Genomic DNA, 115343 nt, shown 5'->3' with positions numbered 1-115343 from the left:
CAAGATTTGCAGCAGATGATATTATGAAACGACTGAATATTCCATCAGCAGAGCTTGTACGACTGTATCAGATAGATAAAGTACAAAGTCAATACAAAATTTTCACCAGTGCTCTTGGTACAAGCTTTGATGATCAAAAATATTATGATGAAGCAAAAAAGGCCATAGATGAATTAAAAGCTGCTTATCCTGATATAACCTTTGCAGTAGGTGAAGCAATGAATGCTAATTCTTTTGAACTCTCCTTGGCACTTTTAAGATATGGATTTAAAGTAGCTGAAATATATGCTAGTCTTACGGCTGAAGACTTTGTTTATATCAGAAAAGTTGCAAAATTGAGTCCTAAGACTAAGATTTATTCCAATCTTGAACCTACCATGATTTATTATGACTGCAGTGAAGAAAAGATTGATATAACCATTGGCAAGGATGCAGAGTACTACCACCCTGATTGTGTAAATGTACCTTGGAATGAGGACATTCAGCCCTTTGGGTATGCTGGCGTAAAAAAATTATTTGAGGAATTGAAACATTCGTTGGATTGTTTTGGTAAGGAGGCATAGATGAAAGGATTAAGAAAATACATACCACCTTTTGCACCAGATCAGTCTGGTGCAGCATCTGTTCTTTATAAGCTTGGGGGAATTATAGTTATCTGTGATGCAGGGGGATGTGCTGGTAACGTATGTGGATTCGATGAGCCTAGATGGAATGCAGAAAAAAGCGCCATTTTCAGTGCTGGTCTTCGTGATATGGATGCTATACTGGGGCGTGATGACAGGCTTGTGGCAAAACTTGCAGATGCTGCTAAAAAAGTGGAAGCAAAATTTGCAGCAATTATCGGAACTCCGGTACCTTCAGTTATTGCTACTGATTACAAAGCAATAAAGAAAATGTCAGAAAAAAAACTTGATGTACCGGTCATTACCATAGAAACTACTGGTATGGAATTATATGATATAGGGGCTGAAAAGGCTTATCTTAAAATGTTTGAGACCTTTGCAAAAGATGGCCTCACAGTAGATAAAGAAAGCATTGGTGTAATTGGTACAATCCCACTTGATGTAAGTGATTTAAAGGCAGCAGATAAAATAGAAATGACACTAAAATCTGAGGGTTTCAAAAATGTTTACTGCTATGGTATGGAATCGGATTTGTCAAAGGTAGAGGCTGCAGGGAGTGTATTTAAAAATATAGTAGTATCACCTGCTGGATTAAAGGCTGCACAGTATTTAAAAGAGAGATTTGGAACACCTTATGAAATTTATTATCCGCTGGTAGGAGATATGTTACAGGATGAGATGAAAGGACAGTTTAAAAGTTTTGAGGGTAAAAAAGTTTTAGTAATACATCAGCAGGTTATAGCAAATTCTATCAGAGATAAAATAAATGAAAATGTGAATTCAGACATAACAGTTGCTTCATGGTTTATGTTAAAGGACGAGCTTAAAGAAGCAAAAGATATTTCTCTTACAGAAGAGGACCAGTTTGTAGAACTTATAGAACAAGGAAATTACGATGTAATTGTAGGTGATAATATATTGAAACGTGCAATACCTAACTTCAAGGGAAGGTATGTGGGCACACCACATTTTGCAGTTTCAGGAAAGATGTGTATGATATGAAAGATTATAAAACTTTATCTATTAGAGTCTATGGTATTGTGCAGGGAGTTGGATTTAGACCTACAGTAAGCCGGCATGCAGATAAAAATCATATACGGGGAAGTGTATGCAATAAAGGACCTTATGTGGAAATATGGGCTCAAGGTAGTGAAAGTGAATTAGAGGGTTTTTTGTACGATTTAGAACACAATCCTCCAAAGCGTTCATCAATATTAAAAATTGATGTGCATAAAGAGGAAGAGTCAGAAAAATTTCAGGACTTTGAAATTATTGAAAGTGAACATGTGCAAGGTGAGATTTTTGTATCTCCTGATATTGCCATCTGTCCAGAGTGTAAAAGAGAACTTTTTGATAAGAATAACAGACGATATCTTCATCCCTTTATAAACTGTACGTGCTGCGGACCAAGACTTACTATTTTAGATTCCATGCCTTATGATCGTGTACGTACCAGCATGGGTGAATTTCCAATGTGTCCGGAGTGTGAATATGAATATACTCATGCAGAAACTCGAAGATATGATGCGCAGCCGGTATGCTGCAATGAATGCGGCCCGGAGGTTTACTTAATTGGAAGAGGCGAGCGGGGCAGGACTGCAATTACTTATACAAGACAAGTAATCCATGATGGAGGGATTGCAGCTATAAAGGGAATTGGAGGTTTCCATCTTTGCTGTGATGCCACAAATCAGGAAGCTGTAGAGAGGCTTAGAAAATTAAAGACAAGACCTGCAAAGCCCTTTGCAGTTATGATGCGGGACATGGAAACTGTAGAACGTGAATGTGAAGTTACAAAAGTTCAAAAAGAAGTACTGGATGGTCATCAGAAACCAATTATACTTCTGAAAAGAAAGCAAAGCAAAATGGTGTGTGATGCTGTGACACCTGATAATCCAAAGATTGGAGTTATGCTTCCCTATGCTCCTGTTCAACTTTTGATATTTACATATGATGATGATATAGTTATGCCGGATTGCCTGGTTATGACAAGTGGTAATACATCAGGTGCACCAATATGTAGAGATGACAATGATGCAATAACAGAATTATCAAAAATGTGTGATGTTATTTTATCACATAACAGAATGATTCGTATTCGTGCAGATGACTCGGTTATGGATTTCTTTGAAGAAAAACCTTATATGATAAGGCGTTCCAGAGGATATGCGCCGCTTCCGTTTATGGTTTCAAACGGATTTAAAGGGGAAGTACTGGCAGTTGGTGGTGAACTCAAGAATACTTTTTGTATAGGCAAAAATGATTTGTTTTATCAGTCCCCCTATGTTGGTGACATGGAAGATTTGAGAACAGTAAAAGCATTGAAAGAGTCTATTACAAGATTGGAAACTCTGCTTGAGACGACGCCAACAATTGTGGCATGTGACATGCATCCAAAGTATAATACTACGTGCATTGCACAGGAAATTGGAATTCCCGTATTTCAGGTTCAACATCATTATGCACATATTTTATCTTGTATGGCTGAAAATGATTATTCTGATCCAGTTATAGGCGTTTCATTTGATGGAACAGGATATGGAACAGATGCAACCATCTGGGGTGGAGAGCTATTAGAAGTTACTTATGATGGATTTGAAAGGCTTGGCAGCATAAAACCTTTTATTCAGATCGGTGGTGACATGTCAGCTAAAGAGGGCTGGAGAATTGCGGTATCCATGATTTACAGTATATACAAAGATAAAGAAAAAGCAGCTGAAGTTGTAAGACAGCTTAAATTATGTGATGAGAAGAACTGCGATGTTCAGTTTATGATGGCTGACAACAAAATAAACAGCATAACATCTACGAGTGCAGGGCGTTTGTTTGATGCTGTAAGTGCTATCTTGAATATCAGAAAACAATCATCTTTTGAAGGGGAAGCTTCTACTACCCTTGAATTTGCAGCAGAGGCTTATGAAGAAAAACATGCGGACCATAATAGTGGCAGCAAAATTACTGATGAGGATAGTATTGAACTTTCAAATCTTGTTTATGAGAATTCAAATGGACAGCTAATTTTCGCAACAGATGTTTTAGTAAAGAAAATCATAGAGGAAACTTTAACTGGGAAAGATGCAGCGATGCTTGCTTACTTCTTCCATGAAAAATTGTCAGATATGATTGCAGCTGGATGTATACAAGCTTCTAGAAACACTGGAATCAAAACCATAGCATTAAGCGGAGGAGTATATCAAAACCAGTTATTATTAAAAATGAGCCTAGACCGTTTGAGAAAACTTGGATTTAAAGTTTTAATTCATAGTTTGTTGCCGCCAAATGATGGTGGAATAGCACTAGGTCAGGCAGTAGCAGCAATGGAACATATAAATAAATTAAAAAAAGGGGAGGAGAATAACTATGTGTGTAGGTTTACCAGCAAGAGTTGTAAAGGTTAAAGAAGGAATGGCTCTAATTGATGCTTCAGGAGCAAAAAGAAAGGTATCTGCAGAATTAATCGATGAATTGGAACCAGGCGATTACGTTATGGTTCATGCAGGAATCGCCATTTCAAAAATTACAAACGATGATCAGAGTGAAACAGATAAAATCATGGAGGAATTATAATGGCTGAGAACATAAAAAAAACTGCAAAGGAGATTATTGAATCCTATGATGGACCAAAGATCCGTATTATGGAGGTTTGCGGAACGCATACCCATGAGATATTCAGACTTGGAATCAGAAATATAATACCAGAAAATATTGAACTCATATCAGGACCAGGATGTCCGGTTTGTGTTACACCAGTTGGCTTTATTGATGAAGCTATTATGCTGGCCCTTGACCATAATGCTACCATATGTACCTTTGGAGATTTAGTAAGAGTGCCTGGTTCAGAAATGAACCTTGCTGGAGCCAGATCAAAAGGCGCCAAAGTTCAAATAGTATATTCACCTATTGATGCTTATGAGTATGCTAGAGACCACCTTGATGAGCAGGTAGTATTCTTATCAGTAGGATTTGAGACAACCACACCTGCCAGCTGTCTGGCTGTAAAAAAGGCAAAAGGTGCAGAACTTAAAAATTTTGCATTACTTACGGCAAACAAAACCATGCCGGGAGTATACAAAACACTAAAAAATAGTGCAGATGCATTTTTATATCCTGGCCATGTACATGCTATTACAGGTACGGAGTTATGTGAGTCTTTAGTTAACGAAGGCGTTAGTGGAGTAATAACAGGTTTTACTGCAAATGAAATTATGACAGCACTTGCTGTAGTAATCACAAAATTACAAGAAGGAGAAAGCTTTTTTAAAAACTGTTATCCGAGAGTTGTAACATATGAAGGCAGTAAAGCGGCTCAGACTATTGTATCTGAAGTCATGGAGGACTGCGATTCTGAGTGGAGAGGTCTTGGTGTTATCAAAAATTCAGGACTTAAATTGAAGGAAGCTTATAAAGAGTTTGATGCCAGAGACAAATTTCATTTAGGAAAAGTAGAGGGAAGAAGTAATCCGGCTTGCCGATGTGGTGATGTTTTGCAGGGAAAATGCAAGCCATCGGATTGCAAAGTATTTGGCAAAGGGTGTACGCCACTACATCCTGTTGGAGCATGTATGGTATCTAATGAAGGAGCATGTTCAGCATATTATCAGTATGGAGGAAAAATAAATGGATAAAACAGTTACACTAGCTCATGGAGCTGGAGGAAGACAAACATCAGAATTAATAGATCAGGTTTTTAGAGCTCATTTTTCGAATCCTGACCTGACAGCAGATGATGCTGCAGTATTGAACATTAAAGGAGGAAAACTAGCTTTTACAACAGATGGATTTATTGTTTCTCCATCGGAATTTCCAGGTGGAAATATTGGCAAATTAAGCATTTGTGGTACAGTAAATGACTTATCCTGTATGGGAGCGAAACCTCTGTATTTATCCTGTGCTTTTGTTATTGAAGAGGGCTTCCCAATGGATAAATTAGAGAAAATTGCAGCAGCCATGGAAAAGACTGCAAAGGAAGCAGGGGTTAAAATAGCCGCAGGAGATACAAAGGTTGCTGGAAAAGGGCAAGTTGATGGAGTATTTATAACAACAACAGGTATAGGACAGATTATGGATGATGCTAATACCTCTGGTTTTAATGCAAAACCAGGCGATGCGATTATTGTAACCGGTGATATAGGGCGACATGGATGTACTGTTTTACTGGCACGAGATGAGTTTGGAATTGAAGCAGATGTAACCAGTGATTGTGCACCATTATGGGGTACAGTAAAAGCTATGTTTGATACGTCAAAAGATATTCATGTAATCAGAGATGCTACACGTGGAGGTGTCGGTACGGTATTATATGAAATTGCCGAGCAGAGCAAAGTTGGAATTAGATTAGATTCAAAGAGTATACCGGTAGCAGATGGTGTAAAAGGTGTATGCGGCATGCTGGGGTTGGAACCACTATATCTTGCATGTGAAGGAAGACTTGTAGTTTTTGCTCCAAAAGAAATTGCTCCAAAACTTGTGGATACATTACATAAAGGTAAATATTCAAAAGATGCAGCCATTATTGGTGAGGTCACTTGTGATATGCCTGGACGTGTTATTGTAAAAACAGAAATCGGTGCTGAAACATTGCTGCCACCTCCAGGAGGAGAATTGCTTCCAAGAATATGTTAATTAAACACTAGTAAATTAGAGTATGGAGGAAACACATTATGATAAAAATTGCAGTGTATGGAAAAGGCGGCATTGGAAAATCTACAACAGTTTCTAACATATCAGCTGCACTTTCTGATAAAGGAATAAAAGTTATGCAGATAGGATGCGACCCTAAAGCTGATTCTACAGTTTCACTTCATGACAAAACAAATATGAATACGGTGCTTGAACTTGTAAGGGAAAAGAAGAATAATTTTGATTTAGAAGATATGGTTACTGTTGGGTACAATGGCGTCATATGTGTAGAAGCAGGTGGACCTAATCCGGGCCTTGGATGTGCAGGCAGGGGAATTATAGCAGCACTTGAAAAATTGAAGGAAAAAGGTGCGTATGAGGTATATAAACCAGATGTGGTAATATATGATGTATTGGGTGATGTAGTATGTGGAGGATTTTCTATGCCAATGCGTAAGGGCTACGCAGACAAAGTATTTATTATAACCTCAGGTGAAAACATGGCGATTCATGCAGCTGCCAATATTGCAATGGCCATAGAAAACTTTAAAAATAGAGGTTATGCTGGCCTTGGAGGTCTTATTCTTAACAGAAAAGATGTGAAGAATGAATACGAAAAAGTAAGCGAATTGGCAGAGGATATTCATTCAGAAATAGTTGGTACCCTGGACAGAAGTGAGGTCGTTCAGGAAGCAGAAACTTTGAACAAGACGGTAATAGAAGCATTTCCTGAAAGTGATATGGCAAAACAGTATAGAAAGCTGGCAGAGATCATTATGAGGATATGTGGAAAGGAGATATCATGCTTATAAATGTATCTGGACACGTTGATGAGGCAGGTACCTGTACTTTAATAAAAGATGCTGCATTTCCTGAGCCATTTGTATCTGGCCTGCAATATAACGCTCCTGCTAGGGGAGTATGGAATATAGTTCATGTTGGAATGCTTATTCCAAAGTCGCATCAGATATATGTATGTGCAGCAAACTGTTTAAGAGGAGTTGTTCTTACAGCAGCAGAAATGGGCACATTGGACAGATTCTCAACTATAGCTGTGCAGGAAAATAATGTGCTTGAAGGTGATATGGAGGAACTTATCATTGAGGGTGTATCAGATATACTCAGTAAACTTCCACAAAAACCTCCAGCAGTTCTAATATTTACTGCCTGCATACATTATTTTATGGGATGTGATTTGGAGCTAGTTTACACAGAATTACGAAAAAGATATCCGGATGTGGCTTTCACGGATTGTTATATGGATCCAATTATGAGAAAAAGCGGCCTGACTCCGGATGAGAAAATGAAACGTCAATTATACAGCATCCTTCAACCAATGGAAATTAACAAAAAAAGCATTAATATCATTGGTAACAATATTCCTACGGATGAAAGCAGTGAACTTATACGGACCATTCGTGAAAATGGATATGAACTGAAAGATATTACTTTTTGCAAAACCTATGATGAATATCTTAATATGGCTGAAAGCTGTGCAAACATATCCTATCTGCCTGTTGCAATACCAGGTGGAGATTATTTGCAAGACAAATTAGGACAGAAGCACCTGCATTTGCCTTTATGTTATGGATTTGATGAAATAACAAAAAATTTGAATACATTGAGCGAGTATTTAGGATTACCAAAAAAAGAATATGCAGATGAAAAGTCAGCAGCTTTAAATGCTTTGAAAGAAGCAAAAGAAGTCATTGGTGGCGCAAAGGTTTCCATAGATTATACAGCTGTTCCGAGACCAGCAGGACTTGCTCGATTACTTGTGGAAAATGGATTTAATGTGGACAGGCTGTATGTAGATTCATTTACAAAATGGGACAAGACAGATTTTGACTGGCTTGTAAAAAACAAACCTGAGATTAAAGTGTATGCTACAGTACATGCAAAGATGGGTGTTCTGGATAGAAAATGTAGTGAAAAGAGCCTTGCAATAGGACAAAAGGCTGCTTATTTTACAGGAAGTGAATATTTTGTAAATGTAGTAGAAGGCGGCGGCATGTACGGTTTTGATGGAATTGTGAGACTTGCTGGACTTATGAAAGAAGCTTTTACATGTCCTAAAGATGTACGAAAGCTTATACAAATCAAAGGATGGAGGTGTGGTTGCTTACTATGAAACAGGCATCAGCATTTATTTCAACATATACGGCAGATGTGTCAGGTGTTTGTTCCGCACTATATGAATTAGGCGGGATGACTGTAATGCATGATGCATCAGGGTGCAATTCAACATATACTACTCATGACGAACCACGTTGGTATGATATGGACAGCATGATCTATATTACAGGACTTTCTGAAATGGAAGCTATCATGGGTGATGATGAAAAATTAATACATGATATTGTGGCAGCTGCAAATGAGCTACATCCTAAATTTATAGCTATTGCAGGTACACCTATTCCAATGATGATAGGCACAGATTTTCCAGCTATTGCAGAAGTGATTGAAAATGAAACTAAAATTCCTACGTTTGCTATTCAAACAAATGGAATGCACTCTTACATATGTGGAGCAGAACAGGCTCTTGCTGAAATAGTAAAACGATTTACTCTAACTAGTATACCTAAAAGAACAAAAAGTGTAAATGTACTTGGAGCTACTCCTCTGGATTATTCAGTAAACAGCAGTATAGACAGCATTAAAAGACGATTAACTGAAGCTGATTTTCAGGTTTTATCTGTATGGGCAATGGGAAGTACATTGGAGCAAATGAAACAAGCTGGAGCTGCAGAAGTAAACTTAGTTGTTTCTTCTACTGGACTTTTAGCAGCAAAAGAATTACAGAAGAAGTTTGGAACACCATATGTTGTAGGCGTTCCAATGGGAGATCAGTTTGCAGATGTAGTAATGAAATCACTGGATAGGGCAATTAGTACAGGAAAATCCCAAATTGCATATGATAAACGAGCTATGTGTGGTGGTGACACAGTTATTATAGGAGAAAGCATTTATTCGGAATCATTAGCTGCAGCACTTGCACTTGAAAGGAATATGAAAGTTAAAGTCTTATGCCCTTTGGAAACGGAAGCTGATTTGTTATTATCAGAAGATATTTTGGCAGAAGATGAAGATAGTATTATGACATATTTGAAGGGTGCAAAAGCTGTTATTGCAGATCCTATTTATCGCAGGATTATTCAGCCTGGCACTAAATTTATATCACTTCCACATGAAGCTTTTTCAGGAAGAATTTATAGAAAAGATATTCCAGATTTAGTTGATAATATAGATATAATACGGTAAATTGATATAAGATTATATACAAATTTTCACTGTTTAAAAATATTGCGAAGAAATTTTTTAAAAGAACAAAGAACAAAGTTCAAATATCAGATAAGGATAATTTTCTTCCTAAGGTCAGAAAATATTAAGATTATAGATTTCCTGAGGTACGAGGGAAATCATCTTTATCTGTTCTTTGTTATTTGAACTTTGTTATTTTTAAAAGCTTTGCTTCGCAATTTTTTTATATTAAGTCAAAATTTTATATGTTTAACTCTCTTCTAGGTATCCTAAATTTTATACCTCTTTCTATTTCTTCTAAAGTCCTTTTATCTTTTGGATCTACAAATAGACAAGTACAGCCTTTTTCACCGGCCCTTCCTGTTCTACCAATACGATGTATATATGACTCTACATTTTCTGGAATATCATAATTATATATATGAGTAACTCCACTTATATCTAGTCCTCTAGCGGCCACATCTGTAGCTATCAAATACTGAATATCTGCATTTCTAAAAGATTTCATTATTCTTTCACGTTTTGATTGAGGTATATCACTATGAAGCTTTTTACAATTGTATCCACGCTGATATAGTGCAATTTCAAGATCATCTACTCTTCTTTTAGTTCTGCAAAATATAATAGCCATAAATGGATTATCTTGATCCATAATATTACACAAGGCATCTTGCTTTTTTTTATCAGTAGTTTCTATTACATATTGTTTAATATTATTAAGTGTAACTTCTTCCTTTTTAATGGAAACCACTAAAGGATCAGTCATGTATCTATAAGCTAATTTTTTAACTTCAGAATTCATAGTTGCAGAGAAACACAATGTTTGACGTTTTTTAGAGATTTCCTTTATAATGTCTTCTACATCATTTTTAAATCCCATAAGCAGCATTTGATCTGCTTCATCTAATACTAATGTTTTTAATTTGCTAAGATCTATAGTCTTTCTATGAAGATGATCTAAAAGCCTACCTGGAGTTGCAATAATTAGATGAATGTTTCTCTTTAGTTTTTTTAACTGAGAACCTATATCTTTCCCACCATATGCAGCTAAAATATTTATATCTTTAGCTTTTTTTAGTTTTAGAACTTCTTCAGTTATTTGAATAGCAAGTTCTCTTGTAGGAGTTACAATCAGTGCTTGAGTTGAATTTACATTAGGTGATATATTTTCAAAAATAGGAATCAAAAAAGCAAGAGTTTTTCCAGTACCCGTTTGTGATTCAGCTATAACATCTTTTCCTTCTCTAATAAATTTAATACTCTCTTGTTGAATTGGTGTTGGTTTAGTAATACCCATGTGTTTTAATTCAGTTATTATATTTTCACTAATTTCTAGTTCCTTAAAATTCATTTTTTCATACCTTTCATTATTAAGGCATTTTCAAAGAAATATCCATCGCATCTTTGACTTGTTATTTTCTTTCAAATGCCTAATGTGTATTTTTATTTAGTTAAGTCAATTAATAATAGCATATTACTGCAATTAATACTAATGTTGCCCTTAAGTTTTTACATTATGATAGTACAATGGTATATTTTTATATGGGAACTTATTATTCATGATTATTATTGTATAAATTTATTACAAATAAAGTTAAAGACATAAACTTTGGAGGTATTAACTAAATTGAAGTCACTTATTATAGCTGAAAAACCAAGTCTGGCAATGAGTATTGTCAAGAGTATTGGTAATATGGAAAGAAATAATGGATATTTTGAAAATAAAAATTATATAGTTACTTTTGCCTATGGTCACTTGCTTCAACTTTACGATGTAGATGATTATTTTGGAAGAGAAAAAACAAAGTGGACTTTGAAAGAATTACCCTTTGTACCAAAAGAATTTAAATTTAGATTACGAAAAGACGAAGGAGTAAAAAAGCAATATGAAATAATAAAATCACTAATAGAAAGAAATGATGTACAGGAGATAGTGAATTGTGGTGATGCAGATAGAGAAGGGGAAGTAATTGTAAATAATATAATATTTAGAGCTTTTAAAGAAGAACATGTTACTAAACCTGTTAAAAGATTATGGCTGCCAGAACAAACAAGACAAACAATTATACAAAGTTTAAAAGATTTAAGAGATGATATAGAATACAAAAATCTATATGACGAAGGATTGGCAAGAACATATTTAGACTGGAGTTATGGAATAAATTTAACCAGGTATTTAAGTATAAAATCAGGTTCATTTTTACCTGTAGGACGTGTTTTAATTCCTATTGTGAAATATGTATATGATAGAGATGAAAAAATTGAAAATTTTAAGCCAGAAACTTATTTTGAGATAGGGGCTGTCATAAATAAAGATAACTTACATATAAAAGCTAAATTAAAGGATAGAAAGTTTGCAGCAAATGAAAGAGATAAAGCTGAAAAACTATTGGATAATTTGAAAGATAAAAAGGCTATAGTTGATAAAGTTGAAAAGAAAAAAGTTAAAAAGCAGCCGCCTAAGCTTTTTTCATTGGATACTTTACAAAATAAAATGTTTAAGGAAGAAAAAATGTCTTTGGATGATACTTTAAAAAATTTGCAGAAACTATATGAAGATGGATATACTACATATCCAAGGACTAATACAGAGTACCTGGCGGAAAATGAAAAAGATAGAATAAAAAGTGTAATTGCAGCAGTAAAGGAAAATTTTAATGCAGATATATCTTTTAAAGATAACAAGAAAATTTTTAATAGTAAAAAAGTAGAAAGTCATAGTGCAATCACTCCAACCATAAAAATTCCATCAAAGGAAAAATTATCGGAAGGTGAGAAAAAGGTTTATACTGCAATAAAGAATAGATTTATAAGTAATTTTTTAAATGAAGAAACAATAATAGAAGAAACAAGTGTATTAATAAAAATAGATGATGAAATTATTCAATTAAAGGGAAATATTATAAAAAGTCCTGGCTTTTTAAAATACGAAAAATCTAAAAGGGAAAATGAATTGCCTCAATTTGTAGAAGGGGAGGAATTAGACACTAAATTATCAGTAGATCAGAAAGAAACCCAAAAGCCTGGTAGAGTAACAGAATCAGAACTAAACAATTTCCTTAAAAATCCTTTTAAAAAGCAAGAAGTAGAAGATTTACAAGGTGAAAATGATGATGAAGAATATAAATTGATACTTGAAGGCTGTGAGATAGGTACTGTTGCAACAAGGGCAGGAATAATTAAAAATGCAAAAAAATATGAGTATATAAAAGAGCTGAAAGGTCACTTAGAGTGTGAGAATAAAGGTAAAAAACTTATAGAAGCACTTGAAAAATTAAAGATTGATTTAAATAAAGAAAAAACAGTTGAATTTGGCAGGCAGCTTAAAAAAGTTTATAAAGAGGAAATAGGAATAAATGAAATAATAGATAAAGTAAAAGATGAATTAAATAGCATTGTCCAAAATGGTAATAAAATTAAAATAGAAAAGCTGTATCTATATAACAATAAATCAGATAGTAAAATTAAGATAGAAAGCATTGGAAAGTGCCCTGTATGTCATGAAGGAGAGGTTGTTGAAAATAAATCAGGGTATGGCTGTAATAGATGGAAAGAAGGTTGCAAGTTTTTTGTAGGCAATGAAATAGCAGGAAAAGAGATTTTAAAAACCCATGTAAAAAAGCTTATTAAAGATTGTAAAACTAATGTCATAAAAGGATTTAAGAGTAAAAGCGGAAAGAAATTTAATGCCTCCTTGGTAATTGATAAAGAAGGAAAAATTGTATTTAATTTTGAAAATGAAGTCTTAGGAAAATGTCCATGCTGCGGACACGATATTGTAGAAGGTAAAAATGCTTTTGGATGTAGCAACTGGAAAGAGGGATGTAAGTTTACTATATGGAAGAATGATAAGTATTTGGCTTGTATGGGCAAAAAACCTACTAAAACTATGGTTAGAGAGCTTCTCAAAAATGGTAAAGTTAAAATTAAAGGTTTAAAAGGCAAAGATGGAAATATTTTTGATGCCTATTTTATGTTAATAAAAAATGGAAATGAAAATAAGGATAAATATCCATATAAGTGGAAAATGCAAATAACAAAATAGTAATTTTATATAACAAAAAGGAGGAAAACATGGTTATTTATAGAATAGTAAAAGTAAAATGATTGACTATGTTCCTATATTATTTGAAGATATAGGAATATAGTGAGAAGCAAAAAGGGTATATGAGGGAGGAAAGATTATGGATAGGGGAAATTTCCATCTAAAGGGCGACATTAAAAGTTATGTAGAAAAAATGGAATACGACCAAGAAGAAATAGCTATGTTTTTATTAGGGTATCTTATGGGAGAAATGAGAAATGCACAATGGAAAGATATCCATAAAAATTCTCAAAAAAGTTCAATTAACTCAGAAGATAAGGAATCTATATTTAATAAACTCAATTACACTGGCATAAACGAAATCAAAATTATAGGGCTTACTAAAGAAATTTTTGAAAAGATGGAACAAGGAAAAGTGAGAGGATATACTAGGGCAATTTCTAATGAGCTAAAGAGGATTGTGGATTTAAATATTAAAAAGTGGAATATGAATAAGCAGGAAAATTTGTTTTATGTATTGTCCGGTTATGTATACAATACTGCAAGCATCATGTTAAGTGATAAAAAGGGGAAGAGGGCAGTTTGACATTTAAGTTTTTAGATCTACAGCTCTACAGGCAATGAAATTACAATTTGCCCACCGCCCGTATATGTATCATTTTGTATATGAAGAGTGCCATTATGAGCCCTAATTACTTTATCTGCAAAAGTTAATCCAATACCATAATGACCTGTTTGACTTCGGCTTTTATTATCAGTATAAAATAGTTCTGCAGCTTTTTTGAGTGCTTCAGGTGAAAAGCCATTTCCAGAGTCAGTAAATACAAAAGAAGCTAAATTGTTTTTCAAATGGACCTGTAAGCTTAATGATGTTTCATCTGGAGTATGCTCAAGTGCATTTATAATGATGTTCATAAATGCTCGTTTCATTGAGGAAAAGTCAATGTTCCACATTAGTTCTTTTGGAATACTGATGTCAAGTACAAAATGAATATGATGGTTTCCAATAGAGGATAGTGTATCCTTCTCAATTACATGTAGAAATTTATTTACATTGCTTTTTTCTTTGTGCAGGGCAATGGACTGATCATTTTTAGAAGTTTCAATTAAAAGCTCAGTATAATGTTCTATTTCACCTGCTGCTTCCATGATTTCATTTGTATAATCTAATGCATTTTCGTCTTTTTGTGTAAGACTTAATAATTCTGCATTTCCTTTAATGACAGTAATGGGTATTTTGATGTCATGAGCCAATGCGCTAATTTGTTCACCTTTGTTTTTTTCTTGCTCAAATTGGCAGGTTAAGGATTTTTTAAGGCTGCGGCGCAAACTATCTAAGGAATCCATAACTTTTTGATGTTCTACAAAGTAAGAATTTTGCACCTCAAAATCTAAATCTTTATCTTCAATTTTTTGAGTAATGAAGCTAAATTTGTTTAATTCTCTTTTTATCTTATTTGAAAACTGCAGGGAAAGAAAATACAGTGTAATTAACAAAATAATGGTAAAAAGCAAAGCAATAGCTAATCCAGGATAAGGCATCAGATTTCGAAGGGTTGGGTTTGCAAATTGCATGATCAATTTGTAATGAATTACGCAGTATTCTTTTGGGCGCTCGATTATAGCATAAGCATTTCCGAAAAAATCAGCTCCTGTAAATTGGTGGTTTTTAATACGTAATTTTGCTTTTTTAATTTGGGACTTATTCATGGTACTTTTTTTTACATCTAAAGTTTGTTTGTCTAAAATTGTATATTTTAAATTTTTAGGTATTAATTCAGAAGTCACTTCTTTAGCACTTTTTATACTTGGCGTTACTTTTTCCACTAATTGTTCTGAATATTTAGATGGCAGCAGCATTTTGTTATTATAGATATAACTAAAAACAAAAAGTAAAGCAAGTAAAAGTATAATAAAAGAAAACCCCACTTTTAAGATAAATTTAATAATGTACATTTGAAAGGATGTTTTTTTTACTTCCACATGTATCCAACTCCCCACACTGTTTCTATAGGAAAACAGTTATATCCTTTAAATTTATTACGGATTAATCTTATATATTCAGTGATTACTGAAAATTGAGTGTCACTGTCCAAATCGTAAATTGCCTCAAAGATTGCCTGTTTTGTAAATACTTTACCTCGATTAAGTGCTAAAAATTCGCAAATATTATATTCATTTTTAGTAAAAGCAATGACATTATTATTGACCAGTATTTCCTTCTTATCAAAATCAATTGTAATATCACCATATACTAATTTTTTTGTTGACTTGCCGCGATTTTCACGTCTAAGGTATGCTTCAACACGAGCATTTAATTCCATTACTCCAAAAGGTTTTGCTATATAATCATCTCCGCCAAAGGCTAACCCTTTTACGATTGCTGATTCGTCTGTTTTTGCTGTTAAAAAAATAATTGGAGAATCTACTGCACTGCGTATTTTCTGACAAAGTTCAAAGCCATCTATCCCTGGCATCATTACATCCAGCAAAATCAGATCATATCCACAAAAATCTTCTATAGGAATATTTTCTGGATTTTGCAGTGTAATTACTTCATGATGGTTTAATTTCAAAGCATTTTTTATCAATTTTAAAATTCGCCTGTCATCATCTACAGCTAAAATTTTTGCCATGTTCTACCCCCCATTATTTACATGATACTTTTATTGATTATTTTTGTCTACCCTCCCAAAAGTGAAAGGAAAGTATATAGAATATAATACAGCAAATTGTCATTATTATCATAGATGTTAGTCCTGTATTTAGCCCATTTTGGGTATATGAGAAAAAAATTTCTTTTGGGGGAATTTTACCTTGAAGCTTGTATTGAGACATAACTATAAAGTTTATAAACCGTATGGGCCACACCCAGGGCAAGAACATCCAAACACTGTCTCCCTGTGCTGTAGAGGCTACAGCACAAATTATGACCCCGGCAAATCCAGTTATATTACAAACAGCTGTATTAAAATGATAAGCTAAAATTAAGTATAAACTATAGAGGAAAATAACACATAAAAATATGAAAGCCCCTGTTTTAAAATACAAAAGATAGTTTATGCTGTTTATATGCAATATGAGTTTCATGGATATGAAAAATAGTAATATAGCAAAAAATATAGCTCCTAAGCACATTGTAAGTAACATGCACAGTTGACTTACAAAAGAAGTTGTTTTATGGGAAAGTTTGCTAGGCATTATTTGACAATGCCCAGCTTGCTTTTCTTGATCAGCAATTAGCGCGCAAAGTACTGCAGCAAGTAATGAAAAGGCAAATCCCATCAGTTTAAAGAAGTTACTAAATATCCCCAAATCACTTGATTTACCAAGCCTTGTAAAAGTCATAAGACAAACTAAGAGAAAAGGCAGCACAATATGTGCCCGGAGAAAAATACTGTGTTTATTTTTAAAAAATTCTGCTTTGTAGCTGTGCCAAAGTTCACTCATATTAATGTACCTCACTTTTTTTAAACGAATAAGTGGTAAAAGTTATTAGAACTAAAAATAGAAAAACTCCTATTAAAATACCAACTGGAATAACTGACGGATTCAATAAGCTGCTTCCTGGTTCTAGGGGTAGTCCATTTGGATGATGATGCAATATTGGACACTGCAGTCTAAGGGGAAAGGTCCATGGAGATAGCCACCACAAAGAGGATGGGGCATAAGCTGCACCGAGCTCTAAATTAGCTGCACAGGTTGCAAGTAATAAGACAAAGAAATTTATCTTTTTACTTAACCATAGGCATAGAGGAATCTGCCAGAGGGATGTAAGCCAGCCTATGATAGCGGCTATAAGACAATAGTAAAATGGTACACTATTTGCTTGTGTCCTAGTAAAGATCATATTTAATATAGTAAGAATTACACATAAAAAAATAGAGGATATCAATGTAAATGATGATAAAATTGTAATTTTAGATATCCAGGTTTTCTTTAAATCAATAGGAAAAGAAAAAATCGTCTTATAACCTGTGCTGTTTTGTTCAAGTTTGTGAAACATACTTGTAGTTAAAGCAATTAAAGCTGGCATCCATAATAAAGACCAATGATTTATAGAAGTAAAAACAGAGTCAGAAGTGAAATATCCAAAGCCTAAATAATCAAAAGTAAAGCTAAGAATAGTACATAATATAGGCATAAAAATAAGTATTTTACGAAGCATAGTTCTTTTTGTTTTAAAATTTTCAGCAATTAGATACTTGTTCATCTGGCAATCCTTCTTCCTCTAGTAGTTTTTTCTGCAACACTCATAAATAGTTCTTCTAAATTTTCACCTGGGTTAACTTTTCCTTGATAACCTAATATGCCGTGACTCATAATTCCCACATAATCTACGATCTGTTCTACTTCTGCTAAGATGTGGCTGGATAGTATTACAGTCATCCCTTCCTCAGGAAAGGATTTTATGAGTTTTCGTAAGTCTTGAATACCAATAGGATCTAACCCATTAGTTGGTTCGTCTAGTATGAGTAACTTAGGATGATTTAAGATTGCAGTGGCAATTCCTAAACGTTGTTTCATTCCCATGGAGAAATTTTTAGCTTCCTTTTTACCTGTATCTGTTAAGTCTACAATTTTTAATACTTCTTTAATACGTTTGTTAGGTAACCCTAAAAGGGTGGTGTGAACTTTTAGATTTTCCTCTGCAGTTAAATTTCCATAAATAGGAGGCTGCTCAATTAAGGCACCAATATTTCTTAAATCCTTACGGGTCCATGTATGACCATCAAAATTGATTTTACCTGAAGTTGGTTTTAGCAGTCCTGTTAACATTTTTAATGTAGTAGATTTTCCTGCACCATTAGCACCAAGAAGTCCGTAAATATGATTTCTTGGAATTGAAATGTTAAGGCCATTTACAGCACAATCCCTTTTAAATATTTTTGTTAATTTTTGAGTTTCCAATAAATAATCTTTTCCCATAATAAATACTCCTTCCTTATGTATAAGAAGAGAATATCAAATAAAAATCAAGATTTTAACAAAATGCTGCTTGGATAAATAAGAAAGTCATTTAGACGAAAAATGTAATACAATAATAATTGATAAAGAGTTCCAGAAATATATCGAATATTAAACTGGGGTATTAAACTGTGAAGGGAGAAGAATTTTAATGAAACAGTGGTTTAGCAATTTAAAAATGGTTCAAAAAATAATGTCATTATCTATTTTAACATCTTTATTTATAATAATAGTAGGCATAATTGGAGGCATCTATATAGGACAGATAGGTAAAAATGCAGCTGACATGCATAATGACAATTTAGCTGGTATAAATGCTATTAGAGCTTTAAAGGACAATCAAACGGAAATTAGGGCAGACCTACTTTCTCTTGTATACAAAAGGGATAAAAATGAATTTAATGATATAAAAAAAGAAATAGCTAATTTAAAAGAAGATAATACTAAAATTATGAATACTTATGAAAGTTCTATTACGAAGGATGAAGATAGAAAGCTATTTGAAGAACTAAAAAAGTCAGTAAATGAGTATAGAGACATTCGTGAGCAACTTATAAAGCTTGTTAGTGAAAATAACTATGATGAAGCACTTAAAGTTTACCCTAAAGTTAGTATTGTAAGGAAAAAAATGAATAGTCAAATAGATAATATGATTAATCTCAATGTTAAGTGGGCTGATGATAAGGATGATGTTAATGACAAGATGACGGCCAGTGCTTTTATTTTTATTGTAATTGTAACTGTTTTAGGGTTGGTTGTTTCTGTCTTACTAGGAATACTAATAGCTAAACTGATGTCGGAGAAAGTAAAAAAGATATTGCAATTGGGAGAAGCTATTGGAAGTGGGGACTTAACACAAAAAATAGATGTTAAGAGTAAGGACGAAATTGGCAAGCTTGCTGAAGCTTTAAATAAGTCAATGGAGAATATAAGAAATTTAATTTTACAAATTAGTAATAGTTCTACAGATATAAGTGCTTCTAGTGAAGAACTATCTGCAACAACAGAAGAAGTTTATGCTAGTATAGAAACTGTAAATGAGTCCACTGAACAAATAGCAAAGGGAAATGAAAGTTTAAGTGCTGTAACGGAAGAAGTAGATGCTGCTGTTCAGGAAATAAACTCAACTACAGCTGAACTTTCAAATAAAGCTGATAATGCATAATCTTCAGTAAAAGAAATAAAAACACGGGCAGCTGAGGTTAAAACTAAGGCTAAAGCAGATATAGAAAATGGAGATAAAATTTATAGTGAAAAGCATGAGAACATTATAAAGGCCATAGAAGCAGGAAAAGTTGTTGATAAGGTAAAAGTAATGGCTGATTCCATAGGAGATATAGCAGAACAGACAAATTTATTGGCTTTAAATGCAGCTATAGAAGCAGCTAGTGCTGGAGAACACGGCAAAGGATTTGCAGTAGTGGCAGAGGAAGTAAGGGGACTGTCAGAGGAATCAGCAAAGGCTGTTACGCAAATTCAGAGTATGGTAGTACAAGTTCAAGATGCTTTTAATAATTTATCTAACAGTGCAAAAGATATACTGGAGTATATAAATAATAATGTAAAACCAAGCCAGAAACTGCTTCTGGAAACAGGTATGGCATATGATAGGGATTCTGAATTTATGAATAATATGGCTAGAGATATAGCATCAGCTGCAAATAAAATGAGTCAAACTGTAGATCAAGTAACAGCAGCTATTGATAATATATCCTCAACTACACAAGAATCTGCATCAGGGTCTGAAGAAATATTAGGTAGTGTAACTGAAGTTTCCACTGCAATACAGGATATAGCAAAATCTGCACAAACTCAATCGGAACTTGCACAAAATCTTGATGAAATGATTCATAAATTTACTGTATAGATATTTAAAAATTTATTTTATAAGTTCTAAGTATTATAGAAAACATGCGAACCTAATCGCATGTTTTTTTTATCCGAAGAATTACTTGATTTAGGATACTGTGTTTAATTAGAGTTTACCATTTCGTATGAATTCATTTAATCTTTTGCTTTTTATAAGTTTTATAAAAAAATACATAATAATTATAAATCCTACTATTTCAGTTAGGTAGTAGGAGGGATCTGTAAGAAGTCTTTGAAGCGTTCCTTGTGACCAATTTCCTTCTGGTCTTTCAGGGAATTTAAATCCTAAAAATGGCCAAAAAAGTATTCCTTTATATAACTGCATACTGTCAAGTATTAGATGGATTGAAGTTGAAACCCCAAGTGTGAAAATACGGTTTCCTTTATTTCTTTTAATACGACCTATGCCTATTGATAAAAGTATAAGTGAAAATAAAAGAGTATGCCCGAATATACGACTATTATGGAAGGTATTTCTAAATAGAAATGCTCCTATGGGCTTATCTATGAGGTCAGGAAGAATTGCCCCAACAAGAACAAATCTATAGTCAATTGTCTCCTTTTTATGTATCTTTTCATAAAGTTTAAAAGCTGCTGTTGTGGGGCCAAGGTGTCCAAAAAAAACCATATAATTTATCTCCTAACCTAATTATTTATTTTAATCATTTGTCTTTTGTGGTTCATCATATTCTTTGCCAAAAGTATCTATGGTTACATTTTTCATCTTTTGGTCTTCATAAGGCTTATCATTGTAATCTCTTTCTTGTGCTACAATTTCATCTACTGTATCAATTCCTTCTACAACTTTTCCAAAAGCAGCATACTGACCATCGAGATGAGGTGCATTATCTGTCATTATAAAAAATTGAGAGCCTGCAGAATTAGGAGCCATAGTTCTAGCCATAGATATTACACCTTTTTCATGTTTCAAATTATTTTCAAAATTATTTGATGAAAATTCACCCTTAATTGAGTAACCTGGGCCGCCCATTCCTGTGCCTTCAGGATCTCCTCCTTGAATCATGAATCCTGGTATAATCCTGTGAAAAATTGTACCATTATAAAATCCCTTTTTAACTAATGATATAAAATTATTTACTGTATTTGGCGCGGTGTCGGGATAAAGTTCTATTTTTATTAATTTACCATTTTCCATTTCAATTGTAACTATAGGATTTTTCATTTATCTTCCTTCTTTCATTAAATTTGTATGTATTTATACAATAAGTTTTATTACAGCTTCTGTCAAGTAAGTAATATTGAAATAAAATAAACAATTAATAAGTGAAAAGAGGAACGTGCCTAGATTTAATTTACACTGATCTAGGCACGTTCCATTTTAGATATATTCTATTATTTTTACATCTTAAACGTATTTATATCTGAGCCTAATTTTACAGCCATATTAGATAAATTCTCTGATACTTCTGCTACTTCTTTCATAATAGCCATTTGTTCCTCGGAGGAAGCTGCTATACTTTGTATACTTTCTGATGATTCCTTAGAAATATCTGATATTTTGTTTACTGAATTAACCATATCCTGTATGGAAATTGTAATTTGGTGTACTCCCTTAGCTACATATTGTATTTGATCAGAAACACTACTTATATCTTTTAATATTTCACTAAAAGAAGTCCCTGTATTTTTAACTAAATTAATACCCACTTTAACTGATTTGCTGCTTTCTTGCATGGAAGTTACTGCTTTTTGAATTTCATTTTGTATTTCTTTAATAAGTACATTAATTTGAGTAGATGAATTAGATGACTGTTCTGCTAATACTCTGACTTCTTCTGCTACAACGGCAAATCCCTTTCCATGTTCTCCAGCTCTGGCAGCTTCTATAGCTGCATTTAAGGCAAGTAAATTAGTTTGTTCCGATACATCTATAATAATAGAACTTATATTTCCGATTTCTCCTGATTTACTATTTAGTATATTTACAACTTTTGATAATACTGTAGTATTATTATCTATGATTTCCATCTGTTCTACAGCATTATTTACCACACTTGTACCTTCTTCGGCTTTTTTATAAGTTTCAACAGAATGATTTGTAACGTCCTGTACCTTTTCGGATATTTTATCTATATCTCCATAAATATTGGTCATACTATTTACTGTTTTATCTGCATCTGCTACCTGGTTGTTGCTGCCTTCAGCTATATGAGATACAGATGTTGCTATTTGACTTGCAGTGGTTTCTGTCTGCTCAGAACTAGCAGCTAATTCCTCTGAAATAGAAACTATCTGCTCTATACTTTCAGAAACCCCTGAAATCATATTTTTTAAGCCTGCAGTCATACTATTTAAATTTTTACTCATAATATTTAACTCATCTTTTGTGTTTATTTCTAATGTTTTTGTTAAATCTCCCTTAGAAACAGCATGTACTAATTCGTTAACTTTTGATATGTTATTCCTAATTTGTCTACTAAACCAGATTGCTACAAGTACGCTTAGTGCAATAATTATCAAAAATGTAAGTATTGTTTTAAAAAGAAAAGACTTAAGTGGAGCATATAATTCTGATTGAGAAACAGTTATGGCTATTGTCCAACCTGTTTCTGGGACTGTAGTATAATATACTCTATATTTATCATTATTTTGGTAGAAAGTGTTTTCACCACTTTTCTGTTTTACAATGTCATTTCCAATAGCTGCTAAACTACTATTACTGTCATTTGAAATTTTAACTTTCATAATTTTGCTTTTATCTGGGGCTGATATATATGTCCCATCACTACTTAAAAGGAAGGCTCTACCACTTGTACCAAACTTCATGTCTTGTATAGCTTTTTGTAGACTAGTTAAATCCATGTCTGCTGTAGTAGCACCAATAAACTGTTTGTTTTGATCATAAAAAGGTGATGCTGCAGTAACCATGGTAACTTTACTAGTATCATCATAATAAGGTATAGACCAAACTAAGCTCTTATTTGCATTTTTGGCGTTTTTATACCAATCATACTTGAAATAATTATAAGTTTCATTACTATACTCATCTGTATATTCTACATTACCGTTATTTTTATATGCATAGGGTCCATAGTACTTTTGACTTGCATTATATTTATTTGGTTCATACCAGACTCCTGAACCATATGTTTCCTCATTAGTTTTTACAAAGTTCTCCAATAAGGATTTATAAGCATCTGGGCTTAAAGTGCCTCCTGAAGTCTCGGCTACTTTGGCCAAAGTTTCAGCTACTTTACCATCCTTTAATAAAAGTTTTTGAATATTTTCTACAGACTCATGTAACTTATAGTCCATTTTTTCATCAATTTGAGCATTGATCATGTTTTTAGAATTAGTATATCCAATAAAGGATACTATAGATGTTCCTAGTAAAACTAATGGTAAGATACATGCTAAAATTTTTCCTTGCATATTTCTTAATTTCAACTAAATTACCCCTTTTCAAGTGTTATTATATGGATTCTTTAATATTAATGTGGATTGCGTATATTATTTATGTTTTGTACATATAAAAGTGCAATTAGTTTAGTATTATAAAAATCCCCTTTCTACCATATCATAAGGGAAATTTTAACTCAATTATATTTGAAAAGAAGTATATATTCTCAAATATATTGTGACAATTATTCTATACTTGTTAACATTTTCTTAAATTTAGTCATGAAAATTATTTATTCTATTATTTATTGGGGGTTTTTCTAAAATAAGAGATGCTATTAAATGCATAAAGTCAAATATTTAGAGCAAAATAAAATGTAGACATAAAAGTTTTAAGGAGGGTTTAGATTATGAATTCAACTTTAATGGCTCCAAATGCTCAGTATCAATCATGTATTGATTCTTGTAATAAATGTATGCAATTATGTGAGGAATGTTTCAGAATGTGCCTGTCAGAACCAGATGTAAAGGCAAGAGAACATTGTATAGTTGATTTAGTTGATTGTGCAGAAATTTGTAGAACAGCTGCAACTACCATGGCTAGAAGAGGATATCATGTAAATGATATTTGCAATTTGTGTGCAACAACTTGTGATGAATGTGCATCCGAATGCAGCAAATTCAATGATGAACACTGTAGAATGTGTGCAGATGCATGTCGTCAATGTGCTGATGAGTGCAGAAGAATGAGGACTATGTAAAAAAAGTATAGTGATAAAAGTATAATGACAAAAAGAAACCTCTTTGTGTTTTCACGAAGAGGTTTTTGCAGTATTTTTATTAGATATTGGAACCTTGTCCCTATTAATGAGTATTATATAATAGCAAAATAAAAATTTCAAACAATTAAATATCGTTAAATTTGGGGATGAGAATATGGAACATGATTCAAAAGGAAAAATAAAAACTCACTCACAAAGGGAAGTTAGTTCAGTATCTAAAAAGGAAGGAATTATACTAGACTTAAGTGATTTGCACTATACAACAGACATCGATGAAAAAAATGAAGCATACCTTTTAATAAGTGACTTAAAAAAGGTTTACTTTGATAATCCTGAAAGCAGTATAAAGCTAACTGATATTGATTATGTAGTAATTAGTGGAGATTTTGTTGAACGTGGCGATTCAGAATCATCCTTTGAAAAAGCATTCAAGTTTATAGATATATTGAGTAAAGAACTTAATGTACCTTATCAAAAAATAGTTATAGTACCTGGAAACCATGATTTAAGTTGGAGTGTTACTATGAGCAGCTATCATTTAACTATTGGTACTCCCGGACCTAACGATAAAGTAGTTACTAATGTTGGAACTGATTTGTTTTATTTAAAAAGAAATGATGCAGAATGGTATAAAAAATTTACAAACTACAGCAGATATTTGTATGAGATGTTATATAAAGTTCCTTTTCCAGATAATCCTAAAGAACAGCTTAAAGTTATATTGGGGGATTTTATAGATAATGAAAAAGTAGCATTCTTCATGTTAAATACTGCTGCTGAAATTGACCAGTTCAATCGTGAAGTAACTTATTTTGATACGGATGGATTAATAAAGGTTTCAAGACAGCTGCCTCAGGACAATATAATAAAAATAGCAGTAGGACATCATCCTGTAGATCTTACAAATAGCTATGGAAATGATATTCCCTTTGCAAATGCACTTCAAAATGAAAATTTTAAAATTTACTTGCATGGCCATGTTCATAGGAGCATAAGTTTGGATTATCTAAACCCTCAAAATATAAATCCTAACATGGTTATGATTGGAGCTGGAGCCTTAAGCGTTGGGAAAAGTGGCTTATGGCCTGGTGTTCCTGAAAGGTACAATGTAATAAAAATATCCAAAACAGATAAACCTGATAAAATACTTGTATCAGTAAATACCCGTCAGCGGGAGTATATAGGAAGTTACTGGCAGCCAGCATATATATACTATAAAGATGACGGAAAAAAGCTGACGAATATATGGAGAAATGTTATATAAATTAATAACGCAACTTTTGCACATATGAAATTTTGACTTAATATAAAAATATTGTGAGACAAAGCTTTTGAAAATAACAAAGTTCAAATAACAAAGAACAGGCAAAGATGATTTCCCTCATACCTCAGGAAATCTATAATTTTAATATTTTCTGACGTTAGGAAGAAAATTATCCTTATTTGATATTTGAACTTTGTACTTTGTTATTTAAAAAAATTGTTTCGCAATTTTTTTAAATAACATTATACTGGGAAATATGCTGATAAATTGAAATCAAACTTATCAGCATATTTCTCAGTGTAAATAAATGTCATATAAAATATATACAAATTATTTGTAAAATTGAAATACAAATGATGCTTTTATATGAGCACTATTTTTACAAAGTAAAAGTAATCTGGAGTATTTACCATAGTACCTTGAAATTAGCACATTTGTAGTATGGGGATTAACTAAAACTTTTGTATCGGTAATCCAGTTCATTAAATTACCACTAACTTGTACTGCCGCAGCAACTGGATAATTACTTTCATTGGTAACGAAAAAAGTACCTTCATTGATGTCTTCAATATTTACTACTTCAGAAACTGTACTTTTATACAAATCAAAAGTCCAGTGATACTCTTTTACTCCCATAAAATGTTTGATTGTTTTAGGTTGCTTATCACAGCAGGTAATTAATAATTTAGGACTTAATTTATCATCTTCCGTGGAATTTGAGCTAAATATAAAGAGTGATTTTTCTTTTTCATCGGAACTTAACATAAATAGTTTGTTCTTTATAATATCAAAATTATTATTATAAAATAGATCCATTATATTTATATCAATAGATCCATGAGAATCTTTATTTACTGTATAGGATATTTGAGTTTGTGGATTACTACATTCATTTAATTCACAAATATTCTTGTCCACTTCTGATATATATAGATTAGGACTCAGAGACAATGTCTTTAACTCTTTTAAATATAGCCTCAAAATTATAGAATTAATATGAAAATCCTTTAACCAATTAGAAATATCAAAAAAGATATAACCTTTATAATCTTTATCAGACTCAAGTCCAGTAAAAAGTGTGTTTAGTATAATATTTTTAGGGTTTAAGTTAGTAGCGGTGAAACATTTTGAAGCAGGTATTTCTATAGAGGTATCTTCCATAATATATCACTTCCTTTTTATTGTAAGTAACAGGTGCATAACATAATAATTTAATAGAAGTAATATAAGGTATATTTTATAAACAAATTCAATGCCCATAGTATCAGTATAGAAAATTTAATTGAAAAGTTGACTTATATTTTAGATATTTTTACTATTATAACTGCTTCAATATAGTATATAATGGAAGTATATAAGAATGAAAACTGTGGTAAATATGATTTGAGGGGTATATGATAGATTACAATTTTAATGATATAAGTGATTAAAAAAACTGGGTTATAAAATATTATGTTTTAGGATGGTGTTTAAGATTAAAAATTTAAAAAATCACAAGGGTATAGGATACTTCCTAGTGGCCTTTGGAATAATCAACATATTATATTTTATTAGCTGCTTCATAGTATTTAGCAGGTTTGTGAATTTTTCAGAGTTTTTTGTTATGTTAGGAATTGCTTGCGTGATTTTAGGAATTTATAAAATAAAGTTTCATGAAAATAACTTTAATAAAGTAATGAAAAAGTTTTTGACAGTTTTAAAAGTTTTTATATCCATAATTGCTATTTCATTTATTTTTGTTGAAGGATGCATTTTTGTAAGTGCTAATGAAAGTCATAATAAGAAACCTGATTACATTATGATTTTAGGTGGTGGGATTAGCGGAAGAAATATGCTTCTAGTTCAACTTCAGAGGACTCAAGAAGCACTTAAATATATAAAACAAAATCCAGGTATAAAAGTCATTGCTTCAGGGGGACAAGGACCTGGAGAAGATATATCAGAAGCAGAAGCTATGAGGATATACCTTGCTGAGCATGGAGTAAAGAATGAAGACATAATAAAGGAAGAAAAATCCAAAAATACTTTGGGAAATATGAAATATACTAGAGAGATTTTGAAGAAAATAGATGGTAGGGAAAATATACAGCTAGCTGTTGTTACAAGTAATTTTCATGTTTTTAGAGCTAAATTTTTGGCTAAAAGATATGGATTTCAAGTTGAAGGTGTTCCTGCATCTGTAAACTATTTGCTGTTGCCTAATTATTGTGTAAGAGAATATTTTGGGGTTGTTAAATCTTTTATTTTTGATAGATAGAAGAAATTAAACAAATTGGTTTAAAAAATCATATAATTATCTTGACAAATTTTATAAGATGTTTTAGTATTATTACATAATATAAATATTACGAAGTAAGGAAGAAAATACACTATGATAAAAGATGAGGATATTAGAATTGTTGATAAAGCTATACATGAACTCGTATATAAAATGATTAACAGCAAATTTTTAAATGATTATTCAGATAAAACAAAAAAAATGTCTATGCTTGATTTTAGAGTATTAAGAGTAGTAGCAGAAAATCCAGGAAAACAGATAAAGGATTTACTTAATATATTGCAAATTCCTAATAGTACACTTACAAGTGTTATAAATCGTCTTGAAAAGCGTGGAATTGTAAAGAGAGTTATAAGTCCAGAGGATAGACGCTCATTTAATCTTGAAATCACTGATGAAGGCAAAGCTATTCAAGAAGAACATATGAAGTTTGATTATGAAATTGCTAAAAAATACTTGGAAGCAACAGAAAATGATCAGGGAAAAGAATTTCTTATTAAATTTTTAAGGAGATTAGCAAAGTCTTTATGATATAAATTTGTTTGAATTCAAACAAATTTTTTTTGATAAATTATTACGAACTACAAAATATTTATACTTTAAAAATTTTATTAATCGGAGGTATTGAAATGAAAGTAAAAGTATATCGATTTGAACCAACAGTAGAAGAAGCTGAACATTATGACTGTTTTGATATTCCAGTAATTTTTGAAGAAAAGTGGACTGTAATGAATGTTCTCGATTATATCCAGGAACATTGTGATAGCAGTTTGAGCTATTACAAACACAGTGCCTGCGGCCATGGAATTTGTGGAAGATGCACTCTTATGGTTGATGGTATTCCTTCTCTTGCATGCACACATGTAATAGAGAAGGGCGATGAAATTGTCCTTGAGCCTTTAAAAGGAAGAAAAAAAGTAAAAGATTTGGTTACTATATAAAGATTATAGAGGGAGGTAAATAAAATGAGTAATTTAAAAAGTAGTGAGGAACCAGCAGTTAAATTTGCAAAGCTTATGGCTGAACTGTATTATTTTATGGCACAGGAAATGGTTGAAAGAATGGGAGAAGAAAATGGAAAAGATGCAATTTCATCTGCAGTTAAGAAGTTTGGGAAGGCAAGGGTAGATGCGATGAAAGCTGAAGCAAAAGAAAAAGGTTTGGATTTAAACAATCCTAGAACTTATGCTGCCGTTAGAGACATGCCTTCAAATGCTTGGAAATATTCAGATAATGATCAATCAGAAATTACTTATTGTCCTATGGGGGATATATGGTCACAATATGGAAAAGCTGGTATGGAATTAGGACATCTATATTGTGAAATAGATTATATTTTGTTTGAAGCTTTTGGTATGAAGCTGGAAAGACCCTATTGCATTGCAAAAGGTGATAAAGTTTGTAAATTTAATCTAAAAATGTTATAAAATTAGGAGGCTGTTAAAATGCAAATAGATAAGATAATTGATACTGACATATTAGTTGTTGGAGGCTCTGGAGCAGGGTCAATGGCAGCTGTAACAGCTGCTGAAAAAGGAGCAAAAGTACTGCTTGCATTAAAAGGAAAGCTTGGGAAAAGTGGTAATGCTATTATGGCAGGAGCAGGATTTTCTATGGATGGAGAAACTGCATATTATAAATATGGACTCAAGGAAGCAGATCCTAGAAATACGAAGGAAAAATTATTTGAACAAATTGTAAAGCAGTCTTTTTATCTAAGTGATCAAAATATGGTTGAGCAGTTTGTTAATGATTGTGGTGAATGCTGCTGGAAACTTAAACAGTGGATTGAAAAAGCAGGACATAAGGTTGCATTCTTTGGAGAAGAAGGATATATAACATCAGGTAAAGCTGTTGCAGATGGATGCCGATATGGAGTTTCTGAGGCAGGCAGCATTGATGTTATACAAGATTTTATGGTTGCAGATGTTTTGATGGAAGATGGAAGAGCTGTAGGTGCAGTTGGAATAGATATATATTCAGGAGAGATTATTGAAATTAGATCAAAGTCAGTTATTTTAGCTACTGGCGGATATCAGCCCTATTCCTTTAAATGCACTGTTTCCGATATGACTGGCGATGGAATGGCTATGGCGTACCGTGCAGGAGTCAAGCTTGCAGATATGGAATTTTTATTATATATACCAGCAGTTGCCCTTTCACCATCAGTATATAAAGGTTCAATTTATCCTTTCTTACATTCCAGTATGCTTATGCCCATTGTTAAAAATGGCAAAGGAGAATCAATTTTAGACAATATACCTGAAACTTTACTTAAAATGGCCAAGGAAAGTGAAATGGGAAAGCTTATATTTACGTATTATTATGGAGATCAAATTGCAAAAGGAAAAGCAACTCCAAATGGAGGAGTATATTTTGATTATTCCAATGTACCTTTTGATATTTATGAAAAAGCCTTAAAAAAATCTGAGCCATTAATGAACATGTGGTATAGAAAAGGATTCTATCAAGGAAACAACTTGGATACTTTTGTTGAAAATATAAGAAAGGGCATTCCATGGGAAGTAGGTATTGGCTCAGAATACAGCATGGGTGGCATTGAAGTAGACGAAAATATGTACACTGGAGTACCAGGACTTTATGCAGCTGGTGAGACTACAAGTGGTGTATTTGGAGCTATGAGGGTTGCAGACGGACTTATTGAAATGCTTGTACATGGTTATAGAGCAGCATTGTCCGCTTGCAAATATATACAAAATGTAAATGAGCCAAGTATGAAAAATACTAATATTGATAGTATAATTAAAGATATTTTTTCACCTCTTGAAAGAAAAGAAGGGATAAGTCCTATAAAAATACACAGAAATATAGAAAAGACAGCTGATGCTGGATTCAACTTTAGAAGAAATGAAGAGGGACTTACAAAAGCTTTAGATGATATTTTAAAAATACACAAATATGACATAAGCGCAATGAGTACTAAAAGTAAAAATAGAGTTTATAACTATGAATGGATAGAATCAGTACAGGTTCGAAATCTTTTAACTTGCACAGAAGCAGGTGTAAGAGCTGACCTTATGAGAAAAGAAAGTAGGGGTACACATATACGTGATGATTATGAATTTGTAGATAATGATAACTGGCTTTTAAGGATTATGAGTTTAAAAAGTGAAGACGGAACTATGAAATTATCAACCAGAAAGCCTAAAGTAACAACAATGGAACTCCCAAATGGTAAAAATAAGAATATTCCTGATTATATGCTTTCAATGTTAAAGTAAGATAAGACATACTTTTTGAGTGAATTTTTACTCAAAAAGTATGTCTTATTAAAAATAAGTATAAAAACTATTAGATATAAGGTTTTCCTGTAGTAGATACAGGGTTTTGACCCATTGATCTGGCAATAGACAATCCTACCTTTCTAGCAGCAATTACCGATTGTCTTACAGCACCTGGATCACCTGTGACAGTTATGATAACTTCGTTTGAATGGGCAGTTCCTTGGCTTGGACTTAAATAACTAACAAGCTCAACATTTGCAGTTTTAAGTGCGGTATCTGCCATTACTACACCAATTCCCGCTGGAGCACCTACAATTATTCCAAAAGCTTTTCCAATAGGGGCACCAAAACCTTTGTTTAAAGCAAGACTTGCCCTTGCAGTGTAATGTAATTCAATATGACCTGCATCAAATCCATAAACATCTCCGAAATTTCTTTCTGTTTTACTAAGGGCGATTTCTACTGCCCTTCTTACATCAGATACATCTTCTGCTGCGAGTACGATCAAACAACCATGTCCTGCCCCACCTTTTGTATCTCTTGGAAGTTCAACACTTGCAACTTCCGTATTAGTAGCCTTTACTGCTTCATCAGCAGCCATGATTTGAGAACCTGCTCCTGTCCTGTTACTTATAATTCCTATTGAACGATGTCTTTTATCTAATCCCATCTTCTCATGCAAAGAACTATCCACATTTGCTATAACAAGACCTACTGTATCTCCATATTTTACTGTTCCCACAAATTCAGTTATTGATGATGGTACGCTCATTACATATGTCTCCTTTTGAGGTCGATACTTTCTTGTGCTTTTTTACCTCTGTTAAATTTTTATATGTCGATTTTATAATTTTACTAATTTATTTCTTCAGAGTCAAATTTTTTTAAAATTACTCTATATAAAGTTTAGCTTGTTAAGATAATTTGTATATGAAGTATATAAATAGTATAATTATATTTATTATTAGATGTAATCTAATACAGGAGGCGATCTAATGAACAATTTAAAGCAGTGTCCATGTAAAGGCAGCAATTTGGATAAAATGATTCAGCCTGCTATACTTGCAGCTCTTGTAAAAGAAGAATTACACGGTTATAAGATTATCCAGAGAATTGCACAAACAGCCATGTTCAATGGAAATAAACCTGACCCCACAGGAGTATATCGTCATTTAAAAACTATGGAAAGTAATGGACTCATTATATCAACTTGGGATACAAATAATTCTGGTCCAGCTAAAAAAATTTTTAAAATTACTGAAGATGGCTATCAATGCTTATGTACATGGATTTCAACATTAGAAGACTATAAAAATACAATTGACACATTTCTTAATGAAGTAAAAAGTGTTATTAGTAACGACAAGTCAGCCCAGTAAAAATATATCATTTTGTATTACAAAGTGATTGTTTTATTAGTACAAATTATTTTAATGATTGGAGGTATCTATATGACTATCGATAGAATCCTTAATGATGCTAAAAGTGGCAAATTACTTAATAAAGAAGAGGCAATATCATTGCTAAATGTAAAAAACAATTCCAGTGACTTTTATAAAATTATATCACTTGCAAACGAAATGACGCGTTCTGAATTTAATAACAAGGCTTTTATATTTGCTCAAATAGGATTGAACGCAGAACCGTGCCCTGTAAACTGTAAGTTTTGTTCCATGGGTAAAAACCATTATACTATGGAAAGTACATGGAGAAAGGACATGGGCTCTATATTATCTGAAACTAAAACTATTGTTAATGAAGGTATCAATGATCTATTCCTAATGACAACTGCTGACTATCCAATAAATGATTTCTTAAATATATCAAAGAATGTAAGAAACATTTTACCTAAAAATGTAAGATTAGTAGCTAATATTGGAGACTTTGACTATGATACAGCACTTAAATTAAAAGAAGTGGGCTTTACTGGAGCATATCACATTAAGCGTTTAAGGGAAGGAATAGACACAACTATTAAACCTGAAGCTAGAATTGAAACTCTCGATTCAATAAAAAAAGCAGGATTGGAATTATACTATTGTGTAGAACCTATTGGTCCAGAGCACAGTTATGAGGAAATAGTTGATGAAATGTTAAGAGCTAGAGATTATAATGTAGGAGTTATGGCTGCCATGAGAAGAATACCGGTTAAAGGCACTCCTTTGTATGAAAAGGGCCAAATTTCATCGGTTGAGCTTTCTAAAATTGCGGCAGTTACAAGAATAGTTACACGACCTCATAGGGCTATGAATGCACATGAGACCATTCAGATGAGTTTAATCTGTGGAGTAAATCAGTTGTATGCTGAAGCAGGTGCTAATCCCAGAGATAGTATATCCAATACTGAAAAAAGCCGTGGATTATCAGTAAAAAATATAAAAAAATTATTTGAAGATGCAGAATATGAAATATCAAGGGATTATTAGCTTTAAATATGGGAGTATCTATAGATTTGTATAAAAATAGAATAAGCTTTCTATGATTTTATCATAGAAAGCTTATTCTATTTTGCACACTTTTTCTCATAGAATCTCACTTGGCAAAAATTTTAAAGCTATGGTTTATAATTTAAAATATCCTAGGAATCCTAAAATACGAAAAGAAAGGCTAATATGAAATACGACATTACTGTCTTTTAAATCAATTTCTAAAACATCTTCAATCTTTTGAAGACGGTATTTTATAGTATTATAGTGTACATTCATAAAATATGATGTTTTTTGTATATCAAAGTTATTTTGAATATAAGTATAAAGACTGAGGGCATAAGATGTCCCATTTTCTTTATCATCATTAATCAATTTTAAAATAGAAGGATCACAAAATTCCTCAAGTTTTTCTTTAAAAGAGCAGGCTTCAAATAAATGATAGACAGCATAGTCATTGTAAAAATAGAGATTATCTTCCTTATTTAACTTGTATCCTAGTTTGGCAGCTTTAATTGACTGTATATGAAATTTGAAAATTTCCATTATATTGTGAAAACATCGGCTTACACCTGCAACAACTTGATTATCTAATAATAATTTTATAAAAGAATTATGCAGGTAACTATCTATTACCGGCTCCTTAGTATTTTTTTTAGTAACTAGTGTAACTATATGATCATTATATATAACTGTGTGGTAGTGGTGAAAAATGCTGTTTATTAATCCTTTCATATGGTATAATTTTAGGGTTAAGTCAGGAATATCATTTTTTACATAAAAACTTAAAATGTAGTAAGTAGTATACTGATTAGCGATGAATTGATTTTGTATTTCTTCAATAGAAATTTCTGAAATCATATCTCCCTTTAACAAATGTATCATTAATGTTTCAATAGGAGATTCAGGTATAAAAAACTGTATTTGCTTTTTTCTACTGCTAGTGCTAGAGTGTTACAAATTATAGGGATAATTATTATATCACTTTTCGTGATTTCTTTGTTATATTCCAATATTTTGAGATAAGCAATTAAAGTGTTATTTAAACGTATTCTTCCAATAATTTGTTTGTGTTTTAAAGTACTAGTATTCCACATAATGTCTGGAGCTATTCTGTTCTGTACTGTCAAGTTTAAATTTCGCTGATTTATGTATTCTAATGGTATATGTCCAGTTGTAATATAATTCTTCCATACGGGCTCATCTATACTATCATCAAAACCTGAATAGTTAATTAAATATAAGAATGAATCTGCTAAAAGCACTGGATTTCCAAGAATTTCTGCACAAATATTCAAAATTTGTTGGACATCTCTTCCTTCGTTTAAAGCATTAAACAGTTTTTCAGCACAATTTGTTTTATATTCATGGTGGAAAAATAAATCCTGAAGCTCATTAAAGATTTTTGTTTTGCTTATATCTTGATTAACTGCAATATAATTTACCATAGGTTTGTCCTTCAAATATTTAGGTACATCTTCATTGGTGAAAAATAGTAAATTCACAATTTTGTTAGAAGAAATGTTTGGGGGCAGATTAGAGATATTTGCTAAATATATATCTTTTGAGTCTAATGGTAAATCATTGTTATTAAGAAACTTACAGCATCTCACATAGGAGTCGCGTTTAACTCTAAAAGCAGGGTTGTATTTCCCTAAGTTATTAACAATTTCACTCATCAAAACTGACATAATTATCTCCCTTATGTAAAGAATTCAATTTAATTATAGTTCATATGTATGATTTTAACAACATTGTAACTGTAAAACTTTACAACAGTTTGATTGTTTTTTCTCAAATTGTAACATTGTAGCAATATTGGGATTTTGATAGCATTGATATGAAAGGAAACTGAAGTGAGTTTATATTTTTACTAATTTATGTGGGGGTGTTATTAGTATGAAAAGTAATAAGGAATTGTATAATGAACATGTGGAAAGGATCAAGAAGAATATTGCAATGCAAAAAACGGACAGAACGCCTATTATGCTTCACGCAGGAGCATTTTTACTAAGATATGCAGGTGGAAAGCTGTGCGAATTTGTAACAGACAATGAGGCAGCAGAAGATAAAGTAGTGAATTCATTGAAATCCATAGGGGATATAGATTGTGTCATTACTCCAGTTCGTTTGCCAACAACAAGTGGACTAGCTTATCTTTCAGCTTCAAGGGTACCCGGGCGTGAGCTTAAAGATGATGCACAGTGGCAGATAGATGAAATTGGTAAAATGACTGAAGAAGATTATGACATCATCATTGACAAAGGTTGGAATTACTTTTTTAAAGACTTTTGCGAAAGAAATCTGAAAAGTTCATTTGATGATATGAAATATTACGGCACTATTGCCGATAAAATTGCAAAAAAATATACAGATGCAGGTTGTGTCATGCTAACAACTGCAGTAGCAGGAGGGCCGTTTACTGTTTTTAGTGGAGCACGTACCATACCTAAATTGATGAGGGACATGCATAGGATACCTGAGAAAGTTGAAGCGGCATTTGATGCATTTATGGTGGATAAGTTAAATGATTTAAGAAAACAAATACGTGAGAAAAAACCGCTTGCTGTATTTGTAGGCGGAGGCCGTGGAGCAGGAGATTTTTTATCTATGAAAGATTTTGACCGCTATATGTGGAAATACATGAAGCAGAATATAGATGTAATTCTTGAGGAAGGATCCAATATTTATTTTCATTTAGATCTGGATTGGAGCCGTTTTCTGGACTATTTCCTTGATGTTCCTAAGGGCAGAGCAATTTTCCATCCTGACAGTTCAACTGATATATTTAAGGCTAAAGAACTTCTTGGAGGACGTATGGCTTTTATGGGGGATGTTGCACCATCACTTCTATCATTAGGAACACCGGATGAAGTATACGATTACAGTAAAAAACTTGTAGATGAATTCTCACCACAGGGATTCTTTATGGCTGCAGGCTGCTGTGTACCTCCTAATTCAAAACCTGAAAACGTTAAAGCCATGATTGCAGCTGCAATGGGTAAGTAAGAATATAAAACACTTTATATAACAGGAGTTTGATAATTTTTAAAATTATTATACAAAAAAGGAGCAAAAGAGTATGAGTGAAAAAAAATACGGTTTAACAGTAAAAATTGCTGTGTTAACTTTGGCAGCCATGTTATATACAACAAGTATGACCACACCAGCACTTGGCGAAATAGCAAAGGCATTTCCTAATGTAAGCGCCACTGAAGTTAAACAGATTTCGACTATACCGTCTTTGATGATGATTATATTTTCCTTGGTACCTGGTCAACTTGAGCGATTTATGTCCAAAAAGGCGGTAATATATTTATCGTTTATTCTAATGTTTATTGGAATCCTGCCTGCTTTCTTTGGGGGTATGACTTTAATATTATTTACTAGGGTTTTGTTTGGCGCTGGCCATGGAATGTTATTTCCTTATGCTGCATCTATGATAGCTTATTTATTTGAAGGCGAAGAAAGAGATGCACTAATGGGATATAAGACATCTGTAGGAGCTGTTTCTGGTATAATATTTCAGGTAGTTGGCGGTATTTTAGCCGTGTACAGTTGGAGATATGCTTTTCTTGGATTTTTGCTTATGATACCATCATATTTAATGGTAATGTTTATGCTTCCGGAACCAGAAAAAAAATCCGCTCAAACTGAAACATCAGTTTCAAAAGGAAAGGCGACGGTCAATACTTATATAATTGCGATATTAAATATGATATTAAATATGATGACATTTTCCTTTATGACAAATGTATCTATAGTTATGGTATCAGGTAAGATAGGAAATGCTGCTCAAGCTGGTTTTGTGCTTACATTATTTACTGTTGGTTCTTTTATTGCATCTATGATGTATGGCAGAATTATAACAAAAATATTTAAGAAATTCACTATTGTTCTTGGAGTTGGATTCCTAGGGTTATCATTTCTTTTACTAGTAAACGTAAACACATATTCAATGTTTTGTGTCGCAGGCGTTATTTATGGACTTGGTTTTGGAACTTTTAATCCGGAAATTGTTCTTAAAGTTATCAAAAGTTCATCAGCACCAGCAGCAATTTCAACAGGTATTCTTTTTGCACTTCAGGGTTTTGGACAATTTTTATCTCCGTTTGTGTTAACAGCTGTTACCAGAATGTTTGGAATTACTGGTCCAAAGGCAGCATGGCATATTGCTGCAGTAGGTGTTTTAGGTATTGCTGTAATTCTTTGTCTAGTATTAGTTTTTACAAAAACGGAGGAAAGATCATTTGCTGAAAAAAGGTAATAAATAGAACTATTTTAAAATAAATTTATATTTAAATTTGGGGGTGCAATAAAATGGTTCCACAAGAAATGACTGAAATATGTAACAAAAGAATGATGGCTGCTCTGAATATGGAAAAGCCAGATAGAATTCCAATATTGTTTTCTGGACACTGCTATTATAATTTTATAGATCCAACAATGGTTATGGCTGATTTCTGGAGAAGACCCAAGTTGGTAGATGAAAATCTTATAAAGGCTGCAGAGCTTCCTATACTGAAAGAAATAGATTCACCACCAATGGTTTCCCTTGGAATGCCAGCGGAAACTAAACATCAAAGTTTCGCAGCTAAGTGGTTTGCAAAAATGAAAGTACCTGGCCGTGAATTGCCCGAAAATGCACTCTGGCAAATTAGTGAACAGGGACCGATGACTGAAGAAGACTATGATACTATCATAAATAAAGGCTGGAATTATTTGAAACAGGAACTATTAAAAAGAATTGGATTTGATCCTGATGCACTGGCAAAACCAGATATAGATTATGGTAAAAAGCTGCAAGTAAAAGTAGCAGCTCTTGGTAAACAAAACATTGGCAGGGCAGGGGGAATGTTACCTTTCCCACCTTTTGAGGTGCTAAGTGGTGCGCGTAAATTGCCTAAGTTTTTTAGAGATTTGTATCGCATTCCAGATAAAGTAAGAGCTGCTTTAGATATCGTAGAGGATGAATGTGTAGAAGAATCGGCTAAATTGATAGATGCCATACCTGGTGAATATGGTTTCATTGGCGGAACTCGTGCTGGTTGTGACTTTATATCATCAAAGGTTTTTGAAAAATTCTACTTTCCATATTACAGAAAATTGGTACCTATGATGCATAAAAAGAATGTAAAAGCCTGGCTGCACATGGATGGAAATTGGGAATTGTTTCTACACTATTTTGCAGAATTTCCTAAGGCTTCATGTGTATGGGATCCTGACCATATAACCGACATTCGAAAAATTAAAGAAATACTAGGAGATAAAATGTGTATTACAGGCAACGTACCTCCGGCGCTTACGTCTGTTGGTACACCTGAAGATTGTTACAATTATGCCAGGGATCTTGTAGAATTATTTAAAGATGATGGTGGTTTTATTATGAATTCAGGCTGCAGTGTTCCACCAAATGCAAAGCGCGAGAATGTAGAAGCTGTTGTATTAGCAACATTAGGTAAATAGAGAAGGTTATAGAGTAAAGTATAAGTTGCATTATTATGTGATTTATACTTTACGTGTAATAAGAGTATCGGTGAATGCTTCTCTTATATAGGGAATCCTATTTATCCGATGACTACCCGCTCTAATACTCCAACGCATTCTGTTTATAATATCTTAGGAGGGGTATATTATGGAAAAAAAGAAGTCGGTTTATACTGTCAAATCTTTGCGTTATGGTGTAACAAATGGTTTTACAACAATGATGACAATGGTAACTACTACTTACTGGGCAATATTTTTAACTTCTGCAGTTGGGGTTGAAACAGCAATAATGGCAACAATTTTAACTTTTAGCAGTATTGTTGATATGATTTCAATACCTATATGCGGTATAGTACTTCAAAAAGGCAGGTTAAGGGGCGGCAAATTCCGTCCGTGGTTAATTATTGGCGGTGTACTTGCTGCTTTATTCCGCTGGTTAAGCTTCACAGATTTAGGTCTTACTGCATCAGGTAGGGCAATATGGTTTGCTGGTACTTACATTCTTGGATATGTATTTTTCAATTTGGCTTACTCGGCCTTTATGGGTATATTACCTCTTATGGCTAAGACTCCTGATGATAGAGTTTCATATTCAGCTTGTCGTGTAATGTGCAATTCAGCTGGGAAATTTTTATTTAGTTTAACTAGTGTTGGATTGATAGCGTTTTTTGGGAGAAATAGTGAGTCCACAGGTTATTCCATGTTTGCATTATTACTAAGTGTCATGGCTTTTTTAGGCTTTTTTCAGCTGTTCTTTGCGGCAAAAGAGTATGATGTTATTACCCCATTAGAAGATAAATCTGGAAAAGTTAAAGATCAATATGATGCATCAATATGGGAAATGATAAAATATACAATTTCAAAGCCTTTCCTTCTTTATCTTCTTGGTGCATCATGTAAAGGCACAATTTACTTCATTATTACAGGACTTGCGGCATATTATTATACGTATGTAACTGGTAGTAAATTAATGCTTACTACATTTTTATCTTTAAGCACATTTCTAATGATTTTTGGTTCCTTCATTACACCTTTTATAAGTAGACTAGCAAAAGGTTCACGTAATATGTACATTTTGGGTATGGCGATATATGGATTGTGCCTTGGATCTGCATACTTCTTTGGCAAAACAGCTGTATCTTTTACAGTTCTTATGTGCCTTGGATATATAGGCTATTCATTTTCACATGCAAGTGAATCAGCTTTATACTCAAATATTGTAGACTATACTAAGTGGAAAACTGGCAAGGATTTGAAGCCTTTCATGATGACATTGTTTTCACTTGTACCAAAGATAGGTACAACTGTAGGGAGTGCTGTTCTTGGTTTTGGACTTGTTGAGGTTGGTTTTCAAAAAAGTAATGTAACACCTCATGCAGTTAATGGAATTAGATTATTAATGAGTGGCATACCTGCTGTCTTATCAGTTATATGTATTATAGCACTGTTGTTATTTCCTCTTACAGATAAAAAGGTTATAGAGATGCAGGCTGATATGGTAAAGAAATAAGATTTTTAATAACCAGTGTAGTATTGTATGATATATAATTATCAATGAATCTTACTTAGTGGGAGTTCAGTTTCTCCCACTAAGTTTAGATGAATTATCTAGAGGCGTAGCTACTGTTATCTCCCACTTTTATAGAAAAGCAGATATCCCAAATCTTTGATTTGGTGATAGTCGCTTTCACAGAGTGCGTGGGAGTGTTACAGTAGGTAGCCATCAGATAAAAATACTTCAGCACAGTGGATTAGATGTGCTGAAGTATTTTTGTTTAGAAATAAATCCTAATTTATTAAAGGCTCATAATGGAACTAAGTCTCAATATGATGTAAAATTTTGTATCAAAATAGGAATAGTTATTATTTTTAAAAAAAATTACCATAAAGATTTCGTATATATTGGTTAACTTATGACATGAATAATCAATATGATATGAAATATTTTTATTTAAACAAATTGACATTGGCATAAAAAATGCTCTAAAAAACTAAATATATATAATTAAATATACAAGATTGTTATTAAATTGAAAAAGTGGCGGGAGAATTAGTAGAAAGGAGTAATTTTATGAGTGTATTTAAGCGGGTAGTTTATCCTTTTACTGCTATTATTGGACAAGAAAAAATGAAGAAAGCTCTGATTTTGAATGCCATTAATACAAACGTAGGTGGGGTTTTGATTTTTGGTGAAAAAGGTACAGCTAAATCTACTACAGTTAGATCACTGGCAGCATTATTGCCTGAAATAAATGTAGTAAAAGATTGCTTTTATAATTGTAATCCAGAAGATAAAAAACATCTTTGTGATAATTGTAAGGAGCATATAAATAATGGAGAGCTTCTTAAAACAGTGTCGAGAAAAATTCCAATTATAGAATTGCCTATTTCCACTACAGAAGATAGATTAATAGGAAGTTTAGATTTTGAGTATGCCATTAAAAATGGCAAGTGTAAATTTAGTCCTGGAATTTTAGGTGAAGCTAATAATGGAATTATATACATAGATGAAGTAAATTTATTAGATGATCGAATTGTAGATTTACTTTTAGATGCAGCAGCTATGGGAATAAATGTAGTAGAGAGAGAAAATATTTCATTTTCACATCCAGCACATTTTATACTCATAGGGACTATGAATCCTGAAGAAGGTGATTTAAGACCACAGTTGTTAGATCGTTTTGGAATTTGTGTGGAAGTAAAAGGAATTAAAGATCCTTTTGAGAGAATAAAAGTTATTAAAAATAGGGAGGCTTTTGATAAAGATCCTATAAGATTTAATGAAAAATATGTAAACGAAGAACAAGAATTAAGAGAAAAAATTATACAAGCTAAAAATTTTATTAATAAAGTTGTAATTTCAGATAAAATATTAAAGTTTATAGCTGAACTCTGTATGAAAGCTTTTGTTCAGGGACATAGAGCTGATATTTTTATGGAAGAGACAAGCCGTACGATTGCGGCATATTATGGGCATAAAGAAGTAACAGAAGAAGATGTAAAAGAAGCTTCTGAATTGGTATTATTACATAGAATAAAAAAGCCCTCTCAATCACAAAAGCAGCAAAAAAAGTCAGATAAAAATGATGATCATAAAAAAAATAAAGAAAATCAAGATCTTAAAAAGAATCGAGATGGCAATAAAAAAACATCATCTAGTAACAAAAACAATAAAACAAATCCTAATATAGATAATAAATTTTTTGATGGCAGTGACTTAGACCAAGATGGACAAGAATCTCAATCGTCCAGTGGAGATAAAAAGTTTGTTTTTTCTATAGGAAATCCTTTTCAAGTTAAATCCATAGCAAATGTCAGAGATAGAGTTATACGAAAAGGATCAGGAAGGCGTTCTTATACAAAGACATCTTCTAAGGTTGGTAGATATATAAAAAGTACAATTACTGACAATAATGATTTAGCAATAGATGCTACATTAAGGGCATCGGCACCCTATCAAATTTACAGATTTCATAAAGATGCCGCTGTAGCCATTGAATCCCATGATATAAGGTATAAACTTCGTGAAAAACATATAGGTAATTTTATATTATTTGTAGTAGATGCCAGTGGTTCAATGGGTGTACAAAAACGAATGATAGAAACTAAAGGCGCTATTTTATCGCTGCTTTTAGATACATATCAAAAAAGGGACAAAATAGGAATGATTGTTTTTAAAGATGATTCTGCAGAGGTTATTCTACCGCCTACAAGCAGTGTAGAATTAGCATATAAACTTTTAGAAAAAATGCCAACTGGGGGCAAAACACCATTATCTGCAGGACTTTATAAAGCATATAAATTATCTAAATTTGAGATCCTAAAAGACCCAGATATTTCACCTATCTTAGTAGTTATATCTGATGGAAAAGGAAATGTAAGTATGGGTGAAGACAAGCCACTTAATGAGGTGGAGAAGATTGCAGCTGATATAAAAGAAGATGAGAGAATTACTACTTTAGTCATAGATGTAGAAAAAGAAAATTTAGTAACCTTTGGATTGGCTAAAAAGTTATCACAAAATATTGGAGGAAAGTATTTCAAAATTGAGGACCTTAAGGCTAATAACTTGATTGAAGTTTTAAAAGAAAATATATGTTAGTTCAAAAATGAAAATAAGAAGGAGAAAATAAAAAATGAAAGATAAAAGAAATATATACCCTTTTTCTGCAATTGTAGGCCAGGATGAAATGAAAAAGGGATTGATTTTAAATGCCATTAATCCTAAGTTATCTGGAATATTAGTTCGAGGAGAAAAGGGAACTGCAAAGTCTACAGCAGTAAGGGCATTGGCAGATGTTCTTCCTGAAATTAGTGTAGTTGAAGATTGTCCTTTTAGCTGCGATCCTGATGATATTGCAAATATGTGTCCCAAATGCAGAGAACGTTTAAAAAAAGGTGAAGTTTTACCCGTAGTAAAAAGAAAAATGAGAGTTGTAGATTTACCTATATCTGCTACGGAAGATAAAGTAGTAGGTACTTTAGATATTGAAAAAGCTATTAAAAAAGGGGAAAAACATTTTGAACCGGGATTATTAGCTAAGGCCAATAGAGCTATTTTATATGTAGATGAAGTGAATTTGTTAGATGACCATATTGTAGATATACTTTTGGATTCAGCAGCTATGGGAGTTAATACTGTAGAAAGAGAAGGAGTTTCCTTTACCCACCCTGCTAATTTCATTTTAGTTGGTACAATGAATCCAGAAGAAGGAGAATTAAGGCCGCAGCTTTTAGACAGATTTGGATTTTGTGTAAATATTACAGGAATTAAAGATGTTGATTCGAGAATTGAAATAATAAAAAGAAGGTCAGCTTTTGAAGAAAATCCAGAAGAATTTGCTTTAAAGTGGAAAAATCAGCAGGATGAAATAAGGAAGAAAGTTATTGATGCCAGAAAATTACTCCCTAAAATACATATACCTGATGAAATACTTTATTTAATTGTTTCAATTTCCATAGAGATGGGAGTAGATGGTCATAGAGCGGATTTAATTATGATGAAGGCAGCTAAAACTATGGCAGCATTAAATGGTAGGGAAAAAATTACTCAAGAAGATGTACATAAATCAGCGGAGTTAACTTTGCGTCATAGAATGCGACGCAAACCTTTTGAAAAAGTAGGAATGGATGAAAATAAGCTGGAAGATGTGCTTGGAAAATTTACACATAATCGTGTACATATTCACAATTAAATAAGTTTCAGAAAAGGTGGGGGAATATGCATATAAAAAGAATTACTGTAATAATGTGGCATACTTATGCTAATGTTATGAAAAAAGCCAGGTTAAATGTCAATGACTTATTGGATATTAAGGTGTATTCAGCTAGGCTTTTAAATGAAGAAAAGGAAGATTTAACACAGGCACTTAAAGATATGGAAGAATCAGACTTAATTATGTTATATAGATCTTCTGAGCAAGTATGGGATGAAATAGAGCAAAAAATTAAAAATATTGATGTTCCTGTTATATGTAATGCTAGTGATTCAATACTTTGGTCACTTTCAAATGTGGATATGAAAATAGTAGCTAAATGTCAGACTTACATAGTTTATGGTGGAACAGAAAATTTTGTCAGAATGATTTATTATGTATGTTCTAAAGTGTTAGGTTTGAATTTAAAATATGAGGAGCCACTTAAGCTTCCATGGGAGGGAATTTATCATCCTGATGCAAAAAGATTTTTTTCCAATTTGAATGATTATTTTAAATGGTACTACAAAATTAAAGATGCGCCTACAATAGGAATGATTATATCTAGAGGCAACTGGGTAAATAATAATATAAATACGGAAAATAAAATCATAAGGCTTTTAGAAGCGAAAGGATATAATGTAATTCCTGCATTTTGTTATTCACTAAAAGATACTGAACTTGGTACTAGGAATGCAGGAGAGGTAGTAAAAGATTACTTTTTCGATGAAGAAGGCCATCCTATTATTGATGGTTTAGTAAAGATGACCTCTTTCTTTTTGACGTCCAGATCTAAAAGCAGTGATTATATTAGAGAAGAAGTTGCTTCAGAAGGAGTAAATTTATTAAAAAAATTAGATGTACCTGTTTTTCAGCCTGTAATATCATTTTATAACACTATAAAGGAGTGGGAGGAAAGTGAGCAGGGTTTAGATAGGGATGTTTCATGGTGTATATCCATGCCTGAATTTGAAGGGGTTATTGAACCAATTATTGTTGCAGCAGGAAAACAGGATGGCGACATTGAAACTAGAGAACCTATTTTAGAAAGGTGCAGCCACCTTGTAGATAGAATAGATAAGTGGATAAAGTTGTCGAAAAAGCCAGCTTCAGAAAGAAAAGTTGCCTTTATACTGCATAACAATCCCTGTGCTTCTGTAGAAGCTACTGTAGGATGCGGTTCGAATCTGGATACTTTAGAAAGTGTAGCTAGGATTATGCGGAGTATGAAAGACAATGATTATGAAGTATATCCTCCAGAAAACGGTAAAGAACTCATACATACAATTATGGACAGAAAAGCCATTTCTGAATTTAGATGGACTACAGCAGATGAAATTGTAAAAAAGGGTGGGGTACTGAAACTTGTGCCTGAATCAGAATATGAAAAGTGGTTTGATACATGGCCTGAAAACGTTAAACAAAAATTAATTGAAGCCTGGGGTAAGCCACCTGGAGAAAAAGTTAACGAAATACCTGCAGCTATGTTGTATGAAGGAAATATTATTGTTACAGGAATAAGTTATGGAAATGCTGTAGTTTGTGTACAGCCTAAAAGAGGATGTGCAGGCACAAGATGTGATGGACAGGTTTGTAAGATACTCCATGACCCTGATGTACCTCCAACACACCAGTATTTAGCCACATATAAATACCTTGAAAAAGATTTTGGGGCAGATGTTATGGTACATGTAGGAACTCATGGGAATCTTGAATTCTTACCTGGCAAAGGAGTGGGATTGTCTAACAGCTGTTATCCAGATATTGCAGTTGGAAATATTCCTCACCTGTATATATATAATTCAGATAACTCACCTGAAGGAACAATTGCTAAAAGACGCAGTTATGCAGTTTTGGTAGATCACATGCAGACTGTTACAATGCAGAGCGGACTTTATGACAAATTAGCACAGCTTGATAGTTATTTAGGAGAATATGAAAAGGCTAAAATAGGAGATCCTATGAGAACTCATATTTTGGAGCATAGTATTATTGAAGAAATTAAAAAATTAAATTTAGATAAACAAATAGATATAAATAATTATAAATCTTTCAGAGAAGTTATAGAGCAATCTCATGAAGTACTGACCATTATAAGGAATAGTTCTATAGAAGATGGACAGCATATTTTTGGAGAAGTGCCTGAAGGTGACAGAAGGGTAAAATTTATAAACTCCATATTGAAATTTGACAATGAAAATGATACTTCAATGCGTAAAGCAGTGACAAAAGTGATGGGATTAAATCTGGATTTTTTAAAAACTGATAAGAAAGGTTTTTGTGAGAAATATGGAAAATCAAATGGTGCGATTTTAGAAGAAATAAATTCTGTATGTATGGATTTTATAAAATTACTTCTTGGTGGACATAAGGTTGACGAAGTTTACGCAAAGAAAATCCTTAAAGATAAATTTATATGCAGTGAGGCTTTAGATGAAGTGAATATGCTTCTACCTAAGATTACAGATTTGAATAAAAGAATAGAAGAAAGCAGGGAAATTGAATCACTTTTATCAGGGGTTGATGGCAGGTATATACCTTCAGGACCTGCAGGACTTATAAATAGGGGTAGAGATGATGTACTTCCTACAGGAAGAAATTTTTATTCTCTTGATCCTTATAGAGTTCCTACAAAAGCCTCTTTTAAGGTAGGTATAAAGCTGACCGAAAAGGTAATAGAGAAGTATATGGAAGAAGAAGGACGTTATCCTGAGAATATAGCTGTTCAGTGGATGAGTAATGATATTATGTGGGCTGATGGTGAAGGATTATCTCAAATGCTTTATCTTATAGGAACTAAGCCAAAATGGAGTTTGAATGGGCGTGTGTGTGGTTTTGAAATAATACCTCTTGAAAAATTAAAAAGGCCTAGGATTGATTTAACTGTAAGAACATCTGGAATTATACGGGATAATTTTTCAAATTCTATAGAACTTTTAGATGAGGCTGTACAAGAAGTAGCTGCACTGGAAGAACCTGCTCAAAAAAATTTTGTACGAAAGCACACTCTTGAAAAATTAAATGGGAAATCAGATAAAGATTCATTTAGAAATGCTACTTTGCGTATATTTGCTTCTAAGCCAGGTACCTATGGTTCTGGAGTTAGTTTGGCTATTTATGCCTCAGCGTGGAAAGATGAAAAAGACCTGGCAGATGTTTTTGAATACTGGAATGGATATGCATACGGTAAGGAGTTTTTTGGCAAAGAAGCCTTTGGGCAGTTGAAGTCCAGTTTAAAATCGGTAGATATAACCTATAATAAAGTCGTTTCAGATGACCATGATCTTTTTGGATGCTGCTGCTACTTTGGCAATCAAGGAGGAATGACCGCAGCTGCAAAGATTGAATCAGGAAAAGATGTAAAGGCTTATTATGGAGATACTAGAGATCCTGAATATGTTGATGTGCGTACTCTAGCTGATGAAATAAGGAGAGTTGTAAGAAGTAAAATTTTAAATCCTAAATGGATTGAAGGACAAAAACGCCATGGATACAAAGGAGCTTCAGATATTTCAAAACGTATAGGAAAAATTTATGGATGGGAAGCAACCACAGGGCAGGTAGATGACTGGATTTTTGACGATATAACAAAAACTTTTATTTCTAATGAGGAAAATAGAGAATTCTTTAAAGAAAATAACCCCTGGGCTCTAGAAGAAATCGGACGCAGATTATTAGAAGCTGAAAATAGAGGCCTTTGGAAGTCAGATCCTAAAATGCTTAAAGATTTAAAAGAATACTATATAGAAATAGAAGGATGGATGGAAGAAAAAATGGGAGATGTTGAAGGTGATTTTCAAGGAGGTTCTGTTGATATATTTACTGCGGAAGAAGTAGGTGATTGGAAAGCTAAAATGGATGAAATAAAAGAAAAATTAAAATAGATGATCATACTAATTTGTTGAAATTATATAACAGACGGAGGGAAAATTACACATGAGAAAAAATACAAAAGTACTTGCAAGTGCTGCACTTATGTCCTTAGTTTTAACTACTGTACTATCAACTGTACATGTTAAAGCAGCAGCAGGACAAGTTACAAGAATAGGCGAAGCTAACAGATATGCAACTGCAGTTAAAGTTGCTGCAGCAAACTGGACAACTAGTGACAACGTAGTATTAGTATCAGGTGAAGGCTATGCAGATGCAGTAAATGCATCTGCACTGGCAAAAAAATTGAATGCACCAATACTTTTAACTACATCAAGATCATTAAATACTGATGCAGAAAGTGCACTAAGCACGCTAAAGGTTAAAAATGTATATGTAGTTGGTGGAAAGGCATCAGTTTCACAATCTGTAAGGGATGCGTTAAAAGCTAAATATACTTTAATAGAACTTGGTGGGGCTAATAGATATGAAACTAACGCGGCTGTAGCTGAAAAACTAGTTGAACTTGGAGTGAATCCAACTAATGTAATGATGGTTGGTGGCGAAGGGTTCTCAGATGCTATTTCAGTATCCCCAATTGCAGCCGCAAAAGGAGAAATTCTTTTATTAGGGAACAATAACGCTGACAGTATCAAACCTGTCCTGAATTTTATAAACAAAAACAAATCAAAGGTCACTGTAGTTGGAAATAAAAATGTTATAAACGATGAGGTATTAAACTCTGTTAATGGAACACGGGTTGATGGAGGAAAGAATAGATGGGATACTAATTTTAAAATTTTATCTGCATTTAAAGATGCTGTTAAAACAGATAAAGTATATATTGCATCTTCAAGCTGTAATGCAAAAGATGATGGATATGCAGATGCTTTAGTTGCATCCGCCTTAGCTGGAAAAACAGATTCACCTTTGGTGTTAATTGGCAGAGAAGGAACAGATGCTGAGAATAATGCTCTGGCATATATAAAAGCTAATGTAAGTAAAGCGGCAGATATAAATGTTATAGGTGGAACTAATGTTATTTCACAAACAATAGTAGATGATATAAATAAAACAGTAAGTACCAGTGAAGTTGAGACGGGGGAACCAACAGTTAAATCCATAGAAGCAGTTAGTCTCAACCAAATTGCGGTTCACTTTAATACAGCTGTCAACAGCGATTCAGTTGAAGATGTAACAAATTATAAAATAGATGGAGTGCAGTTAACTCGGGCAGATGATTATGGAAAGGCAGTAGATGAAAATAGTGCAGTAGCTACAGCTCCTGATGGTAAAACAGTTTTGATAACACTGGCAGCTCCAAGAAAACAAAATGACAACATAAAAGTTTCAGTTAAAAAAGGCATTTTAACTTCAGATAAGAAAAATAGTATAGCTGATTTTGCGCAGAATGTGACATTTTATGATACCCAGGCACCTGTATTAAAATCAGTAACAGCCCAGGGAAATGATCAAATAACTGTAGAGTTTTCAGAGCCTATTAATATGGGAAATATTAATAGGATAGCAAGTAAATTTCAAATTGATGGGAAAAATATAGAAGGCTATGGATTAGATAATAGTTCATCCTTAACTAAAATTAAGATTCCAATGATAGTAGGAGATAAAAACTGGTCAAAAAAAGTCGTATTCTATTTTGATTCTCCAATTGTAAGTGGAAAACATACACTAAAGGTTTCAGATGGAGATGGGGATGGACTTTTAAGCGATGCTGCAGGGTTTCCACTGAAAGAATCCAGAATGGATTTTCAAATAGATACAAATACAACTAAACCATCGATTAAATCTGTGAAAGAAACCGCAAATGGAGAAGTTTCCATTACATTTGATAGATCAATGGATTTAAAAACAGCTAAAGATAAATCAAATTATGAAATAAACGGTAAAAAGCTTTCTGATATAAAGGGATCATCCACTACAACCAGCAGTAAGGATACTATAGTAAAATTAAAAAAGATAACTGACGGTACAATTACAAATGGTTCAAATGTAGTGTATATAAACAGCAGTGTTAAAGATGTTTATGGAAATAAAGTTAGCGATGATACTAGAGTAAGCTTTGAACATGTTAGGGATAAAACAAAACCCCAGGTCATAAGTGTAAGCCCAATTGACAATAAAACTATCCGGGTACAATTTAATAAAAATGTAAAGTATTCTTATGCCACAAGTATATCAAATTACAAATTGAAAGACAGCAGAGGCATAAATATAACAGACCATATTGAAGGTATATATAATTCTAAAGACAAGACATATACAACTGATACAGATATCTATGATATCAAACTGAAAAAAAACAACCCAAATGATGCTAAGGATGATTGGAGATTGACAGCTTCAACATACAGCTTGACAATTAAAAATATTATAGATACAGAGTATAATCCAAATACGATGGATGATTACACGGTTTCTATGGTAGGGATTGACGATACAGCACCTAAGGTAACAGGAGTATACTACAAACAAAATAGTTCTGCAGGAAAAAATGAAGCAGTTGTTTACTTTAGTGAAGCTATGGATTCAGGGACTATTACAAATAAAGACAATTATAAATTCGTAAATGGAAAAGGTGATAATAAGACACTTCCGGGAAGCACAACTATATCCGCAGGAGGAGACAACAAAAGTGCTATAATAGAATTCCCATCAAATTATAAGGTAAAAACAGCTGATGTTGGGGATAGTATTAGTAATACTGGTATAGATACTGATGTACTTAAAATAATAGTTTCTAATGTAAAAGATGAAAGTGAAAATCCATTAGATATAGCGTATACAGGTGTAATATCGGAAAATTCAGCTGCAGCACAGGTAAAACCAAATACAATTAAGCTTTACTATGATGGAGATGACTTAAAGGCGGATGTTTATTTTGATAAATCTGTAGATAACATAAATGTAGGCGATTTTACTTTGGGTGGAGCAGCACCAACTAGTATAAGTGCTTCTGATGATAAAGTAACACTTACATTTGAAAAGGGGGATTTAGCTTCGGATAGTGAAAAAAATTCAGCTCCAGAAATAACTTTTTCTAATGGAAAAATAAATAAGAATCAAAATACAACTAAAATAGACCTTATAAAAGCTCAAGGACAAAAAGCATACCTTGGAATAAAATCAGGTGCTAAAACAACAGATGAAGCTGGCACCCCTATATCCAGCTTGCAGAATACATCAGGTACAAGCCAAAATACAATATATGATTATGAAGCTGCACCTAAGACTGCTGCAAATTACTGGACAGCAACAAAAGATAAAAATGGAGGAAATATTTATTTAACATTTGATACAGTACTTTGTAAAAACAGCGGTGTGAAGACAGATGATTTTATATTTATTGCTGAAGATGGAACAAATTTAGAAGCGGATTCGGTATCTGTAAATGGAAATACTGTTGAATTTACATTCAACAAGGATAATAAAAATATAGTATCGTTTTCTAATACAATTAAGGTATTACCTAAGAGTACAGTATCAATTGAAACTGAGAAGGATGCTGACGGTAATTATGCTAAATATGTACCATCAAGTGATGATTTAAAAGAGATAACTATAAATATAACAGCTCAATAATTATATGGTATATATGCATCGTAAAAATAAATGAGTTTTGAGGAGATACTATGATTAAATCTACTGTTAGCAAAAGTGCAAATTCCTATGAAAAAACTTTAATGAAAAAGAGAGCTGTACTTTTTATACTTTCTATAATACTTGTTATATTGTTAATGTTAACTACAGTAATGGGTACAGCTTCTATAAGTCCAGTAAAGGTATGTAAAATAATAATATTGTCACTATTTAATAAAACTTCAGAAGGAGTAAATAATATTGTAATTATGAATGTGAGATTGCCAAGAGTGATCTGTGCAGCAATTGTAGGTGCATCACTTGCAGGATGTGGCGCTGTTATGCAGGGTGTACTCAAAAATCCGCTTGTAAGTGAATATACTCTTGGGTTGTCATCAGGGGCTGCTTTTGGTGCTGGTATTGCCATAGTTATAGGGGATAAACTATTTAAAACAAGTTTTATGCTAGTTGATAAATATGCAGAGGTTGGATGTGCTTTTATTTTTGGTATGCTTACTATGATTGTGGTGTATTTTATTGCAAGAATAAAAAGGACAAGCTCAAGCACTCTTATTTTAGCAGGAGTTGCTTTAAGTTATCTTTTTTCAGCACTTTTAGCTCTTTTACAATATGCATCTAATGATGAACAGTTAAGAGATATCATATTTTGGCTCATGGGTGGGTTCTGGCTCTCAAATTGGAAAGCAGTTTTTATATTATTACCTATTACTTTAATTTGCCTTATATTTACGATGAGATATGCATGGGATTTAAATGTATTGGGGTCAGGAGAAGAAATTGCAACGAGCCTTGGTATCAATGTGGAAAGAGTACAGTTTATTTGCCTTTTAATATCTGCATTTGCAGCATCCAGCTGTGTTGCATTTACAGGAATTATAGGTTTTATAGGACTTGTTGCACCACATATAAGCAGAATGATAATAGGAAGTGACCACCGCTTTTTAATTCCATGTTCTGCTTTAATGGGGAGCATTATTTTACTTGCAGCTGATACTTTATCCCGAACCGTAATAAGTCCTACGGAGCTTCCTATAAGTATTATAACTTCATTTATTGGTGTCCCATTCTTTATTTATCTACTTTTAAAAGGAAGGAGATGTTATTGGAAATGAAGATTGGTGCTGTAAATGTAACTTTCAGCTATGGTACTAAGGAAGTACTTAAAGGAATAAGTTTTGAGGCACATGAGAGTGAAGTTTTAAGTATAATTGGACCAAATGGTTCAGGCAAAAGTACATTAATAAAATGTATAGATGGTATATTAAAAAACAATAGTGGTGATATATATTTAGATGGAGAAAATATAAAAAATATACCTCTTAAAGAGCGTGCAAAGTTTATTGCATATGTTCCACAGTCTTCATGTGAAGCTTTTCCGCAAAAAGTATTTGAAACAGTACTTATGGGAAGAAAACCTCATTTAGGATGGTCTGTGGAAAGAAAAGATCTAAAAGTAGTTGAGAATATACTTGAATATATGAAGCTTTCTGAAATATCAAATTGCTATCTTGATGAATTGAGTGGAGGTCAAAAGCAGAAGGTACTTATTGCAAGGGCTCTTGCACAGGAACCTTCAATACTTCTTCTCGACGAACCTACAAGCAGTCTTGATATAAAGCATCAGTTTGAGGTCTTAAATATAATAAAGAACATAAGCAGGCACCGTAAAACTTCAGTAATAATGGTAATACATGATTTAAATATGGCTTCTAGATTTTCAGATGAACTGCTTCTTTTAAAGGATGGAAAAATATTTTCATCGGGTAAAGCTGATACAGTTCTTACAAAAGATAATATAAAAAGCGTATATGAGATTGAAGTTTCTGCAGTTAATATAAAAAATTATACATGTTTTATACCTACTAAAATGGTTGATGAAAAAATACAACTTGGAAATGAGATCATAATATAACATTATAAATAAATTAATTGTAATTTTACCAGGGAGGAAAAAATAAAATGAAAAAATTTAGTACATTATTTTTAACATTAATACTTACATTAGTGTTTGCACTGAGCGGATGTGGACAAGCATCTTCAAATTCAGGGACTGGTTCAAGTTCCAGTTCATCTCAAAAACCTAAAACAATAACTGTAAAAGATTCAAAAGGTAAATCAGTGATAGTACCTTTTGAACCAAAAAGAGTAGTTGTAATGAATAATGCTGTAGCAGAGATAATTTATGTATTAGGTGGAAAAAATAAGATCGTTGGGGTATCAAATGATTTGAAGTTCCCAGAAGATTTAGCTAAAAAACCTAAGGTAGGTAAGGCTTTCACCCCAGATATAGAAAAAGTTATGGAGATGAAGCCGGATCTTGTATTTGGATATGGACAGTATGTAAAAAAGGAACAGATAGATAAGTTAAAGGCTGCTGGTATAACATTTATATCAATAGATGGTTTTAAAATTAAATCTCTTGATGCCGATATAGAAACAATAGGTAAAATATTAAATAAACAGGATAAAGCTAAACAATATGTAAGTTTTATAGATAAATATCTTAATTTGGTAAAAGGTAGAACATCTAAATTGAAACCTGAAGAAAAAGTATCAGCATATTGGGAAGGATATTCTGACTATACTTCTGTTTCAAAAGGGGCAAGTGGAGATGAAATGCTAAGTATTGCTGGTATAAATAATATTGCTAAAGATCAGTCTATTGCTTATCCTAAAGTAAGTAATGAGTGGATACTGGAAAAAAGCCCTCAATATATAATAAAAGTGCCTAGTACTAAAATACCATTTGGTTATAAAATTAATGATTTAAAAGCTATGGATCAATTTTATAATAAATTTATAAGTAGAACCGGATGGGAAAAAATTGATGCAGTTAAAAATAAAAAGGTGTATATGATGTCAGATGAAATTGGCACATCAGCTCGAAGTGTTGTAGGAATATGTTATCTTGCAAAATTGTGCTATCCAAATTTATTTAAAGATTTAAATCCTGAAAATGTACATAAAAAAATGTTAAAACAGTTTTATAATATAGATTATAATGGAAATTGGGTATATCCTAAACAATAGAAGAATGAAAAGATATATAAAAATACTTCAGCACAGTGGATTAGATGTGCTGAAGTATTTTTAATTAGAAATAACATTTAAGGGTTTAAGTGTTTAAGGGTTATTAAAATGTTTTTTCAAACATATATTCACTATTTTAATATAAGCATTTTTTATGCCAATTAAGTATGCTTGAAATGTCAACATATTATTTTGATTTATTATCATAATGATAAAAAATATGGTATCATTATGATAATAAACTGATATTTTATCACAATGATACCAACGTATTTGACCTGTTATCAAAATGTGATATCTTTAAATAAACTCAATATTTGCATAAATTTTTTACTATTATTTTTACAAAAGTAGGCCATGTAGTTTTATCGAAAAGTCCTGCAATTTCAATAAAAAAGCTAGCAAATTTCTTTTGAAATTGAGTTATATTCTGAAATATAGATATTACAAAATTTTACTACAAATATGGTTTTATATGGTAATTTAACAATTAAGTGAACTTATTTCAAAAGTTGGCATAAAAATTGCTTTGTTTAATAATATTATAACTATTAATGGGGGTTTTAAAATGACAAAGAATAAAGATGTAGTACAATTAGTAAGAGCTGCGGTACTTGTAGCAATAGCGTTGATATTACCATATTTTTTTCATGGTATAAATAATGCAGGAAGTATTTTTCTTCCAATGCACATTCCGGTCTTAATTGCAGGCTTTTTACTTGAACCTAAATATTCAGTTATGGTAGGAATAGTATCTCCAGTGTTGAGTTCACTGTTTACAGGCATGCCCCCAATACCGTACTTATATGTGATGATAGTGGAGCTAGCTGCATATGCATTTTTAATATCTGTTTTATATAATAAATTTAAATTTAAAATATATACATCCTTAATTTTAGGGATGATAGGCGGTAGAATAGTAAGCATGATAGGAACTTTTTTAATACTTCATATTATTATGACCAGGCCCTTCAATTTTATATCTGTAGTTTCAGGACTATTTATTACAGGAATTCCGGGAATAATAATACAGCTTATATTTATACCAATTATAGTTAATATACTTGAAAAAAATGTTGGTAAGGTGGGAATGAAAAATGCAAGATAAAGAATTTTTTAATGAAGTAGCTGAAAAATGGGATACGATGTGCTGTCATCCAAGGGAAAAGGTGGATCATGTAATTGAAAGCATAGGTCTTACTAAAGGAGAAAAAGTATTGGATATAGGAAGCGGAACAGGAATAGTAATACCTTATCTGGAGAAAAAAGTAGGAAAAAGTGGCAGCATAACTGCACTTGATATTGCAGGAAATATGATACAAGTTTCTAAAAGAAAGAATAAGTACCCCAATTTAAATTTCCAGGTAGCTGATTTTTTGGAATATGAAAGCAGCAAAGGTTATGATTGTATAGTGGCTTATTCCTGCTATCCTCACTTTAAAAATAAAGAAAAGTTTTTTGAAAAAGCTAATAGATTGCTAAAAACAGGAGGAAAGCTTGTCATAGCTCATATAGAAAGTAAAGACGTAATAAACTTACGCCATAGTAAAATAGAAGACAAGTTAGATTCCAATGCACTTGTAGATATAGGCAAATTATCTGAGTTTGCAGAGAAAAGAGGATTTATTTCTAGTTATACACAAGATGATAATGAATTTTACATATATGTGGGTAAGAAGTTTTAATTTTTGCGATAAATAGTTAATAAAAATACTTCAGTACAGTGGATTAGATGTACTGAAGTATTTTTGAAGTATTTCTAATTAGAAATAGTGTTTAAGGGTTTTAGTTTTAGGGCTATTAAAATGTTTTTTCAAACATATATTCATTATTTTATTAAAGCATTTTTTATGCCAATTAATTATTACTGATATATCAACAAGTTATTTTAAATTAGTATCATTATGATAAAATATCAGTATCATTATAATAATAACAAGATTTTTATATCACAATAATACTAGTTCCTTTAACTTATTCTCAAAATTTTATATATTAAAATAGATTTAATGTTTATATAAATATTGGAAAGGGGTTTATAAATTGGAAGATACAGACTTTTTAGAAGATGCAGATAACATGTGTAGAATTGACATGGACAGTATACTAGAATACGATATATCATCTTTTGTGCTTCAGGCTATATTTGACTGCTGTTATGATGGTCTAATAATTACAGATGAAAATCTTTTAATAAAAAAAGTAAATATAACAACCGTTAAGATATTGGGAGTTAAAGAAGAAATATTATATACAACTTATTTAAATGATATATTAAAGGATGATTTATTGAAAACTGTAGTACTTACTGGTGAAAGTAAACAAGCCCAGGATTGCAGCTTTTATATAAATAGTAATAAGATAAGATGTGTTATAAATTTGGTCCCTGTAAAATTGAGAGGAAGAATTATAGGATTAGTACTTGCACTTAGAGATACTAAAGATCTACATAAAATGGTAAACAATGTAGTTGGATATAAAGCTTCTTTTACTTTTGATGATGTTATTACTAAAAATGAAAGAGAACAAACTGTTATAAAACTGGCTAAAAAAGCGGCAAAAACAAACTGCAATATACTTATAGAAGGTGAAAGCGGTACGGGAAAAGAAGTATTTGCTCAATCTATTCATAATTACAGTAATAGAAGCAGAGGACCTTTTGTAGCTGTAAACTGTGCTGCAATACCTAGAGAATTAGTGGAAAGTGAACTATTTGGATATGAAAAGGGTGCCTTTACAGGTGCATCAAAAGGAGGAAATCCGGGGAAATTTGAATTAGCAGATGGAGGTACAATATTTTTAGATGAAATAGGAGAACTTCCCCTGGATATTCAGTCCAAGCTTTTGAGAGTACTGGACAATCTTAAAATAGTTAGAGTAGGTGGTAATTATGAAAAGTCTATTGATGTAAGGGTGATTGCAGCAACGAATAGAATGCTTAAAGATGAGGTGAAAAACAAAAATTTTAGAGGGGATCTTTATTACAGGCTTAATGTTATGAATATTCATCTTATTCCTTTAAGAGATAGAAAGGAAGATATAGAACTTTTAGCACAGTATTTTGTAAGCCAACTTAATGCTAAAAATCCGTGTGATCCCAAGTATATAAATCTATCCTACATAGAAAAGTTGAAGATGTATAATTTTGATGGAAATACAAGAGAACTTAGAAATGTTGTGGAAAGGTCGTATTACCTCTGCGAGGAAACTATGATAACTTCAAAGTATCTTATGGGCAAGAGCTTGAAGGTTGAAGCACCAATAAATAATGATTCTCCAAAGCAAATATTGCCTTTAGAAGTAGTAGAAGAGAAGTGTATATGAAATGCACTTCAATATTGCAAGGGAAATGCTATGAAGGCGTCTAAATTATTACAAATAGGCAAGGCTACTATATATAGAAAAATAAGCAAATATGGTATAGATTTGAATTTGTACAGCAGTAAATCTGAAAATTAAACATAACTTGAGTATACTTTATCACAATGAAACTATAATATCATTATGAAACGAAATAATATCATAATGATATTATAGTTTATTTTTTGGGGGGATATTTCTTGGCATAAGTATAGATTTTACCTAGAAAACTGTATTATTTGATAATATTTTCACTAATATCAGAAATATTACTGTATAGTGTTAATTTGGCATAAATATTGCTAGTTAATTTAATGTGACAAATTAACCAATATTACTATAATTTAGGGGTGATAAGGTTGAAAAAATACTTAGGAATAGTAGTTTGTTTTATAATGCTTATAACTACAGTCTTTACAGGCTGTGGAAATTCAACAGCTACTTCAAATCAATCTAACGAAGAAAAAGGTAAGACACTTGTTTATGGAGCTGAATTTGAAGATGAAAAAATAAATTCAGTATTAACAGCATCACATGCTTTTGCTACAGATTTAGTTTTTAGGGGACTTATGAAATTTGATGAAAATAATGTCCCAAAACCTGAAATTGCTAAATCCTATACGATATCTCAGGATAAGCTAACTTATGATTTTATACTTAAAAAAGGGCTTAAATTTCAAGATGGAACAGAAATTAAGGCAGATGATGTGGTATTTACTATAAAAACCATATTAAATGACAAAGTAAATTCAGAATTGAAGCCTGAATTTGAAGATGTAAAAGACATTCAGAAAGTTAATGATTATGAAGTTAAGATAACTCTTTCAAAAGTTTTTCCAGCATTTTTGGATAAAATGACAGTAGGATTGGTTCCAAAACATTGCTTAGAAGGAAAAGATGTAAATACTGCAAATTTTAATGTACAACCTATAGGAGCAGGTCCTTTTAAAGTCGAGAAATGGAACAAAGGAAGCAACTTAATTTTAACAAAATCTAAATATTATTATGGAAAAACTGGAAATATAGATAAGATAATATTTAAGTTTTTACCTGATGCTAATGTAAGAGCCATGCAGCTTCAAACAGGAGAAGTTAATATAGCTCCAGTTGCACCTGCTGAAGTTGCGAAACTTGAGAAAAACAGTAAAGTAACAATTTGTAAAGCACCTACAGCAGATTATAGAGGAATAATGTTTAATTTTAGGACAAAACCTATGTTTAAAGATGTAAATGTTAGAAAGGCACTTAATTATGCTACAGATAAACAAAGCATAGTAAAAGGGATACTCCTAGGATATGGTGAAGCAGCTTATTCACCAATTCAATTAAATAAATACAACAATCCTAATGTAGAAAAGTATGAGTATAATTTGGATAAAGCAAATCAACTTTTAGAGCAGTCAGGATGGAAAAAAGGAGCAGATGGAATAAGAGAAAAAGATGGTCAGAAGCTTCAGTTTACTTTATTTGCCAGAAATAATGATGAAGTTAGAGTTAAAGTTGCAGAGTATGTAGCCTCACAAGCTAAAAAAGCTGGATTTGATATAAAGGTTGATGCAAGAGATCCTAAGGCTGAAGCAATAAAAGATACAGAAGCTTTTGTAGTAGGATGGGGAAGTCCTTATGATGCAGATGATCATACGTATAAAATATTTAGATCAGATCAATTTGAAAAGGGAAGCGGATTTAATTTTGGAGACTATTCAAATCCTCAAGTAGATGATTTACTTGAAAAGGCAAGAAGTACTTCTGATGATAATCAAAGAAAAGAATATTATGATGAGTTTCAAAAGGTAGTAGCAGAAGATCCAGCATTTAGTATGGATGCATATTTAACTGCACTTTATGGTATTGACAAAAATATATCTGGATATACACCTAAAAGAGTTTTAGGACATCATGGTGAAGGATTCTTATGGAATGTTGAGGAGTGGAATATGAAATGATATCTAGGTTTGTAGTTAGAAGGATAATTCAGGGCTTTCTGGTCATATTCTGCCTTAGTATAATAAGCTTTGCTATTATAAATATTGCACCGGGAGACCCGGCAGAAGCTTTGTATGGTGATTTGGCTGACAGGTTGACTACAGAAGAGAGAAATAGGATAAATGAAAACTATGGAGCAGATAAACCTGTAACTGAAAGATATATTAAATGGGTTAAGGGGGTAGCCAAGGGAAACCTTGGTGTATCCTATGTTGAAGGAAGAGAAGTAACTGCAATATTAAAAGAGAAAATACCAAATACACTTAAATTAGTTTCATGGACCATAAGCCTTATACTTGTATGTTCCCTTTTACTAGGGTTAAAGGCGGGATTTAATGAAAATTCTTTTTGGGACAAATTTGTAAGTGGTATGAGTGTGTTTTTTTACTCCATACCTTCCTTCTGGCTTGCTCTTGTATTTATAATTTTCTTTTCTGTATGTTTGGGGTGGCTGCCCTCTGCAGGAAATAAAAATTTAAGTGGTAGTGGAGGAGTATTTTCTAATTTAAAGTATTATATTATGCCTGTATCAGTACTTGTAATTGCCCATGCAGGAGCTTATGCCAGATTTATACAAGAAAAAGTTAAAGAAGAAGTAAACAGCCATTATGTAATAGCAGCAAAAGCAAATGGAATGGATGACAGAAAAATAATGAAGGGTATCGTAAAAAATGCATTGGTACCATTTATGAATTATTTGGGCATAACTATGCCAAGTTTTTTTGGCGGATCTGTTGTAATAGAAACTGTATTTTCTTGGCCGGGACTTGGAATGTTGAATGTTAAAGCAGCTAATTCAAAGGATTACCCACTTCTCATGGGTGATATATTTATGACAGGTATACTTGTAGTTATATCCATAATGATTACAGATATACTGCAGCTAGTTGTAAATCCCTCCCTCAGGAAGCAGGTGTAATACATGAAGAAAAATAAAAGGTATCTAATATGGGTTATCCTTCTTTGCATTATAGTATTAGCCTCCGTATTTGCTCCATTTATATCAAAGTACAATCCTGTGGAAGTGAAACTTGGCAATGTACTGCAAAGACCGGGAACTGGCCACATAATGGGAACGGATGCCATGGGAAGAGATGTGTTCTCAAGGGTACTTTATGGCGGAAGAGTATCTCTCAGTGTAGGCTTTATATCAGTAATTATATCCACTATTATAGGAATTATATATGGAGGAATAAGTGGATATTCAGGTGGTAAAATTGATAATTTTATGATGAGAATTTTAGATATATTTTTAGCTGTACCAACTCTTATCATCATGCTGGCATTACAGACAATAATAAGGGGAGGAATTGTGAGTATTATACTTGTAATTGGATGTACTGCATGGATTCCTACTGCTAGAATAGTAAGATCACAATTTATAGAGCTTAGAGATAAAAACTTTGTAAAGTCTGCTATAGTAATGTCTACACCACTTTGGAAAATAATAATAAAGCATATGCTTTTAAATAGTATGCCTGCAATTATAGTAATAGCCACTTTAACTTGTGCACAGTCCATATTTATGGAAGTTTCGATGAGCTTCCTTGGAATAGGAGTGCCTCCAGGAACTCCATCCTGGGGAAATATGTTAAACAATGCTCAAAATGACATAATGACAGGAGCGTGGTGGGTAGCTGTATTCCCGGGTATTACTATAGTAACTTCAATGCTTTGCATTAATTTTATCGGTGAACATTTAAAAAAGAAAGTTACTTATGTGTAGAGAAAAATATAGGGACATAGAACAGTGAAATGTGAAATAGTCTAACTTCATCAGCTAATTAGCTAATGAATTCTGGGGGTATCAAATGGATAATATTTTAGAAGTTAAAAACTTGAAAGTTGCATTTAAAACTAAAAATAGTATAAAAGAAGTTGTAAAAGGAATTGACTTTCAAGTAAAAAGGGGTAAAGTTACTTGTATTGTAGGTGAAAGTGGAAGCGGAAAAACCATGACAGTAATGTCAATTATAAATGTATTACCTAAAAATGCCTTTATAGAAGATGGCAGCATAATATTTAACAATGGGAATATATCCAAATTAAATAATAGTGAAATGAAAAAAATAAGGGGAAAAAAGATTTTTTCAATATTTCAAAATCCAATAAATTGTTTTAACCAATCCATAACTATGGGAAATCAACTATATGATTTAATATCTAGCAATATGGATATTACAAAAGGAGAATTCAATGACAAGATTTGTACTATAATTGAAAGCTTAAATTTAAAAAATCCAAAGGTTATATTAAATCAGTATCCTTTTCAGTTAAGTGGGGGTATGCTGCAAAGAATGATGATAGCTGCAGCTATTTTTATGGAACCGGATATTATAATAGCAGATGAGCCTACAACAGCTCTTGATGTTACTACTCAAAAGGAAATATTGAAACAGTTCAAATTAATTCAGAAAAAATTCAATACTACTATACTCATTATTACACATGATTTCGGAGTTGTAGCAGAAATTGCAGATTATGTATTTGTAATGCAAAAAGGTGATTTGGTTGAAAAAGGAAATGTGTTTGAAATATTTAATAATCCTAAACATAAATATACAATATCCCTTATAAAGGCTACCTTTGATAGAAAGGAATTAGAAGTATGTTAATAGAGGCAAGAAATCTATCTAAGATATATAAAACCAAATTATTCCTTGTAAAAAGTAAAAATGAAACCATAAAGGCCGTAAATGATGTTTCCTTTTCAGTAGATTCAAATCAAATTGTAGGACTTGTGGGAGAAAGTGGATGCGGCAAGAGTACACTTTCCAGACTTCTTATAAGACTTGAAAAGCCTACAGAGGGTGTTATTAAGTTCAATGAAGAGGATATATGGAAGTACAATAGGCACAGCTTAAAGGAGTTTAGAAGAAAAAGCCAGATAATATTCCAAGATACTCTTACTTCCTTAAATCCCAACATGAAAATTTTAGATTCCCTTATGGAACCTTTAGATAATCATTTTAATATATCACGCAGGGAAAAGTTAATTAAAATAGATGATATAATTTCTTTTGTAAATTTAGAGGAGGAATTGTTATATAAATATCCAGGAGCTTTAAGTGGAGGGGAGAGACAGAGAATTAATATATGTAGGGCACTTCTTTTAAATCCTCAGTTTCTAATATGTGATGAGATAATATCCAGCTTAGATGTGTGCACTCAAGCTTGTATACTCAATTTAATAAAAAAGTTGAATGATTTAGAAGGTACTGGAATACTTTTTATTTCCCATGATATAAGTGCAGTAAAATATATATGCAGCAAAATTCTTGTCATGTACAGGGGAAGTATAGTTGAAGTGATAGACAATACAAATGAAAATTATAAAATAAAACATCCTTATACCAAAAGCTTATTGAATTCAGTTCCTATAGACAATCCAAACAAGAGAAATATAATTTAGGTTACAAGTAAGTACTAAAATAGTTTCATAATGATAAAAAATCTCAAAGTGATACAAAAAGGGTATCGCTTTGAGATTTTTTTAGCTTAAATCACGAAAAATAGGGCTAATATGTTTGGTATAAAATTTGCTATATAACTAAATATATACATAAAAATGAAAATTTTCTACACAAGGAGGGAACTTAATGGGAGAAATTGAAAGCTATTGGAACAATCGGGCAAATACATATAGTGAAATGATAAGTGAGGATATAAACAGTTTTAAAAGAGAAGCCTGGAGTAAAATAATTAAAAATAAGGCGGGAGATAATGTAAAAGCATTAGACATAGGTACAGGACCGGGTTTTTTTGCAATAATCATGTCACAAATGGGATATGATGTAACTGCTGTGGATTGTTCTGAAAGTATGCTTGAGGAAGCTAAATCCAATGCACAGTTGGCCGGAGTAAAGGTTAAATTTATGAAAGGCGATGTGGAAAATTTAGACTTACCTATAGAAAGTTTTGATTTAATAGTGAATAGAAATGTTACATGGACTTTAAAGGAACCTGTAAAGGCTTACAAAAATTGGTTTAGCCTTTTAAAAAAAAGCGGGAAATTACTTATATTTGATGCAAATTGGTATTTAAGGCTGGCAAAACCTGAACTTGAAGAAGAATATACAAAGGATATAAAATTGGCTGTTGATATGGGTTATGATTGTAAAACCAATGAGAAACAGAGATCAAAGTGTAAGGACATTGCAAGGAATCTTCCACTGACGTATGAACTGCGTCCTGAATGGGATAAAAGGGCATTGACTCAATGTGGATTTGAAAAAATAATTATTGAAGAAGATATTTCAAACAAAATATATACAGAAGAAGAAAAAGTAGCTTATAGAACAGCACCCATGTTTAGTATATGTGCTTGTAAGTATTAATCAACAAAATAGGTAATTGCGAAACTCGCTAATAAAAATGAATAAAAGATGTTTAGAAGTTGCAAAAGTATTGTTAGAAGTTTAAAGACAAATTTTTATGATTTGAAATAGCCATATTGATAAAAAAGGGCGCACGAAATAAAGCAAAGTTGGGTTTCTATTTTTTACAAATAAAATTTATGCAATTAATGGTTTTAGGCTTCTAATATATTCATTTTTATGTATTTTATTTGCTACAATAACTGTTATTAGCTGAGTTATACCGGCTAGAAGTAAGTCAGAATGAAGCGTTAGCTCATTTTGTGTCTTACGATCCGCAACGCAATAACTGCCTTTGAAATGGTTGATGTTTTTCTCGACAGCAGTCCTGATTTTATAAGTGTTTTCCCATTGGAGAGTTCCACGAGTAGTTCCAGGATATGCACGAAGATTCTTTTCAGGATAAATGTAAAACATTCTGCCGCAAGAAGATTTTGTACATGGATTTTCACATAGAGTTACACGTTTGCTCTTTTTAGTTTTTTTATTGTATACCCATTTCATTTTGGGACATACGAATTTCATTGATGGAATTCCAGAACGTAAGTGTGTTTTACTGCCTTCTCGTTTCATTGGAAGCGAATGGTCATAAGGACAGCATGGAATACCATTTTCATTTAAAGGGCAGTCGAATTCTTTTGATGCAAGTTTAGTTTTTAATGGAATGAATGCCTTTTCAAATTTCAAATCATGCAAAAGGTATCGATAAATCAGAATGCTGTCAAAAGCAGCATCACCTAAAAAGATTTTTGGATTTATCAAAGGATGTTTTGCAAAGAAATCCATAAGAACAGGTATAAGAGCTTTAGAATCAGCAAGAGATTTATCTTCATCCGGTGAATCAGATTTTTTCTCAATAACAATATCAGGATGTGCTTTTAGAAAATCCTGATTGTAAAATGAAATATCTCTTACAATACCAAGTCCGTTGGTTACAATGCCAAATTTAAAAGCATAGCAAAAATGACCGTTAATGTACATTTGTTGAATGGCCGGATTAGCTGAAGCGTGTGGAGGCATAGAACCATAGGCAGCTTTATAAGGATCATAAGAATCATCTAAAGCATGTACTTTCTTAAAAGTCTTAAGCTGTTTTATGATGCGGTTAGCATACTTAGGGTTGTTTTCAGTAACAAAAGCTTCGATACCAGAAGTATCAAAAATAGTCATAGAAGCAAGTTTGGGGTCAATTTGCTGGCATATTGGTTCAGTAATATCAACGAGATTATCAAATATCAATTGTAAGTCCAGAATAAAATCCTGTTTAAAACGTGTGAATTTAGAAGCATCAGGGACTTTAAGGAAACCGCAGAAATCCCTTAACTCTTGAGAATATTTAAGAAAAATAATCAAAAGGGAATCCGTAGGAATAGAAAAAATGTGCTGCAAAATCAAAGCACGGAGCATGGCGTAAAGACTGTATTTACGGGGCCTTCCAGTAGAAGCATAAAAATGATTTATGAAGGAAGCAGGGATTAAATCATCAAGGTTAATAGTATTTTCAAGTAAAGAAAGAAACTGAGGCTTGTTATTTTCAAATTTTTCTTTGCAATCAGAAAAAATATCTGCCAAAGAAAGCTGTTTATATGGTATCATAAATATATAACTCCTTTCTGAGGTATATGGTGATTTTGTTTCTTTGCAATTCAATTTTACCATAAATCAGTGAGGAGTTATTTTGTTTTGTAACAAAAAATACACCGCATTTATACGGGTTGTAGCGTTTCGCAAACGCCTAAATCAACAAAAGACTGAAAGGAGGTGAATACGTTTATGATTTTTAATGGAGAACATGAATATAAATACCATCATATTGAGAATCACAGTGGTGATAAATGTGAACACAGCCATGATCATGCTGCTGTAGGTGAAGAATTAAAAGATTGCAGTTCAGATTTAGATAAGGAAGAAAAAACTTTAAAGATATTGTTGGATCATTGGGTTGAACACAATAGATCCCATGAAGAGGAATTTAAAAATTGGGCTGAAAAATCAAAAGCAATGGACAAAGTAAAAACAGCTGAGTTAATACAAAAAGCTGTGGAATTTATGGAAAAGTCTAATGAAATGCTCATAGAGGCTAAGAAAAGTATGTAATATTACAATGACCTGCAAATAATTATTTTGTAGGTCATTGCTGTGAAGCATTTTAAATTACTCTATAAGTACTTTTACAATTTTCAGGAAAGGGTGAAAAAAATAATTTGCGAAAATACATAATGAAAAGGTTATTACATTTAGTACCTGTTTTATTTGGAATTACTTTTTTAACATTTGCACTTACATATTTTTCTCCAGGCGATCCAGCACTCTTGATGCTTAGTGCAACAGGTGTAACCCCTTCTCCAGAACTTGTACAAAAAGTTAGAGAAGAATTAGGACTAAATAATCCTTTTTTATTTCAATACTTACATTGGCTAGGTGGTGTATTTACAGGAAACTTTGGTACCTCCTATAAATACAGCAGACCCGTGTTAGATTTAATATTAGTAGCTCTGCCAGCTACTTTTAAGCTTGCAGGTGCATCACTTGTTATGATGATGCTTATAGCACTGCCTTTGGGTATTACGTCAGCATTACATAAAAACAAGGTATTAGATTATATAATTAGAATTATATCTTTTTTTGGAATATCTATGCCAGGATTTTGGGTTGGATTATTACTTATGTATATATTTTCAATTAAATTTAAACTTTTACCGGTTGTGGGTGACACAGGATGGAAAAGTATTATACTACCAGCGGTTACTTTGACAATTGCAATGGCATCAAAATATACAAGGCAGCTTAGGGCGGCTATACTAGAAGAAATATCCCAGGATTATGTAATTGGAGCTAAAGCTAGAGGGATTAAAGATAGAGCAATACTGTTTGGGCACGTTTTAAAGAGTTCATTATTATCAATTGTAACTTTACTAGGGTTATCTCTAGGATCTTTACTTGGAGGAACAGCTATAGTTGAGACTATTTTTTCCTGGCCTGGAGTTGGAAAGTTAGCTGTAGAAGCTATATTTAGCAGAGATTATCCAGTAATACAAGGATATGTTGTATGGATGACAGTTATATATGTACTAATTAATATGGTTGTAGACATTTCATATTATTTTCTAGATCCAAGGATCCGTTTGGAAAAGAGGGCTTAACATGGAAAACTTTACAGTGTTTATAAAAAGAAATAAGTTGTTTATATTTCTATGTATGTTAGCGATAGTTCTAATTTTAATAAGTTTATCTGCGAACTACATAGCTCCTCATGATCCGTTTAAAACAAATATGACCAATGCACTTCAAGGTAGAAGCAGTAAGTTTCCATTAGGTACAGACAACCTTGGAAGATGTCTGCTTTCAAGATTGTTATATGGAGCATCCACTTCTCTAAAAATGACTTTTTGTCTAGTTATAATAATATTTATAGTTGGAACAGCATTGGGAACAATAGCCGCATATTTTGGGGGTATAGTTGACACAATTATAATGAGATTTTCTGATATTTTTCTTGCTTTTCCAGGTATTATTTTTGCTATAGCTATTGCAGGAGTGCTTGGACCTAGTTCGATGAATGTTGTTATAGCTTTAGTTGTAGTGAATTGGGTTAAATATGCAAGAGTAAGTCGAAGCTTAGTAATGTCTGTAAGAAAAAAGGAGTACATTAAAGGAGCTAAAATGGGAGGTGCTAAAGAATATCAAATAATTTTAAAATATATATTACCTAATATAATACCATCGCTTATTGTAATAGCTGCTATGGACATAGGAACTATGATGCTTGAAATATCATCTCTTTCATTTTTAGGTCTTGGGGCCCAACCGCCAACTCCTGAATGGGGATACATGCTTAATGAAGGCAGAAATTACATGCAGACTTCACCGGGACTTATGATATATCCAGGTGCTGCAATATTTATAACTGTAATGATATTTAATCTACTGGGAGACAGTATAAGGGATATATTAGATCCTAATCAATGAATATTAAAAGGAGAGAACACAAATGAAATTTAAATTAAAAAGAAAATTAGCATTAATATTTACATCAGTGTTATTATGTACAAGCTTTTCAGCCTGTACAGGTGGAAACTCTGCTGATAAAGGCAGTAGTGATAACAACAAAAGCATTACATTTGGGACAAATCAGTTTCCAAGTAATTTGGATCCAGCTTCTGAATGGAACGGTTGGTTTGTTTCTATGTTTGGTGCAGGAGAAACCTTAGTAAAGCTTAATAAGAATATGCAAATAGAGCCCTTACTTTCTGATTCCTGGAAAAGAGTAGATGACTTAACCTGGAAATTTCACATTAGAAAAGGAGTTAAATTTGATAATGGCAAACCAGTTACTGCTCAGGCTGTAAAAGCATCCCTTGAAAGAACATTGAAAATGAATCCAAGAACAAGAGAAATATTACTTATTGATTCTATGACTGCAGATGGACAAGATATAACTATAAAAACTAAAAGTTCAAGTGAAGCATTCTTATCGAATATGGCAGATTCTTCAGCAATAATAGTAGATTCCAGTGCTCCAGCAGATACTTTTGCTAAAGCTCCAGTGTGCACAGGACCTTTTAAGGTTAAATCCTATACTCCAAATTCAAATGTAGTAGTAGAAAAAAATAAAGATTATTGGGGAGATAAAGCTAAGGTAGATAAAGCAACTTTTAAGTATATTAAAGATGATAATACTCGTGCAATGGCGCTTCAATCAGGAGAAATCGATGTAGCACAAAACATTCCAAGTAATAATATGTCATTATTCAAAGATAAATCTAAGTACAATATAGATAAAATAACTAGTTTAAGAATAATAATGTCTTATGAAAATTTAAATAATGAGTTCTTAAAAGATCCAGCAGTACGTAAAGCTATTTCCTTAGCAGTTGATAAAGATACTTATGCTAAAACACTTCTTAAAAATAGTGCTGTGCCTGCAATTGGACCTTTTCCAGAATCCTTGCCTTATGGGAATAAGAACCTTACAGGATATAAGCATGATAAAGCAGCAGCAGCTAAGCTTTTAAGCGATGCAGGATATAAAGATACAGATGGTGATGGTATACTGGAGAAAGATGGTAAGAAAGTGGAACTGAATTTAGCCTTTTATACAACTCGTTCAGAGCTTCCTATAATTGCACAAGCAATGCAGGCGAATCTTAAAGAAATTGGCATAGGAACTAAGTTACAATCCTATGAGGTTATTGATCCAGCATTAAAAAGCGGAAATTTTGATTTGGGTTTGTACAGTGTAAATACTGCAACTTCAGGAGATCCACAGTCCTTCTTGGAACTATATTTTAAAACCAATGGAAATGCAAACTATGGGAAATATAGTAATGCAGAGGTAGACTCTCTTATTGATAAGCTTAAAACTGAAAAAGATACTAAAGAAAGAGGCAATATTGCTACAAAAGTACAGCAGAAATTGTTGGAAGATAACTCTAATTTATTTCTTGTTACGCCAATGCTTAATGTAGTTAGTAAAAATACTGTTAGTGGAGTAACAATGTATCCTGTTGATTATTATTTATTAGATAATAAGGTGAGCATAAAATGACGAGCAAAGAGATTTTAAGGATAAATAATTTATCAATAAAATACGGTATGCAAGAACCTGTTGTAAAAAATATAAGCATGTCAATTGCAAGTAAGGAGATAGTAGGAATAGTTGGTGAAAGCGGCAGTGGAAAATCAACACTTATACGTGCCGTACTAGGTATCTTGCCTAAAGGAGCTGCTATTTCTTCAGGAAATATAATTTATAAGGATAAAGATATTCTTAAGTATTCTAAGAAAGAATGGCAAGAAATACGTGGTAATAGAATGGCTATTGTTTTTCAGGATGCAGGAGGATCATTAACTCCTATTAAAAAAGTTGGTAATCAATTCATTGAAAGCATAAGAAGTCATTTTAATATTTCAAAAGCTGATGCATATGACAAAGCAGTTGATATGCTTGGAAAAATGAGACTTCCTGATACAAAGCGTATAATGAATTCTTATCCTTTTGAACTTAGTGGAGGTATGAAGCAAAGAGTAGGTATAGCCATAGCCATGACTATGGAACCAGAAATATTATTGGCAGATGAGCCAACCAGTGCACTTGATGTAACGGTACAAGCACAGGTGGTCAGGCAAATGATGGAACTTAGAGACAATTTCAATACAAGCATAATAATAGTTACACATAATATGGGAGTAGCATCTTATATGTGCGATAAAATAGGAGTAATGCAAAGTGGTGAATTGGTTGAGTGGGGAAATAAGGATGAGGTGATAAACAATCCAAAGTGCCAATATACTGTAAAACTTTTATCAGCAATACCTGAATTGGAGGAATGTAATCTTGCTTCAAGAGAAAGAACCAATATTGACAATAAAGAATGTTGTAAAGCAATTTGATTTGCAGGATGGAAAAAAGTTAACTGCAGTTGATAATGTAAGTTTAAAACTATATTCAGGAGAATGTTTGGGGATAGTTGGAGAAAGCGGCTGTGGTAAAAGTACTTTAGCAAATGTAATTACCAATTTGGAAACTTTGACTTCAGGAGAGATTATTTATAATAAGAGAGATATTTCAAAGTTGAAGGGGGAAGAGCTTAGACAAAATCGAAGAAAACTCCAGATGATATTTCAAGATCCTTCTGAATCCTTCAATCCCCGTATGAGGATTGGACAAATTATAAGTGAGCCACTTTTAAATTTTAAACTTATGAATAAAGTTGATGCTGAATTGAAGACAAAGAAACTCCTTCAAATGGTGGGGATCAGTGATAAATTTATGAACAGATATCCCCATCAGCTAAGTGGAGGACAAAAGCAAAGAGTTGCAATAGCAAGAGCTCTATCTTTGGAACCCGAAATTATAATATGTGATGAAGCTACTTCTGCGTTAGATGTTTCCGTGCAGGAACAGGTGCTTAAGCTTCTTATAAATTTGAAAAAAGAAAAGGGACTATCATATATTTTTATATGTCATGACTTAGCAGTGGTTAGCAATATCAGTGATAGAATTATCGTGATGTATCTTGGACGTATTGTTGAAACAATTGACAGTGATAGACTTACTACTGCTGCAGTCCATCCATATACAAAGGCACTTTTAGCATCAGTGTTTTCTGTTAAAGAAAGAGAAAATACTGAAGTAGAAATAATAAAAGGTGAGCCGCCAAGTGCTTCTGATATACAGCCAGGCTGCAGTTTTAATTCCAGATGTACAAAATGCAAAGATATATGCTTTAAGGAAAAACCTGAATTAAAAGAAATAGAAAAAGGTCATTTAGTGACCTGTCATTTATTCGATGACTAACTATGACAGGGGGACATTGATTAATGCAAATATTAAAAGTAGGAAATATGTGTGCCAAAACTGGAGAAAAAGTATCAGGTTATGTACAAGTAAAGGGAACGGATATAGAACTTGCAGTTACCATTATTTGTGGAGAAAAGGAAGGAAAAACAGTATTCATTTCTGGAGGAGTGCATAATGCAGAATATGTGGGAATTGAGACAGCCATTGAAATAGCTAATGAGATTTTACCATCACAATTAACAGGAAATCTTATTATATTACATTTGATGAATAGGACGGGATTCGAACATCGGACTATGAGTATGGTATATGAGGATGGTAAAAATTTAAATAGAGAGTTTCCTGGAAATGCACAGGGAACAACTGCAGATAGAATCTGTCATACGGTTGTAACAGAATTTCAAAAAAATGCAGATTATTATATTGATCTTCACTGTGGAGATGGGTATGAAGAGCTAACACCCTATGTATATTGTGTAGGAGTGGCTGTTCCAGAAGTCGTTAAAGCAGCAAAAGGTATGGCTGAAGTGATAAATGTTCCTTATTTGGTGCAGTCTCCTTGTGGCAGTGGAGGTTCTTATAATTATGCTGGTTCCTGTGGAATTCCTAGTATTTTGATTGAGAGAGGTTGTATGGGACGGTGGTCGAAAGAAGAAGTGGAATTGGGAAAAAAAGATGTTAGAAATGTGCTGCGATACTTAAAAGTCTTACAGGGGGAGGTTTCTAAAAGAACTTATCATCCTGTTGATGTGGGAAATGTGATCTGCAAAAATGCTGAACACACAGGCTGCTGGTATCCAACGAAAAAAGCAGGTGCTAATTTTAGAAAAGGGGAAATATTAGGTTACATTAAAGATTATTTTGGCAATGTTTTGGAAACCTGCACTGCTGAAATGGACGGAATATTACTTTATCAGGTGGCTAGTTTATGTATCATTAAAGGGGATTCCATGGTGGCCTATGGAGAAAATCCAAATCACAAAGAAGGGGCAAAAGGAACGGATGGTTAAGAAATTAGCTAGATCATTGGTTGAATATAATGAATAATTTGAAAAAGAGTATTAATTTAACAGACGGCATTATATGGAAACAGATACTACTTTTTGCACTGCCGCTTTTGGGATCCAACTTGATTCAACAATTATATAATACAGTTGATTTGATTTTTGTTGGGAATTATCTTGGCAAAGAAGCTGCAGCAGCAGTTGGAGCTAGTTCCTTGATTGTCACCTGCTTGGTAGGATTTTTTACAGGAATGTCAATAGGAGCAAGTGTTGTTATTGCTAATATTGTTGGATCGAGGAAAAAAGAGAAATTAAAAGATGCAATACATACGGCAATAGGATTGAGTTTTCTCGGAGGAATAGTGCTTTTTATTATTGGCTATATAGGTGCACCATATTTTTTAAAGTGGATGAATGTTCCAGGGGAAATATTGAAATCGGCTGTTTCCTATATAAGAATTTATTTTTTAAGCCTCATTTCAATTATTACCTATAACATGGGCTCCGGTATTATACGAGCCATGGGTAATTCCAAAACACCAATGTATATACAACTTTTTGGTGGGATTGTTCATGTATTAATGGATGCATTGTTTATAGCTATTTTTCAAAATGGTGTTAATGGGGTTGCATGGGCAACGCTTTTATCGCAGACTGTAACTGCTGTATTGATATTATATTATTTGACACATTTAGAGGGCGAATATAGATTACAATTTAGAAAAATACGAATACATAAAGAAATACTGTTACCTATTCTTAAAATTGGAATACCGTCAGGGTTTCAAAGTATTGTAATAACATTGTCCAATGTTTTGGCACAATATCATATTAATAGCCTTGGTGTAAATGCAATTGTTGCATTTACTGCATATTTTAAAGTGGAATTACCTGTTTATCTTCCAATTGTAGCTTTTGGACAAGCAATTACAACGTTTTCCGGGCAGAATGTGGGTGCAGGAAATATTGAAAGGGTAAAAAAGGGAGCCAAGGTATGTATACTAATGGGAATAGGGGTAACCATAGTATCAAGTACGCTTTTGTTGATATTTGGACGCCAAGCTTTTGGAATATTTAATCATGATAGTATGGTAATTGATTATGGAATTCGAATAATAAGTACGTCATTTCCATTTTATTGGATTTATGTTATTTTGGAAGTATTGGGCGATACTATAAGAGGCGCAGGAAAAGCGACTCCACCAATGGCAATTATATTATCTAATATATGCGTACTTAGAATTGTATTGCTCTTTACTATAATGCATTTCTATCATGATGTTCGGGGAGTAGCAATTACATATCCCATAACCTGGGCTACAACAGCACTTTGTATGGCTTTCTATTATCTAAAAGGTAATTGGGCGAAGAAGTTAGGCACTTCCCCCACTTTAGTAGAAGATGGGGGTGTTAGCAATGGTAACGATCGGATAAAAATATTTAAATAGATGAATCTATCAGTATCAAAATAAAACTAAATTAAAGTAATTTATCAATATGGTACGAGAAAAATATTCAAAATGATAAACAGAGTTCTTGGTTTCAGGTGGAGTTTTTTTCTCCTACTGAAACTTATTAACAGGATTCTTAGTGCTTTAGCACTTAGAAGGCGTTATCCTTTAGGGGAAATAGTTATCTAGGGGTGTAGCAGCCGTTATGCACAGCATAAGAACTCTAAATCGCTGAAGCTCAAGAGTTCTAATATCCCCCACTTTATAAGAAGATGGGGGTACTACGGTTGTAGGCATCGGATAAAATTTATAATTTTAAGTAGGAATATTGCAAGATGAAGAATTGGCATATAAATTGCTTCTTAAATTAATATAGTTTTGAAATAAATTTAATTATTTAAACCCTAAACTCTAAAATAAAAAGTATTTAACAGCAGTCCCTCCTGCACTTAAGTACTTTTTACTTTATTTTGACAATCTTATTGTACATTTATTTTATCTGATGGCTACCTACTGTAACACTCCCACGCACACAGCGAAAGCGACTATCACCAAATCAAAGATTTGGGATATCTGCTTTTCCCACTAAGTAAGATTCGTTGATATAAACCAAAATAATAGGCATAAAATTTGCGGTATTGATATATACCTTATATATTTGTATAATTAAGATATATGTACAAAGTATATATAAATAATGTTTAAAGGGGAATGTATTATGAAAAAATTAGTTGTTAAAGATAAGTCTTTATGTATGTCTTGTTTAAGTTGTGAAATGGCTTGTTCCGAGGCATTTTACAAAACCTACGGCAATTCTTGTATTAAGATTGATGAAGGAAAAGATGGATCTGTAGATTTAAAAGTATGCAATCAATGTGGAGTGTGTGCTAAAAAATGTCCTGAAGAGGCAATTAAACAAAATGCTAAGGGAATATATATGATAGATAAAAAAGCTTGTACTGGCTGTGGTACATGTGTAGAAGCCTGTCCAAAAGGTATTATTGTAAAAGTAGAAGACAAGCCTAATCCAAGTAAGTGTATGGCATGTGGTATTTGTGTTAAAGCTTGTCCTATGGGAGTACTTGAAATTCAAGAAGATTAAAATGTTTAATAATGGATTTATTGAGAAAATAATGTTGACTTTTCAAAATTTTTGCCCTAAACTTAATATAAAGGTAATAAAATTTAATATTTTTACTATTAGGTGCTGTCAAATTGATAGTTAAAAGGGAAAGTGTAAAAAACACTGCAGCCCACCGTTACTGTATGGAGGATGAAACCCTAGTTATGTCACTGGATTTTTATATCTGGGAAGACAGGGAAGTAAGATGAATCTGAGCCAGGAAACCTGCCTGATATGTCGGTGATGCTTTCGGAGGGGAAGACAATGCTATGTTTATTGAAAAAGTAAACGGTTATATTAACATGAAAGAACAGAGATGTTTTTTAGTTATTAACCATTATGGGAAATTATGTTATATAGAGACCTTCGAAGGGAGAGGGTCTCTTTTTATTTTACAGGAATTTATCTGATGACAAGAACGCTGTTTATGGACAATCAAGTAAGTCATCAGATTTGTTCTTACTTTAGAATAACCCCTCCGTCATCAATGAAAGAACTAAATGCAGTAGATTAGACAGGCGAGTACAAAAAGGAAGGTGATTAGATAGAGTGAATTGTAAAAATAAGTTGAATAAAAAATATGAAAGGTAAGGGTGAATCCTATGGATGAAAATGTAAAATTGGAAGAGGAAAAGGAACTATATTCAAATAGATTAGAGCTTTCTGGAAGTGTATATGATTTTCAGTTAGATTTTATGAAGGTGTATAAAAAAGATGTAAAAGATAGTGTGAAGATATTTATGAGTCCGCAGCAGGCAAAAAGTGTTTGTATGATGCTTACGAAATCAGTAGAAAAGTATGAGGATACTTTTGGAGAAATTAATATAAATCCTAAAACTAACGCTGAGTTAAATAAGCAATAGACATTTTAACAGTATTTAGGATAAACTTTAGCATTAAAATTTATCTGATGTCAAGAACTCTGTTTATAGAAAATTGTGTTGTATTATTGAAATTTACACTAATTTAATAAAGTTTTTATAAATTATTGACAAATAAGTGGAGTTGGTGTACTGTAAAGGTAATGACAATTGTAAAATAAATGATAATTTTGAATAGGTTTCTTTTTTAGGAATTAATAGGGAAAGTGGTGAAAAACCACTGCAGCCCCCGCTGCTGTAAGGAAGATGAAATTCACAGAATGCCACTGAAGATATAATCTTTGGGAAGGTGTGAAAAGTAAGATGATACCAAGCCAGTAGACCTGCCTGTTACAAACATATATGGTTCTTTCGGTGGGAAAGGTAAGTATTCAATGCCAGTAACATCTGTTTACATTAAATATTTATAAATTCATGTCGTATACTGGAGACCTTCGAAAGAAAGAGGGTCTCTTTTTATCTTTTATTTACACAAATATATATTTATTTACGTTAATCTAATCTCACCTGAATTACCACCTGGTTTATTTTTCACAAAGGTTAAAAATATGATTGCTATTATATTTAACTTTCTAGGAGGTGATCGATATAAAAGTGTAAAAATTTTATCATTGTCTTTTAAATTTGGACAAGCAACAATTAAAAATTTAAAAATTTGGAGGAGTGTATAAAATGATTAGAAGATTAAAAAACAAATTATTTGCGACACTATGTATAACAACATTAACTTTGGGAGTTGTAGCTGCACCGTCAGCTTTTAATAGTGTAAAAGCTGATGCTGCTCCAACAAAGACTGTCTATGTGGATGTTGAGAAAAATGTTTTAGGAGAAGCACCTATTTTACAGCCAGTAAAAGTTACACTCAGTGATACGAATACCATTGCTGATGCTACAAAGCAGGCTGTAGGTGATGGAAATGTAAATATAGTTTCAAGCAAATATGGTAGCTATGTAACAGGTTTTAAGGATACTACAGATAATCAATCGGCATTTACTAATAATTATCTGACTGATTTTAAGACAGAACTTAAAACTGTAACTAAAGGTATTGTCTTCAGGACAAATATACCAAATCAGCCTATTGTTACCGATGCAAATTATTTAAGTGAAAAAGAATGTGATGGAATTTCAGGCTGGATGTTTACAGTTAATAATGTAGATCATGCTAACTCAACTTATTATGATGGAAGTACAACATTAGCTAATGTACCGGATGGTGCTGCAATACGCTGGGAATTTTCAGCAGCAGCAGGATGCGATTTAGGATTAGCAGGATATTTACCAGATGGAACACTTAACCAACAATATGGAACTTACAATTGGAATACAACTGCAACTCCTGCATTCTTTAGTGGAAGAGCAGATAAAACAAATCTTATAGCAAAAATGGCAAATCATGTAAATAAAACAGACACAGCTTATACCAATGCATTAACTCAATTGGAGACATTACAAGCTACACAAGACGCTGTTAATGCTGCAGCTAGTGCTTTATAATAAAAGCAGATTTTCCCTAATTGATTAAGCAAATGTTTTAGATTGATACCGGGTTAAGATGTATTTTTAACCCGGTATTTATTACATAGTTTTAGAAAAATTAGAAAGGAGACAAAATGAAAAAGGTATGGAAAAAGATTAGTCTTGCTTTGATGCTTATATTTACGTTGATGACATTTGCACCATATACGGTTGCGGCAGATGCTTCACCATTGGCATCAACGCCGTCTTTAACTCAGGATGAAGATGGAAATTACACTGTAAGTTCAGTAGATGACTTGAACAAACTCAGGGGAGATATCGATAATGGCATAGACTATTCAGGTAAAAAAGTTGTTTTGACACAGGATATTGATATAAGTAAATCAAATGTTCCTTTAAAATCGCTTACCTCTCACAATAAAAATTTTGATGGTACTTTTGATGGAAAGTTTCATACTATAAGTGGTTATACAGATGCAGCTTCAGGGTTGTTTGGAATTGTATGGAAAGATGGAATTGTGGAGAATGTTAAGGTTGATGCTAATGTAGACATAAAAGATACAAGTAAAATAATTTTAGATGATAACGATGATGTATTTTATGGAGTAATTGCAAATGAATGTTGTGGAACAATTACCCACTGCTGCAGCACAGGAACTATTGAAGTTGATGCTGGTAGATTTTCAACTTTAGCAGGGATAGTTGGTAATAGTGGATGTTTTGATGATAACTGGAATCTAATAAATGGATATACAGATAACTGCTGTAGTAATGTTACTTTTGATACTAAGTCTTTATTTTCACGAAATATTGCAGGAATTTGTGTTGAGCCTGGCTCAGAAATCAAAAATTGTTATTTTTATGGTAAATTTTTAGAAAATGAAAAAAAAGTATCTCGTGAACCAATTTATGCAAGTGGCAAAATTAAAACAGCGACATGTGCATATGACAGTGATGTACTGGGATTTTCAAGTACTTCTTTTATGGGAAATCCTGTAGGATATACTACAGCACAGATGAAAGATAAAGACAGCTATACTAAGCTTGGATTTGAGTTTAACAAGACCTGGAAGATAGATCCTTATGTAAATGATGGCTACCCTTACCTAAATTCTGATAGTTCAACTAAGATAGCAACAAAGGTAGTAGTAGATGTGCAGACAACAGCCCCAAACAGAATATTTGTACCTGGAACTGAACCTTTTAAAACTACAGATGACTGCCTTAAAACGACAGCGACTTTTAAGGTGGTTCCAGAATCTGATAAAGATGCCGATTTAATAAGCAAGTATAATGTTACTGCAGCCTACAGTGGAGATGTATTTTTTAATGCACCAACTATAGGAAATGTACCACTAACAATTGATTCTAGCAAACTAAAAATAAACTATGATCAAAATGAAGATTACCAGTTTGTACTTGGTAAAGTACTTCCCTCAACTGCTAAACTCCTTGACAATGGTGCGGTAGCACCTACACAGGATGAAGAAAAGCAGCAGATTGAAGATGCAAAAGAAGTAGAAAATATAATTTACAGCAAAGTAGGTGTTGGACAGGAAAAAACTGTGCCCGTATTTCAGTGGGAGGGAGATAAAGCTGATGCTCCGGGAAAGGCAGGTACTATTGTACTAAATGATGATGATTGGAATGTATTTTCATCAGCCCGATCTGGATACACAGGTATAAGAAGTGGTTACTATGACGATTGGTTTAAGGGCATACAGGGTGAACTTCAGAGGATGAAAGATGCAAAAATTGGAGATCAAGATGTAAAGATGACAGAATGGGAAAAATTAGTTCTGGCAATTACATCTATAGGATATGACCCCAGGGATATAAAAGCTTATGATTTAATAGATATAATTTCAAATAAAAATTATTTACATTCAGCAGGCCTGATGTTTTCAGAAGCATATGCAGATTATGCATTAACTTCTTATAATTATATTGATCATGTGCTAAATGATGGAAACCATATTGACAGAAATTATATGGAAGAAAGTACACATGATGGTGCTAAGAATGTTTACAACGGAAAAGGTGCTGATGGGTCTCACATATCAGCAAATTCTTCAGCTGATATGTGGACTATGGCGTTACAACCAATTGCAGCGTATTATAATGCAAATGCAAAAGAAGGAGACAAGTATTACGATGTAAAACAGGCCATGGATTATGCACTTGATCAATTTTCAAATTCTCAGACTTATACTGGTTCTTTCTGGGGTGGTCATACAAGTGATGGCGATTTTGATTTAAATAACCCGTGGACCAATGCACAGGTGTATATGACACTTGGAATGGCACATGCTAATGTTTTTGACAAGAAATTTGTAAAAGACGGCAATACCATATTTAGTGCTATACTTGAAGGGTTTGATGCCAAAAATAAAACTACCCAATATGACAATTTAACTTATGATCCAGTGCAGATATGCAGGGGTATAGATTCACTTGTAAGGGATTATGAAGGTAGAAACTCAATATTTGACTGTACAGATGTAAAGAATTCTACAGTGCCGGTAAATAACGAAATAGCAGCACTGGATGTAGACAAGCTTATTTCAGCTGATAAAGACAAGGTTGATGCAGTAGAGAAATTGTATGATGCCTTAAGTGATGCACAAAAATTATCCATGAAACAGGAAACAGTGGACAAGTTAACTGCCGCAGAGAAAAAGGTATCACCATCACAAACGGTAAATGTAACAGGGGTGAGCCTTGACAAGACAAGTGCAAGCCTGACAGAAGGAGATTCACTGCAGCTTACAGCAGCTGTAGCACCAGATAATGCAACAAATACAAAGGTAGATTGGTCAAGCAGTGACAAGACAGTAGCATCAGTAGATGAAAACGGAAAGGTAACAGCAGTAAAAGCAGGAACAGCCACAATAACAGCAGTATCTGAAGATAATAAAGATGCAAAGGCACAGTGTACAGTTACTGTTACGGGAAATAACACACCCAAGCCAATACAGATAACTAACCTTACAAAGGATAGTTCATTTAAATTAGGTGATGATGCAAAGGTATCTGTAAAGGCAGAAAATAATTCCGGTAAAGATCAGGATGAATCGCTTATAGTAGCACTATATGATGAGGGCGGTAAATTCATCAATTATGTATGCGGAAAGCAGACAATAAAAAATGGAGATTCATCTATTTTGACGGGTATTATGAAGCTTCCAGAAGAGGGAATATATAAATTGAAGGCATTTGTATGGGACAGCCTTGAAAGTATGAATCCCCTTTCAGATATTATAGATATACCTGTTCAGTCAAATAAATAAAAGACTTTTAAGATGGGTTTTGCTAGAGATATTCGCAAAACCCATAAATTAAAGATATGAATTGTTTAATTTTATTGAATATAGAAATTTTCATAGGTAATTGCGAAACTCGCTAATAAAAATGAATAAAAGATGTTTAGAAGTTGCAAAAGTATTGTTAGAAGTTTAAAGACAAATTTTTATGATTTGAAATAGCCATATTGATAAAAAAGGGCGCACGAAATAAAGCAAAGTTGGGTTTCTATTTTTTACAAATAAAATTTATGCAATTAATGGTTTTAGGCTTCTAATATATTCATTTTTATGTATTTTATTTGCTACAATAACTGTTATTAGCTGAGTTATACCGGCTAGAAGTAAGTCAGAATGAAGCGTTAGCTCATTTTGTGTCTTACGATCCGCAACGCAATAACTGCCTTTGAAATGGTTGATGTTTTTCTCGACAGCAGTCCTGATTTTATAAGTGTTTTCCCATTGGAGAGTTCCACGAGTAGTTCCAGGATATGCACGAAGATTCTTTTCAGGATAAATGTAAAACATTCTGCCGCAAGAAGATTTTGTACATGGATTTTCACATAGAGTTACACGTTTGCTCTTTTTAGTTTTTTTATTGTATACCCATTTCATTTTGGGACATACGAATTTCATTGATGGAATTCCAGAACGTAAGTGTGTTTTACTGCCTTCTCGTTTCATTGGAAGCGAATGGTCATAAGGACAGCATGGAATACCATTTTCATTTAAAGGGCAGTCGAATTCTTTTGATGCAAGTTTAGTTTTTAATGGAATGAATGCCTTTTCAAATTTCAAATCATGCAAAAGGTATCGATAAATCAGAATGCTGTCAAAAGCAGCATCACCTAAAAAGATTTTTGGATTTATCAAAGGATGTTTTGCAAAGAAATCCATAAGAACAGGTATAAGAGCTTTAGAATCAGCAAGAGATTTATCTTCATCCGGTGAATCAGATTTTTTCTCAATAACAATATCAGGATGTGCTTTTAGAAAATCCTGATTGTAAAATGAAATATCTCTTACAATACCAAGTCCGTTGGTTACAATGCCAAATTTAAAAGCATAGCAAAAATGACCGTTAATGTACATTTGTTGAATGGCCGGATTAGCTGAAGCGTGTGGAGGCATAGAACCATAGGCAGCTTTATAAGGATCATAAGAATCATCTAAAGCATGTACTTTCTTAAAAGTCTTAAGCTGTTTTATGATGCGGTTAGCATACTTAGGGTTGTTTTCAGTAACAAAAGCTTCGATACCAGAAGTATCAAAAATAGTCATAGAAGCAAGTTTGGGGTCAATTTGCTGGCATATTGGTTCAGTAATATCAACGAGATTATCAAATATCAATTGTAAGTCCAGAATAAAATCCTGTTTAAAACGTGTGAATTTAGAAGCATCAGGGACTTTAAGGAAACCGCAGAAATCCCTTAACTCTTGAGAATATTTAAGAAAAATAATCAAAAGGGAATCCGTAGGAATAGAAAAAATGTGCTGCAAAATCAAAGCACGGAGCATGGCGTAAAGACTGTATTTACGGGGCCTTCCAGTAGAAGCATAAAAATGATTTATGAAGGAAGCAGGGATTAAATCATCAAGGTTAATAGTATTTTCAAGTAAAGAAAGAAACTGAGGCTTGTTATTTTCAAATTTTTCTTTGCAATCAGAAAAAATATCTGCCAAAGAAAGCTGTTTATATGGTATCATAAATATATAACTCCTTTCTGAGGTATATGGTGATTTTGTTTCTTTGCAATTCAATTTTACCATAAATCAGTGAGGAGTTATTTTGTTTTGTAACAAAAAATACACCGCATTTATACGGGTTGTAGCGTTTCGCAAACGCCTAAGAAATTTTCAATATGAAAGGAGGGATAAAATTGAAACATAGGTCCATTAAAATAATATTAATATGTATTGTTATCATGGTAGGATATATTGGAGTTGATATTTTTACTCATTCCACAATTGAAAGAGCTATAAGAACAGACTTGTTTTTTAGAGGGTATTTTATTAAAGCATTTAGAACAGAAATTTGTAAAAGACCAATTCCTGACCAACAGTATGGGACTTTATATTTTTGTAAAAATCCAGGCATTGGTTTAGATTCATATAGTGTTGCTAAGAAACATAAGTATTCAAAAAAGATTGACTATTGGTATATTTATGCTGGGGGCGGTGGATAAATGAAGAAAATAAAGTTTATATTCTGTATAAACTTTATTATAAGTTGTAATAAGGAGGAGGACAATGAAATTTTCGAGAAAAGGTATTGTAATTTTATCTTCTTTTATAATAATTATTGGGGGATTTATTATAAGTCACATAACCCCTTCTATATCTATTAGAACATATATTTTTGTGAGCGGATATCCAGTGGGAGCATTTAAAGGAACTGTACATGTCAACAAAGGACAGTACAATATGGATAAGAACATTCTTGATAAAGAAAATGCTATGATTTACACTATTGTTGGTTATAATTTGTATGACAAATCAACAGGAAATGTAATAAGCAATTATAAAGTTAGAAAAATAGGGATTTTATATTTTACTGAAGACTATGGAGAATGCTAACTATTTTTAAAATATGTATTAAATATGAAAATTCATATTTAGTTATATATTTGGAACATAATCAACTTTGGTATACTAAGACTTATCACAAATCAATCATAGATAGAATTAGCTCAAAGAAGATAGAATTAGCTCAAAGAAAATTATGTTGACTTTGGGAAATATATGTATTTTTAACATAAAGATAATAAAAATTTAATATTTAGTATTAGGTGCTGTTTTTTAAGCAGTTAAAAGGAAAAGTGTAAAAGACGCTGCAGCCCGCCGTTACTGTATGGAGGATGAAACCCTAATTATGTCACTGGAATTTATATCTGGGAAGATAGGGGGAGTAAAATAAATCTGAGCCAGGAAGCCTGCCTGATATGATGTTAATTCTTTCGGAGGGAAAGATGTTGCTATTTTAAGCTGTTTATAATTAAAAGTAAACGGTTATATTGACATGAGAGAACCCTAGTGGTTCTTTTTTAGATTATAAAGCTTATGTTATATAAGAGACCTTCGTAAGGAGGTCTCTTTTGTTTAGATACTATAAAAAATAGACAGATATATTGTAATTTTACCCTTTTGAGGAGGTGATATTTAGAGTAAATCCTAAAGATAAACAGTATCAAATTATTAATTATGGAGGTGAAATAAGATAAAATTTTAGAAATATAAAATAAAATCTTAAGATAAAATTGTTTACAACTTTATATGTGACGCAATATTAGCATTGAGATTTGTAGATATCCCATCTTATATTAACAGTGATCTGTGGTAGAATTTTATTATATAGCCAGTACCTTTATCTGATACCTTTATTTGATCTGCCTAATGATCTATTAGTTTTCAATAGTATGTGAATGTGATTTGGGACTAGCAAGATATCTTCCAGATGGAACACTTAAATATTGATATTATAATTGGAACAGTAAACCAACATATATATCGAAAATGACAAATCATGCAAATAAAACAAATATAGCTTATAATAATTAAACTCAATTAGAAAAATTGGAAGCTATTCAAACTGATGTTAATAATGCAGCTAATGTTCTGGATATTAAGACAGTTGCTTCTATAAAATAAGAGTAAGTTTCTTTATTGATTAATTAAAAGTTTTAGATGAATGCCAGGTTAAGTAGAGTTTTTTAACCTGGTGTTTTACATTTACTGCTAATTTAATTTAAAAATAAGAGAAGAGAAAAATATATATCCATATTCATAACCTTTATGATGATAGTGAGTATGATAGGAATAAATGTAGGAAGTGTTTTTGCAGATGAAAATAGTAATGATATAAATGTTAATGCAGCAGTAGTAGGAATGTATAATGAAAATCTTTTTAGTCCACAGCAAATTAAAGTAAAAGGAAATGCCACTGCTGAAGATGTATTGAAAGCCACAGGGTTAGATGTAGAAGTTAAAGATACCGGAATGGTAGATAGCATAGCTGGACAGAAAAATGGCACTGATGATTGTAATTATGGATCTCAAAGTGGATGGATGTATAAAGTTAATTATACAACGCCTAAAAATTATCCTAAATCTCAAAGTGTAAAAGATGGAGATTATCTATTATTTTTTTATGCTAAAAATTATGATGATTTATTGCCTAGTTATGACTCAATTCAAAATGATTTTGTAAATGTAACTGTAAAAAATGTGCAAAAGGATAATAGTTTCAGTGAACAGGTTACTGTATTGAATAATAATTCTATTAATGCTGCAATCATGGAAGGTTTAAAAAAGCATGGACAAGATTTTGATAAATCTTCTCTAGCAGCAGGAGCTTTAATGTCAAAAGATGATACGCAGTTTTGGAGTTACACTTTAAATGGTGACAACAGTACTTATAATCAAAAGGATACACAACTAAAAGATGGAGATACAATAACAACATTTAAAGATGATGGTCAGGGCATAAAAGAAGTAGAATCTATAGCTTTAGATAAAATGGAAGCTAACTTGACAGAAGGAGATATACTGCAGCTTACAGCAGTTGTAACACCAGAGAATGCATCTAACACGAAGGTAGATTGGTCAAGCAGTGATTCTACGGTAGCAGCAGTAGATGAAAATGGAAAGGTAACGGCATTAAAGGCAGGGACAGTAACTATAACAGCGGTATCCGAAGACAACAAGGACGCAAAAGCACAGTGTACAATTACTGTTACGGAAAATAACACACCAAAACCAATAAAGATAACTAATCTTATAAAGGATAGTTCATTTAAATTAGGTGATGATGCAAGAGTATATATAAAGGCAGAAAATAATTCAGGTAAGGATCAGGATGAATCGCTTATAGTAGCACTATATGATGAAGGTGCTAAATTCATCAACTATGTATGTGGAAAACAGACAATAAAAAATGGAGATTCATCTATTTTGACAGGTATTATGAAGCTTCCAGAAGAGGGAATATATAAATTAAAGGCATTTGTATGGGACAGCCTTGAAAATATGAATCCCCTTTCAGATATTATAGATATACCTGTTCAGTCAAATAAATAAAAGATTTTTATAAGATGGGTTTTGCTAATATTTCTAGCAAAACTCATAAATTTTCAATAATGTATACTTGCCTTCAACTAAATTTAATCCTATTCCATCAAATAGAAGCATCTTATATTTTAAAGCTAAAAAAATGTATTTGGAGATTGACATTAAACTGTAATAGGTATAAATTATAATTAAGTTCTATAAAGATAAATATGGGTTTAATCTAATTTGATTAATTAAAAGGGAATCAGGTGAAAATCCTGAACTATCCCGTAGCTGTAATAGAGGAGTTTTAGTACATTATGCCACTTAAATATTGGGAAGGCGTACTAAAATGGTGAATCTTGAGTCAGAAGACCTACCTATATTTTACACAAATATCTCTACGAGTGATAGGGGGAGTGTTATAATGATAGTTTTGTTAGATTTTCTATGACTAATCAAACTTTTTTATACTATTTCCTTTTAACGCTTTTGTTAAAAGGAATTTTTTTTTAAGGGAGGATTTTTTATGAATCATTATTTTTATCAGACGCAGTTTTCTGAATATAAACCAGGATTGATTTCTTATTTAAATAAAAGTAATAAAATAAAAGTAAAAATTAATAATGTATATTTTTATAAGTATCTCAAAAAAGTAGTGGGATTTTATAAAGAACTTGAAAATTATTATGATGTTTATTCATTAAAAGAAAAAGAAATTGTGGAACAAGATGGAATAAATATTCAAAATATTAATGAAGTTCTAAAGCTTGATATGTATTTGTATAACATTATAAGTATGTATCAAGACGATACTATATTTGAAGAAGATTTTGAATTTAGTGATAGCTTAGAGAAATGGATTCATTGTATTGATGAAAATACTTTACTTGCATACTTTAACAGCGGTTATGACGGAGATACTTTAAATGACAAAAAGATATTCTGTGATTTTTTACCTCAAAAAATTAAATTTAACAATTTGGAAAAACAAGTTAATATAATTTAAAAATAAATATACAGTTATTTTTACAGCTTAAATAGGCATATAGGTATTTTGGTTCATAAAAAATTCTATGAGCAAAATAGAATTCCTTATAGAAGATTATGTTGACTTTTGAAAAATTATGTACTAACCTTAATATAAAGATAATAAAAATTTAATATTTAGTATTAGGTGCTGTCAAATGCGATAGTTAAAAGGAAAAGTGTAAAAAGCACTGCAGCCCACCGTTACTGTATGGAGGATGAAACCCTAATTATGTCACTGGATTTTTATATCTGGGAAGACAGGGGAGTAAGATGAATCTGAGCCAGGAAGCCTGCCTGATATGTTGTTAATTCTTTCGGAGGGGAAGATGTTACTATATTTAAGCTGTTTATAATTAAAAGTAAACGGTTATATTGACATGAGAGAACCCTAGTGGTTCTTTTTTAGTTTATTAGTCATATATAATGCTTATGTAATAAAAGGGACTTTCGAAGGAAGGTCTCTTTTATTATGGTGCACCCAGCATGGACGCAATTTAAAGGGTGAAAGTCCCTAGTATGGGTTGATAGTACCAAAGTGCATAGATTAAGACAAGGGTGTCCATGGTGACGCGGAATTTGAAGGAAGTCGGCGGCAAAATACATAAATTGAGGTGAGAAAATGAACAGATTTAAAGATTTAACAGGAAAGAAATTTGGACGTTTAACAGTTATGTCTGTTGCAAATAAAAAATATAAAGATAGGGGTGTTATTTGGAACTGCTTATGTGACTGTGGAAACAAAGTAAAAGTTAGAGAAAGACATTTAATAGATGGTGGAACTAGAAGTTGTGGATGTTTGATGATAGAACATACTAAAATTATTCAGGTTAAAGCAACTAATGTAGATAGATTTAAAGGAACAAAAATTGGCCAATTAACACGCAAAATTTCTTCTAGTAATTCTAGTGGTTACAAAGGTATTAATTGGGATAAAAAAAGAAGTAAATGGAGAGTTCGCTTAACTCTTGCAGGAAAAGAAAAACATTTAGGATATTTTGATAAATTGGAAGACGCAATAGAATGCAGAAAAAAGGGTGAGAAAAAATATTTTAAGCCTATAATTGAGGAATACAAAAAGTCCTTTTCAGGAGGTGGTGTACAAGCAAGAACCTAAAAAAATAATATTAAGATTAGTTTATATTACATAATCTTATAATTTAGAAAGGAGAATGAAATGAAAAAGATATGGAAAAAGGTCAGTTTTGTTATGATGCTTATATTTACATTAATGACATTTGCACCATACCCGGTTATAGCAGATACTCAGGCAGCATCAACTCCATCTTTAACTGAGGATAAAGATGGAAATTACACTGTAAGTTCAGTACAAGATTTAAACAAGCTTAGGGAAGATATTGATAAGGGAATAGACTATTCGGGTAAAAATGTTCTGTTAACTCAGGATATTGATGTAGGTAAATCTGAATTACCTTTGAAATCTTTTACAACACAAAATACTTTTAATGGTACTTTTAATGGAAAATTTCATACTATAAGTAACTATAATGATCCTAAATCCGGCTTGTTCAATATTATTAATAAAGATGGTATTGTGGAGAATGCTAGGATTGATGCTAACGTAGTTATTGAAGGTGATAAAATTGAAAATTATGGACTAATTGCTAATGAAGCAAGTGGAACAATTATTCGCTGTTCTTCAACAGGAACAATTACAAATAAGGTTAAAGTTTTTTTTGAAGCAGGAATAGTTGCTAGGGATACAATTGGACAAACAAGTAGTATTGCAGCTGGGTACTTAAAAGATTGTTACAGTAATGTAATTATTGATAATCAATCATCAGAGGAAATGGTGGGATATGCAGGAATTTGTTCAATGGGTGGTGAACAATTAGATCACTGCTATTTTTATGGTGAATTTACAGGAAATTATACTGGTGAACATAGCGATAAATGCCAACCAATCCTATGTTCAACCTATTATGATAGTAAAACTGGAGTTACCACAAGTGCAGAAAATTGTGCGTATGATAAAGATGTATTAGGGTACACCCCATCTTCTTCTGATAATGGTAACCCCAAAGGTTATACAACTGCAGAAATGAAAAATAAAGATACATATACAGCTCTAGACTTTGATTTTGATAAAACCTGGAAAATAGATTCTTCAAATAATGGATATCCATATTTAAATTCAGAAAACACACAAAAAACAGCAGCAAAAGTGACTGTAGATGTGCAGGTAACGGCTGATGATAAAACTTATATTGTTCCTACTTCCCCAATTATTTATAATACAGATGATAGTCTTAAGACAACGGCAACTTTTAAAATAGTCCCAAGATCTGATGAAGATAAAGAGCTAATAAGCAAATATAATGTTAGCGTAACCTATAGTGGAGATGTATTTTTAAATGCACCAACTATTGGAGACGTGCCTATAGATATTGATACCAGTAAGGTTAAGATAAATTATAATTCAAATGAGGATTATCAGTTTGTACTTGGTAAAGTACTTCCATCGACTGCTAAACTCCTTGATAATGGTGCAGCAGGACCTACACAAGATGAACAAAAACAGCAGATTGAAGATGCAAAAAAGGCAGAAGATATTCTTTATACCAAATTAGGCACCAAGCTAGGTATTGCAGGAGATGTACCTGAATTTAGCTGGGGTGGAGACAAATCTGCGGCTCCAGGAAAAGAAGAAACTGTTACTTTTTCAGATGAGGACTGGGGAATATTTTCATCGGCCCGTTCTGGCTATAAGGGAATAAGGGCAGGATATTATGATGACTGGTTTAAGAGTATACAGACAGGCTTGCAGAAAATGAAAGATGCAGGGGTAACTGCTCGGGATGTAAAGATGACGGAATGGGAGAAGTTAGTTCTGGCAATTACTGCTATAGGCTATGATCCAAGAGATATAAAAGCTTATGATTTAATAGACATAATTTCAAATAAGGAGTATGTGAAAGCATCAAATCAATATTTTACGCCGCAGTATGCAATTTATGCATTAACTTCTCGTAATTATATTAATCTTATTCCTAATGATGGAAAGCACATTACTAAAGATGATTTAGATGGATATATACATGAATGGGCCAAGGGTGCACTTGGGTCAAAAGGTGCTGATGGGTCAGCAGTAATAGGAAATACTACTCCTGATATGTGGACTATGAAATTACAACCAATTGCAGCTTATTGTAATCCAGATGCAAAACCAGGAGACAAGTACTATGACGTAAAACAGGCTATGGATCATGTATTTGCACAGTTTTCAAATGCCCAGACTTATAAGGGATCTTTCTGGGGCGGCAGTGTAGATCTTGATGGCAAAATTGATTTAAATAATGCCTGGACCAATGCCCAGGTGTATATGACACTTGGAATGGCACATGCCAATATTTTTGACAAGATGTATATAAAAGACGGCAAGACTATTTTGGATGGTGTACTTGAGAAGTTTGATGTGAAAAATGGTACTACTGATTTTGATAATTCATCTTATGAATCTGCACAAATATGTAGGGGATTGGATTCGCTTGTACGTGCAGCTGAAGGCAGAGTCTCGATTTTTGATTGTACAGATGTCAAAGATTCTACAGTCCCTGTAAACAATGCCATAGCAGCACTGCCGGATGTATATAAAATTACTTCAGCTGATAAGGAAAAGGTTGATGCCGCAAGAGCTGCATATGATGAATTAAGTGATGTTAAAAAAGCTTCAATAAAACAGGAAACGATGGATAAATTGACTGACGCAGAGAAAAAGCTGTCACAATCACAGCCAGTAAAAGTAACAGGAATAGGTCTTGATAAAACGAGTGCAGATCTAATGAAAGGAGATACACTGCAGCTTACAGCGGCTATAACGCCTAAATATGCAACTAATACAAAAATAGATTGGTCAAGCAGTGATCCTACAGTGGCATCAGTGGATGAAAATGGAAAGGTAACAGCATTAAAAAAAGGAACAGCCGTAATAACAGCCGTATCTGAAGACAACAGGGATGCAAAAGCACAGTGCACAATAACAATAAAAGAAAATGTAAGTGTGACGGGAATAATTCTCGACAAAACAAGTGTTAAGTTGATACCAAAAGCTGCATTGCAGCTTACGCCAACCATAACACCAAACGATGCAACTAACCAAAAGGTGGATTGGTCAAGCAGTGATCCTGCAGTAGCAGCGGTAGATAAAAGTGGAAAAGTAACGGCAATAAAAGTAGGAACCGCAACTATAACGGCAAATACTGAAGATGGAAATAAAACGGCATCTTGTGCTGTAACAGTTGTTGATGGTCAGGGAGCTATTGTTATTAATAATGTAAAGTTGAAAAACAAACTTGCCCTAGCAGCAGGAAAAGACAGTGACTATGAGGGATATTTCACACCGGATGATCTAGCATCTATAAAAGGAACTATTGACCTTTCAAATTTAGATATTACCGATAGTGATATGGATGTAATGAAATATCTTAAAGGAGTATCAGCTATAAACCTGTCGGATAACAAAGATTTAACAAACCTTAGTTTTAAAAAACTTAAATTTGACTGGACAATACCAAAGGGTTTGGACTTTAGTGGATGTACAGGTATGAAAGACATAAAAAATAAAATGTTTGCATTTACTTCTAGTAAACTGACTTCTATTAAATTACCTGAAGGAATACCAAGTATTCCTTTTTCATGTTTTTCAAATAGTAAACTTTTAGCTTCTGTAGAAATTTCAAATACGGTTAAAAGTGTAGGCAACTTAGCTTTCAGTGGCTGCACGTCACTGGAATATATGAAAATACCAGGTAGTGTAACACAATTGGGGGGCGGTTGTTTTTCGGGTTGTACCAATCTTTCTGTATTAGACTTAACGGATACAAGTTTTACTAAGGACAATACTAAAGACACAAAATATCCTGATTCTACCACGATAATTTGTGGTAAAAGTGCTAAACTATCACCCGGTCAGATATCAATAAAAACAGGTGGAGTTAAAAAAATTGCAAATGAAATTCCATCAGATAAAGGGGTTGTATGGGGAAGTACTGATGCAAATGTGGCTAAAGTTTCAAGTGAAGGTGTAATAACAGGAGTTAATCCAGGAACGGCATATATTTATGCAAAAACAGATTTCATGTTTTTCAAATAGTAAACTTTTAGCTTCTGTAGAAATTTCAAATACGGTTAAAAGTGTAGGCAACTTAGCTTTCAGTGGCTGCACGTCACTGGAATATATGAAAATACCAGGTAGTGTAACACAATTGGGGGGCGGTTGTTTTTCGGGTTGTACCAATCTTTCTGTATTAGACTTAACGGATACAAGTTTTACTAAGGACAATACTAAAGACACAAAATATCCTGATTCTACCACGATAATTTGTGGTAAAAGTGCTAAACTATCACCCGGTCAGATATCAATAAAAACAGGTGGAGTTAAAAAAATTGCAAATGAAATTCCATCAGATAAAGGGGTTGTATGGGGAAGTACTGATGCAAATGTGGCTAAAGTTTCAAGTGAAGGTGTAATAACAGGAGTTAATCCAGGAACGGCATATATTTATGCAAAAACAGATGATGATAGTTATGGGGGAGTTTGTGCTGTAACAGTAACTAAGGATATACCGCCACAGACAGTAAGCGTAACAGGCATGAGCCTTGACAGGACAAGTGCAAGCATGACAGAAGGAGATGTACTGCAGCTTACAGCAGCTGTAACGCCGAATAATGCAGCAAATAAAAAAGTAGATTGGTCAAGCAGTGATAAAACTATAGCAGCAGTAGATGAAAACGGAAAGGTAACAGCAGTAAAGGCAGGAACAGCAAGAATAACAGCAGTATCTGAAGACAACAAGGATGCAAAGGCACAGTGTACAGTTACTGTTACGGAAAATAATACGCCAAAACCAATACAGATAACTAATCTAACAAAGGACAGTTCATTTAAATTGGGTGATGATGCAAAGGTATCTGTAAAGGCAGAAAATAATTCCGGTAAAGACCAGGATGCATCACTTATAGTAGCACTATATAATGAGGGTGGTAAATTCATCAATTATATATGCGGTAAGCAGACGATAAAAAATGGAGCTTCATCTATCTTGACGGGCATTATGAAACTTCCAGAGGAGGGAATATATAAATTGAAGGCATTTGTATGGGACAGCCTTGAAAATATGAATCCTCTCTCAGATATTATAGACATACCTGTCCAGTTAAATAAATAAAGGACTTTTATAAGATGGGTTTTGCTAGAAATATTGGCAAAACCCATAAATTAAAGATATGAATTATTGTTATAGTAGAATATGTATTATAATACATTTTTATCTATTATATATAGAATATTATGTTGACTTTGGAAAATATATGTCTTATACTTAACATAAAAGTAATAAAAATTTAATATTTAGTATTAGGTGCTGTCAAATATGATAGTTAAAAGGAAAAGTGTAAGAAACACTGCAGCCCACCGTTACTGTATGGAGGATGAAACCCTAATTATGTCACTGGATTTATGTATCCGGGAAGACAGGGGAGTAAAATGAATCTGAGCCAGGAAGCCTGCCTGATATGTTGTTAATTCTTTCGGAGGGAAAGATGTTACTATATTTAAGCTGTTTATAATTAAAAGTAAACGGTTATATTGACATGAGAGAACCCTAGCGGTTCTTTTTTAGTTTATTAGTTATATGTAGTTATCTATGTTATAAAGGGGACCTTCGAAAGAAGGTCTCTTTTGTTGTAATTCAGAAAAAGTCTTCGAAAATTTTAAGCTTATCTTTTTAAGGAGGTGGTGTACAAGCAAGAACTTAAAAATTAATAATATTAAAATTAGTTTATAGTACATAATTTTAGAATTTAGAAAGGAGAACAAAATGAAAAAGATATGGAAAAAGGCCAGTTTTGTTATGATGCTTATATTTACATTAATGACATTTGTACCTTACACGGTTATGGCAGATACTTCATCAACAGCATCAATGCCCTCGTTATCTCAGGATATAGATGGGAATTATACTGTAAGTTCAGTAGAGGATTTGAATAAACTTAGGGGAGATATTGATAGTGGAATAGACTATTGTGGTAAGAAAATTGTATTGAAAAATGACATAGATATAAGTAAATCAAATGTGCCTTTAAAATCATTTACTACTAATAAAGGATTTAATGGTACTTTTGATGGTGAATTTTACACTATAAGTAACTATAATGATGCAAAGTCCGGTTTATTTGCAGTTATTTGTAAAAATACTATTATTGAAAATGTTAGAATTGATGCCGATGTAGTTATTAAAGATGGAAAAGAAATTATAACTACAGCAGCAGATCTTGGATGTTTGGGAGATTATGGATTAATTGCAAATGAAGGAGACGGTACAATTACCCGCTGTTCTTCAACAGGAACAATCACAACCAAGGATGGCTTTGGGTGGATAGCAGGAATAGTTGGCTGTAATACGAGGCAAAAACGGAACAGTAGCATTATATACCCAGGATGTGTAGAAGATTGTTACAGTAATGTGACTTTTAATAACCAATCATCAGGGCAGAGTAAGCGTGCAGGAATTTGTGGATATGGCGGCAAAGTATTAGATCACTGCTATTTTTATGGCAAATTTACAGGAAATTATACTTATCAAAAAGACGGAATTGATGTTTCTACTTGTAATCCAATTGTTAATTTAGCTTATTATGATTCGAATGCTCGAGTTATGACGTCTGAAGCAACCTGTGCATATGATAAAGATGTCGTAGGGGATGCATGGAATGAGAGGGACACTTCTATAGATCCAAAAGCCTATACTACAGAAGAAATGCAGAATAAAGATACTTATACTGCAATGGGCTTTGACTTTGATAAAACCTGGAAAATAGATTCTTCCATAAACGGCGGCTATCCATATTTAAACTCTGGAAATATAGTAAAACAGGCAACTAAGGTGGTACTGGATCTCCAGGTAACAGCCGCAGATAAAATGTATGACACTAGTGCTTCTGTAGCTAAAAATTTAAGAACTACAATAACAAATATAAATTTGGTTCCTGAAGATAACCAATATAATGATTTAATAGGTAAATATAATGTTAAGGTTAGCTATGGCGGAAATGCAGACTTTTCGGCACCAACTATTGGAGAAACGCCTGTAAAGCTTAGCGGCGGCGATTTTAAAATTACTTATGACACAAATGATGAATATCAATTTGTTGTAGGTAAGGTTTCAGTTTCTAATGCCAGACTTAAAGATAATGGGGCGGCAGCACCTACAGAAACTGAAGAAAAGCAGCAGATAGAAAATGCTAAAAAGGCAGAAGATATCCTCTACAGCAAATTAGCATCTAAGTTAGGTATTGATAAAGTAAATGATTTCAGCTGGAGTGGGGATAAGGCTTCAAGAGAAGGAAAAGAAGGTACAATTGTTTTTTCAGATTCAGACTGGGGGGTATTTTCATCAGCCCGTTCAGGGTATAGTGGGATAAAACCTGGTTTTTATGATGATTGGTTTAAAAGTATACAGACTGGCCTGCAGAAGATGAAAGACGCAGGCATACAGGCACAGGATGTAAAGATGACAGAATGGGAAAAGTTAGTTCTGGCGATTACTTCCATAGGATATGACCCTAGGGATATAAAGGCTTATGATTTGCTGAATATTATATCAAATAAAGCATATTTAAAAGCGTCAGTCCAGTATTTTACACCACAGTATGCAGATTTTGCATTGACTTCTTATAATTATATTGACTATGTTTCAAAAGATGGAAATCATATTACGCAGAGTGATTTAGAAGCTGATATGCATGGTTGGGCTAAAATAAGTCCAATAGCTGCAGATGGTTCTATTGGGCCAGTAAATGCTGTACCTGATATGAGAACTATGGTGTACCAGCCAATTACAGCCTATTATGATCCGGATGCAAAACCAGGAGATAAATATTATGATGTAAAGCAAGCCATAGATTATGAATTTAATCATATCTCAAACTCACAAACTTACCTGGGTTCTTTCTACGGGGGATATGACTATAACAATCCGTGGACCAATGCCCAGGTATATATAAACCTTGGTATGGCACATGTCAATATATTTGACAAGAAATATATAAAGAATGGGCAGACTATTTTAGATGGGGCACTGAAGTTTTATGACATTGAAAAAGGTACTACTACATTTGATGACTCAACTTATGATCCTTCACAGATGTGCAGGGGACTTGATTCACTTGTAAGGGCATATGAAGGAAGAAATTCAATATTTGACTGTACAGATGTGAAGAATTCTACAGTGCCTGTAAATAATGCCATAGCAGCACTTCCAGATGTAGGCAAGCTTACTTCAGCCGATAAAGACAAGGTTGATGCAGTAGAGAAATTGTATGATGCCTTAAGTGATGCACAAAAATCATCCATGAAGCAGGAAACAGTAGGCAAGTTAACTGAAGCAGAGAAAAAGGTATCAGGATCTCAAGATGAAACAAAACCAATAAAGATAACTAACCTTACAAAGGACAGTTCATTTAAATTGGGTGATGATGCAAAGGTATCTGTAAAGGCAGAAAATAATTCTGGTAAAGACCAGGATGCATCGTTATTAGTGGCACTATATGATGAGGATGGTAAATTTATCAATTATGTATGTGGCAAACAGATGATTAAAAATGGAGATTCATCTATTTTAACAGGCATTATGAAGCTTCCAGAAGAGGGAATATATAAAATAAAGGCATTTATATGGGACAGTCTTGAAAATATGAATCCCCTTTCCAATGTTATAGATGTACCTGTCCAGTCAAACAAGTAAAAGATTTCTAAATTTTATAAGTATATTTATTGGACAAGATAGATAATTAATGTTTAGGTAGAAATTTAAATTATATACATGGAGATGATAAAATGTTAAAAAAGAAAATTAAGATGCTAATCTGTGTTTCTATGGTATGTTCTACATTTGTTACAGTAGATTTATTGGGCTTGAACCATACCTATGCAGAAGCTTCAAATACAGGTACATCTGTTGCAAGTGCAACACAAGAGCCTACAACAGATAGCAGCCAGGGCATAAATATTACAAATACAACATTAAAGAGTAAACTTGGACAAGCAGCAGGAAAAGGCAGTGATTATACAGGAGACTTAACAGCAGTTGACCTGGCATCAATAAAAGGAGAAGTTGACCTGTCAAATTCTAATATTACAGATAGTGATATGGCTGTAATGAAATATCTTACAGGAGTAACATCCATAAATTTATCCAACAATACAGCTATAACATATGCAGGATTTGATCAAAAATATTTTGACTGGACGACAGCAAAGAGTTTGAACTTTAGTGGATGCAAAGGAATTGTATATTCAGTAGACAATATGGCTAGTTTAAGTACAAGGGGTCAATTTTATAACTGCGGTAATTTGAAATCAATAGTTTTACCTGAGAATATAACAAATATTATGCCATCTATGTTTGACGGGTGTACAGGACTTACTTCTATAACTATTCCAACTAAAACACTTATAGGCACAAGTGCATTTATGGGATGTACAAATCTTGCAAATGTTACTTTACAAGATGGAGTTACAGGCATAGGGAGCCGTTCTTTTATGTCATGTCCTTCGCTAAAATATATAAAACTGCCAGGTAATATTAACCAAAGTGGCCTACAAGATAGTTTTACAGGAGATACCGGTCTAGTAATAGATGCCAGGGGCACAACGCTAACATCTGCTTACGAAGATAGATGGGGAGATATTACAGGATTAACATACCTTTATGGACAGGATGGAAAATTATCATCCAGTACATTATCTTTAAAAACAGGAGAAGCACAAACAATTACTTCAGAGATACCCTCAGATAAAACTATTACATGGGGAAGTACAGATACCAGTGTGGTAACAGTTTCAGATAAAGGTGAAGTAACAGGAGTAAAACCGGGAACGGCATATGTTTATGCAAAGGCCAGTGACAGCACTTACAGTGGACTTTGCAGTGTGACTGTGACACAAGGAACATTAGTTACAAAGGTAACAAAAATAGATTTAGATAAAACAAGTGCAAGCTTAAAAGAAGGAGATACATTACAGCTTACACCAACAATAACGCCTAAAGATGCAACTAATCAAAAAGTAAATTGGACAAGCAGCGATACATCAATAGCAACAGTAGATGCAAATGGAAAGGTAACAGCGGTAAAAGCAGGAACAGCAGATATAACAGCAGCATCAGATGATAATAAAGATATTACTACTAAGTGTTCAATTACTGTAACTTCTGCTTCACAATCAGGTGATTATATAAGTACAATAAACGGACTTATAGATGGAATAAGCCCAACTTTTGAAACACGTACAGATGATGCATGGCATATGTTTGATTTAATTAAAGCAGGCAAAGCAATACCTGAAAGTTACTTGACAGACCAGGAGAATAAGATAAAACAAGATCCTAATTATTTGTTAACAGGTAGTGGTGACTATGTGAAAGATGATATTCAAAAGTGTGAAGGAATAACACTTACTGTAATAGCAGCAGGAAAAGATCCAACAAATTTTGGAGGAATAAATCTCATAGAGAAAATATACGATAGTAAAACTCTATCGCAAGATATTATGGGGTTGGGAAATGAAGTAAATTGGGCATATGCACTTATAACATTGAATTCAGGAAAATTCAATGTACCTGATACTGCACCATGGACTAGAGCAAATCTAATACAAAAGTTATTGAGTAAACAAAAAAGTGATGGAGGCTGGAATACAAATAGCTGGCCACCAACAATAGGTTCAATGTCAAGTACCACAGCAATTGTAATGACAGCACTTGCACCATATTATAGTACAAATGCTGATGTAAAAACAGCATTGGACAAAGCAATCCAGCTTTTAGAAAACAGACAAACTCCAGATGGAGGGTTCGATGCGACAAGTAATGCTTCATCAAATACTTCTATGACAGCTAGCACAATAATGGGATTATGTGCCATGGGAATAGACCCGGTAACAGATAGTAGATTTGTAAAAAACGGTAAGAATCCTGTGGATGTATTATTAAGTTCTGCTGCTAGTGATAAAACTGGCTTTATGTATAATGGATACAATGATCCAGGAACAACAGCAGCAGGCTTTACGGGAATAACTGCATATAAATTGTTTAAAGAAGGAAAAGGATCTATGTATAATTTTGTACCACAGGATGCAACAGTTACAAAGGTAACAAAAATAGATTTAGATAAAACAAGTGCAAGCGTAGAAAAGGGAAGTACGGTTCAGCTTACAGCAACAGTTGCACCGGAAGATGCCACTAATAAAAACATGAAATGGACAAGTGATAAAACAGATATAGCAGCAGTTGACAATACAGGAAAGGTAACAGGATTAGCGGCGGGAACAGCAACTATAACAGCAACTACTGAAGACGGAGGAAAAACAGCATCATGTACCGTAACGGTTACAGATAATAGCAAGGAAGATAAATCCATGCAGATAACTACTGATTTAGCGAAAGGTACAACGTTTAAACTTGGAAATGATGCTAAAATATCTATAAATGTAAAAAATAATTCTACAGAGACCCAAGAAGCTTCATTGATATTGTCATTGTTTAATAAAGATAATAATAAGTTTATAAGTTGTGTATCTGCACATAAGAATATTCCAGTAGGAGATTCAGCTGATTTAACGGGTAGTATGAAACTTCCAACACAAGGAAACTATGAAATAAGGGCATTTGTTTGGAATAATTTGGACGATATGAAACCTATTTCTGATGTTATAACCATACCAATTAGCGATACAGGTAAATAACTAATTTAAAATAGTTTTAGTTATATAGAATGGATATAGATTATGATATTAAGTAGGATTTAAAGATCTGCTACCAAATTGTGAGGTAAATTGGTAATAAAATTATATATAATAATTAGTTTACGATTAATTTAAGGAGGTCAGTATGAAAAAAATTGTCAGTAAAGTTATTACGCCTTTATTTGTATTAGGCATTGCGGTATCAGGATTTGGAGGCAGTGTAAGTGCGGAGACGGCTTCAAGCACTTCTGCGGCGAATACAGATGCTGATGCAGCTGTAACAGAAGATAGAATTTCAGGAAATAATAGAATAGAAACTTCACTTAAGATAAGTGGAAATGGATGGGAAAATGGAGCAGACACAGTAGTTATAGCACAGGGGTATGGGTATGCAGATGCCCTTTGTGCTGCACCCCTTGCTAAAAAGAACAATGCACCTATAATTCTTTCTAGTAAGGATTCACTCAGTGGAAGCACTATAGATGAGCTTAAAAGACTTAAAGCTAAAAATGCATTTGTAATAGGGGGAACAGGTTCTTTATCAGACGATGTTACAGCTCAACTTAAAAATATTGGAATAAGTAATGTTGAAAGACTTGGTGGGGCAGACAGGTATGAAACTTCTGTAAAAATAGCGCAAAAACTTGGGAGCGTAAGTAGTGTTGTAGTTACTTCGGGAGGCGGTTATGCAGATAGCCTTTCCATAGCTCCTATAGCTGCAAGCAAAGGTATGCCAATACTTTTAACTAGAAGTAACAGTATGCCAGATGTAGTTGAAAATTATATAAAGGGGCAAAGTGTAAGCAAAACTTACGTAGTAGGTGGCACTGCTGTTATTAAAGATGATGTGAAGAATTCACTACCAAATGCTGAGAGGATTGGAGGTGCTACAAGGTTTGATACAAATCTTGATATACTTCAGAATTTTAAGTCTGATCTTAACTTTGACAACGTATATGTTGCAGAAGGAGATGGCCCTAATGGAAATGAATTTGCAGATGCCCTTTCAGGTGCAGCCCTTGCAGCACAGAAGTCGGCTCCATTAGTTCTGATTTATAAAACTATGAATTCAAATAGTGCAAATTTTATAGTGTCTAATATGTCTCAAAAAACAGTTGTTACAGCACTAGGGGGCACTATGGTAGTTCCTGATACAGTTGTCAGTGGTGTTGTTAAGCAATATAACAATAAAAATTCCAACCCGAATCCAAATCCAAATCCTAACCCGATACATCAAGGAGGATCCAGTGGTGGAGGAAATACTACACCTACACAGCAAGGAGATAAACTTGTAAGCATTGATGGAAAAAGTAATGAAGGAATTAATTTGACTATTACTGAGAATACAAATAAGTCTATAACAATACAGGCTAATAGTAAGAATAATACGGATTATGTTACTATTACTTTATATGATGAAGATGGAAATCTTAAGTATATAGATCAGACTACAGGTTCTATGAATTTAAATACTATACTTGACGCTGGAAAATATAAAGGAGTTATAAAGGCTTCAAATACAGATAAAATAAACATACCCGAATTTCAAGTTAAGTAATAGTTTTAATTTTTATATAATTTACTTAATTAAATTAATAGTGCATATTTCAACATTATCTTAATCATTATGAAAATAATGTTGACTTTTCAAAAAATATGTACTACACTTGATACAAAAGTAATAAAAATTTAATATTTAGTATTAGGTGCTATCAAGATGGTAGTTAAAAGGAAAAGTGTAAGAAACACTGCAGCCCACCGTTACTGTATGGAGGATGAAACCCTAATTATGTCACTGGATTTATATCTGGGAAGACAGGGAAGTAAGATGAATCCGAGCCAGGAAGCCTGCCTGATATGTTGTTAATTCTTTCGGAGGGGAAGATATATGTTGCATGTAAAAATGCATGTTTACGATGTAAGTAAATAGTTACATTCGAAATAAAAGGACCCTCAGGGGTCCTTTTTATTTATTTCGTTGTATTTTCGTCTCCTAAAACAGGAGGCCTTTTTTAATTACATCAAGATACTATAAAAAGAATATTCTAAATTGCCATAATATATAGGCAATTATAGAAATATTATATTAATTTGAAGGAGGGATAATATGCAAAAAGTTATAAGTAAATGTACTACATTTTTATTTATGATAGGTATTGCATTGTCTGGCTTTGGAAGTCAGGTGTATGCAGATACAAATATAAGTAAAAATAGAATTTGTGGAAATGACAGAATTGAAACTTCCTTAAAAATAAGTCAGAATGGCTGGAAGGATGGTTCAAGTACTGTAGTTATAGCCCAGGGTTATGGGTATGCAGATGCCCTTTGTGCAGGACCACTTGCTAAAAAATACAATGCGCCTATAATACTTTCCAAGCAAGATGGATTAAGTGATGAGACTATAAGTGAGCTAAAAAGCCTTAAAGCAAGTAAAGCTTTTGTAATTGGAGGTAAGGCCTCACTATCTGATAATGTGGAATCTGAGCTGAAGAATATTGGTATAAATGATGTGGAAAGGCTTGGAGGTGCAACAAGATATGAAACCTCTGTGAAAATAGCTGAAAGTCTAGGAAGTGTAGATAGTATTGTAGTTGCATCTGGCAGTGGTTATGCAGACAGTCTTTCTATAGCACCTATAGCATCTAAAAAAGGAATGCCAATACTTTTATCAGAAAAGGACAGCCTTCCTGATGTAGACACTGAATACATAAAAAAAGTAAATGCAAACAAAAGTTATGTAATAGGTGGAGAAAGTGTTATATCAGATAATATAAAAAATTCTCTTCCAAATGCACAGAGAATTGGAGGAAGTACTAGATTTGAAACAAACTTAGCTGTACTTGAAAATTTCAAGTCTGATCTTGACTTTAGCAATGTGTATATAGCTGAAGGAGATGGACCTAATGGAAATGAATTTGCAGATGCCCTTTCAGGGTCAGCTCTTGCAGCACAGAAATCAGCTCCTTTAGTACTTATGTATAACAGATTAAACTCAAATGTAGAGGATTTTATAAAGTCTAATATTTCTAATAAGACAGTATTTACGGCATTAGGAGGAACTAAAGTAGTTCCAGATGATGCTGTAGATAATATTATAACTGCATACAACCAAGCAAATAGTGGAAAAAACACTAATATTTCAGGTGGGTCTTCAGGAGGATCTAGTGGAGGATATACTCCAGTTCAGCCATCAGGTGATTTAAGTTTAAATTCAGCAAATCAAACTTATGATGGAAATACTTCTGGAAATAAGAACGAAATAATAGGAAATGTAAATATATCAGCAGATAAAGTTTCTCTTCAAAATGTAAAAATTGATGGCACACTTACAATAGATCCAGGTACAAGTGGAGTTAGCACTATAACAAATGTTACCGCTGGTAATATAGTAGTAAAATCTGGGGCAGATCACAGTATTTATTTGAGCAACGTGAAGTCTGATTCACTCCTGGTTAATAGCAGTAACAGCGTAAAGGTTGAGATAAGCAGTGGAACTCAAATAGTAGATACACAAATAGCAAGTAGTGCAACACTAGTGACTCTAAATGATGCTAAATCAACTTTTGGACAAGTTATTGTGGATTCAACTTCAGAGCCGCAAATAACACTTACAGGTGGATTTGAAAATGTTAATGTAAAAAATAAAGCTGACATAAATTTGACAGGAGCCAATGTATCAACAATAAATGCTTCTGAAAGCTTTACTTTAAATATAAATGATAACACATCTACTGTAGCTGCACTAAAGGTGTTAGAAGGTTGCGTTGTTGATGGAAACAAAAAAATAGCACAAACAACTGTAAAAAACATCGTAAATGTAAATAAGTCTGGAATTAACTTAAATATAATTGAAAATACTCCAGATGATATAGATATAAATGCAGTTAGCAAAAATGATAATGATAAAATTGCTTTAACTTTATATGATAGCCAGGGGAACTTGAGTTACATAAATCAATCTGAAAATGGTAACTTACAGGTTAAAACTGCTCTTAAGTCTGGAAAATATCATGGCTTTATCAAATCTTCAAGTACTGAGAAAGTTAATATAAATGAATTTGAAATTAAGTAATAAAGCTATTAGCGATTATGATGTATGAAAGGAGAGAGTATATGAAGGATTTTAAAGTCAAGTTGATGTCATTTTTTGTAACCATAATGATGATGCTTGGTATAGTAGGAACTGGTACAGCTCAAGTATTTGCAGATGGAACTGGATATTCATCTCAAATAAATAGTCTTATAAATTCAATGAGTCCATCTATTATACAAAACATGGGTGATTGGCAGACTTTGGATTTAAATAAGGCAGGAAAAGAAGTACCAGGAAGCTATTTAACAAATCTTGAAAGTAATATAAAAAGTGGTTCAGATTCCTTATCTTTACCTACAGATTATGAGAGAACTTCTTTGGGAATACTTGCAGCTGGTGGAGATCCAACAAACTTTGCTGGAATGAATTTAATAGAAAAAATATATAACAATGAGGGCATCAAAGATCAAGGCATAAATGCCTATGTATTTGCACTTATAGCTCTTGATGCGGGGAAATTTAATATACCTGATGGCTCAAAATGGACTAGAGATAGTTTGATTCAGGGAATATTAGATAATAAGACTACAGATGGGGGCTGGAGTTATAGTGGTGGTTCAGCAGATCCTGATATGACAGGAATGGCACTTTCAGCTTTAGCTCCATATTATGGCACTAAGGCAAATGTAAAATCAGCTGTGGATGGAGCAGTTGAAATACTTGCAAATATTGAGAAGAATGATGGTGGATTTGCATCATGGAGCCCTAAAGATGGCGGTGGCGATGAAAATGCAAACAGTGAAGCTATGGTAATAATAGGATTATGTGATAACAACGTAGATCCAACTACAGATAGTAGATTTACAAAGAATGGTAAAAACCCTTTGGATGCATTATTGAGCTATACAGTAAGTGACAATAGTGGATTTGGATATACAGATAATAAATCAGCTAATGGTATGGCAACAGAACAGGGATTTAGAGCACTAGCTGCATACAATCTTTTTAAAGAAGGCAAAGGATCAGTATATAAGAATTTTGCAGCAAATACTTCAGATACTAAGGTAACTGGAATAAGTCTGGATAAAACAAGTGCAAAGCTTACAGAAGGGGATTCATTACAGCTTATACCAACAATAGCACCAAAAGATGCTACTAACACGAAGGTAGATTGGTCAAGCAGTGATAAAGCTATAGCAGCAGTAGATGGAAATGGAAATGTAACAGCAGTAAAGGCAGGAACAGCAACTATAACAGCAACTACAGAAGATGGACAGAAAACAGCAGTTTGTACTATAACAGTTATTGCCAAAACCGTACCTGACAAAACCATACACGTATCAATGATTATTGATGGATATAAGGGAAATATGTTAACTGATGAAAATATAGAAGCTGCAGAAGGACAAACAGTTTATAGCATGTTTAAAAATGAACTTGCAGCCAAAGGAATAACCTATAAAAATCCTGGTGGCGATTTCTCACCATATATATCTGATATAGCAGGTGAAACGGAAAAAGACAGAGGAGCACAAAGCGGCTGGAAATACAGCGTAAATGGGGTATTCCCTAATGTAGGCTGTGGAAGCGTTAACCTTAAAGATGGAGATAAAGTGCACTGGATATATGTAGAAGGTGCCTGGGATGAAATCCAGTTTAGAGATGTAGATTCAATTAGCTTAGATAAACAAAGCTTGAACTTAAATGTAAATGGTACACAGCAGCTTACAGCTACAATTGATCCAGATAATGCTACAGATAAAGGTGTAACCTGGAAAAGCAGTGACCCTACAGTGGCCAAAGTAGATGAAAATGGAAATGTAACAGCAGTAAAAGCAGGGACAGCAACAATAACAGCAGCATCAGTGGATAATGATAGAACAGATTTTAATCAAAAAAAATATGGGCCTAAAACAGATCAATGTACAATTACAGTAAATTCACAACAACCACAGATAGTAAAGGTGACAGGAGTAAGTCTTGACAAAACAAGTGCAAACTTGACAACAGGAGATACATTGCAGCTTATACCAACGATAACACCAAAAGATGCCACTAACACGAAGATAGATTGGTCAAGCAGTGATAAAACTATAGCAGCAGTAGATGAAAATGGAAAAGTAACAGCAGTAAAGGCTGGAACAGCAGCAATAACAGTAGTATCTGAAGACAATAAAGATGCAAAAGCACAGTGTACAGTTACAGTATCAGATAAAAAGCAAGCTGTTCAGGTAGATTTAAGTGTTACAGGCTATAAGGGAAGTATATTAGATGCTAAATCTATTGAAGCAGAAGGTGGAAAAACAGTAGAACAATTTGTAAAGCAGGTATTAGATGATAAAAAAATAGAATATACTGACGATAATGGATACTTTTCTATGATAGATAATGAATCACAGCGCGATAGAGGAGCAATTAGTGGATGGATGTATGATGTTAATGGCATACAACCAACTTTAGGAATGAAAGATTATAAAGTTAAAAATGGAGATAAAATAAGATTATTTTTTACAAGCGATTTTGGAAAAACTATGTTTAGAGACATAGATAAAATTAGTTTAGACAATACAAAAATGAGCTTAAATGTAGGTGATATACAAACTATTCGAGCAAATGTATCTCCTATAACAGCTACAGAAACGGTAAATTGGTCAAGTAGTGACCCAACGATAGCGGAGGTAGACAACAATGGAAAGGTAACGGCAGTAAAGATAGGAACGGCAACTATAACGGCCTCAGGTAAATATAATAAAAATATAACGGCACAGTGTGCAGTTACAGTAGCTCAGCCATTGGTAATAACTAATTTGACAAAGGATAGTTCATTTAAATTAGGTGATGATGCAAAGATATCTGTAAAAGCTGAAAATAATTCAGGTAAAGACCAAGATGCATCATTAATAGTAGCGTTATATGATGAAGGTGGCAAATTTATCAATTATGTATGTGGAAGACAAACAATAAAAAATAATGATTCATCTATTTTAACGACTATGATGAAACTTCCAGAAGAAGGAGCATACAAATTGAAAGCATTTATTTGGGACAGTTTAGAAAGTATGAATATTATTTCTGATAGTATAGATATACCCGTCCAATCAAAATAAATAAAATTTAAAATATGTTTTAAAGGATGGCTTCTCTTACTCAGCCATTCTTTAAGCAGTTTTAAATAATTAAAACTATAAGTTCTTAAGGGGGATACTATGAAAAAAATTATAACTAAGATTATTATGTTTTTGTTTATAGTAAGTATTGGAATGTGTGGTTTTAGTGGAAGTGCATATGCAGAATCAGGTGCGAATGCAAAAACTACACAGCAAAGTGTAAATATAAGTAAAGACAGGATTTATGGAAATGATAGAATTGAAACTTCACTGAAAATAAGTCAAAGTGGTTGGAAAAATGGTTCAAGCACTGTAGTTATAGCCCAGGGTTATGGGTATGCAGATGCCCTTTGTGCAGGACCACTTGCTAAAAAATATAATGCACCTATAATACTTTCAAAGCAAGATGGATTAAGTGATGAGACTGTAAGTGAATTAAAAAGACTTAAGGTAAGTAAAGCTTTTGTAATTGGAGGTAAAGCTTCATTATCTGATAATGTGGAATCTGAACTAAAAAATATTGGTATAAATGATGTAGAGAGGCTCGAAGGTGCAACAAGATATGAAACTTCTGTGAAAATAGCTGAAAGTTTAGGAAATAGTGTAAATAGTATTGTAGTTGCATCTGGAAACGGCTATGCAGACAGTCTTTCTATAGCACCTATAGCTTCAAAAAAAGGAATGCCAATACTTTTATCACAAAAGGATATTCTTCCTGATGTAGTTAAAAATTATATAAAAAAAGTAAACGTGAACAAAAGTTATGTAATAGGTGGAATAAATTCTATATCTGATAATATAACAAATTCGCTCTCAAATGTGCAGAGAATTGGAGGAAGTAATAGATTTGAAACAAACTTAGCTGTACTTCAAAATTTTAAATCTGATTTTGATTTTAGCAATGTGTATATAGCTGAGGGAAATGGAACAAGTGGAAATGAATTTGCAGATGCTCTTTCAGGTTCAGCTCTTGCAGCTCAAAAATCTGCTCCTGTTGTACTTGTTTATAATACAATATCTACCGACACTGCAAATTTTATAAAGTCTAATATGTCCAAGGATACTGTTCTTACAGCTTTAGGTGGAACATTAGTAGTACCTGATGTAATTTTAAATGGAATTGAAGATTTATTTAATGGCAAAACCCCTGACAGTGGTATAGGAAATCCCACTACAGCAACTACAACTACAACTATAACTACAAACCCTACTTCAGATAAGTTACATGTGTCACTTGTAATTGATGGTTATAAAGGAAATGTAATCAATGAAACAAATTTAGAGGCTGCCAAAGGAGAGTCAGTTTACGACTTGCTTAAAAGTACTCTTGATAGTAAGGGAATAAAATTTGTAAATAAGGGAACTGGTGGCAGTACTACGGGTGCAGCTGTATATATATCAAGTATAGATGGAGAAACGGAATTTGATAGGCCAAGAGGAAATGGACAGACAAATCAGAGTGGATGGAAATACAGTGTGGATGGCACTTTTCCAAATCATGGCTGTGGAGTAGAATACATTAACAATGACAATGAAAAAATACACTGGATTTATGTTGTTGGAGCTTGGGATGAGACTCAATTTAGAGATGTAGATTCAATTACTCTTAACAAAACTGATTTAACTTTAAATGCAAATCAAACTGAAAATCTTACAGCTGCTGTTAGCCCTTCTAATGCTACTGATAAAGATGTAACATGGGAAAGCAGTGATAAAACTGTAGCCACAGTAGACAGTAATGGTAAAGTAACAGCCGTAAATTCAGGTACAGCAACAATAACAGCAAATTCAATAGATAATACAAAGGGATTTGTTCGTAATTATACACCACAATCTGCTTCCTGTAAGGTTACTGTTAATTCATCAAATTCAGGTGGAAATACTCCATCTTCTATTTCTGTAACAGGAATAACTTTAGATAAAACAGGAACTGTTGCAGTAGGAGGTACACTCCAGTTAAAGGCATCAGTACAACCAGATAATGCTACTGATAAAAATGTAAATTGGTCAAGTAGTGATAAGACTATAGCAGCAGTAGATGGAAAAGGATTGGTAACAGGAGTAAAAGAAGGAACAGCAACAATAACAGCAGTTACGGAAGATGGAAATAAAACAGCAGCTTGCACTATAACGGTAAAAAACTCCCAGATAAAAGATTATACATCATCTATAAATAATCTTATAAATGGAATAAGCTCAAGCATTACAAGTAATAATTGTGATGATTGGATTGCCCTTGGATTAAATAAAACAAGCAATCAGGTACCAAAAGATTATTTATCAAAATTGCAGGACAGAATAACAAGCAATACAAAAGGAGGAGTACTGGATTTAGGACAACCTACGGAGTATGAAAGAACTACACTAGCAGTACTTGTAGCTGGAGGAAACCCTACAAATATATCAGGTCAGAACCTTATAGAAAAAATGTGCAACAGTGATATGGACAGCCAGGGGATAAATGCCTATGTGTTTGGACTTATAGCCCTTGACTCAAAAAATTTCAAGGTACCGGATAATGCAAAATGGACTAGAGATACTTTAATTAAAGCTATATTAAATAATAAAACCAAAGACGGTGGCTGGAGTTATGCTGGTGATTCAGCAGATCCTGATATGACTGGTATGGCAATTTCTGCACTAGCTCCATATTACAGCACTAATTCAGATGTAAAGTCAGCTGTTGATGCGGCGGTTAATACACTTTCCAAAATACAAGAAGGTGACGGTGGATTTGTATCCTGTGGCATTGAAAATAGTGAGAGTTCAGCTCAAGTTATAATAGGTTTGTGCGCAAATGGTATAGATCCAACTACAGACAGCAGATTTATAAAAAATGGTAAAAATCCAATGGATTCACTATTGAGCTTTGCCACAAGTGACAACAAAGGTTTTGGACATACAGATACTTCATTGAATGGTATGTCTACAGAACAGGGATTGGAAGCTGTGGCAGCATATAATCTTTTTAAGAGTAAAGGAGGATCTCTATATAAATTTTAGTTAATGAATATAGATAGCTTAGAGAATGGCTTACTTTTACTAAGTCATTCTTCAGTTAATTTTAAGGAAGTGAGAATTAATATAATGAGTGAAGGAGTAAAAGCAGTACCTTTGTCAAAATCACGGAATAGGGAAAAGGTTAGACATTTTATTGACTTTAAACAGTATCATGTTCTTACTGCATCACTGGTATTTATGTCTATGATGATTATAATATTTTCTAATGATAATCCAGTAATACTTGGATCTGTGTACATATTTATTATAGGAATGATAATATTTTCAAAGGAAAAACAAAAGTTTAAAACCGGATTTTATTATTTTATTCCAATTGCTATTTTGATAATAGTTATAAATATGCTTTTTGTAAGTTCAGGAAGCACTACCCTTTTTTATCTTTTTCACAAGCGTTTTACATTAGAAGCTGTAATTTATGCAGTAGTTATGTGTTTTAAATTTTTAGCTGTCATATATCTCTTTTTAATACTTGAAATCATGATTGATACGGATAAAGCAGTTTCCTATTTTTCGTCTATAATGCCAAAGTCCACTCTCATGCTTATGATAAGTTTTAAGCTTATTCCAACTATGAAAGACAGATTTAAGAATTTAAAAGAAATATATGAAATAAGGGGAGTTATATTTAACAAGAAAAAAGCGAAGGAAAAAGCACACAGCTATATTCCCGTAATGTCGGTACTTTTAGAGGATTCTATGGAAGGTTCTTTTAGCATAGGTGAATCTGCCTATGTAAGGGGATTTTTAAGTGGCAGCAGGAGCGTTTATGATAGACAAAAATTTAAAAACAAGGACTGGGAAGTTATAGTTTTAAGTGTAGCTCTCATGATATTTTATGGTGTAGCACAATTTAAAAAATGGGTGGAGTTTAACATATATGATGGTGTGACTGCTGTTAATTTTTTTAATGTTGGTATAGCCATAATTATTGCGTTTATAGTAGTAATTACTTTAACCATAATTTTTAATAGTGAGGAGAAGGAATATGTCGTATATAGAGATTAGCAATTTAAATTTCACTTATCCCCTTGAGAAACACAAGTCGCTAAAAGACATAAATTTGTCTCTGGAGAAAAATGATTTTCTTCTCATAGCAGGTAGATCAGGCTCTGGAAAATCTACACTTGCAAGGGCTATAGTAGGAACAGTACCTAATTTTTATGGAGGTACTATAGGTGGAGAAATAAAAATAGATGGTGAATTGGTAAACAAAATGAGCCATAAGGAAAGGGCAAAAAAAATAACTATGGTTTTTCAAGATCCGGAAAAGCAGCTTGTTATGAACAAAGTACACAGGGAAATAGCTTTTGGACTTGAAAATATAGGAGCAGATGAAGAAGTGATAAAAAGGAGAGTTTATGAAGCTCTTCAGTTTTCTGGTATACTTCATTTGGCAGAAAGGGATGTAACTTCTCTCTCAGGAGGAGAAAAACAAAAAGTGGCAGTAGCCTCTGCCCTTGTATATATGCCAAGCTGCATAATATTAGATGAACCTACCTCTCAGCTTGATCCTTCATCTGCAGAGGAAATGTTAAATTTAGTAAAAAAGATAAATCAAGAGCTTGGAATAACGGTTATAGTTATTGAGCAGAGAGTAAACAGATGGTTTGATACTGTTGACTCTATAGCAATTATGAACGATGGAACTTTAAAATTGTTTAAAGATAAAAAGGATTTTTATGATAATTGCAATGAAAGACAGTACATGTTTATGCCAGATTATCTTAAGTTTTTTAAAAAATTGGATTTTAATACTATGCCCCAGGATTTTAAAGATGCAAGGGTTAAGATTTTAAACAGTTCTTTGAAATTAAAAGAAAAGGATAAAAGTATTTTTAAGGAAAACGATGAAGCCGAGGTACTTTCTGTAAAGAAAATGGGCTGCAAATATGGCTCAAAAAAGGTTTTGAAGAATTTAAATTTTAATGTAAAAAAAGGTGAATTTATAAGCATAATGGGAGCTAATGGCGCAGGAAAAAGTACTCTTTTAAAATGTGTTATGGGGCTTAAGAATTACGAAGGAACAATAAAGCTTTATGGGAAAGACACATCTAAGATGAATATACGTCAAATAGCAAAGCATATAGGATATGTATCTCAAAATCCTAATGACTATTTGTCTAAGGAAAGTGTATATGAAGAAGTAAAATTTACTATGGATAACTATGGTATATATGATGAGAAGGTTATAAAAAATATCTTAAAAGAACTTGAAATATATGACTTGAGAGAAAAAAATCCAAGAGATTTAAGTGGTGGACAGCGTCAAAGGGTAGCAATTGCCACTATACTTGTTTTGCAGCCGGATATAATCTTACTTGATGAACCTACCAGGGGACTGGAAAGTGGACTTAAATATAAGTTAGGCAAATTACTGGAAAGATTAAATAAAAAAGGCACATCTATTGTACTCATAACCCATGATACTGATTTTGCCAGTAATTTTTGCAAAAGGTATATGATTATGTTTAACGGTGCCATAGTAGCGGATGGGGATAAAAAACAGGTACTAGGAGATGGAATATTTTATACTACTTCCATGAATAAACTGCTTAGAGATAGGGAAGACAGTATATTTACATTGGAAGAAGCGCTTGGAAGGTGTGAGGTATGAAAAGATTAATAATTGCAATTACAGCTGCCATAATTATAGTATTAATGGCGCTTACAGTAAAGAGTGATTTTCAAACCGGAGTTTCAGTTATGTGCATGGTTGGTGTTTTTGCAATACTGTTTATGAGTTATTTCTATTTTGAAAAAAGTAATGCAGGAACAAAAGAAATAGCAATTATAGCTACGTTGAGTGCTTTTGCCACCGTTGGCAGAATAGCTTTTGCGCCTATTCCAAATGTAAAACCTGTTACATTTTTAGTTGCTTTAACTGGATTTGTGTTTGGACCTTATGAGGGATTTTTAGTTGGAAGTACTACAGCTTTTTTATCCAATATATTCTTTGGACAGGGTCCCTGGACACCATGGCAGATGTTTTGCTGGGGACTTGTGGGAATTATAGCAGGCTTTTGGGGTAAAAAAGGAAAAAAAGTATCAGCTTTTAATTTTTCAGTAGTATGCTTCTTATTTGGCTTTATGTTTGATTGGATTATGGATCTTCAATATATAATTGGATTTGTAAAGCCTTTAAATTTCTGGACGTTTATAGGAGGATATGTATCAGGCCTTACTTTTGATGTTTTACATGGAGGAAGTTCATTTATATTTTCAATTATATTTTATGATAGCTTTTTACCTGTATTCAAGCGGTATAAGCGAAAACTCATTATAAGTTATATCCAGCAATAAATAAAGGAGGTAATGTGTATTTATGAATATTAAGAAGAACAAAAAGAAGTATGTTATAGCAATTACTGCCTTTGCTATATTTGTAATTATGTTTACTTTTGGCTTAAAAGCTGAAAGAATGTATGCTAATACGCTGACAAATAAGCAGATGAGTGCTGAAAATTCTCAAAGCAAATCCAGCCATAAAAATGCTGCAGGTAATGCTGCAGAAAATAAAAATGATTCTACTTCAAAGTCTTCTGAAAACGGTAGTAAATCTTCTGGTTCTGGTGGATCTTCTTCTGCAAGTAGTAAGTCTTCTTTAGATTATCCATCAAACACTGAATCTAAAAATGGATCAAAATCAAGTAATCCTTCTACTGTTACCTCAAAAGGAAGTGTAAAGGTTACTTCTACAGATCCAGAGAGCAAGTGTACTTTTCAGGTTATCGATACAGTCCACGGCAATAAAATGGTTGTTTCAAAAGATGTGGACAAAAGTATGGAGGGTGAAACTGTAGGATATATAACGGAAAGAATTTTGGATGATGCTAAGATAAATTATAGATGTACAGGTTCTGTTTCTACACTTTATTTTGCAGCTATAGATGGACTTGAAGAGAAAAAAGCTGGAAAACTTTCAGGATGGTGCTATTATATCAGAAAAAATGGAGACAACGTATTTCACAAACCTAATATAGGCAGTGGACAGTGGACATGGCACAATGGTGATGTAATAGTTTGGAAGTATCTTGCTGATGGAATTCATGATGGCTATGAAGGTGACTGGGGAAAGAGCAGTTTCTAAAATAAAAGAGAAGGGAATGAAAGTAATATGAAAAAGAATATTAATAAGTTTATTGTATTTTTATGTACACTGGGTATTACAATATCTGGGTTTGAAGCAAATGTAAATGCTGATGCAGGAAGTAAAAATTCTGCTGCTAAAACTATAACTAGAGATAGAATTTATGGAAGCGATAGAATTGGAACTTCACTTAAAATAAGTCAAAATGGGTGGAAAGATGGGTCCAGTACTGTAGTTATAGCACAGGGATATGGTTATGCAGATGCTCTTTGTGCAGCTCCTCTTGCAAAAAAATTCAATGCACCTATAATTCTTTCAAGGCAGGATGCCTTAAATGATAATACTATAAGTGAAATTAAAAGACTTAAAGCAAGTAAGGTGTTTTTAATTGGAGGAACAGCTTCATTATCTGACAATATAGTAACTCAACTAAAAGGTCTTGGGATAAGTGATATACAAAGACTTGGAGGTACAAATAGATATGAAACTTCAGTGAAGGTAGCCCAGAATATTGGTAATGTAGATAGTGCCGTAGTTGCATCAGGAAATGGTTATGCAGATAGCCTCTCTATAGCACCAATAGCTGCAAGTAAAGGCATGCCAATACTTTTATCAGGAAGTGGAAGCCTACCAGATGTAGTAAGTAACTATATAAAAGGCAGTAACGTAAAAAAGACTTATGTAGTAGGGGGAACTGCTTCTATAGGAGATAACGTAAAAAATGTACTTCCAAATGCTGAAAGGTTAGGAGGTTCTACTAGATTTGAAACAAATCTTTCTATACTTCAAAATTTTAAATCAGATCTTAAATTTGACAATGTTTATATAGCAGAAGGAGACGGACCAAGTGGAAATGAATTTGCAGATGCACTTTCAGGTTCAGATCTTGCAGCAGAAAAATCTGCTCCTATGGTACTTGTTTATAAAACTATTTCTACTAATACTTCAAATTTTATAAAATCTAATATGTCAGATAATACTGTACTTACAGCTTTAGGCAGCAATTTAGTTGTACCTGATTCAATTTTAGATGAAATTGAAGGTATATCTAG

The 115343-nt window shown here is 32.9% G+C and carries 84 protein-coding genes, 3 pseudogenes and 7 riboswitches (2 of these 94 cut by a window edge); of the genes and pseudogenes, 72 read left to right on the top strand and 15 right to left on the bottom strand.

Annotation, left to right across the window (positions count from 1 at the left end; all coding sequences use genetic code 11):
• The 9 genes in view from B5S50_RS01540 to B5S50_RS01500 are tightly spaced (at most 38 nt apart) and all read left to right on the top strand, a layout consistent with a single transcriptional unit that may run on beyond the window.
• Positions 1 to 563, top strand: partial view of a nitrogenase component 1 gene (locus B5S50_RS01540; RefSeq protein ID WP_013238959.1) — the final stretch only. It extends 742 nt beyond the left edge of the window; only the last 563 of its 1305 coding nucleotides appear in the window; its start codon lies off the left edge, out of view; it ends in the stop codon at positions 561 to 563.
• On the top strand, positions 564 to 1625 hold the full coding sequence (locus B5S50_RS01535; RefSeq protein WP_023161802.1) for a nitrogenase component 1: 1062 nt from the start codon (positions 564 to 566) through the stop codon (positions 1623 to 1625).
• Positions 1622 to 4021, top strand: coding sequence for a carbamoyltransferase HypF (hypF, locus tag B5S50_RS01530; RefSeq protein WP_023161801.1), 2400 nt, complete (start codon positions 1622 to 1624; stop codon positions 4019 to 4021). Before B5S50_RS01535 ends, hypF begins: the two co-directional genes overlap by 4 nt.
• On the top strand, positions 3984 to 4190 hold the full coding sequence (locus B5S50_RS01525; RefSeq protein ID WP_023161800.1) for a HypC/HybG/HupF family hydrogenase formation chaperone: 207 nt from the start codon (positions 3984 to 3986) through the stop codon (positions 4188 to 4190). Before hypF ends, B5S50_RS01525 begins: the two co-directional genes overlap by 38 nt.
• Complete coding sequence (gene hypD / locus B5S50_RS01520; RefSeq protein WP_023161799.1) at positions 4190 to 5248, top strand: hydrogenase formation protein HypD; 1059 nt, start codon at positions 4190 to 4192, stop codon at positions 5246 to 5248. The genes B5S50_RS01525 and hypD overlap by 1 nt, the downstream gene beginning before the upstream one ends.
• Entirely contained in the window at positions 5241 to 6245 is a 1005-nt protein-coding gene (hypE, locus tag B5S50_RS01515; protein WP_023161798.1) for a hydrogenase expression/formation protein HypE, read from the top strand. The genes hypD and hypE overlap by 8 nt, the downstream gene beginning before the upstream one ends.
• Positions 6246 to 6283: 38 nt before the next feature.
• Complete coding sequence (locus B5S50_RS01510; RefSeq protein WP_023161797.1) at positions 6284 to 7054, top strand: AAA family ATPase; 771 nt, start codon at positions 6284 to 6286, stop codon at positions 7052 to 7054.
• On the top strand, positions 7027 to 8373 hold the full coding sequence (locus B5S50_RS01505) for a nitrogenase component 1 (protein ID WP_254306667.1): 1347 nt from the start codon (positions 7027 to 7029) through the stop codon (positions 8371 to 8373). Before B5S50_RS01510 ends, B5S50_RS01505 begins: the two co-directional genes overlap by 28 nt.
• A complete protein-coding gene (locus B5S50_RS01500) occupies positions 8370 to 9503 on the top strand; it encodes a nitrogenase component 1 (protein WP_065076674.1) in 1134 nt (377 codons plus the stop codon). Before B5S50_RS01505 ends, B5S50_RS01500 begins: the two co-directional genes overlap by 4 nt.
• A 241-nt stretch (positions 9504 to 9744) precedes the next feature.
• On the opposite strand, the gene B5S50_RS01495 is transcribed toward B5S50_RS01500, so the two are convergent.
• Positions 9745 to 10854: a DEAD/DEAH box helicase gene (locus tag B5S50_RS01495; RefSeq protein ID WP_065076632.1), complete on the bottom strand. Its 1110-nt coding sequence runs from the start codon at positions 10852 to 10854 to the stop codon at positions 9745 to 9747.
• 276 nt (positions 10855 to 11130) lie between these two features.
• Here B5S50_RS01495 and B5S50_RS01490 point away from each other — a divergent pair, with 276 nt between their 5' ends.
• Entirely contained in the window at positions 11131 to 13548 is a 2418-nt protein-coding gene (locus tag B5S50_RS01490; RefSeq protein ID WP_083985479.1) for a type IA DNA topoisomerase, read from the top strand.
• 139 nt (positions 13549 to 13687) lie between these two features.
• A complete protein-coding gene (locus B5S50_RS01485; protein ID WP_065076633.1) occupies positions 13688 to 14134 on the top strand; it encodes a TM1802 family CRISPR-associated protein in 447 nt (148 codons plus the stop codon).
• A 17-nt stretch (positions 14135 to 14151) separates the two neighbouring features.
• Here the strand turns inward: B5S50_RS01485 and B5S50_RS01480 are convergent, their stop codons facing one another.
• The 5 genes from B5S50_RS01480 to B5S50_RS01460 are packed head-to-tail and all read right to left on the bottom strand — an operon-like array spanning position 14152 to position 18477.
• Positions 14152 to 15531 (bottom strand): sensor histidine kinase KdpD, encoded by a 1380-nt coding sequence (locus tag B5S50_RS01480; protein ID WP_217302889.1) that lies wholly within the window; start codon positions 15529 to 15531, stop codon positions 14152 to 14154.
• Complete coding sequence (locus B5S50_RS01475) at positions 15522 to 16184, bottom strand: response regulator transcription factor (protein ID WP_065076634.1); 663 nt, start codon at positions 16182 to 16184, stop codon at positions 15522 to 15524. Before B5S50_RS01475 ends, B5S50_RS01480 begins: the two co-directional genes overlap by 10 nt.
• Before the next feature lie 37 nt (positions 16185 to 16221).
• On the bottom strand, positions 16222 to 16998 hold the full coding sequence (locus B5S50_RS01470) for a lantibiotic immunity ABC transporter MutG family permease subunit (RefSeq protein WP_217302888.1): 777 nt from the start codon (positions 16996 to 16998) through the stop codon (positions 16222 to 16224).
• A gap of 1 nt (position 16999) precedes the next feature.
• The gene (locus B5S50_RS01465; protein WP_065076636.1) at positions 17000 to 17761 is read right to left on the bottom strand and encodes a lantibiotic immunity ABC transporter MutE/EpiE family permease subunit; all 762 of its coding nucleotides are present in this window, start codon (positions 17759 to 17761) and stop codon (positions 17000 to 17002) included.
• Positions 17758 to 18477 carry a lantibiotic protection ABC transporter ATP-binding protein gene (locus B5S50_RS01460; RefSeq protein ID WP_065076637.1) on the bottom strand — a complete coding sequence of 240 codons (720 nt, stop codon included), beginning with the start codon at positions 18475 to 18477 and terminating at the stop codon, positions 17758 to 17760. Before B5S50_RS01460 ends, B5S50_RS01465 begins: the two co-directional genes overlap by 4 nt.
• 190 nt (positions 18478 to 18667) lie before the next feature.
• Here B5S50_RS01460 and B5S50_RS21405 point away from each other — a divergent pair, with 190 nt between their 5' ends.
• Together B5S50_RS21405 and B5S50_RS21400 are read left to right on the top strand one after the other, a co-directional pair.
• On the top strand, positions 18668 to 19681 hold the full coding sequence (locus B5S50_RS21405) for a methyl-accepting chemotaxis protein (RefSeq protein WP_254306666.1): 1014 nt from the start codon (positions 18668 to 18670) through the stop codon (positions 19679 to 19681).
• A 15-nt stretch (positions 19682 to 19696) separates the two neighbouring features.
• On the top strand, positions 19697 to 20383 hold the full coding sequence (locus B5S50_RS21400; RefSeq protein ID WP_368041500.1) for a methyl-accepting chemotaxis protein: 687 nt from the start codon (positions 19697 to 19699) through the stop codon (positions 20381 to 20383).
• Between the two features lie 108 nt (positions 20384 to 20491).
• On the opposite strand, the gene B5S50_RS01450 is transcribed toward B5S50_RS21400, so the two are convergent.
• From B5S50_RS01450 to B5S50_RS01440, 3 genes are all read right to left on the bottom strand, one after another.
• Positions 20492 to 21013 carry a metal-dependent hydrolase gene (locus B5S50_RS01450; protein WP_217302887.1) on the bottom strand — a complete coding sequence of 174 codons (522 nt, stop codon included), beginning with the start codon at positions 21011 to 21013 and terminating at the stop codon, positions 20492 to 20494.
• A gap of 30 nt (positions 21014 to 21043) precedes the next feature.
• Complete coding sequence (locus B5S50_RS01445; protein ID WP_065076640.1) at positions 21044 to 21568, bottom strand: peptidylprolyl isomerase; 525 nt, start codon at positions 21566 to 21568, stop codon at positions 21044 to 21046.
• 176 nt (positions 21569 to 21744) lie between these two features.
• Positions 21745 to 23793, bottom strand: coding sequence for a methyl-accepting chemotaxis protein (locus B5S50_RS01440; protein ID WP_065076641.1), 2049 nt, complete (start codon positions 23791 to 23793; stop codon positions 21745 to 21747).
• A 362-nt stretch (positions 23794 to 24155) separates the two neighbouring features.
• Between B5S50_RS01440 and B5S50_RS01435 the strand changes: the two genes are divergently transcribed.
• Both B5S50_RS01435 and B5S50_RS01430 read left to right on the top strand, forming a co-directional pair.
• Positions 24156 to 24506 carry a four-helix bundle copper-binding protein gene (locus B5S50_RS01435; protein WP_065076642.1) on the top strand — a complete coding sequence of 117 codons (351 nt, stop codon included), beginning with the start codon at positions 24156 to 24158 and terminating at the stop codon, positions 24504 to 24506.
• Between the two features lie 175 nt (positions 24507 to 24681).
• Positions 24682 to 25791: a metallophosphoesterase gene (locus B5S50_RS01430; protein ID WP_065076643.1), complete on the top strand. Its 1110-nt coding sequence runs from the start codon at positions 24682 to 24684 to the stop codon at positions 25789 to 25791.
• A 330-nt stretch (positions 25792 to 26121) separates the two neighbouring features.
• On the opposite strand, the gene B5S50_RS01425 is transcribed toward B5S50_RS01430, so the two are convergent.
• Positions 26122 to 26952 carry a DUF6385 domain-containing protein gene (locus tag B5S50_RS01425; RefSeq protein ID WP_217302886.1) on the bottom strand — a complete coding sequence of 277 codons (831 nt, stop codon included), beginning with the start codon at positions 26950 to 26952 and terminating at the stop codon, positions 26122 to 26124.
• 460 nt (positions 26953 to 27412) lie between these two features.
• Here B5S50_RS01425 and B5S50_RS01420 point away from each other — a divergent pair, with 460 nt between their 5' ends.
• The 5 genes from B5S50_RS01420 to B5S50_RS01400 all read left to right on the top strand — a co-directional run bounded on the left by B5S50_RS01420 (position 27413) and on the right by B5S50_RS01400 (position 31311).
• Complete coding sequence (locus B5S50_RS01420; RefSeq protein ID WP_242872071.1) at positions 27413 to 28048, top strand: YdcF family protein; 636 nt, start codon at positions 27413 to 27415, stop codon at positions 28046 to 28048.
• A 114-nt stretch (positions 28049 to 28162) separates the two neighbouring features.
• A complete protein-coding gene (locus tag B5S50_RS01415) occupies positions 28163 to 28600 on the top strand; it encodes a MarR family winged helix-turn-helix transcriptional regulator (protein ID WP_065076645.1) in 438 nt (145 codons plus the stop codon).
• Between the two features lie 98 nt (positions 28601 to 28698).
• A complete protein-coding gene (locus B5S50_RS01410; RefSeq protein ID WP_065076646.1) occupies positions 28699 to 29010 on the top strand; it encodes a 2Fe-2S iron-sulfur cluster-binding protein in 312 nt (103 codons plus the stop codon).
• A 24-nt stretch (positions 29011 to 29034) separates the two neighbouring features.
• On the top strand, positions 29035 to 29496 hold the full coding sequence (locus tag B5S50_RS01405; RefSeq protein WP_217302885.1) for an L-2-amino-thiazoline-4-carboxylic acid hydrolase: 462 nt from the start codon (positions 29035 to 29037) through the stop codon (positions 29494 to 29496).
• Positions 29497 to 29514: 18 nt separating this feature from the next.
• The gene (locus B5S50_RS01400; protein WP_217302884.1) at positions 29515 to 31311 is read left to right on the top strand and encodes an FAD-binding protein; all 1797 of its coding nucleotides are present in this window, start codon (positions 29515 to 29517) and stop codon (positions 31309 to 31311) included.
• A 70-nt stretch (positions 31312 to 31381) separates the two neighbouring features.
• Here B5S50_RS01400 and pduB read toward each other — a convergent pair whose 3' ends face one another.
• Positions 31382 to 32086 carry a propanediol utilization microcompartment protein PduB gene (pduB, locus tag B5S50_RS01395; RefSeq protein WP_065076649.1) on the bottom strand — a complete coding sequence of 235 codons (705 nt, stop codon included), beginning with the start codon at positions 32084 to 32086 and terminating at the stop codon, positions 31382 to 31384.
• 223 nt (positions 32087 to 32309) lie between these two features.
• On the opposite strand from pduB, the gene B5S50_RS01390 reads away from it, so the two are divergent.
• Positions 32310 to 32693, top strand: a complete 384-nt coding sequence (locus tag B5S50_RS01390; RefSeq protein WP_065076650.1) for a helix-turn-helix transcriptional regulator — start codon at positions 32310 to 32312, stop codon at positions 32691 to 32693.
• Positions 32694 to 32765: 72 nt separating this feature from the next.
• Positions 32766 to 33740 (top strand): radical SAM protein, encoded by a 975-nt coding sequence (locus B5S50_RS01385; protein ID WP_065076651.1) that lies wholly within the window; start codon positions 32766 to 32768, stop codon positions 33738 to 33740.
• Positions 33741 to 33875: 135 nt separating this feature from the next.
• Here the strand turns inward: B5S50_RS01385 and B5S50_RS01380 are convergent, their stop codons facing one another.
• Positions 33876 to 34601: a helix-turn-helix domain-containing protein gene (locus B5S50_RS01380; protein WP_217302883.1), complete on the bottom strand. Its 726-nt coding sequence runs from the start codon at positions 34599 to 34601 to the stop codon at positions 33876 to 33878.
• A 23-nt stretch (positions 34602 to 34624) separates the two neighbouring features.
• Positions 34625 to 35431 carry a hypothetical protein gene (locus B5S50_RS01375; RefSeq protein WP_217302882.1) on the bottom strand — a complete coding sequence of 269 codons (807 nt, stop codon included), beginning with the start codon at positions 35429 to 35431 and terminating at the stop codon, positions 34625 to 34627.
• A 208-nt stretch (positions 35432 to 35639) separates the two neighbouring features.
• Here B5S50_RS01375 and B5S50_RS01370 point away from each other — a divergent pair, with 208 nt between their 5' ends.
• The 20 genes and pseudogenes from B5S50_RS01370 to B5S50_RS01275 all read left to right on the top strand — a co-directional run bounded on the left by B5S50_RS01370 (position 35640) and on the right by B5S50_RS01275 (position 64623).
• Positions 35640 to 36749, top strand: a complete 1110-nt coding sequence (locus tag B5S50_RS01370) for a uroporphyrinogen decarboxylase family protein (RefSeq protein WP_065076653.1) — start codon at positions 35640 to 35642, stop codon at positions 36747 to 36749.
• Positions 36750 to 36822: 73 nt separating this feature from the next.
• Positions 36823 to 38007 (top strand): MFS transporter, encoded by a 1185-nt coding sequence (locus B5S50_RS01365; protein ID WP_065076654.1) that lies wholly within the window; start codon positions 36823 to 36825, stop codon positions 38005 to 38007.
• Positions 38008 to 38060: 53 nt separating this feature from the next.
• Entirely contained in the window at positions 38061 to 39206 is a 1146-nt protein-coding gene (locus B5S50_RS01360; protein WP_217302881.1) for a uroporphyrinogen decarboxylase family protein, read from the top strand.
• A 169-nt stretch (positions 39207 to 39375) separates the two neighbouring features.
• Complete coding sequence (locus B5S50_RS01355) at positions 39376 to 40737, top strand: MFS transporter (RefSeq protein WP_217302880.1); 1362 nt, start codon at positions 39376 to 39378, stop codon at positions 40735 to 40737.
• A gap of 561 nt (positions 40738 to 41298) precedes the next feature.
• Positions 41299 to 43329, top strand: a complete 2031-nt coding sequence (locus B5S50_RS01350) for a putative cobaltochelatase (protein ID WP_065076658.1) — start codon at positions 41299 to 41301, stop codon at positions 43327 to 43329.
• 34 nt (positions 43330 to 43363) lie between these two features.
• Positions 43364 to 44422: an ATP-binding protein gene (locus B5S50_RS01345; protein ID WP_065076659.1), complete on the top strand. Its 1059-nt coding sequence runs from the start codon at positions 43364 to 43366 to the stop codon at positions 44420 to 44422.
• Between the two features lie 26 nt (positions 44423 to 44448).
• Positions 44449 to 48306, top strand: coding sequence for a cobaltochelatase subunit CobN (gene cobN, locus B5S50_RS01340; RefSeq protein ID WP_065076660.1), 3858 nt, complete (start codon positions 44449 to 44451; stop codon positions 48304 to 48306).
• Positions 48307 to 48358: 52 nt separating this feature from the next.
• A complete protein-coding gene (locus tag B5S50_RS01335) occupies positions 48359 to 51892 on the top strand; it encodes a cell wall-binding repeat-containing protein (protein WP_065076661.1) in 3534 nt (1177 codons plus the stop codon).
• Positions 51893 to 51942: 50 nt separating this feature from the next.
• The gene (locus B5S50_RS01330) at positions 51943 to 53022 is read left to right on the top strand and encodes an iron ABC transporter permease (RefSeq protein WP_217302879.1); all 1080 of its coding nucleotides are present in this window, start codon (positions 51943 to 51945) and stop codon (positions 53020 to 53022) included.
• Positions 53019 to 53822: an ABC transporter ATP-binding protein gene (locus B5S50_RS01325; protein WP_065076663.1), complete on the top strand. Its 804-nt coding sequence runs from the start codon at positions 53019 to 53021 to the stop codon at positions 53820 to 53822. Before B5S50_RS01330 ends, B5S50_RS01325 begins: the two co-directional genes overlap by 4 nt.
• A gap of 47 nt (positions 53823 to 53869) precedes the next feature.
• The gene (locus B5S50_RS01320) at positions 53870 to 54940 is read left to right on the top strand and encodes an ABC transporter substrate-binding protein (RefSeq protein ID WP_065076664.1); all 1071 of its coding nucleotides are present in this window, start codon (positions 53870 to 53872) and stop codon (positions 54938 to 54940) included.
• 568 nt (positions 54941 to 55508) lie between these two features.
• Entirely contained in the window at positions 55509 to 56048 is a 540-nt protein-coding gene (locus tag B5S50_RS01315; protein WP_217302878.1) for an ECF transporter S component, read from the top strand.
• Entirely contained in the window at positions 56038 to 56625 is a 588-nt protein-coding gene (locus B5S50_RS01310; RefSeq protein WP_217302877.1) for a class I SAM-dependent methyltransferase, read from the top strand. The genes B5S50_RS01315 and B5S50_RS01310 overlap by 11 nt, the downstream gene beginning before the upstream one ends.
• 394 nt (positions 56626 to 57019) lie before the next feature.
• Positions 57020 to 58399: pseudogene (locus tag B5S50_RS01305) on the top strand (sigma-54 interaction domain-containing protein).
• A gap of 296 nt (positions 58400 to 58695) precedes the next feature.
• Entirely contained in the window at positions 58696 to 60246 is a 1551-nt protein-coding gene (locus tag B5S50_RS01300) for an ABC transporter substrate-binding protein (protein WP_368041499.1), read from the top strand.
• Positions 60243 to 61205: an ABC transporter permease gene (locus tag B5S50_RS01295; RefSeq protein ID WP_217302875.1), complete on the top strand. Its 963-nt coding sequence runs from the start codon at positions 60243 to 60245 to the stop codon at positions 61203 to 61205. The genes B5S50_RS01300 and B5S50_RS01295 overlap by 4 nt, the downstream gene beginning before the upstream one ends.
• Before the next feature lie 3 nt (positions 61206 to 61208).
• Positions 61209 to 62012 carry an ABC transporter permease gene (locus B5S50_RS01290; RefSeq protein WP_217302874.1) on the top strand — a complete coding sequence of 268 codons (804 nt, stop codon included), beginning with the start codon at positions 61209 to 61211 and terminating at the stop codon, positions 62010 to 62012.
• An 85-nt stretch (positions 62013 to 62097) separates the two neighbouring features.
• Complete coding sequence (locus B5S50_RS01285) at positions 62098 to 62901, top strand: ABC transporter ATP-binding protein (RefSeq protein ID WP_065076669.1); 804 nt, start codon at positions 62098 to 62100, stop codon at positions 62899 to 62901.
• The gene (locus tag B5S50_RS01280; RefSeq protein WP_065076670.1) at positions 62895 to 63698 is read left to right on the top strand and encodes an ABC transporter ATP-binding protein; all 804 of its coding nucleotides are present in this window, start codon (positions 62895 to 62897) and stop codon (positions 63696 to 63698) included. The genes B5S50_RS01285 and B5S50_RS01280 overlap by 7 nt, the downstream gene beginning before the upstream one ends.
• 187 nt (positions 63699 to 63885) lie before the next feature.
• Positions 63886 to 64623 carry a class I SAM-dependent methyltransferase gene (locus B5S50_RS01275; RefSeq protein ID WP_065079304.1) on the top strand — a complete coding sequence of 246 codons (738 nt, stop codon included), beginning with the start codon at positions 63886 to 63888 and terminating at the stop codon, positions 64621 to 64623.
• Between the two features lie 290 nt (positions 64624 to 64913).
• Here B5S50_RS01275 and B5S50_RS01270 read toward each other — a convergent pair.
• Positions 64914 to 66258, bottom strand: a pseudogene (locus B5S50_RS01270) (transposase).
• Positions 66259 to 66435: 177 nt separating this feature from the next.
• Between B5S50_RS01270 and B5S50_RS01265 the strand changes: the two are divergent.
• The 12 genes from B5S50_RS01265 (at position 66436) to B5S50_RS01210 (ending at position 81193) form a co-directional block, all read left to right on the top strand.
• Complete coding sequence (locus B5S50_RS01265) at positions 66436 to 66759, top strand: hypothetical protein (RefSeq protein ID WP_065079303.1); 324 nt, start codon at positions 66436 to 66438, stop codon at positions 66757 to 66759.
• 107 nt (positions 66760 to 66866) lie between these two features.
• Complete coding sequence (gene nikB, locus B5S50_RS01260) at positions 66867 to 67805, top strand: nickel ABC transporter permease (RefSeq protein WP_065079302.1); 939 nt, start codon at positions 66867 to 66869, stop codon at positions 67803 to 67805.
• 1 nt (position 67806) lies between these two features.
• Positions 67807 to 68631: a nickel transporter permease gene (gene nikC / locus B5S50_RS01255; protein ID WP_065079301.1), complete on the top strand. Its 825-nt coding sequence runs from the start codon at positions 67807 to 67809 to the stop codon at positions 68629 to 68631.
• A gap of 22 nt (positions 68632 to 68653) precedes the next feature.
• Positions 68654 to 70210 (top strand): ABC transporter substrate-binding protein, encoded by a 1557-nt coding sequence (locus tag B5S50_RS01250; protein ID WP_065079300.1) that lies wholly within the window; start codon positions 68654 to 68656, stop codon positions 70208 to 70210.
• Entirely contained in the window at positions 70207 to 71055 is an 849-nt protein-coding gene (locus tag B5S50_RS01245; RefSeq protein WP_065079299.1) for an ABC transporter ATP-binding protein, read from the top strand. Before B5S50_RS01250 ends, B5S50_RS01245 begins: the two co-directional genes overlap by 4 nt.
• Positions 71000 to 71962 carry an ABC transporter ATP-binding protein gene (locus B5S50_RS01240; RefSeq protein ID WP_065079298.1) on the top strand — a complete coding sequence of 321 codons (963 nt, stop codon included), beginning with the start codon at positions 71000 to 71002 and terminating at the stop codon, positions 71960 to 71962. Before B5S50_RS01245 ends, B5S50_RS01240 begins: the two co-directional genes overlap by 56 nt.
• Before the next feature lie 23 nt (positions 71963 to 71985).
• The gene (locus tag B5S50_RS01235; RefSeq protein WP_065079297.1) at positions 71986 to 72975 is read left to right on the top strand and encodes a M14 family metallopeptidase; all 990 of its coding nucleotides are present in this window, start codon (positions 71986 to 71988) and stop codon (positions 72973 to 72975) included.
• A 29-nt stretch (positions 72976 to 73004) separates the two neighbouring features.
• Positions 73005 to 74417 (top strand): MATE family efflux transporter, encoded by a 1413-nt coding sequence (locus B5S50_RS01230; protein WP_254306664.1) that lies wholly within the window; start codon positions 73005 to 73007, stop codon positions 74415 to 74417.
• Between the two features lie 721 nt (positions 74418 to 75138).
• Complete coding sequence (locus B5S50_RS01225) at positions 75139 to 75522, top strand: 4Fe-4S binding protein (RefSeq protein WP_065079296.1); 384 nt, start codon at positions 75139 to 75141, stop codon at positions 75520 to 75522.
• Positions 75523 to 75605: 83 nt separating this feature from the next.
• Positions 75606 to 75791: riboswitch (cobalamin riboswitch) on the top strand.
• 354 nt (positions 75792 to 76145) lie between these two features.
• The gene (locus B5S50_RS01220) at positions 76146 to 76406 is read left to right on the top strand and encodes a DUF3467 domain-containing protein (RefSeq protein ID WP_065079295.1); all 261 of its coding nucleotides are present in this window, start codon (positions 76146 to 76148) and stop codon (positions 76404 to 76406) included.
• A gap of 177 nt (positions 76407 to 76583) precedes the next feature.
• Positions 76584 to 76770, top strand: a riboswitch (cobalamin riboswitch).
• A 326-nt stretch (positions 76771 to 77096) separates the two neighbouring features.
• Positions 77097 to 77921, top strand: a complete 825-nt coding sequence (locus B5S50_RS01215) for a hypothetical protein (RefSeq protein ID WP_065079294.1) — start codon at positions 77097 to 77099, stop codon at positions 77919 to 77921.
• Positions 77922 to 78037: 116 nt separating this feature from the next.
• A complete protein-coding gene (locus B5S50_RS01210; RefSeq protein ID WP_217302873.1) occupies positions 78038 to 81193 on the top strand; it encodes an Ig-like domain-containing protein in 3156 nt (1051 codons plus the stop codon).
• Positions 81194 to 81567: 374 nt separating this feature from the next.
• On the opposite strand, the pseudogene B5S50_RS01205 reads toward B5S50_RS01210, so the two are convergent.
• Positions 81568 to 82912, bottom strand: a pseudogene (locus B5S50_RS01205) (transposase).
• A gap of 173 nt (positions 82913 to 83085) precedes the next feature.
• Here B5S50_RS01205 and B5S50_RS01200 point away from each other — a divergent pair.
• The 18 genes from B5S50_RS01200 to B5S50_RS01100 form a co-directional block, all read left to right on the top strand.
• Positions 83086 to 83391, top strand: a complete 306-nt coding sequence (locus B5S50_RS01200) for a hypothetical protein (RefSeq protein WP_065079292.1) — start codon at positions 83086 to 83088, stop codon at positions 83389 to 83391.
• Positions 83392 to 83455: 64 nt separating this feature from the next.
• Complete coding sequence (locus B5S50_RS01195; RefSeq protein ID WP_217302872.1) at positions 83456 to 83782, top strand: hypothetical protein; 327 nt, start codon at positions 83456 to 83458, stop codon at positions 83780 to 83782.
• Between the two features lie 193 nt (positions 83783 to 83975).
• Positions 83976 to 84161, top strand: a riboswitch (cobalamin riboswitch).
• Positions 84162 to 85012: 851 nt separating this feature from the next.
• Complete coding sequence (locus B5S50_RS01190) at positions 85013 to 86281, top strand: Ig-like domain-containing protein (protein ID WP_217302871.1); 1269 nt, start codon at positions 85013 to 85015, stop codon at positions 86279 to 86281.
• Positions 86282 to 86466: 185 nt separating this feature from the next.
• A riboswitch (cobalamin riboswitch) is annotated at positions 86467 to 86650 on the top strand.
• A 130-nt stretch (positions 86651 to 86780) separates the two neighbouring features.
• Complete coding sequence (locus B5S50_RS01185; RefSeq protein ID WP_065079289.1) at positions 86781 to 87260, top strand: hypothetical protein; 480 nt, start codon at positions 86781 to 86783, stop codon at positions 87258 to 87260.
• A gap of 149 nt (positions 87261 to 87409) precedes the next feature.
• Positions 87410 to 87596: riboswitch (cobalamin riboswitch) on the top strand.
• A 306-nt stretch (positions 87597 to 87902) separates the two neighbouring features.
• On the top strand, positions 87903 to 88397 hold the full coding sequence (locus B5S50_RS01180) for a hypothetical protein (RefSeq protein ID WP_065079288.1): 495 nt from the start codon (positions 87903 to 87905) through the stop codon (positions 88395 to 88397).
• Positions 88398 to 88457: 60 nt separating this feature from the next.
• Positions 88458 to 92393: an Ig-like domain-containing protein gene (locus B5S50_RS01175; protein ID WP_217302870.1), complete on the top strand. Its 3936-nt coding sequence runs from the start codon at positions 88458 to 88460 to the stop codon at positions 92391 to 92393.
• Positions 92362 to 93468, top strand: a complete 1107-nt coding sequence (locus B5S50_RS01170; protein WP_217302869.1) for an Ig domain-containing protein — start codon at positions 92362 to 92364, stop codon at positions 93466 to 93468. The genes B5S50_RS01175 and B5S50_RS01170 overlap by 32 nt, the downstream gene beginning before the upstream one ends.
• Before the next feature lie 173 nt (positions 93469 to 93641).
• Positions 93642 to 93828, top strand: a riboswitch (cobalamin riboswitch).
• 291 nt (positions 93829 to 94119) lie between these two features.
• A complete protein-coding gene (locus B5S50_RS01165) occupies positions 94120 to 97044 on the top strand; it encodes a cell surface protein (RefSeq protein ID WP_217302868.1) in 2925 nt (974 codons plus the stop codon).
• Positions 97045 to 97136: 92 nt separating this feature from the next.
• Positions 97137 to 100043: an Ig-like domain-containing protein gene (locus tag B5S50_RS01160; protein ID WP_217302867.1), complete on the top strand. Its 2907-nt coding sequence runs from the start codon at positions 97137 to 97139 to the stop codon at positions 100041 to 100043.
• 145 nt (positions 100044 to 100188) lie between these two features.
• Complete coding sequence (locus B5S50_RS01155; RefSeq protein WP_065079283.1) at positions 100189 to 101601, top strand: cell wall-binding repeat-containing protein; 1413 nt, start codon at positions 100189 to 100191, stop codon at positions 101599 to 101601.
• Positions 101602 to 101730: 129 nt separating this feature from the next.
• Positions 101731 to 101914, top strand: a riboswitch (cobalamin riboswitch).
• A 236-nt stretch (positions 101915 to 102150) separates the two neighbouring features.
• Positions 102151 to 104115, top strand: a complete 1965-nt coding sequence (locus tag B5S50_RS01150; protein WP_065079282.1) for a cell wall-binding repeat-containing protein — start codon at positions 102151 to 102153, stop codon at positions 104113 to 104115.
• 41 nt (positions 104116 to 104156) lie between these two features.
• Positions 104157 to 107183 carry an Ig-like domain-containing protein gene (locus tag B5S50_RS21395; RefSeq protein WP_254306661.1) on the top strand — a complete coding sequence of 1009 codons (3027 nt, stop codon included), beginning with the start codon at positions 104157 to 104159 and terminating at the stop codon, positions 107181 to 107183.
• A gap of 99 nt (positions 107184 to 107282) precedes the next feature.
• Complete coding sequence (locus B5S50_RS01125) at positions 107283 to 110186, top strand: cell wall-binding repeat-containing protein (RefSeq protein ID WP_065079280.1); 2904 nt, start codon at positions 107283 to 107285, stop codon at positions 110184 to 110186.
• 84 nt (positions 110187 to 110270) lie between these two features.
• On the top strand, positions 110271 to 111209 hold the full coding sequence (locus B5S50_RS01120) for an energy-coupling factor transporter transmembrane component T (RefSeq protein WP_065079312.1): 939 nt from the start codon (positions 110271 to 110273) through the stop codon (positions 111207 to 111209).
• Positions 111190 to 112818, top strand: coding sequence for an ABC transporter ATP-binding protein (locus tag B5S50_RS01115; RefSeq protein ID WP_065079279.1), 1629 nt, complete (start codon positions 111190 to 111192; stop codon positions 112816 to 112818). The genes B5S50_RS01120 and B5S50_RS01115 overlap by 20 nt, the downstream gene beginning before the upstream one ends.
• The gene (locus B5S50_RS01110; RefSeq protein WP_013238880.1) at positions 112815 to 113504 is read left to right on the top strand and encodes an ECF transporter S component; all 690 of its coding nucleotides are present in this window, start codon (positions 112815 to 112817) and stop codon (positions 113502 to 113504) included. Before B5S50_RS01115 ends, B5S50_RS01110 begins: the two co-directional genes overlap by 4 nt.
• A 22-nt stretch (positions 113505 to 113526) precedes the next feature.
• Complete coding sequence (locus B5S50_RS01105; protein ID WP_083985757.1) at positions 113527 to 114291, top strand: DUF4430 domain-containing protein; 765 nt, start codon at positions 113527 to 113529, stop codon at positions 114289 to 114291.
• A 27-nt stretch (positions 114292 to 114318) separates the two neighbouring features.
• Positions 114319 to 115343: the 5' portion of a cell wall-binding repeat-containing protein gene (locus tag B5S50_RS01100; RefSeq protein WP_065079278.1), read on the top strand. The gene runs 865 nt beyond the window's last position; only the first 1025 of its 1890 coding nucleotides appear in the window; the start codon lies at positions 114319 to 114321; its stop codon lies off the right edge, out of view.

The organism is Clostridium sp. 001 (assembly GCF_019056555.1).
In the GTDB taxonomy this organism is placed as follows: Bacteria; Bacillota; Clostridia; order Clostridiales; family Clostridiaceae; genus Clostridium_B; species Clostridium_B ragsdalei.
This window is presented reverse-complemented; position numbering and strand designations above follow the sequence as displayed.

Bases quoted from the DNA above. Each gene is read 5' to 3' on its own strand.
- B5S50_RS01535 (WP_023161802.1), top strand. From the start codon at position 564: ATGAAAGGATTAAGAAAATACATACCACCTTTTGCACCAGATCAGTCT.
- hypF (WP_023161801.1), top strand. From the start codon at position 1,622: ATGAAAGATTATAAAACTTTATCTATTAGAGTCTATGGTATTGTGCAG.
- B5S50_RS01525 (WP_023161800.1), top strand. From the start codon at position 3,984: ATGTGTGTAGGTTTACCAGCAAGAGTTGTAAAGGTTAAAGAAGGAATG.
- hypD (WP_023161799.1), top strand. From the start codon at position 4,190: ATGGCTGAGAACATAAAAAAAACTGCAAAGGAGATTATTGAATCCTAT.
- hypE (WP_023161798.1), top strand. From the start codon at position 5,241: ATGGATAAAACAGTTACACTAGCTCATGGAGCTGGAGGAAGACAAACA.
- B5S50_RS01510 (WP_023161797.1), top strand. From the start codon at position 6,284: ATGATAAAAATTGCAGTGTATGGAAAAGGCGGCATTGGAAAATCTACA.
- B5S50_RS01505 (WP_254306667.1), top strand. From the start codon at position 7,027: ATGTGGAAAGGAGATATCATGCTTATAAATGTATCTGGACACGTTGAT.
- B5S50_RS01500 (WP_065076674.1), top strand. From the start codon at position 8,370: ATGAAACAGGCATCAGCATTTATTTCAACATATACGGCAGATGTGTCA.
- B5S50_RS01495 (WP_065076632.1), bottom strand. From the start codon at position 10,854: ATGAATTTTAAGGAACTAGAAATTAGTGAAAATATAATAACTGAATTA.
- B5S50_RS01485 (WP_065076633.1), top strand. From the start codon at position 13,688: ATGGATAGGGGAAATTTCCATCTAAAGGGCGACATTAAAAGTTATGTA.
- B5S50_RS01475 (WP_065076634.1), bottom strand. From the start codon at position 16,184: ATGGCAAAAATTTTAGCTGTAGATGATGACAGGCGAATTTTAAAATTG.
- B5S50_RS01470 (WP_217302888.1), bottom strand. From the start codon at position 16,998: ATGAGTGAACTTTGGCACAGCTACAAAGCAGAATTTTTTAAAAATAAA.
- B5S50_RS01465 (WP_065076636.1), bottom strand. From the start codon at position 17,761: ATGAACAAGTATCTAATTGCTGAAAATTTTAAAACAAAAAGAACTATG.
- B5S50_RS01460 (WP_065076637.1), bottom strand. From the start codon at position 18,477: ATGGGAAAAGATTATTTATTGGAAACTCAAAAATTAACAAAAATATTT.
- B5S50_RS21405 (WP_254306666.1), top strand. From the start codon at position 18,668: ATGAAACAGTGGTTTAGCAATTTAAAAATGGTTCAAAAAATAATGTCA.
- B5S50_RS01450 (WP_217302887.1), bottom strand. From the start codon at position 21,013: ATGGTTTTTTTTGGACACCTTGGCCCCACAACAGCAGCTTTTAAACTT.
- B5S50_RS01445 (WP_065076640.1), bottom strand. From the start codon at position 21,568: ATGAAAAATCCTATAGTTACAATTGAAATGGAAAATGGTAAATTAATA.
- B5S50_RS01435 (WP_065076642.1), top strand. From the start codon at position 24,156: ATGAATTCAACTTTAATGGCTCCAAATGCTCAGTATCAATCATGTATT.
- B5S50_RS01430 (WP_065076643.1), top strand. From the start codon at position 24,682: ATGGAACATGATTCAAAAGGAAAAATAAAAACTCACTCACAAAGGGAA.
- B5S50_RS01425 (WP_217302886.1), bottom strand. From the start codon at position 26,952: ATGGAAGATACCTCTATAGAAATACCTGCTTCAAAATGTTTCACCGCT.
- B5S50_RS01415 (WP_065076645.1), top strand. From the start codon at position 28,163: ATGATAAAAGATGAGGATATTAGAATTGTTGATAAAGCTATACATGAA.
- B5S50_RS01410 (WP_065076646.1), top strand. From the start codon at position 28,699: ATGAAAGTAAAAGTATATCGATTTGAACCAACAGTAGAAGAAGCTGAA.
- B5S50_RS01405 (WP_217302885.1), top strand. From the start codon at position 29,035: ATGAGTAATTTAAAAAGTAGTGAGGAACCAGCAGTTAAATTTGCAAAG.
- B5S50_RS01400 (WP_217302884.1), top strand. From the start codon at position 29,515: ATGCAAATAGATAAGATAATTGATACTGACATATTAGTTGTTGGAGGC.
- pduB (WP_065076649.1), bottom strand. From the start codon at position 32,086: ATGAGCGTACCATCATCAATAACTGAATTTGTGGGAACAGTAAAATAT.
- B5S50_RS01390 (WP_065076650.1), top strand. From the start codon at position 32,310: ATGAACAATTTAAAGCAGTGTCCATGTAAAGGCAGCAATTTGGATAAA.
- B5S50_RS01385 (WP_065076651.1), top strand. From the start codon at position 32,766: ATGACTATCGATAGAATCCTTAATGATGCTAAAAGTGGCAAATTACTT.
- B5S50_RS01380 (WP_217302883.1), bottom strand. From the start codon at position 34,601: ATGATTTCAGAAATTTCTATTGAAGAAATACAAAATCAATTCATCGCT.
- B5S50_RS01375 (WP_217302882.1), bottom strand. From the start codon at position 35,431: ATGTCAGTTTTGATGAGTGAAATTGTTAATAACTTAGGGAAATACAAC.
- B5S50_RS01370 (WP_065076653.1), top strand. From the start codon at position 35,640: ATGAAAAGTAATAAGGAATTGTATAATGAACATGTGGAAAGGATCAAG.
- B5S50_RS01365 (WP_065076654.1), top strand. From the start codon at position 36,823: ATGAGTGAAAAAAAATACGGTTTAACAGTAAAAATTGCTGTGTTAACT.
- B5S50_RS01360 (WP_217302881.1), top strand. From the start codon at position 38,061: ATGGTTCCACAAGAAATGACTGAAATATGTAACAAAAGAATGATGGCT.
- B5S50_RS01355 (WP_217302880.1), top strand. From the start codon at position 39,376: ATGGAAAAAAAGAAGTCGGTTTATACTGTCAAATCTTTGCGTTATGGT.
- B5S50_RS01350 (WP_065076658.1), top strand. From the start codon at position 41,299: ATGAGTGTATTTAAGCGGGTAGTTTATCCTTTTACTGCTATTATTGGA.
- B5S50_RS01345 (WP_065076659.1), top strand. From the start codon at position 43,364: ATGAAAGATAAAAGAAATATATACCCTTTTTCTGCAATTGTAGGCCAG.
- cobN (WP_065076660.1), top strand. From the start codon at position 44,449: ATGCATATAAAAAGAATTACTGTAATAATGTGGCATACTTATGCTAAT.
- B5S50_RS01335 (WP_065076661.1), top strand. From the start codon at position 48,359: ATGAGAAAAAATACAAAAGTACTTGCAAGTGCTGCACTTATGTCCTTA.
- B5S50_RS01330 (WP_217302879.1), top strand. From the start codon at position 51,943: ATGATTAAATCTACTGTTAGCAAAAGTGCAAATTCCTATGAAAAAACT.
- B5S50_RS01325 (WP_065076663.1), top strand. From the start codon at position 53,019: ATGAAGATTGGTGCTGTAAATGTAACTTTCAGCTATGGTACTAAGGAA.
- B5S50_RS01320 (WP_065076664.1), top strand. From the start codon at position 53,870: ATGAAAAAATTTAGTACATTATTTTTAACATTAATACTTACATTAGTG.
- B5S50_RS01315 (WP_217302878.1), top strand. From the start codon at position 55,509: ATGACAAAGAATAAAGATGTAGTACAATTAGTAAGAGCTGCGGTACTT.
- B5S50_RS01310 (WP_217302877.1), top strand. From the start codon at position 56,038: ATGCAAGATAAAGAATTTTTTAATGAAGTAGCTGAAAAATGGGATACG.
- B5S50_RS01300 (WP_368041499.1), top strand. From the start codon at position 58,696: ATGCTTATAACTACAGTCTTTACAGGCTGTGGAAATTCAACAGCTACT.
- B5S50_RS01295 (WP_217302875.1), top strand. From the start codon at position 60,243: ATGATATCTAGGTTTGTAGTTAGAAGGATAATTCAGGGCTTTCTGGTC.
- B5S50_RS01290 (WP_217302874.1), top strand. From the start codon at position 61,209: ATGAAGAAAAATAAAAGGTATCTAATATGGGTTATCCTTCTTTGCATT.
- B5S50_RS01285 (WP_065076669.1), top strand. From the start codon at position 62,098: ATGGATAATATTTTAGAAGTTAAAAACTTGAAAGTTGCATTTAAAACT.
- B5S50_RS01280 (WP_065076670.1), top strand. From the start codon at position 62,895: ATGTTAATAGAGGCAAGAAATCTATCTAAGATATATAAAACCAAATTA.
- B5S50_RS01275 (WP_065079304.1), top strand. From the start codon at position 63,886: ATGGGAGAAATTGAAAGCTATTGGAACAATCGGGCAAATACATATAGT.
- B5S50_RS01265 (WP_065079303.1), top strand. From the start codon at position 66,436: ATGATTTTTAATGGAGAACATGAATATAAATACCATCATATTGAGAAT.
- nikC (WP_065079301.1), top strand. From the start codon at position 67,807: ATGGAAAACTTTACAGTGTTTATAAAAAGAAATAAGTTGTTTATATTT.
- B5S50_RS01250 (WP_065079300.1), top strand. From the start codon at position 68,654: ATGAAATTTAAATTAAAAAGAAAATTAGCATTAATATTTACATCAGTG.
- B5S50_RS01245 (WP_065079299.1), top strand. From the start codon at position 70,207: ATGACGAGCAAAGAGATTTTAAGGATAAATAATTTATCAATAAAATAC.
- B5S50_RS01235 (WP_065079297.1), top strand. From the start codon at position 71,986: ATGCAAATATTAAAAGTAGGAAATATGTGTGCCAAAACTGGAGAAAAA.
- B5S50_RS01230 (WP_254306664.1), top strand. From the start codon at position 73,005: ATGAATAATTTGAAAAAGAGTATTAATTTAACAGACGGCATTATATGG.
- B5S50_RS01225 (WP_065079296.1), top strand. From the start codon at position 75,139: ATGAAAAAATTAGTTGTTAAAGATAAGTCTTTATGTATGTCTTGTTTA.
- B5S50_RS01220 (WP_065079295.1), top strand. From the start codon at position 76,146: ATGGATGAAAATGTAAAATTGGAAGAGGAAAAGGAACTATATTCAAAT.
- B5S50_RS01215 (WP_065079294.1), top strand. From the start codon at position 77,097: ATGATTAGAAGATTAAAAAACAAATTATTTGCGACACTATGTATAACA.
- B5S50_RS01210 (WP_217302873.1), top strand. From the start codon at position 78,038: ATGAAAAAGGTATGGAAAAAGATTAGTCTTGCTTTGATGCTTATATTT.
- B5S50_RS01195 (WP_217302872.1), top strand. From the start codon at position 83,456: ATGAAATTTTCGAGAAAAGGTATTGTAATTTTATCTTCTTTTATAATA.
- B5S50_RS01190 (WP_217302871.1), top strand. From the start codon at position 85,013: ATGATAGGAATAAATGTAGGAAGTGTTTTTGCAGATGAAAATAGTAAT.
- B5S50_RS01185 (WP_065079289.1), top strand. From the start codon at position 86,781: ATGAATCATTATTTTTATCAGACGCAGTTTTCTGAATATAAACCAGGA.
- B5S50_RS01180 (WP_065079288.1), top strand. From the start codon at position 87,903: ATGAACAGATTTAAAGATTTAACAGGAAAGAAATTTGGACGTTTAACA.
- B5S50_RS01175 (WP_217302870.1), top strand. From the start codon at position 88,458: ATGAAAAAGATATGGAAAAAGGTCAGTTTTGTTATGATGCTTATATTT.
- B5S50_RS01170 (WP_217302869.1), top strand. From the start codon at position 92,362: ATGCAAAAACAGATTTCATGTTTTTCAAATAGTAAACTTTTAGCTTCT.
- B5S50_RS01165 (WP_217302868.1), top strand. From the start codon at position 94,120: ATGAAAAAGATATGGAAAAAGGCCAGTTTTGTTATGATGCTTATATTT.
- B5S50_RS01160 (WP_217302867.1), top strand. From the start codon at position 97,137: ATGTTAAAAAAGAAAATTAAGATGCTAATCTGTGTTTCTATGGTATGT.
- B5S50_RS01155 (WP_065079283.1), top strand. From the start codon at position 100,189: ATGAAAAAAATTGTCAGTAAAGTTATTACGCCTTTATTTGTATTAGGC.
- B5S50_RS01150 (WP_065079282.1), top strand. From the start codon at position 102,151: ATGCAAAAAGTTATAAGTAAATGTACTACATTTTTATTTATGATAGGT.
- B5S50_RS21395 (WP_254306661.1), top strand. From the start codon at position 104,157: ATGAAGGATTTTAAAGTCAAGTTGATGTCATTTTTTGTAACCATAATG.
- B5S50_RS01125 (WP_065079280.1), top strand. From the start codon at position 107,283: ATGAAAAAAATTATAACTAAGATTATTATGTTTTTGTTTATAGTAAGT.
- B5S50_RS01120 (WP_065079312.1), top strand. From the start codon at position 110,271: ATGAGTGAAGGAGTAAAAGCAGTACCTTTGTCAAAATCACGGAATAGG.
- B5S50_RS01115 (WP_065079279.1), top strand. From the start codon at position 111,190: ATGTCGTATATAGAGATTAGCAATTTAAATTTCACTTATCCCCTTGAG.
- B5S50_RS01110 (WP_013238880.1), top strand. From the start codon at position 112,815: ATGAAAAGATTAATAATTGCAATTACAGCTGCCATAATTATAGTATTA.
- B5S50_RS01105 (WP_083985757.1), top strand. From the start codon at position 113,527: ATGAATATTAAGAAGAACAAAAAGAAGTATGTTATAGCAATTACTGCC.